Here is a 112,482-nt window from a genome sequence, read left to right on the forward strand (position 1 = left end):
CCTTCGGCTGGTTCGCCTACGCGCCGCTCAACAGCGAGGTGCGCTCACCCGGGGTCGGACCCGACCTGTGGATCATGGGGCTCGCGCTGGCCGGTTTCGGCACCATCCTCGGCGCGGTCAACTTCATCACCACCATCATCGGGATGCGCGCCCCCGGCATGACGATGTTCCGGATGTCGATCTTCACCTGGAACACGCTGTTCACGTCGATCCTGATCCTGATGGCGTTCCCGGTGCTCGCGGCGGCGCTGCTGTGTCTGGAGGCGGACCGGCGGTTCGGGGCGCAGGTCTTCGACGCGGCCAACGGCGGGGCGCTGCTGTGGCAGCACCTGTTCTGGTTCTTCGGCCATCCCGAGGTGTACATCATCGCGCTGCCGTTCTTCGGCATCATCTCGGAGATCATCCCGGTCTTCAGCCGCAAGCCGATCTTCGGCTATCTGACGCTGGTCGGCGCGACGATGGCGATCACCGGGCTGTCGGTGGTGGTGTGGGCGCACCACATGTTCGTCACCGGGGCGGTGCTGCTGCCGTTCTTCGCCTTCATGACGTTCCTCATCGCCGTGCCCACCGGTGTGAAGTTCTTCAACTGGATCGGCACGATGATCAAGGGCTCACTGTCCTTCGAGACGCCGATGCTGTGGGCGACGGGCTTCCTGGTGACGTTCCTGTTCGGCGGTCTGACCGGGGTGATCCTGGCGTCGCCGCCGCTGGACTTCCACGTCTCGGACACCTACTTCGTCGTGGCGCACTTCCACTACGTCGTGTTCGGCACCGTGGTCTTCGCGATCTTCGGAGGGTTCTACTTCTGGTGGCCCAAGTTCACCGGCAAAATGCTCGACGAGCGGCTGGGGAAGATCCACTTCTGGACGCTGTTCGTCGGCTTCCACACCACGTTCCTGGTGCAGCACTGGCTGGGCGCGGAGGGCATGCCGCGCCGGTACGCCGACTACCTCGCGGCGGACGGGTTCACGGCCCTCAACACGATCTCGACGATCGGCGCGTTCCTGCTCGGCACGTCGACGCTGCCGTTCCTCTACAACGTCTGGAAGACCGCCAAGTACGGCGAGAAGGTCGAGGTCGACGACCCCTGGGGCTACGGCCGCTCCCTGGAGTGGGCGACCTCCTGCCCGCCGCCGCGGCACAACTTCACGACGCTGCCCGTGATCCGCTCCGAGTCCCCGGCGTTCGACCTGCACCATCCCGAGTTCGCGGCGAGTCGTGAGGAGCCTCGCGGAGAAGAGCGCGAGACAGCCGGTCCCGAGCGGTCCTGATCGCCTCGGTGAGGTCGGCGGGCTCCAGCACCTCGAACTCGAAGCCCATCAGCATCACGTGAATCACCATCACGTCGAGGCTCGCGGCCCCGGTGTGCAGGATGCAGCTGTCCGGGCTCTCCGCCTCCAGTCGGCCGGCCGAGGGCGAGACGCGCTCCCTGGCCTCCTCCAGTGGTACGAGCAGCCGGACGACGGCGTGCGAGGCGTACGCGCGCGTGGAGACGCCCTTCGAGACATAGGCGGCGAGATCCTCGGCGGGCGGGGTGCGCGGGGCGAAGCGCGGGCCGTGCGGCGGCTTGGGCGTGATGCGGTCGACGCGGAACGTACGCCAGTCGTCGCGGTCCAGGTCCCAGGCGACCAGGTACCAGCGGCGCTCGGTGCACACCAGGCGGTGCGGTTCGACGGTACGGCGGGTGGAGACGTCGTCGTGGCTGCGGTACTCGAAGCGCAGGCGCTCGGAGTCCCGGCAGAGGTTGGCCACCTCGGTGAGGACGGCCGGGTCGACGGCGTCGGGCTGGGGGCCGCGCAGCATCGGCACGGTGAAGGCGTTGAGGGCGCCGACACGACGGCGCAGCCGGCCGGGCAGCACCTGCTCCAGCTTGGCGAGCGCCCGTACGGAGGTCTCGCCGATGCCCTCGATGCCCTGTCCGGCGGCCGTTCGCAGCCCGACGGCGACGGCGACCGCCTCGTCGTCGTCCAGCAGCAGCGGCGGCAGCTCGGCACCCGCGCCCAGCTGATAGCCGCCGCCGGTGCCGGGGCTGGCGTTGACGGGGTAGCCCAGCTCACGCAGCCGGTCGACGTCCCGGCGCACGGTGCGCGGGGTGACGCCGAGACGGCCGGCGAGGTCGGCGCCCGACCACTCGCGATGGGCCTGGAGGAGCGAGAGCAGGCGCAGCAGTCGTGCCGAGGTCTCCAACATGCCGCCGAGTCTGCCAGGGATTGCGGACAGCAACGGTCCTCAAGGGTGCCCGGTGTTGGGCACCGCGGTGACGGACACGGACAGGTCGTTGTCCCGCGTGTAGTACGGCCCGGCCTCCACCGGCCCGTACGACGCGTCCACGCGCACGCGTGGACAGGTGAACACGGGCTTCTTGTCGGCCACGTCGTCGAGCAGCCGGGCGATGCGCACGGCCGGTCCCGTCTCCCCCGCGGGCCGCAGCCACAGGTCCCACACGCCCGGCTCCAGGGCGCCGTACACCACCTTGAAGCGGAACTCGGCCCGGTCGGTGAGGACTTCGCTCCGCCGTGCCGGGACGGATGCGTGGCGGCCGCGGACCTCGGCGTACGCGCGAGGGCCGAGCCCGATGCCGTAGACGCGCCCGGTCACGGTCAACACGCCCTGTCCGATACGGAGTTCGCTCACCTCAGCGTGCGGGGCGCGCAGCCAGCTGCGGACGGAGAGATTGCCCTGCCGGGTCGCGTACGGGATACGGACGGCGACATGGCCGCGGGAGCCACTGGGGGTGCGCGCGGCGAGCGAGCGCAGGTCGGTGGCGCCGGGCACGAGGCGGCGCGGCTCTTCGGCGTCCACGCGCGCGTAGGCGTCCCAACGGCCCTCGGGGAGGGCGACGATGCTGGGCAGCGCGGCACGCAGCCGGCCGTCCGCGGCCGGGGTCAGCGGCAGGCAGACCTCGTCGTGTCCCGAGCGACGGCGCAGGACCAGGAGGGCGGCGCCGCTGTCGCAGGCCGCGGCGACGTCGAACGTCAGCCCGCCCGCCGAGTCGGCGATGCAGTCGGCGCGCAGCGGTGTGGACTGCGGAGCCAACGTCGTCATGCGGCACGGATCCCTTCTCGGTTCCCTTCCCGGTCTGTCCTGCTCTGTCAGACCGGCGAACAGGCCCTTTGGTTGCCCTTTACCCGGACCTGGTCTACGGCCGGTAGGGCAGCTGCGGCACGTCGAAGCAGGTGCTGTTCATGTCTCCCTGGGACACCCAGCCCCTGCCGTCCTGCCAGCGGGCCACCGACAGACAGGTCCTGCGCGTCTTCGGCGGCTCGGCCAGCCGCTCGAACGTGACGGGTACCAGCAGCCCGTCCGCCGTGCGGTTCCCGCCGCGGTTCATGAAGGCGTCCACGCACGCGCGCGTGATGCCCGTCCGGGCGCAGGACTTCGCCGCGTCCGTGAACCACATGGCGGCCGCCCACCCCTCCAACTGCCATTGGGAGTGCGTCTTCAGGCCCTTGGTGGCGTCCCGGAACCGCCGTACGGCCGGGTTGTCCGTGTCCTCGTAGTCGCGGCTGGATCCGGTCGCCCAGAGGGCGTTGCGGCAGCGCGGGGAGTCCTTGTAGTCATCCGCGACGGTGGACGTCCAGTTCTGCACGTTGGTGACCTTGGCGGTCACCTTCGCACCGACCTCGTCCATCGCCTTGCACAGCTGGGCGTTGCCGTGGGTGTCGATGGCGTCGAAGACCAGGTCCGCGCCCTGTTCCTTCAAGTCGGCGGCAGCGGCACGGAAGTTGGGCAGGGCGAAGTCGACCTGCTCGGTGACCACCCTGTACCCCTCGGCCTTCAGGCCCTGCTCGACGAGACGCGCGTAGGCGGCCGAGGAGGCCTGGTTGTACGAGACGACGGCGGCCGTACGGGCGCCCTTCTCGCGCTTGAAGTAGCGGTAGACCTCGGTGCCGCCGTACAGCTTCCCGTCCCAGCCGGGGGTGCCGTTCCTGGGCGCGAGGCTGCCGTAGATGCCGTACAGGTGCGGCCAGGTGTCGTAGGCGGCGCCGATGGGCTGGCCGCCGATGTCGGGCACGCGCGCGTGGGAGACGCGGGAGGCACCCGCGTAGTCCAGGGCGGTGGTGGCGACCAGGGCGACCACCTTGTCCTCGTCGATCAGTTGGTGCACGCAGCTGTTGTTGCCGACGCCGCTTCCGCCGTCGTCGCACTCGCTCACCTCGACCGGGTGTCCGTCGATACCTCCGTGCGCGTTGAGCTGGTCGAAGAAGGCCTTGGCTCCGTCGCGCGGGCCTGTGAAGGTGTTGCCGCCGACCGGGCTGGTGGCGCTGGTGACGATCCCGACGCGCAGGGGCGTGCCGCTGCTGGGCACGGGCGCGTTCGACCGGCCGCCGTGCTCGAAGTCGCTCTCCGGCAGACGGCTGCCGCAGGCCGTGCCCAGCAGGAGCAGCAGCGCCGCTGCGGCGGCGCTCCGGGTCCCGGGGCTAGCAGCCCGCGGCCGGCGAACCCGACGCATCGCCGCTCAACTGGACCAGCGCGCACAGGGTGTTGACGGACACCTTCCAGGTGCCGTCCTGCTCGACCGAGGTCCCGGAGGCGTTCGGCAGGGCGGTGGCGCCGTTGAGGGTCAGCGCGTAGGTGACGGTCGCCGCGGTCGCCCTGGTGAACTCGATCTTCTGGACCTTCGCCTGCACCTGCCCGCCGCGCTTGTCACCGCTGAAGGCCTTCAGGACCGGGGCCATCTGCTCGCCGTTCTCCAGGACCTTCTGCTTGTCCGCCAGGGACGTCTTCGGGTCGAAGAACGTCTGCCAGTTCCTGGAGATCTCCTGCTTGGCCGCCGCCGGGTCGGCGGGCGCCGTGGCCGGCGCACTCGTCGTCGTCCTGTGGACGGAAGGCGTGGGCGGCGGGGTCTCGCTGCCACCACCGCTGTCGTCACTGCACGCCGCGAGGACCGGGGCGAGGACGAGAACGAGGGCGGCCGCGAACACCGTGCCCCGTCCCACCGCCCTTGGGCCGCGCCCCCTGCCTGCGTTCCCCCGCCTGAGGTCGCTCCCGAGAACCATCTGGCTCACCACCGGGTGTCGGTCCGGGCAAGGTGCGCCCGGTGCTTTCAGGGTCAGCTTCCAGAAGGCATAGTGCAAGCCCATTGGCTTACATGGAATACCGACAGGCACATGCACGAACAAGCGACGTGTGGGAGCCGGAGATGCGGACAGGCCGACTGCGGAGTGTGCACCCCGTCCTGTGGGCCGGCTGGGCCGCGCTCGCCGCGGGCGCGGTGCTGTGCGTCATCGGCTGGTACGGCATCTCCGGCGAGCGGTACGCCGAGCGCCAGCTGCCCTACCTCGCCTCCTGCACGGTCCCCGGCGCGGCGCTGATCATCGCCGGGTCGGTGCTGCTCACCCATGGCCGCAACGCCCTCGCCGCCGCGCGTGTGGAGGAGCTGTACGGCCTCCTGGTGGCCGCCGAGGCCGCCGACACCGACGGGCCCGGTCAGGCCGCCACCCTGCCCCTCGCGGTCAGCGGGGACCTGCTGATGGTGCCCGGCGGCACCCTGTGGCACCGCGCGGACTGCCCCCTGGTCGCCGGGAAGGCCGAAGCCGTGCCGGTCGACGCGAAGTTGCTGACGGGCGGCGAGCTGGGCCCCTGCCCGATCTGCGAGCCCGCCGACGAGACCGACTGATGTCCTCGCTGACGTACGACCTCACGCTCGCCGGTCTCTCGGTCGGCAGCGCGGCCGCGCTCACCGGGATCGGCCTGATCGTGACGTACCGCGCGACCGGCGTCCTCAACTTCGCGCACGGCGCGATCGCCATGGTGTGCGCGTACGCGCTGCGGCAGTGCGTGGTCGAGTGGGGCTGGCCGCTGTGGCTGGGCGCGACGGTGACGCTCGTCCTCCTGGCACCGGCGGTCGGCGTGGCGCTGGAGCGGTTCGTGTTCCGGCCGCTCGCGGTCCTGGGCGGCGACCCCGCGCAGACGCTGGTCGCCTCCATCGGGGTGCTCGTGCTGCTGGTGGGCGGGGCTGCCCTGGTGTGGGGGCAGGGGGCGCGGGACGACGCGCCGGAGCTGGTCTCGGAGGACCCCTGGGGGCAGCTGGCCGTGGTGCTCGTGCTGGCCGCGGGGGTCGGGGCCGTGATCCGCTGGACTCGGTTCGGGCGGGAGCTGCGGGCCGTGGTCGACGACCGGCAGCTCGCGGTGCTGGGCGGGATCGACGCGGACCGGGTGGCCGCGGCGGGCTGGGCGTTCGGTTCGTTCACGGCGGGCCTGACGGGCGTGCTGCTGGCGCCGTTCGTGCGTCTGGACCCGTACGGACTGCCGCTGCTCGTCATGGAGGTGGTGGCGGTCGCGGTGGCGGCGCGGATGCGCAGCCTGCCGGTGGCCGTCGTCGTGGCGCTGGGCATCGGGGTGGCGCAGAGCCAGCTGACGCGGCTGCATCCGCAGGGCTGGGGCGAGCCGTTGCTGCAGGCGGTGGGCGCGAACCTGTTCGTCGTCGCCCTGCTGGTCGCGGCCCTGGTGCTGCCCCGCATCGGCACGCGCGACGCGCTGCCGCGCACGGCCACCGCGCGCGTGGCGACACCGCCGGGCGCCTGGATCGTCGCCGTGGTGCTGTTCCTGCTCCCGCTCGGTTTCGCAGGCTCGGACCTGCACACGTCGGTCCAGGTGCCGGCGCTGGGTGTGGTCCTGCTGTCGCTGGTGGTGGTCACCGGCCGCGGCGGCCAGATCTCACTCGGCCAGGCGGCATACGCGGGCCTGGGCGCCCTGTTCACGGCGCTGCTCGCCGCGGGCCGCTTCCCGGGCCTGCCGCGGCTGCCCGAACTGGCCGCGCTGGCCGTGGCCGTCGTCCTGGTGGCCCCGCTGGGCCTGCTGACCGGCTGGCCGGCCATCAGCCGCCGGGGCCTGGCGCTCGCGCTGGCGACGTTCGCGGTGGGCGTCGGGGTGAGCCGCTTCGTCTTCGCCCAGCCGTACGCCACGTCCGGCCTCTCGCTGGACCGCCCGGCGGGCTTCGACGGCGACCGCGCCTACTACGTCCTCGAACTGGCCCTGCTGGCAGCCGCGTTGGTCACCACACGCACCCTGCGCACGGGCCGCACGGGTCGCGCCCTGGCCGCCATGCGCGACCACGAGCCGGGTGCCTCGGCGGCCGGCGTCCAGGTCCCCTCCCTCAAGCTGCTGGCCTTCGTCTCCGGAGCCGCACTCGCCGCGCTCGGCGGCGGCATGCTCGGCATGGGCCTGCGGGCCTTCGACCCCGGCGCCTACGACCCCGTGCGCGGCCTGCTGTGGTTCGCCGCGGTGGTGGTACTGGGCGCCGACAGCACACTGGGCGCGCTGGCCGCGGCGGCGCTGCTGGTCGGGCTCGACGCGGGGGCGCGGGGCGGGGTGGCGGCGGCGCTGATCGGGGTGCTGGCCGTACTCGTCGGGCGGTTCCCCGGGGGGCCGTACGAGGCATTGCGGACGGCGGGTGCCCGCCTGCGGCTGCGGCGGAGGGCGAGGCTGACGGCGGTGGGGGCGGGATTGCGGGTGCGGCTGCGGCCGGTGGGGGAAGCGGGCGCGGCGCGCCGGCCGGCCCTGGCGGGGGCTACCCCGGCCTCCCGTGCCCACGCGACGGGGCGGCCCGGCCAAGGGGTCGCCAAAGCCGCCGGGGGCCCGGAATCCCGGGAGCGACCCGCGCCTCAGGACCGGCTCGGGGCCGCCGACGGCGCTCAACTCCCGCCAGTGCCACCGGCACCCGGCCACGACGGTCGCACGGATGGTGCGCAGGGGAATCCGCACCCGGCCCGGGGCCGCGTGCACCCCCGCCCGCCCGCGCCGAGCCTCACAGCCCGCCACCTCCACGCCCGCTACGGGGGCTTCACCGCGCTCGACGGCGTCGATCTCGACGTCGGCCCCGGCCAGGTCACCGCCGTCGTCGGCCCCAACGGCGCCGGAAAGAGCACCCTGTTCCACTGCCTGGCCGGCACCCTGCGCCCCGCGCGCGGGCACGTCCGTCTCGGGGACCGGGACATCACCCGGCTGACGGCGCACGCACGCACCCGCCTCGGCATCGCGAGGACCTTCCAACAGCTCGCCGTCTTCCCGTCGTTGACCGTCGCCGAGAACGTCCGCGTGGGTGCCGAGCAGGGCCGGGTGAGCGACCCGGGAGCCGTGGAGCGCGCGCTGCGGCTGCTGGCACTCGACGGACCGGTACGTGCACTGCCCGCCGCGGGCCTGCCCACCGGCACGCTGCGCCGCGTCGAACTGGCCCGGGCCCTCGCGGGCAGTCCGCGCGTGCTGCTGCTCGACGAGCCCGCCGCCGGCCTCGACAACGCCGAAGTCGCCGCGCTGGCCCGGGTGCTGAAGGCTTTGGCGGCCGACGGCACCGCCCTCCTCGTCGTCGAGCACGACCTCGACCTGGTCGCCGACCTCGCGGACGTCGTGCACGTCATGACGGGGGGCCGCATCGTCGCCTCCGGCCCACCCGGCCGCGTACTGGACGAGGCCGGCACATGAACGGCATCTCCCTGCGCCACGCGCGCGTACGGTACGGCCCCCTGGAGGCCCTGCACGGCGTCACCCTCGCCGCTCCCGGCCCCGGCCTCACCGTGCTCCTGGGCCGCAACGGATCCGGCCGTACGACCGTCCTGCGCGCGCTGGCCGGAACCGTGCCGCTGTCGGGTGGCGCGGTGGTGTGGGACGGCGTCGACGTGAGCCGGACGCCGGCCCACGAACGGGCGCGCCGGGGGCTGTGCCTGGTTCCCGAGCGACAGGCCGTGTTCGGCTCCCTGACCGTGCACGAGAACCTCGAACTCGCCTCAAGGAACCACGACTTCGCCCTCGACGCCTACCCGCAGCTGCGGCCCTTGCTCACGCGTCGCGCCGGCACCCTCTCCGGTGGCGAGCAGCGCATGCTCGCTCTCTCCCGCGCGCTGCTGGCACGCGCCCGCGTGGTCCTCGTCGACGAGCCCTCACAGGGCATGTCGCCCGCGGTCGCGGCCCGCACGTACGACCTGCTGGGCGCCCTCGACGCGTGTGTGGTCGTCGCCGAGCAGCGGTTGCCGCCCGGGCTCCGGGACCGGAAGGGGGTCTTCGTCCACGAACTGCGCCGCGGCGCCGTCGCCTTCAGCGGAGAGGCGGGCGAGCGGGAACGGAGGTCAGGGGCGGCCCGAACACCGCGGGGGCCCGATGCGGCTCCCCGGCGCGGGCCGAGCCCTCCGGGATGACCAGCAGCGTGCCGGCGTTCACCCGGTCCGGACGCCGGCCGATCATGTCCTTGTTGGCTCGGTAGAGCCCTCGCCAGCCGCCGTGGACGCCGTACAGGCCGGCGATCGACACCAGCGTGTCGCCGCGCTGCACCATGAGCATGCGCCCTTCGAGCTTGTACCGCTGGGAGCAGACGGGCCAGGACTCCCAGCCCTGCGCGGCCAGCACCTTCTCCGCTACGGCGATCTGTTCCTCGCGCGTGGCGAGATCCGCGCGTGCGGCGTACTTCAGGCCGCCGAACGCCTTCCAGGTGGCCGGCGAGAACTGCAGGCCCCCGTAGTAGCCGTTCCCGGTGTTGGTGTCCCACCGCCCGCCGCTCTCGCACTCCGCGAGACAGCCCCAGGGCCAGTGGTCCTTGGCGCAGTCGAGGGACGCGGTCACCGGAAGCGCTCCGGGCTGCGGGGGTGGCGGCGCCGCCTGGGCGGGGGCGGGCGCGAGGACGCCGAACAGGGCGGCGGCCAGGACGAGGACGATCGGTGTGCGGTGCATGCGGTGCGTGCGTGGCCTGCGATGCGTGCGGAACATCGGGCCACGGTAAGCAATGGGTGGCTCGCGGCCGCTTCGGCGCGTCCGGTGCGCCCGAGGGCCCCACCCGGTCGGACGACCGGACGGGGCCCGTGCCCGGGGAGGGGGAGCCTCTCAGAGTGCGAGCTGCTGCCCGGGCACGATCATGTCGGGATCACCGCCGATGACGTCCTTGTTGGCGGCGTACAGCCGCTGCCAGGTGGTCCCGTGCCGGGCGGCGATCCTGCTCAGGGTGTCGCCGGTGCGGACGGTGTAGTCGCCGCGCGAGGCACCACGGTTCGTGTGTCCCGTCGAACGTGCCGGCGTCTTCGACGGCTTCGACGACTTGGACAGCTTCGACGACTTCGACGCTGCGGCCGATGAGGATTTGGCGGTCACGGAGCCGGCGGAGGCCGCGGGTGCGCTCCCGTACGCTCCGGCCCGTGCCGAGCAGGTCGGCCACGCGCCCCACCCCTGGGCGCGCTGGACCTTGGTGGCCACCGCGATCTGCTGCCCCTTGGAGGCCCGGTCGGCCGTCGGCGCATGGGCCGTGCCGCCGTAGGCGCGCCAGGTGCCGGCGGAGAACTGGAGCCCGCCGTAGTAGCCGTTGCCGGTGTTGATGTGCCAGTTGCCGCCGCTCTCGCACCGGGCGATGCGGTCCCACACTCCGCCGTCCGCCGCGGCGGCGTTGCCGGCCGCGGCCAGCAGTCCGAGCGGGGCGGCGAGCAGCGCGGCCCCGGCGAGGACCGCCGTCGTACGAGACTGTGCCTTACGAGCGTTGTCGCTGCCGGCGCCGTCGTGACGATTCTTGCCGTGAGTGGTATCGGCACATTCGGACATGAAGTTCCCTCTCGAACAACCCGGGGTCCCCCGGAGCGGGGCGCGCTTCCCACGCATGGACGCGGTCGTCGCGCTCCGCCCCGTCCGCCGGAGTGGTGGTGCTGGCTGGCCTGGTGCGGCCGGCGGACGTTCCCGAGCGGTGCTCGTTGCACACGGCCGAGGAATGTAGAGATGCTGTCGAGGCGTCAGCAAGCAACTGCTTGTCATTCCAGGCCAGTTCGCCGTTACCCCGGGTATCGACTATTTTCGGTCACCCACTTCATTCGCGGATTTCGTGATTTGTCGACCACTCGCCCATTCAGTCTGTGACTCACTTCACGCAACCAACTTCCTTGGGTTTCCTAGGACTTGACGGTGAGTGCCCGCTTCCGCACCTGTGGTGACACTGTGCGGTGGATGGTTCGATTCCGTTCGCCATGGGGCGTGACTCCGGCCACAGATCACCCGTTGTCTCCTTCATGAGCCCGGGGCCCACCCGGTTCACGGGCCGGGAGCCACCCGGCCCCGCCACACACCCCCGAGGGAGCCACCCGTGCCGCGCATGCTCGACGTCAGCGACGAGGTACGCGCCGAGATCGGCGACGAAGAAGCCGACCGGCTGCTCGCCGGAGACAACGCCCCCGGCAGTTACGACTGCACGTCCTGCCGCACTCCGGGCGACTCCGAACAGGAGCGCACCAGCACCGTCCTGTTCATCGGCGAGGAGACCGCCGTCCTCGCCTTCGCCCACGCCACCTGCCTGCCCTCGCAGGTCGTCCAGGTCACCGAGGAGCAGCTCCGCGGGGCGGTGCGGTCCATCTCCGGCGACACCGTGGACCTGGCCCCCGAGCAGGTCGCCCCCGAGCCGGCCGTGCTCGGCGTGACCAGCGGACTCGTGCTGATCTCCGGGGAGTTGCACCCGGCGCTGGTCGTCGAGCCGACCGGGCCCATCGTGCGCCCTGGCGCGACCGGGCTCGGCGACGACTTCCTGCCGCTGCTCATCGAGCAGGGATTCATGCCGCTGACGCAGCTGACCGAGGTGCCGCCCGTGCTGCACGGCTGGTCGGTACTGCTCGCCATGGGCCGGCTGCACGCCGTCCTGCAGCCCGGGGCGAACGCCGGGCAGCCGGTCGCCTGGTGGCAGGCGCACCAGCCGCTGCAGGTGACCGACGGCTGGCGGGCCGCCGCCAACAAGCACCAGCAGGTGCTCATGTTCGCCGCGCCGGTGGGGTCCATCGGACGTCAGCCCCGCGAGGACCTGCTGCGGGACGCACTGGACAAGGCCGCGACGAACGGGAAGTTGGTCGGCGTCGCCATGCCACTGGCGGGAACGTGAGAGCTCCCAAAGGGGCACGTCCGAACCGCATCCCTTGAACTTCGGGGTCGTTTGGACATACGTGCACACATACGACGTTCCCCGCCGCCAGTCCCATCAGCCGATTCCGTCCGCGCGGTCGGCCCAGGACATGTCGGGCGGCCCCTCGGCCACGCCCATCTACGACGCGCTCTACTCCGAGTACGTCAAGTCCTTCCGCACCCTGCCGGGAGACCGCAGCGGCGAGGAGAACCTGGGGTTCACCGCCTTCGGGAACATCCCGCACAGTACGGCGCCGCACGACATGCACCGGCCGGGGTCGTTCAGCAGCTCGTACAGCGCCTACAGCGCCGGGGCCTTCAGCGCCCGGCAGCAGTCGCAGTGGCAGCGCGTCGGGCAGAGCGGGCAGCCGGGCACGGGAATGCACCATGTGCCGGCCGCGCTGCCACCCGGTCCGCGCAGCATCCTGTGAGACGCGGCATGTGAGACGTGGCGGAGGGGCGGTCCCGGTCGGGACCGCCCCTCCGCCACGTCTGCGCTACTTCTTCTTGCCGCGCTTCTCGCGCACCCGCACCGAGATATGGATCGGCGTCCCCTCGAAGCCGAACTCCTCGCGCAGCCGACGCTCGATGAAGCGTCGGTAGCCCGCCTCGATGAAGCCGGAGGCGAAGAGCACGAACCGCGGGGGCTTGGTGCCTGCCTGGGTGCCGAAGAGGATGCGGGGCTGCTTGCCACCGCGGATCGGGTGCGGGTGGGCGGCGACCAGCTCGCCGAGGAAGGCGTTCAGACGACCCGTGGGGACGCGGGTCTCCCAGCCGGCGAGCGCGGTCTCGATGCCCGGGACCAGCTTCTCCATGTGGCGGCCGGTGCGCGCCGAGACGTTCACCCGGGGCGCCCACGCGACCTGGGCCAGCTCGGTCTCGATCTCGCGCTCCAGGTAGTAGCGGCGCTCCTCGTCGAGGGTGTCCCACTTGTTGAAGGCGAGGACGATCGCGCGGCCCGCCTCGACGGCCATGGTGACGATGCGCTGGTCCTGGACCGAGATGGACTCGCAGGCGTCGATCAGGATGACCGCGACCTCGGCCTTCTCGACGGCGGCCGCGGTGCGCAGCGAGGCGTAGTAGTCGGCGCCCTGCTGGAGGTGGACGCGCTTGCGGATGCCCGCGGTGTCGACGAACTTCCATGTCACACCGCCGAGTTCGATGAGCTCGTCGACCGGGTCGCGGGTGGTGCCCGCGATCTCGTTGACGACGACGCGCTCCTCGCCCGCCACCTTGTTCAGCAGCGAGGACTTGCCGACGTTCGGCCGGCCGATCAGGGCGATACGGCGGGGACCACCGACCGCGGTGCCGAAGGTCTGCTCGGGCGCCTCCGGCAGCGCCTCCAGGACGGCGTCCAGCATGTCGCCGGTGCCGCGGCCGTGCAGCGCGGAGACCGGGTGCGGCTCACCGAGGCCCAGCGCCCACAGGTAGGCCGCGTCCGCCTCGCCGCTCTGGCCGTCCACCTTGTTGGCGGCCAGCACGACGGGCTTGCCGGCCTTGCGCAGCAGTCGTACGACCGCCTCGTCGGTGTCGGTCGCGCCGACCTTGGCGTCGACGACGAACACGACGGCGTCGGCGGCCTCGATCGCGTACTCGGCCTGCGCGGCCACGGAGGCGTCGATGCCGAGGACGTCCTGCTCCCAGCCGCCGGTGTCGACGACCTTGAAGCGGCGGCCCGACCATTCGGCCTCGTAGGTCACGCGGTCGCGGGTGACGCCCGGCTTGTCCTCGACGACGGCCTCGCGGCGGCCGATGATGCGGTTGACGAGTGTCGACTTGCCGACGTTCGGACGGCCGACGACGGCGAGGACGGGCAGCGGGCCGTGACCCGCCGCCTCGATGGCGCCCTCGACGTCCTCGATGTCGAAGCCCTCTTCCGCGGCGAGCTCCATGAAGTCCGCGTACTCGGCGTCGCCAAGCGCTCCGTGGTCGTGCTCCTCGCCCGAGCCGTCGGAGTGGATGTGGTCGTTCATGAAGTCCGTACCTCGTCGTTCATTCGTGGTGGTCGGTGGAACACCCGGTCTACGCCGGTAGATCCACTACTCAGTGTCGCCTAGCGCCCGGTGAGGCGCCTGGCGTTTTCCAGGTGGCTGGTGAGCTGCTTCTGGATGCGTTCGGTCGCCTCGTCGAGCACCTTGCGCGTACGGCGCCCGCTTCCGTCGCCCGCCTCGAAGGGGTCGCCGAAAACGACGTCGATGCGGGTGCGCAGCGGAGGCAGCGCCTTTATCAACCGTCCGGGCCTCTCGGAGCTTCCCAGGACGGCGACCGGGACGATCGGGGCACCGCTGCGGACCGCGAAGTACGCGAGCCCGGCGCGCAGTGCGGCGAAGTCGCCCTCGCCGCGAGTGCCCTCCGGGAAGATGCCGAGGACTCCGCCGGCCGACAGGACGTCCAGGGCCTGCGTGATCGCCCCGCGGTCGGCGCCCGACCGGTCGACCTTCACCTGCCCGATGCCGAGCAGGAAGGGGTCGAGCGGGCCGATGAACGCTTCCTTCTTGATCAGGAAGTGCGTCGGCCGGGGCGCCACGCCCATGACCATCGGGCCGTCGATGTTGTGCGAGTGGTTGACGGCGAAGATCACCGGGCCGCTCGCGGGCACCTTCCAGGAACCCAGCACACGGGGCTTGAACAGCCCGTACATCAGGCCGACGCCGATACGCCGGCCGACCTCGGCGCCCTTCTCGGAGGGGAGGGAGGGTGCGGTCACTTGCCGGCCCGCTTCTCCTCGACGAGGGTGACGACGCACTCGATGACCTGCTGGAGCGTGAGCTCGGTGGTGTCCACCTCGATCGCGTCGTCCGCCTTGGCGAGCGGCGAGGTCTTGCGGGAGGAGTCGGCCGCGTCGCGCTTGATCAGCGCCTCGCGGGTGGCGTGCACGTCGGCGCCCTTCAGCTCGCCGCTGCGGCGGGCGGCGCGGGCCTCCGGGGAGGCGGTGAGGAAGATCTTGAGGTCGGCGTCGGGCAGCACGGTCGTACCGATGTCGCGGCCCTCGACGACGATGCCGTGCTCCGCGGCGGCGGCCACCGATCGCTGCAGCTCGGTGATCCGGGAGCGCACCTCGGGCACCGCGCTGACCGCACTGACCTTGGAGGACACCTCCTGGGTGCGGATCGGGCCGGCCACGTCCGTGCCGTCGACCTCGATGGTCGGGTCGGCCGGGTCCGTGCCGGAGTCGATCTCGGGCTTGCCCGCCACGGCGGCAATCGCGGACTGGTCGTCGATGTCGATCCCGTTGCTCACCATCCACCAGGTGATCGCCCGGTACTGGGCGCCGGTGTCCAGGTAGCTCAGGCCGAGCTGTGCGGCGACGGCCTTCGACGTGCTCGACTTGCCCGTGCCGGCCGGGCCGTCGATGGCGACAATCACGGGCTTGGCGACGCCGTTTTCCACGGGGGGACACCTTCCTGGTGCGGTGCGGTGGGAGTGTGGGGCGGGATCGTGCCCTGCACAAGGTTACTGGGTGCCGACCACTCAACCGGACGAGTGGTCCTGGTCGAGGTTCGTCGCCGCACCCCAGGGGCGGCAGGGGCGGGAACCTACTGCCGGATCGCCCAGCCCCGCTCCCGCAGCGCCGCCGTCAGTACCGGCGCCGCCTGCGGCTCCACCATCAGCTGGACCAGACCCGCCTGCTGCCCGGTCGCGTGCTCGATGCGTACGTCCTCGATGTTGACCCCGGCCCGGCCCGCGTCCGCGAAGATCCGTGCCAGCTGACCCGGCTGGTCGTCGATGAGGACGGCCACGATTTCGTACGCCCGCGGTGCGGACCCGTGCTTGCCGGGGACGCGGACCCGCCCGGCGTTGCCGCGCCGCAGGACGTCCTCGATGCCGGACGTGCCCGCACGCCGCTTGGCCTCGTCGGAGGACTGCAGGGACCGCAGCGCCTGCACCGCCTCCTCCAGGTCGGCGGCGACGTCGGAGAGCAGGTCGGCCACCGGGCCGGGGTTCGCGGACAGGATGTCGATCCACATCCCGGGGTCGGAGCCGGCGATCCGGGTCACGTCGCGGATGCCCTGACCGCACAGTCGTACGGCCGCCTCCTCCGCGTTCTGCAGGCGCGCGGCGACCATGCTGGACATCAGGTGGGGCATGTGCGAGACGAGGGCGACGGCGCGGTCGTGCGCGTCGGCGTCCATGACGACCGGCACGGCACGGCAGTGCGAGACCAGCTCCAGGGCGAGGTTCAGCACCTCGGTGTGGGTGTCCCGGGTGGGCGTCAGCACCCAGGGGCGGCCCTCGAAGAGGTCGCCGGTCGCCGCCAGCGGGCCGGACTTCTCCCGGCCGGACATGGGGTGCGTACCGATGTAGGCCGAAAGATCCAGGCCCAACGTCTCCAGCTCGCGGCGCGGGCCGCCCTTGACGCTGGCCACGTCCAGGTAGCCGCGGGCCACGCCCCGGCGCATGGCGTCCGCCAGCACCCCGGCCACGTGCGCGGGCGGCGCTGCGATGATCGCGAGGTCGACCGGCCCGTCGGGGGCCTCGTCGGTGCCGGCGCCGAGCGCTGCGGCCGTACGGGCCTGCGCGGGGTCGTGGTCGGCGAGGTGGACGACGACGCCCCGCTGGGACAGGGCGATGGCGGCGGACGTACCGATCAGCCCGGTGCCGATGACGAGCGCGGTTCTCACTGGGCGATGTCCTTGCGCAGGGCCGCCGCGGCACCGAGGTAGACATGGGCGATGTCGGCGCGGGGCCGCTCGGACTCGATGTGCGCGAGGACGCGGACGACGCGGGGCAGGGCGCCCTCGATGTCGAGTTCCTGGGCGCAGATCAGCGGTACGTCGACGATCCCGAGCTTGCGGGCTGCGGCCGCCGGGAAGTCGCTGTGCAGGTCGGGCGTCGCCGTGAACCAGATGCTGATCAGGTCGTCGCCGGTCAGGTCGTTCCGCTCGAGGATGGCGGTGAGCAGGGCTCCGACCTGCTCGTCCATGTGGCCGGCCTCGTCCCGTTCCAGTTGGACGGCTCCCCGGACCGCTCGTACCGCCACGGCTTGGCTCCTTGCTGATGTACGGATCGGCTCTACGACCGTCCAGCCTAGTCAGCCCACGACGGGCGGTGTACGCGACGCCCGCCCGCTGAGACGGGAGAGCACCGCGCACACCGCTCGCCGCGCGTACCGGAGACATTGCCAATGTCACCGAATCGCCCCGATTTCGCTACTTGGCGCGAGATGCCCCTCTGCGCCTCTTTACGGCGGGCCGCCGGTCCGCTCTGATGGCAGGACACTCGCCTCGGGGGAGGCCCGCATGAAGCGTCCTGGACCGCTGATCACCCTGCTCGTGGGACTGCTGCTCGGCCTGTTCATGCTGTCGCTCAACGCGACGACTGGTACGAAGACCGTCTCGTCCACGCCCAAGAAGGAGTCGCCGCCCGTCACGGCATCGCCGGCTCCCACGAAGACCAGCGCTTCGCCCAGCCCTTCGCCGTCACCGTCGCGGGTGCCGGTGCCCGACGCCAGTTACGCCGGCCGGACCGACGATGACTCCTCCGCCGTCGCCGTGACGGTGCGCGACCGCAAGGCGATCGCGTACTTCTGCGACGGCCACTCCAAGGAGTCGTGGCTGAAGGGCGACGTCAAGGACGACGGCAGCATGCGGCTGACCGGCAGGAACGGCGACGAGCTGAACGGCACCCTCCAGCAGGGCAAGCGCATCCACGGCTCGGTCGACGTGGGCGGCGGGCACTACGCCTTCACCGCCGACGAGGCCAAGAAGCCGTCCGGGCTGTACCGGGCGACCACGACGGTGCGCGGCGCCAGGCTCGACGGCGGCTGGATCGTCCTGCCGGGCGGAAAGCAGGTCGGCATCGTCACCCGCGACTCACGCGCCTCGGCCGCACCCGCCATCGACCCGGAGACGGGCGCGGTGACGGTCGACGGACAGCAGCTCACGGCACGTCCCGCCACCCCCTGACACCGTCGTCCGCTCCAGGGAGCCGACCATGACCGTCGACCCGAACGCCCCCACCCAGAACTTCCCCTCGCCCGAGCCCGCCCACCGCGCGCCCGGCCCGGCCCGCTACCTGGTGCCGGCCCTCGTCGCCGCCGCGGTGGCCGTCGGCCTCGGCGTGTACGGCAAGACCCACGACCCGGCCGGGACCGCCTACAACATCGCGGGGTTCAGCAGCACGGGCGCGGTGAAGTCGTGGCTGGCCACGACCGCTTTCTTCTTCGCGCTCGTCCAGGTCGTCAGCGCGTTCATGGTGTACGGCAAGCTGCCGGGCCCGCGCTGGGCACCGGCACTGCACCGCTGGTCGGGCCGCATCGCGTTCCTGGTGGCGGTCCCGGTCGCCGTGCACTGCCTGTACGCGCTCGGCTATCAGACGTACGAAACACGCGTTTTGTGGCACTCTGTCCTGGGTTGTTTCTTCTTCGGTGCGTTCAGCGCCAAGATGCTGCTGCTCCGCTCGCAGCGGCTGCCCGGCTGGCTGCTGCCGCTCGTCGGCGGGCTGGTCTTCACGGCCCTGACCCTCATCTGGATGACCTCCGCTCTCTGGTTCTTCCGTACGTTCGGGGTGACGACATGACCCACCACTCGACGCGGCGCACGGTTCTCCTCGCGACGGGCGCGGTGACGCTCGCCGCGGGCTGCAGCAAGTACGGCGACAACAACAGCGACTCCGGGTCCTCCTCCGTGAACGCCTCCGGCGGGCAGGAGCTGGCGGAGACTTCCGAGATCCCGGTCGGCGGCGGCAAGATCTTCAAGGACGAGAAGGTCGTGGTCACCCAGCCGAAGAAGAACGAGTTCAAGGCCTTCTCGGCGGTCTGCACCCACCAGGGCTGCACGGTGAGCAAGGTCGTGGACGGCACCATCGACTGCCCCTGCCACGGCAGCAAGTACCGTGTCACGGACGGCTCGGTGGCCGGCGGTCCCGCGCCCGAGCCCCTGCCCGCGAAGCAGATCAAGGTGGAGGGAAATTCGATCCGCCTGGCGTGAGGCTCCGCGTACGCTCCCGGGCATGCACCCCGAGACCCTGGTTCGCGACCACACGATCTACGCGTGCGTGATGGGTTCGCGCGCCTTCGGTCTGGCGACGGAGGGCAGCGACACCGACCGCCGGGGCGTGTTCGTGGCCCCCACTCCCCTGTTCTGGCGCTTCGAGAAGCCGCCGACGCATGTGGAGGGCCCGGCCGAGGAGCAGTTCGGCTGGGAGCTGGAGCGCTTCTGCGAGCTGGCACTGCGGGCGAACCCGAACGTGCTGGAGTGCCTGCACTCCCCGCTCGTGGAGTACGTCGACGACACCGGCCGTGAACTCCTCGCGCTGCGCGGGGCGTTCCTGTCCCGCCGGGCCCACGCGACGTTCACACGCTATGCACTGGGCCAGCGCAGGAAGCTGGAGGCCGACGTCCGCACGCACGGAGCCCCGCGCTGGAAGCACGCCATGCACCTGCTGCGCCTGTTGATGACCTCCGGCGATCTGCTGCGCACGGGCGCCCTCACCATCGACGTGGGCGACCGGCGCGAGCCGCTGCTGGCGGTCAAGCGTGGCGAGGTCTCCTGGCCGGACGTCGAGTCCTGGATGAACCGCCTGGCGGGCGAGGCGGACGAGGCGGCCCGGCACAGCCCGCTGCCCGAGGAGCCGGACCACCGCCGCGTCGAGGACTTCCTCGTCCGCGTTCGCCGGAGCTCAGCCCTCCGGCCGGTCGAGCCGGATGCGTACGACGAAGTCGTGCAGGGCGTCGTGGACGCCGGGGGCGTCGGGTAGGGCGGAGGTCGCCTGCTCCTCGTCCAGCACGACGTGCAGCCGCTCGATGTCGGCCTGCACGCGCGCGTGGTCGACATCGGCGGCCCCGTGCTCGTGTTCCGCCTTCGCGGCGATCAGCTCCGGCAGATACGCGGGCGCCTCACCGACCTCACCCAGCAGCGTGGGCAGATGAGCCTGCACCTCGCCGCCGCGCATCAGACGGATACCGGTGAGCAGCACGCGGAACGTGTAGAGCAGCGGCTTGAGTTCGCCGGTCTTCTCGAACAGCCGCCACTGCGTGACCGCGAACCCCCGGTAGTGGTGGGCGTGGTGGCTGGTGAGGACGCGGGGAGCGAGCGCCGCCAGTTCCTGATGGGCCTCGGTGGTGTGCACCACCAGGGGCGAGAGCAGCTGCTCCAGGACGTAGCCGTTCCGGCGCAGCATCAGCCGTACGAACTTGCGCAGGTCGTGGGTGACCAGGTCCATCTCGACGCCGTCCCGGTCCCACATCCGGGACCGGGTCTCCTCCGGCTCCCGCAGTCCCACCAGGTCCGCCGCGGGCAGCAGGTGCACGCCCCGCAGATCGACGTCCGAGTCGCGGGACGGGAAGCCGTAGAGGTGGGCGCCGGAGACGGTGGCGAACAGCACCGGGTCGGGCTGCTCGGCCACCACCGGCGTCAGGTCGATGTCCAGGGCGTCGATCATCCCTCAAGAATCCCAGAGGGCTCCGAAGGTCAGCAGGTCGCCCCGGTACTCGATCCGGTCCACCCACTCGCTGGGCCAGGCGTCCGCACCCAGCCACGCCCCCGCGAAGGCCCCCGTCAGACAGGCGATGGAGTCCGAGTCGCCGGAGGTGCAGGCGGCCCGCCGGACGGCCGTCACCGGTTCGTCGACGAACAGCAGGAAGCACAACAGGCCGGTCGCCAGGGCCTCTTCGGCGATCCAGCCGGCACCGGTGGCCAGACACGGGTCGGCCTCCGGGTCGGCCGAGTGCACGGCGTCGCGAAGGCGGCCGAGGATCTCCAGGCACTCGTCCCAGCCGCGGGCGATGAAGTGCTCGGGGCTCGGATCCTGGCTGCGGGTCCACAGGTCGCCGAGCCAGCGGTGGTGGTACTGGCTGCGGTTGTCGTGCGCGTACAGCTGCAGCAGGTCCACGAGTTCGGCCGGCTGCGTTCCCTGGGCGAGCAGCCGTACGGCACGTGCCGTGAGATCGGAGGCGGCCAGGGCGGTGGGATGCCCGTGCGTGAGTGCGGACTGCAACTGGGCGGCGCCCGCGCGCTGTTCATCGCTCAGACCGGGGGCGAGTCCGACGGGAGCGACCCGCATGTTGGCACCGCAGCCCTTGGAACCGATCTGGCTGGCGTCCTGCCAGACCAGGTCCGGGCGCTCCAGCAACTCGCACGCCCTGATGCAGGTGTTGCCCGGTGCGCGGTTGTTCTCCGGTGAGCGGTCCCAGGCGACGAACTCCCGCCGGACGGCCTCGGCCATGTGCTCGGGCCCGAGCACTCCCCGGTCCATCGCCGACCGCAGTCCCCTCCCCAGCGCCAGCGTCATCTGTGTGTCGTCGCTGACGATCGCGGGTGTCGGCAGCCGCATCTCCCGCCACGGCCCGCACTTGGCGAGGATCGACGGCACGTCGTTGAACTCGGTCGGGAAACCGAGCGCGTCCCCGAGGGCGAGTCCGGTCAACGCACCTGTGGCGGCTTGCTTCCTGACGGTTGTCGCGGTCATGCGGGGCGTCCTTCCGGGGGCGGTCGCAGAAGCGGCGGAGAAAGGCTGGTGGCCGGGCCCGCGCGGTAGAGCGCGGCCGGTTTGCCGCGGCCGCCGGTCAGTCGCGCACCACCGGGGACCGGGTCGACGAAGCCCGGCGTGGCGAGCACCTTGCGGCGGAAGTTGGGCCGGTCGAGGGCGGTGCCCCACACCGTCTCGTAGACCTGCTGCAGCTCGCCGAGCGTGAACTCGGGCGGGCAGAAGGTGGTGGCGAGGCAGGTGTACTCGAACTTGGCGCCGACGCGTTCGTGGGCGTCGGCCAGGATCCGGTCGTGGTCGAAGGCGAGCGGGCCCGCAGCGTCGTACGGCAGCCAGCTCGCGCGCGCCGCGTCGCTGCCCGCGTGCGGTTCGGGCGCGTCGGGCAGCAGCGCGGTGAAGGCGACGGACACGACCCGCATCCGGGGGTCGCGCTCGGGCTCGCTGTACGTCCGCAGCTGCTCCAGGTGGAGACCGGTGACGTCCGCGAGGCCGGTCTCCTCGGCGAGTTCGCGCCGGGCGGCCGTCTCCGCCGACTCACGCGGCTCCACGAAGCCGCCGGGCAGCGCCCAGCGTCCGGCGTACGGCTCGTGTCCGCGCTCGACGAGCAGCACATGGAGCGCGCCGGAACGGACGGTGAGGACGGCGAGGTCCACGGTGACGGCGAAGGGTTCGTACGCGTACTTGTCGTAACTCCCCTTGTCGTAGACCATGTTCACCCGCTCCCTTAATAGTCATTACGACTATAAACAGGCCCGGTGCGCTTCCACAACCCCCGCGGGGGTAACCGGGGTCCCATGGACGAGATCCCGGTGGGCACGTGTTCGTGGACGGACCGGACGCCGGTCGGCAGCGGCTGGTATCCGCCGGGCCGCACCTGCCGGCTGTGGGCCGAGCGCACACCGGACGGCTTCGTCTTCGACGTGAAGGCGTTCTCGCTGCTCACCGGCCATGCGACACGGAGTTCGGTGATGCCGGACGGGCTGCCCGCCGATCCGGGAGAACCGAAGGTGCTCGACGAGGTGTGGGCGCGGTTCACCGAGGGCATCGAGCCGCTGCGACCGGCCGGCTCGGCAGCGTGCTGTTCCAGTTACCGCCGTGAGTCCGGCCCAGGCGGCGGGCCGGCGAGTTCCTCCGTGAGTGCGCCGAGCGGACCGCCGGGTGGCCGGTCGCCATGGAGTTCCGGCGTCCCGGCTGGTGGCGGGAGGAGTGGGCCGGGGCGACCCGCGCGCTGCTCGCCCGGTACGGCATGACCGCCGTCGCGGTCGACATGACGCAGACGCTGCCCTCGTCCGTCCCGCCCGTCACGCCGGTCACCTCGCGGCGGCTGTCCGTCGTCCGGTTCCACGGGCGGAGCGCCGCCTGGGGATCGGGCAGCAGGGAGGACCGGTTCCGGTACGACCACGGCGAGGACGAACTCGCCGGGTGGCTACCGCGGTTGCGGACGCCGGCCACGCGCGTCGACCAGCTCCACGTGCTGTTCAACAACTGCTGCGGTACGGCCGCGGTCCGTGCCGCCGAGAGCATGCAACGGCTGCTCGACGGCACGGACCGATGATCAAGCGCGCGTGCGGGAGGGGGCGAAAGCCGCCACCACCGCCCCGGCTCCCGCGGCCCCCGCCGACACCCACAGCGCCGGCGCACAGCCGTCCAGGAAGGCGGCGGGCGAGCCGTAGCCGCCGTACTGCGTGAAGACGAGGGCCGCGACGGCGACGCCGAAGACTCCGCCGAGTTCGCGCAGCGCGTTGTTCACGCCGGCCGCGACGCCCGCCTCACCGAGGGGCACGGACGAGGTCACGGCGTTCGCGACGCTCGGGAACACCATCGAGATGCCGATGCCCGCGATGATCAGCGGGACGACCAACTGGCCGTATCCGACGCCGGGTTCGACCTGCCAGGCCAGCAGGGCCAGGCCGGTGGCCATCAGGACCATGCCGGCGAGCATGAAGGGCCGGGTGCCGAACCGGTCCGCGAGCGCGCCCGCGACCGGGGCGACCAGCAGCGGCATGGCGTTCCAGACGAGGATGCGCGCGCCCGCCTCCAGCGGGGAGTAGCCGAGCCCGATCTGGAAAAGCTGCGTGATCATGAAGAGGGCTCCCAGCAGGGAACCGAAGAGCAGGAAGGCGACCGCATTGGCGGTGGAGAAGCCGCGGTTGCGGAAGTGTCCGAGCGGCAGCATCGGATACCGGGCGCCCCTGCGCTCCCAGACGAGGAAGGCCGCCGTGAACACGACCCCCATGGCCAGCGCGGACAGCACCTCGGCGCTCCCCCACCCGGCCTGCGGCGCCCGCACCGGCGCCCAGGCCAGACCCGTCAGGCCGACGGCTGCCAACACCAGGCCCACCAGGTCGAGTTGGGGACGGGTGCCGTAGCTCTCGCGGAGCTTCGTGGCGGCGAAGGGCAGCATCGCGAGCCCGATGGGCACGTTCAGCCAGAAGATCCACTGCCAGGACAGGCCCTCGGTGACGGCCCCGCCGAGCACGGGTCCGGCGGCCACCCCGAGTCCGGTCACCCCACCCCACACACCGATGGCCACGCCCCGCTTCTCGGCCGGGAACGCGTCGCTGATGAGGGTCAGGGTGAGCGGGAGGAGTACGGCCGCGCCGGCGCCCTGCACCATGCGCGCGGCGATGAGCGGCCCGGGGCCGCCCGCCAGCGCGGAGGCGGCGGAGCCGAGCGTGAAGACGGCGAGCCCGACGAGGTACATCCGCCGCCGTCCGAACCGGTCGCCGAGCGCGGCGCCGGTCAGGGTCAGGCAGGCGAAGACCAGGTTGTAGGCGTTGATCGTCCATTCCAGGTCCGACAGGCTCGCCCCGAAATCGGCCCGCAGGGCGGGCAGCGCGGTGGCGACGACCACGACGTCCAGGGAGCAGAGCAGCGCGCCCAGTCCGGCAAGGACAACGGTCCACACCCGTCGGGCCGGGGCCGTTTCGGTGGGTGGTTCGGTTACGGAGACACGCAGTGTGTCGGTCATGACGGGAGTTCCTTCCGTGAGCTCTTGAGGTCGCTCATGGAAGGCAGACCACCCTCATCCCGGAAAGGAATCGCGCCGCCCCAGAAAGGCCAGCAGCCGGACCTGAGGCGGCGCGCACGCCGCCACGGCGACCGGCTCGGCGAACCGCACGCCCCGGTCCTCGTCGGCGACCACGCACCGCGCGACGGGCAGCAGTTCGGCCGCGAGCGGGGCCGGGATGGGCCGCTGCCGCCCGCAGGCCTGCGCGACGTCCCACCCGTGCACGGCGATCTCCACGGACCCAACGGCGGCCATCACCCGCATGTCCAGCGGCAGTTCACCCACCAGGACCCGCTCCCCGGGCCCGGCCGCCCAGGCACCGAGCACGGCACCCGCGCGCGTGCGGAACGCGCACGCGAGGTCGACGGCCTCCGGCTCCTGGGGAAACACCCCGATCCGCCCGCCCGTCAGCCCCTCGTGCAGGGCGTCCAGCGAGTCGTCGAGATGTGCGAGCAACTCCCGCAGATCCCACTGCCCGCACGGCGTGCCCCGGCCCAGCCCACCGGGCGCCACCCCGGCGACGCTCCCCAGCGCATACGCGAGCGAACGCTCCAGCAGATCCCCGGCGTTCACCGGAGTTCACCGTGCCCTGTCGGCTCGGGCGCGGACACACTGCACGACATCGCCCGGGGGAATCCGAAGCGGACGACCTGGTCCAGGTCGATGAAGGCCGTGATGCGGGCCACGGTGCAGTCTTCCACGGTGAGCACCTGCACGGAGTGCGCGCGCAGGACGCCGTCGGCCCCGCTCACGTACATGACGAGGGCCGGCTGCCCGTTCGCGCGCGTGGGCAGCATCCGGTAGCGGCCCTCCTCGTGCCCCCGCGACCGCAGGAACTGCAGGACGTCCTTCTTGCCGCGGAACCATTCCAGGTGGGGCGGCATCTCCAGCTCGACGCCGTCCTGGAGGAGGTCGAGCAGCGCGTCCATGTCAGCGTGCTCGAAGGCGGCCATGTACCGGTCGAGCACGTCACGGTCCGCCGCGCTCTCGGGCTCCACGACGAGATCCTCGTCCGGGGCGATCTCGTCGAGCCGGGCACGCGCGCGTTGCAGGGTGCTCTTGACGGCCGCGTTCGACGTCCCGAGCAGTGCCGCGACCTCGGGCGAACGCCAGGCCATGACGTCCCGCAGGATGAGCACGGCCCGCTGCCGCGCGGGCAGATGCTGGAGCGCGGCGACCAGAGCGAGCCGCAGGCTGCCGCGGGCGGTCACGACGATCGCCGGGTCGACGAGCGAGTCGGGCAGCGGCTGCAGCCAGGGAACGTCCGTGACAGGGGCCCTGAGCGCCTCCTCAGGCGCCTGGGACGGCGCGCCGAGCCCCGAGGGCAGGGGACGCCTCTCGCGGCCTTCCAGCGCCGTCAGGCACGTGTTGGTGGCGATGCGATGGAGCCAGGTCCGCAGGGAGGCCCGGCCCTCGTAGCCGTCGTAGGACTTCCAGGCCCGCAGATACGTCTCCTGCACCAGGTCCTCGGCCTCGTCCACCGAGCCGAGCATCCGGTAGCAGTGCGCGAGCAGCTCCCGCCGGTAGGGGTCCGTCAGCCGGACGAACTCGTCGCGGTCCGTCGTCGTAGCAGCCATGCCTGCCCACTCCTCTCGCCGGTCACGCAGTACAGACCGGCGAGAGAGCGAAAACGAATCGCTGGAAGACGGATCCCTTGAGACGAATCGCTGGAAACGAATCTCAAGAGGATCTCCAGAGGATCTCTAGAGGTCGACTTCCTGCATCAGCATCCCGACCTCGGTGTTGGACAACCGCCGCAGCCAGCCCGACTTCTGGTCGCCGAGGGTGATCGGCCCGAAGGCGACCCGCACCAGCTTGTCGACAGGGAAGCCGGCCTCGGCGAGCATCCGGCGGACGATGTGCTTGCGGCCCTCGTGCAGGGTGACCTCGACGAGGTAGTTCTTGCCGGTCTGCTCGACGACCCGGAAGTGGTCCGCCTTCGCGTACCCGTCCTCCAGCTGGATGCCGTCCTTGAGCCGCTTGCCCAGGTCGCGCGGGATCGGGCCCACGATGTGCGCGAGGTAGACCTTCTTCACGCCGTACTTGGGGTGGGTCAGCCGGTGCGCCAGCTCACCGTGGTTGGTGAGCAGGATGACACCCTCGGTCTCGGTGTCGAGCCGACCGACGTGGAAGAGCCGCGTCTCGCGGTTCGTCACGTAGTCGCCGAGGCACTGCCGGCCCTCGTTGTCCTCCATCGTCGAGACGACGCCGGCCGGCTTGTTCAGCGAGAAGAACTGGTACGACTGCGTCGCGACCGTCAGCCCGTCGACCTTGACCTCGTCCTTCTCCGGGTCGACGCGCTTGCCCTGCTCCAGGACGATCTCGCCGTTGACCTCGACCCGGGCCTGCTCGATCAGCTCCTCGCAGGCGCGCCGGGAGCCGTAGCCCGCGCGCGCGAGGATCTTCTGCAGCCGCTCGCCCTCCTGCTCGGCGCCCGGGAAGGTCTTCGGCGGCTTCACGTCCTTCTTGCCCGCGTACCGCTCGCGGTTGCGCTCCTCGGCCCGCGCCTCGTACTCGCGGGAGGTCGCCGGGACCGAACGGCCGCGCCCGGTGCCCTGGCCCTGCTTGGGCCCGCCCTTGGCACCTCCCCGTGCGGAGGCGCCGCGCCCGGACTTCGGTCCTTCGTGGGTGGCGCCGGGACCCACGTCGTAGCGGCGCTCCTCGGGACGGGGCTTGCCCGCGCGCTTCGGCCTGTCGTCGCGCCCGCCCCCGCCCTTCGGCTGGGAGCCGCCCCCACCGCTTCCGCGGGGGTTGCCGCGCCCGTTGTTCCTGCCACTGCCGCTGCCACTGCTTCGCATCAAAGTTCCGTCGTCGTCGTGTCGTCTGCATCTGCATCCGGTGCGTCCGGATCGAACGACGGGACCCCTTCCAGCGTCTCGGCCTCGATCGCCTCCGCCTCCGGGAGGAAGGGCGCGAGTTCCGGGAGCTCGTCCAGACCGCGCAGGCCCATCCGCTCCAGGAAGTAGTTCGTCGTCGTGTACAGGATCGCACCTGTTTCGGGTTCCGTGCCCGCCTCCTGGACCAGACCGCGTTGCAGGAGGGTGCGCATGACCCCGTCGCAGTTGACTCCTCGTACGGCCGAGACGCGGCTGCGGCTCACCGGCTGACGGTAGGCGACGACCGCCAGTGTCTCCAGTGCGGCCTGGGTGAGGCGGGCCTGCTGGCCGTCGAGTACGAAGCCCTCCACGGCGGCCGCGTACTCGGGGCGGGAGTAGAAACGCCAGCCGCCGGCGATGAGGCGCAGCTCGAAACCGCGGCCCTGGACGGTGTACTCGTCGGCGAGCTCCCGCAGCGCGTCCCCGATCTGCCGCTTGGGCCGCTGGAGGATCTTCGCGAGGTGCTCCTCGGTCGCCGGCTCGTCCACGACCATGAGGACGGCCTCCAGAGCGGGCTTGAGGTCGAGGTCGGCGACGGTGCGCAGCCCGGCCGGGACGTCGGTGGTCTCCTCGCTCACGCCTTCTCCTCCTCGCCTTCGCCCTTGCCGTCCTGACCGTCTGTGTCGCCCTTGCCGTCCTTGCCGCCCTTGGGCTCCTCGGGCGGTCGGTCGAACTCGTCCGTCACCCTGGGCGTCTCGTCGCCGTCCCCACCGGTCCAGCGCACGAACAGCTCGCCGAGAGCGGTCTCCTGGTCCAGCGCCACGGCCTTCTCGCGGTAGAGCTCCAGCAGCGCCAGGAAACGCGCCACGACGGTGAGCGTGTCCTCGGTGTCCTCGACCAGCACACGGAAGCTGGCCCGGCCGAGTTCCCTCAGCCGCGCCACCACGATCCCGGCCTGTTCCTGCACGCTGACCAGGGGCGCGTGGATGTGGTCGACGTACACCTGCGGCTTGGGCTTGGGCTGCATCGCCTTGACGGCGAGCTTCGCAAAGCCCTCCGCGCCGATGCTGATGACCACCTCGGGCAGCAGTTCGGCGTGGTGCGGTTCGAGGCCGACGGTACGCGGGTAGCGGCGGGCCTCCTCGTCGAGACGGCGGTTGAAGATGTCCGCGATCTGTTTGTACGCGCGGTACTGCAGCAGCCGTGCGAACAGCAGGTCGCGTGCTTCGAGGAGCGCGAGGTCGGCCTCGTCCTCCACCTCCGCGGAGGGCAGCAGCCGGGCGGCCTTGAGGTCGAGCAGTGTGGCCGCGACGACCAGGAACTCGGTCGTCTGGTCCAGATCCCAGTCCGGCCCCATCGCCCGGATGTGCGCCATGAACTCGTCGGTCACCTTGGACAGCGCGACCTCGGTGACGTCCAGCTTGTGCTTCGAGATCAGCTGGAGGAGCAGGTCGAAGGGGCCCTCGAAGTTGGCCAGCCGGACTTTGAAGACACCGTCGCCGGCTTCGTCGGGATCACGGAAAGCCTCTTCGGACGCCCCTCCCGCTGCTGGGGCCCCTACGCCGACACCGGAGTCGACGAAGCCCTCCGGGACCGCGGCCTGGGGCACGTGAAGCGACTCCGGCGCCACGGCCTCCGGCTCGAGAACCGCCTCCGGCACCGGCGCCACAGGTGTCGTCGGCCCGAGGACCGGCTCGGGGACGACTGTCTCTGCCTGCTCTGCTTGCGCCTCCGTCGGGGCCCGAGGTTCCGCGACGGGCGGCTCCATCGCGGGCGGTGCCGTGGGCTCGACCCGCGGAGCGCCCGCGGCGGGGCCCCTCCCCAGCGCACGCCGACGGCCGGCGGAGGCGCCGGGGGCGGGAACGTCGTTGGAGGTCATGGCCCCCGCAGGCTACCGCTACCGCCCGCGCAGTCGACGTACGAGAATGCTCGCGTCCCCGCGGGACTCCAGATCGGCCAGCACCACGGCGACCGCCTCGCGGACGATCCGCCCGCGGTCGATCGCCAGCCCGTGCTCGCCCCGGAGCACCAGGCGCGCGTGCTCCAGGTCCATGAGTTCCTCGGCGGACACATACACCGTGATCTTCTCGTCGTGCCGCTCGCGCCCGCTGGGCCGACGCGAGGGGCTCCGTCCGCGCTTGCGGGACTGGGCGTTGCCGGAGGCCGCGGCAGAACCTTCCTGCGCCCCCTGACGTCGCCCGGAGATCTCCCCGGTCGCAGCCCGGCTGCGGGACTCCCCGCCGTCGGCCGACTCCGACTCCGCGGCCGCATGCTCCGCCCCCTCGCCGTCGCCGCCCTGCACGGGCACCGACTGCGGGGCGTCCTCGGACGACGCGGCCGCGGCCCCGTCGCTCTCCCCCGCGGGAGCGGGCACACGGGCTTCGCCGTTGGCCCCCCGCCGCGGAGTGGACGGCTGGAGCGCCGTTCCCCCTGTCGTACGGAAGAGTTCGTCGGCACCCGGCAGACTCACTCGGCGTGACACCGGGCGAGCACCTCCCTGGCGAGCTGACGGTAGGCGGCGGCGCCGACGGAGTTGGAGGCGTACGTGGTGATCGGCTCACCGGCGACCGTGGTCTCCGGGAAGCGGACCGTGCGCCCGATGACCGTGTGGTAGACGTGGTCGTCGAACGCCTCGACGACACGCGCGAGCACCTCACGGCTGTGCACGGTGCGCGAGTCGTACATCGTGGCGAGGATGCCGTCCAGTTCCAGCTCGGGGTTGAGCCGCTCCTGGACCTTCTCGATGGTCTCCGTCAGCAGGGCGACACCTCGCAGCGCGAAGAACTCGCACTCGAGAGGCACTATCACCTTGTGCGCGGCCGTCAGCGCGTTGACGGTGAGCAGACCGAGCGAGGGCTGACAGTCGATCACGATGTAGTCGTAGTCGGCCAAGAGCGGCTTCAGGGCGCGCTGGAGCGTGGACTCGCGCGCGACCTCGCTCACCAGCTGCACCTCGGCGGCGGACAGGTCGATGTTGCTGGGCAGCAGGTCCATGTTCGGGACCGCCGTCTTCAGGAGCACCTCGTCGGCCGCCATGCCCCGCTCCATGAGCAGGTTGTAGACGGTGAGGTCGAGCTCCATCGGATTGACGCCGAGGCCCACCGACAGCGCGCCCTGCGGGTCGAAGTCCACGAGCAGCACGCGCCGGCCGTACTCCGCGAGCGCGGCACCCAGGTTGATGGTCGACGTCGTCTTGCCCACGCCGCCCTTCTGGTTGCACATCGCGATGATCTTCGCGGGGCCGTGGTCGGTCAGCGGGCCCGGGATCGGGAAGTACGGCAGCGGGCGCCCGGTCGGGCCGACACGCTCACGGCGCTGCCGGGCGGCGTCGGGCGCGAGCGTGGCCGCGTACTCGGGATCCGGCTCGTACTCCGCGTCGGGGTCGTAGAAGTGCCCTTCGGGCAGTTCGTCGTAGACGGCGAGGTGGTTGTGGGGCGCGCCACTTCCGTCGCCGGCCATGGCGTTCACGTGATGGCCATCCATGCTCTTGTGTGCTGTCCGGATCACCTGCGGACCCGGGCTCTGTCGGGCTGCGAAGGTACGCACAGCAACGGAGCCGACAGCCTCGAACCCCGCGGGACCCTGGTCCCGTACAGGCGTTCCTGGTTGACCACCCCCGGGAGAAAATGTCGACTCATTCACAAGTCGTCTTACCTCCTTGGTGACCAGGAAACTTCTAGACAGGTCGGCGTGACACCAAGCCGACGGTTGGCGACTCTATGGCGTGTCGGGCATCCGCAGCAACACAATCCGCCGGACCCGGCAGGATGTGTCGGCAATGAAACATCCCTCTGTCAAGGGCGTACGGCCGTCGCACGACAGGATTCACCGGTGTGCGAATCGACCAAAGGGTTACGTTCGAGGCGAGTTGGCCGAGAGCCGCAAAGTGACCATACACACATCCGGCCGGACCTTGTCGGGCAAGGTCCGGCCTGGTGCGCACGGTTGACGACCTGTGTTGACGTATCGCCTTTTACCGAATGGTGACTTAGCGGCTCGATGACGAACAGCCCGGTCGGGGTTCAGCCCAGGAGGGTCTCGAGCTCCACGTGCTCAAGGCCGTGCGCCTCCGCGACCTCGCGGTAAACGACCTTGCCGTCATGGGTGTTGAGGCCCTTGGCGAGCGCGGGGTCACGGCGCAGCGCCTCCACCCAGCCGCGGTCGGCGAGTTCGACGATGTAGGGCAGCGTGGCGTTGGTCAGTGCGTAGGTGGAGGTGTTGGGCACCGCGCCGGGCATGTTGGCGACGCAGTAGAAGACCGAGTTGTGGATCGTGAAGGTCGGCTCGGCGTGCGTGGTCGGACGGGAGTCCTCGAAGCAGCCGCCCTGGTCGATCGCGATGTCGACAAGGACACTCCCCGGCTTCATGCGGGAGACGAGCTCGTTGGTGACCAGCTTGGGGGCCTTCGCGCCCGGGATGAGGACGGCGCCGATGACGAGGTCGGCGTCCAGGACGGCCTTCTCCAGCTCGAAGGCGTTGGACATGATCGCCCGGACCTTGGTGCCGAAGACCTTGTCCGCCTCGCGGAGCTTGTTGATGTCGCGGTCGAGCAGCGTGACGTGGAAGCCCATGCCGACGGCGATCTGCGTCGCGTTCCAGCCGGAGACTCCGCCGCCGATGACGACGGCCTTCGCGGGCTGGGTGCCGGGGACGCCGCCGGGGAGCACGCCGCGGCCGCCGGCCGAGCGCATCAGGTGGTAGGCGCCGACCTGCGGGGCCAGCCGGCCCGCGACCTCGGACATCGGGGCGAGCAGCGGCAGCGCGCGGCTGGGCAGCTCGACGGTCTCGTAGGCGATCGCCGTGGTGCCGGACTCGATGAGCGCGTCGGTGCACTCCTTGGAGGCGGCCAGGTGCAGGTAGGTGAAGAGCGTCTGGTCCTTGCGGAGGCGGTGGTACTCCTCGGCGATGGGCTCCTTGACCTTCAGCAGCAGGTCGGCGGTGGCCCACACCTCGTCGGCGGTGCCCAGGATCCGGGCGCCGGCGGCGACGTACTCCTCGTCCGGGATCGAGGAGCCGATGCCGGCGCCCCGCTCGACGACGACCTGGTGGCCGTGGCGCACCAGCTCGTGCACACCGGCGGGGGTGATGGCCACCCGGAACTCGTTGTTCTTGACCTCGCGGGGGATGCCGACCTTCACGTGGATCACGGTCCTTGGCTCAGTGGATGTAGGGCAATACAACACATACCCAGGCATGCATGAGCACACCGGGAGACACCGCGGGAGAAGGTGCGGCAGAGCCAGTCTAATGAAGGCGTTCTCTCTGTCTAGCCTTTCATTGCATCAATCTTTGTCGGAAGCACTACGGATTTCGTAGGCGTTAACGTCCTGTTGCTGTGGATCAAGGGGTTCCAGCACCTGTTCTCCCTCGTCGCGCTCCTCCCCCAGCAGCCGCTCGGCCGTGCCCCGGTGCAGCTGAGCCGAGGCGGGATCGCCCAGGCGCTCCAGCGTGTCGGCGAGCCGCAGCTGCAGCGCCGCCTGCAGCCGTACGTCCTCGGCGCGCCGCGCCAGCTCCACCGCCTCATGGCAGGTGCGCAGCGACTCCTCGTGCCGTCCCGCGTACTCCTGGACCCGCGCGAGCTCGCTCAACGCCCGCGCGTGGGCGGCGACATCGCCGCTCTTGCGGTATCCGGCGACCGCCGCGCGCCAGCAGCGCAGCGCCTCCCCGTAGCGGCCCGCGTACGTGTGCGCGACGGCGATCCGGCCGTAGAGGCGGGCGGCGCCCGTGCGCTCGTCCCGAGCCAGGCGCTCGGCGAGGGCACGGCCGAACCAGTCGGCGGCCCGGTCGTAGTCCCCGACCTCCAGATGCGCACCGCCTACGGATTCCATCGCGCGACCGGTCGCATACGGGTCATTCGCCTGCCGTCCGGCGTCCAGCGCGGCCCGATACCGCACCAGTGCCTCCCCGGTACGGCCGGTCCGGGCGTCCAGGTCGCCCAGGTTCAGCAGGGCGGCGGCCTTCTCCCGGGGCAGTTTCCGCCGCTCGGCCACATCCAGGACGAGCCGGTGGATGCCGTACAGGTCGGGCGCGGCGGCCTGGGTGCCGAAGTGCGCGACCATGGCCTTGACCAGCTGGGACATCAGGCGGCGGGCGAGCGTGTCCAGCTCCCCGTCGGCGACGGCGAGCCGGGCCGCGGCCAGCAGGGCGGGCCTGCGCACGCGCAGCCAGTCCTCGGCCGCCCGCGGCGTGGGGAAGCGCAGGGAGCGCGGCATGTCCTGGAGCTTCTCGCGCGCCTCGGGGTCGTCCGTCTCGGTGATCGTCCGGCAAGACTGCAGCAACCGGACCGTCCGCTCCAGCATGCGGGCACGGGCCAGCTGCAGCTCACCGGGGCGGTCCTGGGTCTCGGTGAGCGCCTTCAGCAGGGGTTGCAGACAGCTCGGCACCTCGTACTGCGGCAGCGGCGAGTCCGCTGCCCGCAGCAGGCCGAGGCCGACGAAGTCGTCCAGTGCGGCGTGGGCGTCGTTCACGGAGCAGCCGGCGAGCGCGGACGCCGTGTGCGGGTCGACGAGGCCCGCCGGGGCGAGGGCGAGCAGTCGCAGTGTCCGGGCGGTCGGCGCGGGCAGCGAGCCGTGGACGAGCCCGAAGACCCGGCTGAGGGGCGTGCCCTCGTCACCCTCCGTGTGCAGCTGCTTGGCGAGGTCGGCGACCGCCGCCTTGGGGCGGGCGGCGAGCCAGCCGCCGGCCAGCACCAGCGCGGCGGGCTGGCCCTGGCACACCTCGACCAGACCCTCGGCGGCGCGGGGGTCGACGGTGATGCGGACCGAGCCGATGTACCGGGTGAGCAGCTCCAGGGCGGACTTGGTGTCGAGGCCGCCGAGGGTGCAGGGGCGGACGTCGGAGATGCCGGTGAGAGGACCCTCGGAGACGGCCACGACCAGGCACTCCGGCGTGTCCGGCAACAGGGCGTCGACCTGCTCGGCGTGCGCCGCGTCGTCGAGCAGGACCAGGGCCCGGCGATCGGCGAGGGCGGCGCGCAGCGCATCGGCCAGGTCGTCGTCGTCGGCTCCGGCGGGGGTGGGCAGCCGCAGGGCGGAGAGCAGTTCGCGGGCGGTGCGCTCGACGGGGACGGGCGTGCCGTCGTGTTCACTCAGACGGGCCCGGAGCACCCCGTCGTCGTAACGGTCTGCAACCTGTCGGACCAGTTCCTCGGCGAGTGCGGTGCGGCCGGATCCGGGTCGGCCGGCGATCAGCAGCACGCGCGCGCGGGGGGCCTTGCGGCCGGAGAGCGTGTCCAGGCCCGCGCGCTCGATATCGGCGCGCAGTTCCTTCAACTCCCTTGTACGGCCCAGGAACCGGCTCTCCTCAGCAGCGTGCCTCGACCGCCCTGCGCCGTCTGTGTCCACCGCCTGATCCGTCACGGGCCACGCTCCCGTCCCACCGCACGCGCAAGCCCGCCGGGACTCCGGTTCGGGCGTGCTCAGAGCCTAGTTCACGCTCTGCTACCTACCGGGCGGAGCGCGGCGGACACGTCCCTCGATCGGATCAGCCGATGGTCACACCGGTACGGGCGCGGGTGCGTTCAGGACTCGAAGGGACGCGCGGGCCACGGGGCCTCGGCCTGGCGCAGGGCGTCGAGCCCGTCCCCGTTCTGCGCGGCGATCAGCGAAAGGACGCCGACGACAAGGCAGTTGTTGTGCAGCTCGCCCGCGAGCACGCCTCGTACGAGCACGTCCAGGGGCACGCGCGCGAGCTCCATGTCGGCCTCTTCGTGCTCGACCTCGAAGCGCTCGCCCTCGGCCTCGGACAGGTCGCGGGCCAGGAAGATGCGCACGGCCTCGTCGCAGCCGCCGGGGGTGGTGTAGACGTCGGTCAGCACCCGCCAGTCCTCGGCCTTGACGTGGGCCTCCTCGTACAGCTCCCGCTGGGCGGCGTGCAGCGGGTTCTCGCCGGGCACGTCGAGCAGGCCGGCCGGGATCTCCCACAGCTTGTGGCGCACGGGGTGGCGGTACTGGCGGATGACCAGGACCCGCCCCGTGCCGTCGAGGGCGAGGACGGCGACCGAGCCGGGGTGGACCTGGTAGTCGCGGCGGGCCACATGCCCGTCGGGCATGACCACGTCGTCGGTGCGCACGGAGGTCTTGTTGCCCACGAAGGGGGTCTCCGTCGCCCGGATCTCCCACTCCTCGGGGGAGTCCTTGATCGTCATGCCCAGTCCTTCCGCACGCATTGAGACGACACGCCACACGAAGCCGGGGTGCTCACCTTTTGAATGCGAGCACCCCGGTCACCGTACAACTCTCGTGTCAGTTGGAATTCTTCCGCTCGACCGAGGCCTTCACCAGGCCCGCGAACAACGGGTGCGGCCGGGTCGGACGCGAGCGCAGCTCGGGGTGCGCCTGGGTCGCCACCAGGTAGGGGTGCGTCTCGCGCGGGTACTCCACGTACTCCACGAGCTTGCCGTCGGGCGACGTGCCGGAGAACAGGATTCCGGCCTTCTTCTCCAGTTCCCCGCGGTAGGCGTTGTTCACCTCGTAACGATGACGGTGGCGCTCCTCGACGTACTCCTTGCCGTCGTACACCTCGCGCACGATCGAGCCCTCGGCCAGCTTGGCCGGGTACATGCCCAGGCGCATCGTGCCGCCCATGTCGCCCTCGCCTGCGACGATGTCGAGCTGCTCGGCCATGGTCGAGATGACCGGGTGGCCGGTGGCGGAGTCGAACTCCGTGGAGTTGGCGTCCGGGATGTCGGCCAGGTTGCGCGCGGCCTCGATCACGATGCACTGCAGGCCGAGGCAGAGGCCGAGCAGCGGGATCTTGTTCTCGCGGGCGTACTTGATCGCACCGACCTTGCCGAGCACACCGCGGTCGCCGAAGCCGCCGGGGATGCAGATGCCGTCGACGTCGCCGAGCTGCGCCGCGGCACCGGCCGGGGTCTTGCAGTCGTCGGACGTGACCCACTTGATCTTCACGCGGGCCTTGTTGGCGAAGCCGCCCGCGCGCAGCGCCTCGGTGACCGAGAGGTAGGCGTCGGGCAGGTCGATGTACTTGCCGACCAGGGCGAGGGTGATCTCGTGATCGGGGTTGTGGACGCGGTCGAGCAGGTCGTCCCAGGTCCGCCAGTCCACGTCGCGGAACGGCAGGTCCAGCTTGCGGACGACGTAGGCGTCCAGGCCCTCGCCGTGCACGGTCTTCGGGATGTCGTAGATCGAGCGGGCGTCGGGGCAGGCGACCACGGCCGCCTCGTCGACGTCGCACATCAGCGAGATCTTGCGCTTGATCGCGGTCGGGACCTCGCGGTCGCAGCGCAGCACGATGGCGTCCGGCTGGATACCGATGTTCCGAAGGGCCGCAACCGAGTGCTGGGTCGGCTTCGTCTTCAGCTCTCCCGACGGGCCGATGTACGGCAGGAGCGAGATGTGGACGACGAAGACGTTGTCACGGCCGACCTCGTGACGGACCTGGCGGACCGTCTCCAGGAAGGGGAGCGACTCGATGTCGCCGACCGTGCCGCCGACCTCCGTGATGACGACGTCGACCTCGTCGGTCGCCATGCGGCGGATGCGGTGCTTGATCTCGTTGGTGATGTGCGGGATGACCTGCACGGTGTCGCCGAGGTACTCGCCGCGCCGCTCCTTGGCGATCACCGTCGAGTAGACCTGGCCCGTGGTGACATTGGCGGAGCCGTCCAAGTCGCGGTCGAGGAAGCGCTCGTAGTGTCCGATGTCCAGGTCGGTCTCGGCGCCGTCGTTGGTGACGAAGACCTCACCGTGCTGGAAGGGGTTCATCGTGCCCGGGTCGACGTTCAGGTACGGGTCGAGTTTCTGCATCACGACGCGCAGTCCCCGCGCCTTGAGCAGCATGCCGAGGCTGGAGGCGGTGAGGCCCTTGCCGAGCGAGGAGGCGACACCCCCGGTGACGAAGATGTGCTTGGTCGTCGTGGCTGTGCTGTTTCGGAAAGCAGCGGGCGGCATGGCCAAAGGGGGGCTCCCGTGGTCGCGGTCTGGGGTGCTGTGCGGCTGCCTACCGGAGATTTCCGGTGCTGCCGTCGCTGCGGTTCGGGGGTTTCGTGCCCACCGGTCCACGGGCTACCAGGGTATCAGCGCCCGGACGGCATGGCTTCCGGCCACGCTCCGCACACGAGTCACCACGGACGTGCACAGGCGCACATGTTTCTCACCCGTTGCTCACCCGTTCGGCCTATTCGGGTTGCCCGGAGCGGCACGCAGATCATCTACGTGCGTCGTATCCTGCTCGGACACTCGCTGCCGAGCCCGGCCGGCAACACGGCACCACCCCCGCCCGTACGCACCGGAACAACGAGAGCTCGTCAGTTCGTTGAGTAGAGATTGTCGTTTTGCCACACGGCTTGACGCCTGCTTTGCTTCACCGCTCAACGACGCATTACAACGACCCCTTGACCGCATCAGCGACAGCCCCCTTTGGGGGTGACGTGGCCGTTCGACTGGAGTTGCACGTGGCCGGGCGCATCGAAGACTACGCACTCATCGGAGACATGCAGACCGCTGCCTTGGTCTGCCGGGACGGCACGGTGGACTGGCTGTGCCTGCCCCGCTTCGACTCGCACGCCATCTTCGCCGGCCTGCTGGGCACCGAGGAACACGGCTTCTGGCGGCTCGGCCCCGCCCACGCGTCCGACGCGCAGCCGCCCACCGCGGCCCGGCGCAGCTATCGCGGCGACTCCCTGATCCTGGAATCCGAGTGGGACACCCCGCGCGGCACCGTCAGGGTGACCGATTTCATGCCCCCGCGTGACGGCGCCCCCCAGCTGATCCGCATCGTCGAGGGCGTCTCGGGCCGCGTGCCGATGCGCTCGGCCCTGCGGATGCGTTTCTCGTACGGCCGTGTGGTGCCGTGGGTGCACAAGCACGAGGGCCGTACGGTCGCCGTCGCCGGTCCGGACTCGGTGTGGTTCGACACGGAGGCCGAGACCTACGGAAAGTCGCTCACGACGTACGCGGACTTCACGGTCGCCCCGGGTGACCGGATCGCGTTCACCATCTCGTGGGAGCCCTCGCACAAGGAACCGCCCGCGCTGCCGGAGCCGGAGCAGTCGCTGCAGGCGACGGAGGAGTTCTGGCGCGAGTGGGTGGAGCACTGCACGTACCACGGTCCCTACCGCGAGGCCGTGATCCGCTCGCTGATCACGCTCAAGGCGCTCACCTACGGCCCGACCGGCGGCATCGTCGCCGCCCCCACCACCTCCCTCCCCGAGGACATCGGCGGCGTCCGCAACTGGGACTACCGCTACACCTGGCTGCGCGACGCTGCCATCACCCTCTCCTCACTGCTGCGCACCGGCTATCGCGAGGAGGCCCGCGCCTGGCGCGAGTGGCTCCTGCGGGCGGTGGCCGGCGACCCCGAGAACCTGCAGATCATGTACGGCATCGCAGGCGAGCGGGAGCTCGGTGAGGCGGAGCTGGACTGGCTGCCCGGGTACGAGAACTCGGCCCCGGTGCGCGTCGGCAACGGCGCGGCACACCAGCTCCAGCTGGATGTGTACGGCGAGGTCACCGAAGCCCTGCACCTCGGCCACATGACGGGCCTGGCCCGTAACGACTACGCCTCCCTGCTCCAGCTCAAGCTCATCCGCTACCTGGAGCGGCACTGGGACGAGCCGGACGAGGGCATCTGGGAGGTGCGCGGCCCGCGCCGGCACTTCGTGCACTCCAAGGTCATGGCGTGGGTCGCCGTGGACCGCACGATCAAGCTCATCGAGTCCGGTGACGCCGACGGCCCGCTGGAGCGGTGGCGCGAGCTGCGCGACGACATCCACCGGGACGTGTGCGAGAAGGGGTACGACAAGGAGCGCAACACCTTCACGCAGTCGTACGGCTCGAAGGAGCTGGACGCGTCGCTGCTGCTGATCCCGCAGATGGGCTTCCTGCCCCCGGACGACAAGCGGGTGATCGGCACCATCGAGGCGATCCAGCGCGAGCTGTCGACGCCGGACGGCTTCATCCTGCGCTACCCGACCGAGGGCGAGAGCGAGGGCGTCGACGGGCTCCCAGGCGACGAAGGTGCCTTCCTGGCCTGCTCGTTCTGGATGGCGGACGACCTGGCGATGATCGGCCGCGTGGACGAGGCCCGCAAGCTGTTCGAGAAGCTGCTCGCGCTCCGCAACGACCTGGGCCTGCTCGCCGAGGAGTGGGACCCCAAGCGCCGGCGCCAGGTCGGCAACTTCCCGCAGGCCTTCAGCCACGTCCCGCTGATCGACACGGCGCTGCGCCTGACGGCGTCGGGGGCCTACGGCGGCTGAACCTTACGGATCGGTGACCGACGGCGGCTGAACAGGACCGCCGGACCGGGCCCGCCTACGCTGGAGCCAACAGCCCCTGCACGGAAGGGGGCGGCCCATGGCTTCCCCATCGAAGGCGGGCGCGGCCGTCGCCGTGCTGCGCGAGGATCTGGTCGGCGACGTGTTCGCCCCAGGGGATCCGGGCTACGACGAGGCGCGGACCGTGTTCAACGCGATGATCGACCGGCATCCGGCCGTGATCGCGCAGTGCGTGGACGAGGCCGACGTCGTGCGGTCGGTGCGCTTCGCCCGTGAGCTGGACCTGCCGGTCGCGGTACGCGGGGGCGGGCACAGCGTGGCGGGCATGGCCCTGGGCGACGGCGCCCTCGTGGTCGATCTGCGCCACATGCGCACGGTCACCGTCGATCCGGTCGCCGAGGCGGTACGGATCGCGGGCGGGGCCACCATGAGCGAGCTGGACCGGGCCTGCCAGCCCCACGCGCTCGCCACGACCGGCGGCCGCGCGTCCACGACCGGTGTCGGCGGCTTCGTTCTGGGCGGTGGCTCGGGCTGGCTGGACCGCTGCTGCGGACTCGCCGTCGACAACCTCCTCGGCGTCGAACTGGTCACCGCGGACGGCGAGCTGATCCATGCGAACGCCGACGACAACCCCGATCTGTTCTGGGCCCTGCACGGTGGTGGCGGCAACTTCGGCATCGCCACCGCGCTCACCCTGAAACTGCATGAACTGCCCGAGTTCTCCATCGCGTTCGTGCTGTATCTGCCGGAGTTCGGGCAGGAGGTCACGCGCACCTACCGGGATGTGATCACGGCCGGCCCGGACGAGGCGAGCGGCGCCGTCATCTACGTCACCGGCCCGCCCGAGGAGTTCGTCCCGCCGCACCTGGTCGGCTCGCTGCTGTGCGGGGCGCTGCTGACCTACGCCGGCGCCGAGGCGGACCTGCTGAAGCTGGCCGAGCCGCTGCTGGCACTGCCACACGAGTCGGAGATCGTCGGGGCGATGCCGTACGCCGATGTCCAGTGCATGCTCGACGATCCGCCGGGGATGCGGAACTACTGGTCGGCGGAGTATCTGACCGGCGCTCCGGACGACCTGGTGGACGCGTTCTGCGCCAGTGGTCTGGCCGTGCCCGTGCCGACGGGCACGCTGCACGCGCTGTTCCCGCAGGGCGGCGCGATCGGCACCGGCCCGCACGAGTACCCGGTGCCCTACCGGGACGCGCCGTGGGCCGTGCACCCCTTCGGGCTGTGGGAGGACCCGGCGGACGACGAGCGGTGCATCCAGTGGGTCCGGGACGTACGGGCGGGCGTGCAGCCGTGGAGCACGGGCGCGGTCTACCTCAACTTCATCGGGGACGAGGGCACCGACCGGGTCGTGGCGGGCCTCGGCACCGAGAACGCGCGCAGGCTCGCGGACGTGAAGCGGTCGTACGACCCCGACAACGTGTTCCGCTTCAACCACAACATCAAGCCGTCCTGAGAGCCTCCAGCGCCCCCAGCGTGTGCTCCCCCGCCGGATCGGCCGCCGTGGCCGGCACGAAGGAGTCCCAGGTCGGCCCCTCCCCGGCCCACACCTCCCGGTATCCGAGCCGGTCTGCGACCACCGCCACCCGCAGCGGCTCGTCCACCGCGCAGCCGTCCTCCCGCCCGGAGATGTCCCACAGGCGCGGGCGCGGGTAGCGTCCGGCTCATGGACAGCAGTACGGACAGCGGCGCGGGCAGCAGATTCGACACCCAGGGCGCGGGGATCACCGTTCAGCGGGCGCTGGAGCTGCCCGGCCTGCGCAGCGGGCTGCCGGAGGTCCTCGCGGGCGCCGACCGGCTGCAGCGCACCGTGCGCTGGGTGCACGCGGGTGAGGTGCCGAACATCGCCTCGCTGCTGAAGGGCGGCGAACTGCTGCTGACCACGGGGTACGGCCTCGGGACCCGGCCGGCCGACCAGCGGGCGTTCGTCCGCACCCTGGCCGAGCGGGGCATCGCGGCCCTCGTCGTGGAACTCGGCCCGCGCTTCACGCGCCTGCCCGCCGCGCTCGTCGACACGGCCCGCTCGGCGGGGCTCCCGCTGGTCCAGCTGCACCGCGAGGTGCCCTTCGTGGCGGTCACAGAGGAGGTCCACACCGAGATCGTCAACGGCCACTACGCGCTGCTGCAGCAGGCGGAGGAGGTGCACCGCCGGTGTACCGAGGCCCTGCTCGGCGGCGGCGGGGTGCCCCAGGTGCTGGGCATCCTGGCCGACTTCAGCGGCAACCCGGTCTTCCTGGAGACCACGGACGGGCAGCTGCTGTACGCGGCCGGCGCCGGTCCCGAGGGGGCCGACCCGCTCCAGGTGTGGGAGGGGCTGCGCGGCCAGCACAAGGACGCCCCGCCGCCGTCGGGGTCGGCCCTCGTGGACGTTCCCGGGGGCGGAGCGGGATCGGGGTCGGTACGGGCACGCCTGGTCCTCCTCCCCGTACGGGCCCCGCTGGCCCCGGTGCACCGGATCGCGGCCGAACGGGCCGCCGGCATCCTGGCCGTGGTCCTGATGCAGGCGCGCCAGGAGGAGGAGCTGGCGGCGCGGGGCCGCGGTGACTTCCTCACGGATCTCGCCGAGGGCCGTATCGCCGCGCAGGACGCGCCCGCGCAGGCGCGCGTGCTGGGCTTCAAGCCCGGCAACGGTCCGCTGTTGCCGGTCGTGATGCGGCTGGGCGACACCGTGTCGCCGGGCGGGGGCTGGGCGGTGCTGGCGCGCGCGGTCGCGGAGGAGCTGGCCTCGGTGGGGGTTCCGGTCCTGCTGGGTGTACGACCTGTCGAGGGTCGGGTCCCGGTGCTGCTGGGCCTGCGTTCGGAGTCGGAGCGGTCTGCGGTCGCGGACCGGGTCGCGGCGGCGCTGCGGGCGGGTGTGGAGCGGGCCGGGATGCAGCGGCCCGGGGCGCAGCCGCCGGTGGTGGTCGTCGGGGTGGCGGGCGGCTGGGCGGCGGCGTCGGCGGGAATGCGGCACGCGGCGGAGACGGCGACGGCGGCGCAGGGCCTGTCGGACCGGGCGTGGTACGACGCCCGCCGCCTGGACATCGACCTGCTCCTGTGGCGTCTGCGTGACCATCCGGACCTGGCTGCCTTCGTGGACCGTGCGATCGGCCCGCTGCGCGACCACGACAACCGCTCCCGGCCGCCCCTTCTGCCCACCCTGGAGACGTACTTGGCGCACGCGGGCCGCAAGGCGGAGACGGCCCGCGAGCTCCATCTCAACCGGCAGACCCTCTACAACCGCCTCGCCCGGATCGGCGAGTTGCTCGGCACGGACCTCGACGATCCGCAGACGGTGCTGGCGTTGAGCCTGGCTCTGCGCGCGCGCCGGCACGTCTCCTAGACGAACGGCCGGTGCTGGGTCAACTCGTCGTAGACGCTCAGCACTTGGGCCACGGTCTCGTCCTCGCTCGGCCAGGTCGCGACCTGCCGGGTGCCCTTCTCCCTGAGCAGCTCACGGCGTTCCGGATCCCCGAGGAGACCGGCGACGGCGTCGGCGAGGGCCTCCGCGTCGCCGTACGGGACGAGTTCGGCTGCGTCGCCGACGAGTTCGGGGATGCCGCCGACGCGGGTCGCGACGAGCGGCACGCGCGCGTGGAGGGCTTCCTGCGCGAGCACGGAACGCGATTCCCAACTGCTGGGCAGCAGCGCGAGCTCGGCCGCCGCGAGCAGGTCGGTGATGTCGTCACGCCGCCCGATGAGCCGGACCGGCAGCCCTTCGTCCTCGATACGGCGCTGCAGATCGGCGCGCAACGGGCCCTCCCCCGCGATCACCACGAGGGGGACGGGGTCGAGGCATCGCCACGTACGCGTGGCGTCCAGCAGGGTGTCGTAACCGCGTTGCCGGTCGAGCGAGCCGACGGCCATCAGCAACGGGCGTCCGGTGGAGCCGAGTTCGGCCCGGATCTTGGAACCGATCCGCTCGGGGTCCTCCTGCTCGGCGGACCTGCGCGGTCCCGGCATCGCGACGGCGGCGAGCCGTGCGTCGCGTGCTCCGGTCCGGCGGGCCCGGTCCACGAGGTCGGAGGTGGTGCCGAGGACCACCGTGGCGGCCTTCACCACCCTCCGCTCCAGCAGACGCAGCAGATGCGCCCGCGCGCCCTCGACCTGCGCGCGGTTGTGCCAGGTGACGACGAGCGGGGTCCGCCGCCCGCTGAGAGCGAGCACGGCGCGGAAGGAGGCGTGCAGCCCGTGCGCGTGCACGAGGTCGGCGTCCTTGCAGGCCTCCCGCAGGGCGGCCACGGATCCCGGATCGCTGCTGCGCGGCACGTGCACGTGTTCGGCGCCGGTTCCCGTGAAGTCGTAGGTGCGATCGGCCTCGTCGGGGGCGCACACGGTGACCCGCACGCCCCGCGCGACAAGCCCCGAAGCCAGCGAACGCACATGTGCGCTGCTGCCGGCGTTGCCGCCGCCCAGCACCTGCACGGTGCGCAGCGACGACTGGCCGTGCGGTGAGTGGCTGCTCACGGGGCTCACGTGGCCGGGGCTCCTGGTTCGGCGTCGGGCGGTCACGAAGAAAGTACAGAAGGATCGAGCGGAGGGGGTGAACCGCGCGCTTTCCTCCACGTACTACGCCAAGGATGCCAGCACGCACGGGTGTTCCGACAACGTGGAGGCGGCGCGGGGGCGGCAGGGCGGTGGGGTTGGTCACTCACACGAGTGAGAAGGCGCGGTTTCTGTGCGGGACGGGGCTGCTGAATGCCTTCAAGGCCCGCCGGCCGTGACACCTCTCACGAGAACCGTCACCACGCCTTCGCCGCCTCGCTCACCTGGTCGCCGTACGCCGCCGCGGCCACGAGGGCGGCGGCGTGGGCGAGGAGGCCGGCGCGTCCGTTGCCCGCGACGACGGCGGCGCCGAGCGCCGCGCCGAGCGCGTGTGCGCCCGTGTCACCCAGCATCGCGCGTTCGCCGAGGTCGTCGGGCAGGACGGCCGCGGCGGCGCCCATCGCGGCGGCCGCCAGTTCCGCGCCGGCGCCCGGGCGCAGCAGCCCGGGTGCCCCGAGTGCGACCACCGCTCCGGCGGCCCTGCCCGGTCGCAGGTCCACGAGGTTCACGAAGTGGGCCGCTCCGGCGATCACGACGCCCGCCAGCACCTTGTCGACGGCCCGTTCCTTGAGCAGCGCACCGGCGACGAGCCCCGCCGCGGAGATCCCGAACAGCTTGACCGCCCCGCTGGTGACCTCGCCGTCCCGGAGCGCGAGGAGGTGGTCCCGGAACCCGCGGCGCGGGTCACCGGCCCCGGCGACGTCGTCGTAGGCCCCGCAGACCCCGGCCACGAGCACCGCGAACCCCGCGGCGGGCCGGACCCGCCCGGCCCCGACAGCGGCCGCCGCGGCGACGGCGGGCCCGGCGTACAACTCGACGGTCCGCCCTGCGTAGTTCGTCCGCTCCCAACGCCCGCGGCCCCCTGGAGCCTTGGCCCGCAGTCCGGCGATCCCGGCACGGGCGAGGGAGGCGGCGAGTCCGAACGAACGGGTTCTGCGTGCACGGTTGACCATCCGGCCACCTTACGAGTCGACGCCCCCGCGCATACTGCCCGCGCTAGCCGTCCGCCCGAGCCGTGGCCAGCAGCTCCTCCGCGTGCGCGCGGGCCGTCTCCGAGTCCTCCTGGCCGGCCAGCATCCGCGACAGCTCCCGCACGCGCTCCTCGCCCTCAAGGACCTTCACGCCGGACCGCGTCACGGACCCGTCGTTCGTCTTCTCGACCAGCAGCTGCCGGTCGGCGAACGCGGCCACCTGCGGAAGGTGGGTGACGACCACGACCTGCGCGGACTTGGCGAGCTTGGCAAGCCGGCGCCCGATCTCGACCGCCGCCTTGCCGCCGACGCCGGCGTCGACCTCGTCGAAGAGATACGTCGGCACGGGATCCGTCCCCGCGAACACGACCTCCACGGCGAGCATCACGCGCGACAGCTCACCACCGGACGCGCCCTTGGCGATGGGCCGCGGCGGCGCCCCCGGGTGGGGGGCCAGCAGCAGTTCGACCTCGTCGGCACCTGACGGCCCGTAGGCGACAGTACGACCGCCGACCTCCACGCCCTCCGGATCCTCGGTCTGCCGGATCTCGAACGACACGCGCGCGTGGGGCATGGCCAGCGAGGCGAGTTCCGCGGTCACGGCGGCCGCGAAGCGCTCCGCCGCCTCCGCCCGCGCATCCGTCAACGCCTGTGCCAGTCCGCCCAGTTCGGTCCGCAACGCGTCGCGCTCGGCGGTCAGCTCGTCGATCCGCTCGTCGTCACCGTCCAGCTCCGTCAGCCGCGTGGCACTCTGCTCGGCCCATGCCAGCACCGAGGCGACGTCCTCGCCGTACTTCCGCGTCAGCGCCCCGAGCGCGGCCCGTCGTTCCTCAACCGCCGCCAGCCGCAGGGGATCCGCGTCCAGATCGTCGGCGTACCCCGCCAACTCCCCTGCCACGTCGCCCAGCAGGATCCCGATCTCCCCGATCCGGTCGGCGAGCGCGGCCAGCGACGGGTCGTGCGACCGTACGGCGTCCAGCGCGCGCTGGGCCCCCGCGACGAGCGTGGCGGCGTCGATGCCCTCGGGGTCCTCGGGGTTGCCCGCGAGCGCCGCGTGGGCGGCCGTGGCGGCGGACGACAGTGCCTCCGCGTGCCCGAGCCGCTCCGCCTCCTCCGCCAGTTCGACGTCCTCCCCGGTGCGCGGCTCGACACCCGCGATCTCGTCGAGCCCGTAGCGCAGCATGTCGGCCTCCTGGACCCGCTCACGCGCGCGCGTGACGATCTCCTCCAGCTCGACGGAGACGGCCCGCAGCCGCCGGTAGGCCTCGCCGTACTTCGCGAGCGGCCCGGCGACGGCGTCCCCGGCGTACCGGTCGAGCGCCTGCCGCTGCCGGGACAGCTTGAGCAGCCCCTGCTGATCGGTCTGCCCGTGCACCGCCACGAGGTCGTCGGCGAGGTCGGCGAGCAGCCCGACCGGCACGCTGCGCCCGCCCACATGCGCCCGGGACCGCCCTTCGGCGGAAACGGTACGGCTGATGAGCAGCGCCCCGTCGTCGAGCTCGGCCCCGGCCTCCTCGGCGCGCAGGACGGCCGAGGCGCCCGGGGGAACGGTGATCCGCCCCTCCACGACCGCTTTCCCGGCCCCGATCCGCACGAGCGCCGGGTCCGCCCGCCCACCCAGCAGCAGCCCGAGGCTGGTGACCACCATGGTCTTGCCCGCACCCGTCTCACCGGTGACGGCAGTGAACCCGGGCGACAGCTCGACGACCGCGTCGTCGATGACTCCGAGCGACCGTATCCGCATCTCTTCCAGCACGGCTACGACCTTACGAGGTCGGCACCGGGGAGTGCGACGGCCCCCGGGCTCCTTGTGTGAAGGTGCAGGTGACGAATGTGCATCGACGGCACATTGTCACTCGGGCGAGTGCAAGGCTCCTGGCTTTCAGGGGCGGGGCTGTATCGACGTGCGGCTCCGCCGCGTGGGCGCGACGAGCCACGACGCACCCGCGGCCGCGCAACAAGCCCCGCCACCCCCTACAGAGCGCTAATGCGGCGCCCCTCGCCACCCGGACACCGGCAACGCGAACTTCGCCACAAGCCGGTCGGTGAAGGACGCATGGTGCAACCGAGCCAACCGCACCGGCACAGCGCCCCGCCGCACCTCGACCCTGGCCCCCGGCGGCAGCTCGACCGTGCGCCGTCCGTCGCACCACAGGACACCCGGCGGAATGTGCGGCAGGACCTCCACCGCGAGTACGGAGTCCGGCGACGTCACCAACGGTTTCGCGAACAGCGCGTGCGCCGAGATCGGCACCATCAGCAACGCCTCGACCTCGGGCCACACCACGGGCCCGCCCGCGGAGAACGCGTAGGCCGTGGACCCGGTCGGCGTGGACAGGACGATCCCGTCGCAGCCGAACCCGGTGACCGGCCGTCCGTCGATCTCCAGGACGACTTCGAGGAGCTTCTCGGCGGACACCTTCTGCACGGCGGCCTCGTTCAGCGCCCAGTCCGTGTGCACGATGTCGCCGTTGCGGTGAACGACGACGTCGACGGTCATCCGCTCCTCGACCTCGTACGCCTTCGTCACCACCCGGTCGACGACCTTGTCGAGGTCGTCCCGCTCGGCCTCCGCGAGGAAACCGACGCGCCCGAGGTTGACGCCGAGCATCGGCACCCCGGAGGCCCGGGCGAACTCGGCGCCGCGCAGCAGCGTCCCGTCACCGCCCAGCACGATGAGCAGCTCGCACCCGTCGAGGCACTGCGGGGTGGCCTCCTTGACCAGCTCCACCTCCTCGGGCAGCGGCAGATCGGCGGCCTCGTACTCCAGGACGCGCACGCCGATGCCCTCGCGAAGCAGCCCCTTCACCACCAGCTCGGCACTGCGGATGGCCGCCGGCCGACCCGTGTGGGCGAGCAGGAAAACAGTACGAGCTCGGTTCTGTGTCAACGCGGCCCCTCCGCCACTGCACGGTCAACATCGGACGGGTCCAGTTCGGGTGCCCCGGCCCGCAGCCACAGAAAATACTCGACATTCCCGGATGGTCCGGGCAACGGACTGGCGGTGACACCCTTCACCCCGAGCCCGAGTTCCCACGCCTTGTGGGCCACACCCCGCACGGCCTCCGCCCGCAGCTGCGAACTCCGTACGACTCCCCCGCTCCCCAGTCGTTCCTTCCCCACCTCGAACTGCGGCTTGACCATCATCACCAGGTCGGCGTCCGGCTTCACGCACCGCACCAGAGCGGGCAGAACCAGCCCGAGCGGGATGAAGGACAGATCCCCCACGACAAGATCCACAGGCTCCCCATCGATCTCTTCAAGCGTCAACTCGCGTACGTTCGTACGGTCCTTGACGGTGACGCGTTCATCGCTGCGAAGAGTCCAGGCGAGTTGTCCGTATCCGACGTCGACGGCGACGACGTGCACGACCCCCGAGCGGAGCAGGACATCCGTGAAGCCGCCGGTGGAGGCGCCGGCGTCAAGCGCCCGCCGTCCCTCCACGACGAGCCCCTGCGGTACGAACGCCTGCAGCGCACCCGCAAGCTTGTGCCCGCCCCGGGACACGTAGTCGGGATCGCTGCCGTCGGCCGTGACCACGATCGCCGCCGCGGTCTCCACCTGCGTGGCGGACTTGGTCGCGACGGTCTTGCCGACGGTGACCCGTCCGGCCGCGATCAGCTGGCCGGCATGCTCACGCGAGCGCGCGAGCTTCCGGCGGACCAGCTCCGCGTCCAGCCGACGGCGTGCCACTCCTGCCACGTTCGGTTCAGCTCCTCTTTCCGTACGAGGGTGAAGGCGCCCTCGTGTCATACGTCGGTGAGGGCGCCGGAGGTCCCGGGCGGGCGTCGAGCGCGGTGAGCGCGTCGCGCAGCCCCCGGTGTACATCCTCGTACACCTCGAGATGTCCGTCGGTGGCGAGGTGGTCGGCGTCGGTGAGCCGCTCCAGCTGGGCGTCCACGTCGGCGTTGCCGGTGGGGGTCCGGGGCACGTTCAGCGGGGCGGAGGCGGCAGGGTCGTACGCGGGTTCGACCACCGGCTCCTGGGGTGCCTCGCTCTCCGGCACTGTGTCGCTCATGCCCAGACGCTACCCCGAAGCCCTGGGGTACCGTCGATCGCGATGGCCACGATCGAGGAGTGCCGCGCCGCACTCGAAAAGCTCTCGGACAACATGCAGCAAGCCGAAGGGGACGTCCGCACGGCCGCTGCCCTGGACCGCTCGGTGAGCTGCCGGATCACCGACCTGGACGTCACCTTCATGGGCCGGCTCACCGGCGGCCGGATCGTGGTGCACGACACGATCCAGGGGCCACCGCCCGAAAAGGCCCAGATCAGACTGACCATGGCGGGCGACGACCTGGTGGCGCTGGTCGACGGCGAGCTGAACTTCGCCAAGGCCTGGGGCTCGGGCCGGGTGAAGCTGGAGGCCGGGCTGCGCGACCTGCTCCAGCTCAGAAAGCTTCTGTAGCAGCCATCTTCCTGGGATCGGCCCTCGCCTCCGTCCGCGCCCTGCGCGCCGCCGGCACCACCAGCGGTGTCCCCGTCTCCGGGTCGTCGATGACCTGGCAGCGCAGCCCGAAGACCTCCTCGACCAGTTCGGCCGTGACGATGTCGCTCGGCGCACCCTCGGCGATGATCCGCCCCTCGCGCAGCGCGATCAGGTGGGTGGCGTACCGGGCGGCGTGGTTGAGGTCGTGCAGCACGGCGACCAGCGTGCGCCCCTGTTCCTCGTGCAGCTCGGCGCACAGGTCGAGGACGTCGATCTGGTGCTGGATGTCGAGGTAGGTCGTCGGCTCGTCGAGCAGCAGCAGCGGGGTCTGCTGGGCGAGCGCCATGGCGATCCACACGCGCTGCCGCTGGCCTCCCGACAGTTCGTCGACATATCGATCGGCGAGTTGGGCGACCCCGGTCTGCGCCATCGACTCCTGCACCACCCGCTCGTCCTGCGCCGACCACTGGCGCAGAATGCCCTGGTGCGGGTACCTGCCGCGGCCCACCAGGTCGGCGACGGTGATCCCGTCGGGCGCGATCGACGACTGCGGCAGCAGGCCCAGCGTCCGCGCGATCTTCTTCGCCGGCATCGACTGGATGACCTGCCCGTCGAGCAGCACCCGGCCCCGGCTCGGCTTCAGCATCCGCGACAGGGCACGCAGCAGCGTCGACTTGCCGCACGCGTTGGGTCCGACGATCACGGTGAACGAGTTGTCAGGAATCTCCACCGCGAGCTGCTCGGCGATGACCCGCTGGTCGTAGGCGAGGGTGACGTTCTCGGCGGACAGACGGTTCACGGTGCTCCTTCGCTTGTTCGGCCCCGTTGTTCGGCCCGCCTCGCTGTTCGGCCCGCCGGCGGTGGTGCCGTGGGCGCTCATATCCGGCCCGCCCTGCGCTCGGTGACCAGCAGCCACAGCAGATAGACGCCGCCGAGCACTCCGGTGACGACACCCACGGGCAGCTGGTCGGCGCCGAAGACGCGCTGCGAGGCCCAGTCGGCGGCGACCAGGAGGGCGGCGCCCATGCAGAGGGACGACAACAGGTTGGGGCCGGGCGAGCGGGTCAGGCGGCGGGCGAGCTGCGGTGCGGTGAGCGCGACGAAGCTGACGGGGCCCGCGGCGGCGGTGGCGGTGGCGGTGAGCAGGACGGCGGCCACCATCAGCAGCCCCCGTACACGCTCCACGCGCACCCCGAGGGCGTTCGAGACGTCGTCGCCCATCTCCATCATTCGCAGCCCGCGCGCGTTGGCGAGCACGAGCGGTACGAGCACGGTGCACAGCCCGAGCAGCGGCCAGACCTGGTCCCAGTCGCGGCCGCTGAGGGACCCGGTCATCCAGACGACCGCGCGGGTGGCGTCGACGATGTCGGAGACGGTGAGCAGATAGCCGTTGACGGCCGTGACGATCGCGGAGACGCCGATACCGACCAGGACCAGTCGGTAACCGTGCACGCCCTGCTTCCAGGCGAGCAGATGGATGGCGAGTCCGGTCGCCAGACCGCCCACGAGCGCGCCCACGGTGACCTGGGCCGCGGTTCCGGAGAACAGCACGATCATCACGAGCGCCCCGGCCGTCGCCCCCTGCCCGAGGCCGAGCACGTCCGGGCTGCCCAGCGGATTGCGGGAGACGGCCTGGAACAGCGCACCCCCGAGCCCCAGTGAGGCGCCGACCAGCAGCCCGACCAGCACCCGCGGCAGGCGCAGCTCGTTGACGATGAACTCCTGCCCCGCGTTTCCGTTCCCGGCCAGCGTCTTCAGTACGTCGCCCGCCGGGATCGGGAAGTCGCCGGTGCCGATCAGCAGGACGCTCGCGGCGAGCGCGGCAAGCAGCAGCAGAGCGACGACGGTGACGGCCCGGACGTCCAGGCGCACGGACAGCCCGCCCGGCGCCCTCACCACACGGTTGGCCCTCACAGCTGCGCCGTCCTTCGCCGTCGTACCAGAAAGATGAAGACCGGTCCGCCGATGAGCGCGGTGACGATGCCGACCTGCAGCTCCGAGGGACGGGCGACGACCCGGCCGATCACATCGGCCCCGAGCAGCAGCACGGGCGACAGGATCGTGGCGTACGGCAGGATCCAGCGCAGGTCGGGACCGGTGAAGGACCGTACGACGTGCGGGACCATCAGTCCCACGAAGGCGATCGGCCCGCAGGCGGCGGTCGCCGCCCCGCACAGCACGGTCGCGGCGAGCATGGACAGTGCCCGGGTGCGGTTCAGGTTCGCGCCGAGCGCCTTGGCGGTGTCGTCGCCCATGGCCACCGCGTTGAGCGGCCGGGCGAGCGCGAGGGCGAGGACCGTGCCGGCCGCGAGGAACGGCAGCACCTGCAGGATCGTCGAGTTGGTCGCCGAGGCCAGTGAACCGACCGTCCAGAAGCGCATCTTGGCGAGCGCCGCCTGGTCCGTGATCATCACGGCCTGCAGATAGCCGTAGAGCGCGGCACTGATCGCGGTACCGGCGAGCGCGAGCCGCACCGGCGTCGCGCCCCGGCTGCCACCGAGGAACCAGACAAGCGCTCCTACGGCAGCCGCTCCGGCGAAGGCGAACCAGACATAGCAGCCCAGGCTCGTGACACCGAAGTAGGTCATCGCCGTGACGACCGCGGCCGACGCGCCCGCGTTGATGCCGAGCAGCCCCGGGTCGGCGAGCGGATTGCGGGTGAGCGCCTGGAGCACCGCCCCGGAGAGGCCGAGCGCCGCGCCGGCGAGCAGGCCGAGCACGGTCCGCGACAGCCGCTCGTCGACCACGACGTCGCCGTAGGTCCCCGTGTAGTGGAACAGCCCGTGCCAGACCTGCTCCGGGGAGAGCACTTTCGCGCCGATCGCGATGCTCGTCAGGGCGACGAGGACCAGGACGACGACGGACACGAGAAGCCCAACGGCACGTATCGCCCGGCGGGTTGGGGGCGCGGGGGCGGTCTCCGCGCACTGTTCGGGAGGACTGTCGACCAACACGTGGTTAGGTTAGCCTACCCTCGCCTTGACGTACGATCCCCGGTCGCGGCGGCCATGCGATGCACAGGTTCCCCGCTCCCCGCCGGGCGTGCGCGTCGGCTCACAAATCCAGCCGCGCCAGCGCCTTCCCCGCATCCAGCTTGCACACACCCTCACCGGCCGCCGTCCAGGCCGCCGCGCACAACGCCCGCAGTCCGTCCAGGGCCTCGCCGTCACCGTCCAGTTCCAGCCGGTCCGTGCCCGCCGTCGCCGTCCAGCCGCCGCACCGGAAGCCCCCTCCCGCCTCGCCGACCTCGGGCTGTCCCGTCAGCATCCCGCGCAGATCGGCGTCGACATACGTCGGCCGGTGCTGCGGCGGTGCGGCAAGCAGCTGCGCGCCGTCGGTGACGCCGGTGAGGACGAGCAGCGAGTCCACCTCCCCGTTGAACGCGCCTTCGATGTCCGTGTCCAGCCGGTCCCCGACCACCAGCGGACGCTCGGCACCGGTCCGCAGGATCGTCTCGCGGTGCATGGGCGGCAACGGCTTGCCCGCGACCTGCGGTTCGGCCCCGGTCGCAATCCGTACGACCTCCACCGCCGCGCCGTTGCCCGGCGCGATCCCGCGCGCGCTCGGAATCGTCAGGTCGGTGTTGGACGCGTACCAGGGCACCCCGCGCGCGATGGCGAAGCAGGCCTCGGCGAACCGTGCCCACTGCAACTCGGGCCCGCCGTACCCCTGCACGACCGCCACCGGATCGTCGTCCGCCGACTCGACGGGTTCGAGCCCCAGCTCCCGCAGCGCGACCCGCAGCCCCTCCCCGCCGATCACCAGCACACGCGCCCCCGCCGGCACCTGCTCGCTGATCAGCCGCGCGACCGCCTGCGCGGAGGTGATGACGTCATCCGCGCCGGTCGGTATCCCCAGCTCGGTCAAGTGATCGGCCACCGTGTCCGGCGTCCGCAGCGCGTTGTTGGTGACGTACGCGAGATGCATCCCGCCCGCCCGGGCGGTGGCCAGCGACTCGACCGCGTACGCGATGGCCTTGCCCCCGGCGTACACCACCCCGTCCAGATCGAGCAGCGCCGTGTCATACGCCTCGCTCAGGGCCTGGCCACTGCCCTCGGGCCTCGTCCTGACGCTCTGGCTCATTCCACATCGCTCCTCGCTCGACGGCTTTCCCTCGATCATCCCTCACGCCTCTGACACACGTACGATGCCGGGATGAACACAGCAGGTCACTCGGAACCAACGGCGCGCCGAGGCCTGGAACTCACCCCGTTCCGAGGCCTTCGCTACGACCCCGACCGGGTCGGCAGCCTGGCCGCCGTGACGTCCCCTCCGTACGACGTCGTCGTACGCCCCGACGGCCTGCACCACCTCCAGTCCGCCGACCCGTACAACATCGTCCGCCTGATCCTGCCGCAGGCCACCACGCCCACCGCGCGCAATGAACAGGCCGCCGACACCCTGCGCCGCTGGCTGTCGGAGGGCGTACTGGCCGCAGACTCACAACCGGGCCTGTACGTCTACGAGCAGCAGGACGGCAACGGAATGCTGCAGCGCGGCATCATCGGCGCCCTGCGTGTCTCGGACCCTTCGGAGGGCGTGGTGCTGCCGCACGAGGACGTCATGCCGCATGTCGTCGCCGACCGCGCTGCGCTGATGCGCGCCACCTCCGCGAACCTCGAACCCCTGCTCCTGACCTACCGCGGCAATGGCTCGGCGTCGGCCGCGAGAGACGTCGTGGAACGGGTCGCCGACCTGTCCCCGCTCCTGGCCACCACTACGGAGGACGGCTTCAGCCACCGTCTGTGGTCGGTCACCGACCCGGCCGAGCTCGACCGCATCCAGGCCGACCTGGCCCAGCACCAGGCGCTGATCGCCGACGGCCACCACCGCTGGGCGACGTACCGCCGCCTTCGCGGGGAGCACCCCTCCCCCAGCGCCTGGGACTACGGCCTCGTCCTCCTGGTCGACACGGCCCGCTACCCCCTGCGCGTCCGCGCCATCCACCGCCTCCTGCACGGCCTGCCGGTTGCCGACGCGCTCGCCGCGATGGAGGGCCACTTCCGGATACGGCACCTGCCCGTGCCGCTGCCTGAAGCCCTGGACGCGCTCGCGGACAGCGCCTGCGCGGGCAACGCCTTCCTGCTGGCCGGCGACGGCGCCTTCCACCTGGTCGACCGCCCCGACCCGGACCTCCTGGCCCGTACGATCCCCGCCGACCGCCCCGTCGCCTGGCGCACCCTTGACGCGACGGTCCTGCACTCCACGCTCCTCGACCACGTCTGGCACATCCCCGAGGATTCCCCGGCCCACATCGCGTACATCCACGACACGGCGGCCACGGTCGAGAAGGCGGAACGCGACGGCGGTACGGCCGTCCTGATGCACCCGGTCCGCGAGGAGGTCGTCCGCGACCTGGCCCGCCAGGGAGTGACGATGCCCCGCAAGTCGACGTCGTTCGGCCCGAAGCCGGCCTCGGGACTGGTGCTGCGCGCACTGGACCTCTGACATGCGAAAGGGGCGGGACCACACGGTCCCGCCCCTCACACTCAGATCAGTCCTTGTCGTCCTCGACCTCGACGTCGTCCTCAGCCGCGACCTCCGCCTCGGCCTCGACCTCGGCACTGTCGGCCTCGTCGCTCTCCTCGAAGGCATCGACGAACTCCACACCGTCCAGCTCGGCGAGCCGGTCCGAGGCGTCCGTGCTGCCGTCCTTGTCGGCCTCGACGGCCTTCGCGAACCACTCCCGCGCCTCGTCCTTGCGACCGGCGGCGAGCAGCGCGTCGGCGTACGCGTACCGCAGTCGCGCGGTCCACGGCTGCAGCGAGTTGGAGGCCAACTCGGGGCTCTGTAGCGTCACGATGGCCGCGTCGAGCTGCCCCATGTCGCGCCGGGCGCCGGCCGCGACGAGCCGCATCTCGACCTGCCCGGCCTTGTCCAGCCTCTGCACCTCGGGCGCCCCGGCCATGTCCAGCGCCTTCTCCGGCCGCCCGAGTCCACGCTCGCAGTCGGCCATCACGGGCCACAGCTCCGCGCTGCCGGACATGCGCCGCGCCGCCCGGAACTCGGCAAGCGCCTCGGCGTACTTCTGGTTCGCGTACGCGGCGAACCCACCCGCCTCACGCACCGCGGCGACACGCGACGCCAGACGCAGCGCCACCTTGGAGTAGCCGTAGGCACCCTCGGGGTCCTCGTCGATGAGCCGAGCGACCATCACCAGGTTCTTGGCGACGTCCTCCGCAAGCCCCTTCGGCAGACTCTGCAGCTCCTGCCGTACGTCCTTGTCGATCTCCTCGCCGGTGACGTCCTCGGGGATGGGCAGCCGCTTGATCGGCTCACGGTCGCGGTCACGATCCCGCTCGTCACGGAACCGTCCGCCACCGCCCTGCCGGTCGTCCCGCCCCCGGAAGCCTCCGGAACCTCCGGGCCGACCACCGCGGTCGTCACGACGGGGACCGCCGCGTCCACCACGGTCATCGCCCCGCCGGTCGTCCCTACGGCCGTACCCGCCACCACGGTTGTCGTCCCGCCGAAATCCCCCGCGGTCGCCTTCCCGGCGCTCCCCGCGGTCATCACGACGGAAGGGAGGACGCTCGCCACGATCACCGCGATCATCACGACGGAAGGGAGGACGCTCGCCGCGGTCTCCACGATCATCACGACGGAAGGGAGGACGCTCGCCACGGTCTCCACGATCATCACGACGGAACGAGGGGCGATCCCCGCGGTCTCCACGATCATCACGACGGAAGGGAGGACGCTCGCCACGGTCTCCACGATCATCACGACGGAACGAGGGGCGATCCCCGCGGTCTCCACGATCATCACGACGGAACGACGGACGCTCGCCACGATCGCCACGGTCATCACGACGGAAGGGAGGACGTTCCCCACGATCACCGCGGTCATCACGCCGGAACGAGGAGGGACGCTCACTGCGGTCACCGCGGTCATCCCTGCGATCGTCGCGACGGCCGTAGCCACCACGGTCACGGTCGGAACCACCGCGGTTGTCGTCACGCCGGTCGTCCCTACGGTCATCACGGCGGAAACCGCCACGGTCACCGCGGTCATCACTCCGACGGTCGTCACTACGGCCGTATCCGCCACCGCGGTTGTCGTCGCGTCGGAAGCCACCGCGGTCGTTGTCGCGCCGCTCTCCTCGGTCGTCACGACGGAAGGGAGGACGCTCGCCGCGGTCTCCTCCACGGTCTCCGCGGTCGTCGCGCCGGAAGCCGCGATCACGGTCGTCCTTGCGGTCGTCGCGACGCGGCCCACGGTCACGGTCGTCGCGCTGGAACGCCGGACGCGCGCCACGGTCGCCCTCACGCCGGTCGTCTCGCCGGCCATACCCGCCACCGCGGTTGTCACCACGACGGTCGTCCCTACGGAAGCCGCCACGGTCGGACCCACCGCGGCTGTCACCGCCACGGTCGGACTCACCACGATTGTCGCCACCGCGGTTGTCACCACCGCGGTTGTCACCACCGCGGTTGTCCCGACGGTAACCCCCACGGTCACCGCGGTCCCCACTGTCCCGTCGCCGCTGGTCGCGCTCCGGTCGGTCGTCGGGAGAGTTGGTGGACATGGGTGACTCCTGTCTTCGGTACCGCAAGTCATTCTCGCGCAGCCGGGTATCCGGCGCGCTTCGGGCTGTGTTTGTTTCAGAAAAACGAAAGGACCCCTGGTCCCAGCTTGACGCTGGGACCAGGGGTCCTCCAAAGATTGTTCGGCGGCGTCCTACTCTCCCACAGGGTCCCCCCTGCAGTACCATCGGCGCTGTAAGGCTTAGCTTCCGGGTTCGAAATGTAACCGGGCGTTTCCCTCACGCTATAACCACCGAAACCCTAATGGTTTCGAGCGAACAAGCACACTCTTCACTTGTTTATCAGCTCAAAGCCGGCAACAGTCGTTGCCTCAGAACTAACACAGTGGACGCGAGCAACTGAGGACAAGCCCTCGGCCTATTAGTACCGGTCACCTCCACCCATTACTGGGCTTCCAGATCCGGCCTATCAACCCAGTCGTCTACTGGGAGCCTTACCCCATCAAGTGGGTGGGAATACTCATCTCGAAGCAGGCTTCCCGCTTAGATGCTTTCAGCGGTTATCCCTCCCGAACGTAGCCAACCAGCCATGCCCTTGGCAGAACAACTGGCACACCAGAGGTTCGTCCGTCCCGGTCCTCTCGTACTAGGGACAGCCCTTCTCAATATTCCTGCGCGCGCAGCGGATAGGGACCGAACTGTCTCACGACGTTCTAAACCCAGCTCGCGTACCGCTTTAATGGGCGAACAGCCCAACCCTTGGGACCGACTCCAGCCCCAGGATGCGACGAGCCGACATCGAGGTGCCAAACCATCCCGTCGATATGGACTCTTGGGGAAGATCAGCCTGTTATCCCCGGGGTACCTTTTATCCGTTGAGCGACGGCGCTTCCACAAGCCACCGCCGGATCACTAGTCCCGACTTTCGTCCCTGCTCGACCCGTCGGTCTCACAGTCAAGCTCCCTTGTGCACTTACACTCAACACCTGATTGCCAACCAGGCTGAGGGAACCTTTGGGCGCCTCCGTTACTCTTTAGGAGGCAACCGCCCCAGTTAAACTACCCATCAGACACTGTCCCTGATCCGGATCACGGACCCAGGTTAGACATCCAGCACGACCAGACTGGTATTTCAACGACGACTCCCCCTGAACTGGCGTCCAGAGTTCACAGTCTCCCAGCTATCCTACACAAGCCGAACCGAACACCAATATCAAACTGTAGTAAAGGTCCCGGGGTCTTTCCGTCCTGCTGCGCGAAACGAGCATCTTTACTCGTAGTGCAATTTCACCGGGCCTATGGTTGAGACAGTCGAGAAGTCGTTACGCCATTCGTGCAGGTCGGAACTTACCCGACAAGGAATTTCGCTACCTTAGGATGGTTATAGTTACCACCGCCGTTTACTGGCGCTTAAGTTCTCAGCTTCGCACGCCCGAAAGCGCACTAACCGGTCCCCTTAACGTTCCAGCACCGGGCAGGCGTCAGTCCGTATACATCGCCTTACGGCTTCGCACGGACCTGTGTTTTTAGTAAACAGTCGCTTCTCGCTGGTCTCTGCGGCCACCCCCAGCTCATGGAGAAAATCCAATCACCGGTGATGGCCCCCCTTCTCCCGAAGTTACGGGGGCATTTTGCCGAGTTCCTTAACCATAGTTCACCCGAACGCCTCGGTATTCTCTACCTGACCACCTGAGTCGGTTTAGGGTACGGGCCGCCATGAAACTCGCTAGAGGCTTTTCTCGACAGCATAGGATCATCCACTTCACCACAATCGGCTCGGCATCAGGTCTCACCCACATGCCATCCGGATTTACCTGGATGGCGGGCTACACCCTTACCCCGGGACAACCACCGCCCGGGCTGGACTACCTTCCTGCGTCACCCCATCACTCACCTACTACAAGTCTGGTCCGTCGGCTCCACCACTTTCCATTCCCCGAAGGGTCCGGAACGGCTTCACGGACTTAGCATCGCCTGATTCAATGTTTGACGCTTCACAGCGGGTACCGGAATATCAACCGGTTATCCATCGACTACGCCTGTCGGCCTCGCCTTAGGTCCCGACTTACCCTGGGCAGATCAGCTTGACCCAGGAACCCTTAGTCAATCGGCGCACACGTTTCTCACGTGTGTATCGCTACTCATGCCTGCATTCTCACTCGTGAACCGTCCACCACTGCCTTCCGGCGCGGCTTCACCCGGCACACGACGCTCCCCTACCCATCCATGCGGGCGTTGGCCCTATAGCATGAATGACACGACTTCGGCGGTACGCTTGAGCCCCGCTACATTGTCGGCGCGGAATCACTAGACCAGTGAGCTATTACGCACTCTTTCAAGGGTGGCTGCTTCTAAGCCAACCTCCTGGTTGTCTGTGCGACTCCACATCCTTTCCCACTTAGCGTACGCTTAGGGGCCTTAGTCGATGCTCTGGGCTGTTTCCCTCTCGACCATGGAGCTTATCCCCCACAGTCTCACTGCCGCGCTCTCACTTACCGGCATTCGGAGTTTGGCTAAGGTCAGTAACCCGGTAGGGCCCATCGCCTATCCAGTGCTCTACCTCCGGCAAGAAACACACGACGCTGCACCTAAATGCATTTCGGGGAGAACCAGCTATCACGGAGTTTGATTGGCCTTTCACCCCTAACCACAGGTCATCCCCCAGGTTTTCAACCCTGGTGGGTTCGGTCCTCCACGAAGTCTTACCTCCGCTTCAACCTGCCCATGGCTAGATCACTCCGCTTCGGGTCTTGAGCGCGCTACTATACCGCCCTATTCGGACTCGCTTTCGCTACGGCTTCCCCACTCGGGTTAACCTCGCAACACACCGCAAACTCGCAGGCTCATTCTTCAAAAGGCACGCAGTCACGAGAATGTGCAAGCACATTCCGACGCTCCCACGGCTTGTAGGCACACGGTTTCAGGTACTATTTCACTCCGCTCCCGCGGTACTTTTCACCATTCCCTCACGGTACTATCCGCTATCGGTCACCAGGGAATATTTAGGCTTAGCGGGTGGTCCCGCCAGATTCACACGGGATTTCTCGGGCCCCGTGCTACTTGGGTGTCTCTCAAACGAGCCGCTGATGTTTCGACTACGGGGGTCTTACCCTCTACGCCGGACCTTTCGCATGTCCTTCGCCTACATCAACGGTTTCTGACTCGTCTCACGGCCGGCAGACCGTAAAAGAGAGATCCCACAACCCCGTATACGCAACCCCTGCCGGGTCTCACACGCATACGGTTTGGCCTCATCCGGTTTCGCTCGCCACTACTCCCGGAATCACGGTTGTTTTCTCTTCCTGCGGGTACTGAGATGTTTCACTTCCCCGCGTTCCCTCCACTTGCCCTATGTGTTCAGGCAAGGGTGACAGCCCATGACGACTGCCGGGTTTCCCCATTCGGACACCCCCGGATCAAAGCCTGGTTGACGACTCCCCGGGGCCTATCGTGGCCTCCCACGTCCTTCATCGGTTCCTGGTGCCAAGGCATCCACCGTGCGCCCTTAAAAACTTGGCCACAGATGCTCGCGTCCACTGTGCAGTTCTCAAACAACGACCAGCCACCCATCACCCCGAACCTAAGTCCGAGTGCACTGGGGCCGGCATCAGAAGGACGAGCAACGCTCGCACCCTCAGACACCCAACAGCGTGCCCGACCCGACTCCCGCCCGGAGATCATGCTTTCCACACTCCGAAGAGCAGTACTGGCAGCCTCCGACCCGTGAACCGGACCGAATAATCAACGTTCCACCCATGAGCAACCACCGTCGAACGTGTGCCGACGTAATGGCCCTGGACCACCAGGCACGCCTGGCGGTCTAGATGCTCCTTAGAAAGGAGGTGATCCAGCCGCACCTTCCGGTACGGCTACCTTGTTACGACTTCGTCCCAATCGCCAGTCCCACCTTCGACAGCTCCCTCCCACAAGGGGTTGGGCCACCGGCTTCGGGTGTTACCGACTTTCGTGACGTGACGGGCGGTGTGTACAAGGCCCGGGAACGTATTCACCGCAGCAATGCTGATCTGCGATTACTAGCAACTCCGACTTCATGGGGTCGAGTTGCAGACCCCAATCCGAACTGAGACCGGCTTTTTGAGATTCGCTCCACCTCACGGTATCGCAGCTCATTGTACCGGCCATTGTAGCACGTGTGCAGCCCAAGACATAAGGGGCATGATGACTTGACGTCGTCCCCACCTTCCTCCGAGTTGACCCCGGCGGTCTCCTGTGAGTCCCCATCACCCCGAAGGGCATGCTGGCAACACAGGACAAGGGTTGCGCTCGTTGCGGGACTTAACCCAACATCTCACGACACGAGCTGACGACAGCCATGCACCACCTGTACACCGACCACAAGGGGGGCACCATCTCTGATGCTTTCCGGCGTATGTCAAGCCTTGGTAAGGTTCTTCGCGTTGCGTCGAATTAAGCCACATGCTCCGCTGCTTGTGCGGGCCCCCGTCAATTCCTTTGAGTTTTAGCCTTGCGGCCGTACTCCCCAGGCGGGGAACTTAATGCGTTAGCTGCGGCACCGACGACGTGGAATGTCGCCAACACCTAGTTCCCACCGTTTACGGCGTGGACTACCAGGGTATCTAATCCTGTTCGCTCCCCACGCTTTCGCTCCTCAGCGTCAGTAATGGCCCAGAGATCCGCCTTCGCCACCGGTGTTCCTCCTGATATCTGCGCATTTCACCGCTACACCAGGAATTCCGATCTCCCCTACCACACTCTAGCTAGCCCGTATCGAATGCAGACCCGGGGTTAAGCCCCGGGCTTTCACACCCGACGTGACAAGCCGCCTACGAGCTCTTTACGCCCAATAATTCCGGACAACGCTTGCGCCCTACGTATTACCGCGGCTGCTGGCACGTAGTTAGCCGGCGCTTCTTCTGCAGGTACCGTCACTTTCGCTTCTTCCCTGCTGAAAGAGGTTTACAACCCGAAGGCCGTCATCCCTCACGCGGCGTCGCTGCATCAGGCTTGCGCCCATTGTGCAATATTCCCCACTGCTGCCTCCCGTAGGAGTCTGGGCCGTGTCTCAGTCCCAGTGTGGCCGGTCGCCCTCTCAGGCCGGCTACCCGTCGTCGCCTTGGTGAGCCATTACCTCACCAACAAGCTGATAGGCCGCGGGCTCATCCTTCACCGCCGGAGCTTTCAACCACCACCCATGCGAGTGGCAGTGATATCCGGTATTAGACCCCGTTTCCAGGGCTTGTCCCAGAGTGAAGGGCAGATTGCCCACGTGTTACTCACCCGTTCGCCACTAATCCACCCCGAAGGGCTTCATCGTTCGACTTGCATGTGTTAAGCACGCCGCCAGCGTTCGTCCTGAGCCAGGATCAAACTCTCCGTGAATGTTGTCCCGTAATCGGGATGACACCACGAGAGCGGAACAGCCGGGCGGAATAAGCCCAGCCGTTCACAGCGTCCTCGCTGTGTTTTACTTCAAAGGAACCTCGACCACCGGATGATTCCGGCAGACGGGGTATCAACATATCTGGCGTTGATTTTTGGCACGCTGTTGAGTTCTCAAGGAACGGACGCTTCCTTTGTACTCACCCTCTCGGGCTTTCCTCCGGGCGCTTCCCTTCGGTCTTGCGTTTCCGACTCTATCAGACCGTTTCCCGATCCGATTTCCTCGGTGCTTTCCAGGTTTCCGCTTTCGCGTTTCCCTTTCCGGCGGTTCCGACTCTATCAGATCCTTTCGGGCCTGATTCCCTGTCGGCGGGGCCTTTCGACATTCACTACGCTAGCCGATTCCCTCGGCAACTCATAATCGAGTTCCGCGAGCTTGAATTCAGACATGCGGACATGCCGAATTCGCCCCCGCTGAGGGGTGATCGTAGGTAGTGGTTTGGCCGCTTCCGGCTCCTGGCGATTGCCATACCCGGTTCAGCGGCTCGGGCTACATTACGCACCTTCCAAGGGCGAGTCAACTTCGGCGGCGCCTCGGGACGTGAGCCCGATATGGGCTCACTGTCGGGTCGTTGGCGCTCCAGAAGCGCCACGGGTGCACGCCCCCGTCGCCCGCCACGCCGGTGCGTGGACCGTTGCGTACCTGGTCGGGGGCGATCGGAGTGCCCGTCAGGATGCGGAGCGGGGTGTCCCCGGAGGTGCATGCGTCCGTGCCGTCCAGGTCCCGGCCCACGTCCAGTGCGGTGGCCAGGCGTGCGGGCCCTTTGGCCAGTTCCTTGTCGTTTCGGGCCGAGAGCCGACGTTTACGCGCGAGCGCGGCGCCCTCGACGATCTCCCCGGCCCGGAGCAGGACCGCGCTCGCCCGTCCTTCGGGGCCGCACACCAGGTTCATGCAGAACCACATGCCGTAGGTGAAGTAGACGTACACGTGCCCGGGCGGACCGAACATCACGCCGTTGCGGGGCGTGGGACCGCGATAGGCGTGGGAGCCCGGGTCGTTCGCGCCGTCGTACGCCTCGACCTCCGTGAGGCGCAGGGCGATCGGACCGTCCGGTGTCGTACGCACGAGGAGCCGGCCCAGGAGGTCGGGGGCGACTTCCAGTACGGGGCGGTCGAAGAACTCCCTGGGGAGTGGCATACGGTCCGGTGACGCGATCATGGCGCCCGAGCCTAGTCCAGACGGGTGGGGGCCAAGGGGTGGTCAAGGTTCCGTCTGCTTGCCAGGGTGAGGGCGCGGAACCGGGCACGCCCGGATCGCGTTTGTAGGGATCAAGGGTTCACACATAAGAGGAGAGACATGGCGTTCAAGAAGCTGCTCGCGAGCCTGGGGGCCGGCGGGGCTTCGGTCGAGACGGTGCTGACCGAGGTCAACGTCGTTCCGGGCGGCGTCGTCCAGGGCGAGGTGCGGATCCAGGGCGGGTCCGTGAACCAGGAGATCGAGGGCCTGTCCGTGGGCCTGCAGGCGCAGGTCGAGGTCGAGAGCGGCGACCAGGAGTACAAGCAGAACATCGAGTTCACGAAGGTGCGGCTCGGTGGCGCCTTCGAGCTGCAGGCCGGGGCCGTGCACGCCGTGCCGTTCGGGCTGGAGATCCCCTGGGAGACGCCGGTCACCACGATCGACGGGCAGACCCTGCGCGGGATGCACATCGGTGTGCGGACGGAGCTGGAGATCGCGCGCGCGGTGGACTCCGGTGACCTGGACCCGATCAACGTGCATCCGCTGCCGGCGCAGAAGGCGATCCTGGACGCGTTCATCCAGCTGGGCTTCCGCTTCAAGAACGCGGACATGGAGCGCGGGCACATCCGGAACACGCGCCAGAAGCTGCCGTTCTACCAGGAGATCGAGTTCTTCCCGCCGTCGCAGTACCGGGGGCTCAACCAGGTCGAGTTGAGCTTCGTGGCCGACGAGCACGCCATGGACGTCATCCTGGAGATGGACAAGAAGCCGGGGCTGTTCAGCGAGGGCAGTGACACGTTCCGGTCGTTCCAGGTGGGTCTGCACGACTTCCACGGGACCGACTGGGCGGCATACCTCAACCAGTGGCTGTCCGAGGTCGGCAGCAAGCGCAGCTGGTTCTAGGCTCGGGAACTGCTGATTCCAGTAATCGATCAGGAGGTACCGACGTGACCGAGCTCAAGAGGCGGCCGCTCCCCCATGACTTCCATCCGCCCGTGCCGTCCTTCACGGTCACGAGTGAGGACGTCGAGGAGGGTGCGACGCTCAGGGACGCTCAGGTCTACGCGGCCGGCAACACCTCGCCGCAGTTGCGGTGGGAGGGCTTCCCGCCGGAGACCAAGAGCTTCGCCGTGACCTGCTACGACCCGGACGCCCCGACGGGCAGCGGGTTCTGGCACTGGGTCCTGTTCGACATCCCGGCCTCGGTGACCGAGCTTCCGGTGGGCGCGGGCAGTGGCAAGTTCGAGGGACTGCCCGAGGGTGCCGTGCAGGCGCGCAACGACTACGGGAGCAAGGACTTCGGCGGGGCTGCTCCGCCGCCCGGGGACGGGTCGCACCGGTATGTGTTCACCGTGTACGCCGTGGACCAGGAGAAGCTCGGTCCGGATTCCGACGCCTCTCCCGCCGTCGTCGGTTTCAACCTGCGGTTCCACGCTATCGCGCGTGCCCAGCTCATCGGCGCGTACGAGAGCCCCGCGGAGAGCTGAGTAAGCAGAGCGTTCATTGAACGTTTGCCCGCCTCTGGTCATGGAAGTGATCGGAGGCGGGCATTTTTTATTGCGTTGTCCATCTCGGCGTGCCCGGCCAGAGTTGATCCAAGCCCGCCAGAGGGTGGGCCGGTGCGCATGGGAGGTGGGCTGGATGCGGGACACGCTGGTGCTGAACGCGAGCTTCGAGCCGCTGTCGACGGTGACTCTGAATCGAGCCGTCGTTCTGGTGCTGCAGGACAAGGCCGTTGTCGAGCAGGCCCACCCCGAACTGCGCATGCGCGGAGCCGCGGTCGACATACCCGTGCCCCGGGTGATCCGGCTGTGCAGGTACGTGAGGGTGCCTTTCCGAAGACAAGCTCCGTGGTCGAGGCGGGGTGTGCTGGTCAGGGACCGGCACCGGTGCGCGTACTGCGGTCGCCGGGCGACCACGGTGGACCACGTGGTGCCTCGGGCTCAGGGTGGTCGGGACTCGTGGCTCAACACGGTCGCCTCGTGTGCGGAGGACAACCACCGTAAGGCGGACCGGACTCCGGAGCAGGCGGGGATGCCGCTGCTGCGGCAGCCGTTCGAGCCGACGCCGCAGGATGCGATGCTGCTGACGCTGGGGACCGAGGAGTTTCAGGCGCTGCCGGCTTGGTTGGCGCGGGACGCCGCTTAGGCGTCTGCCGGGCTACAGCCCCGCGCCCCCTCGAAGAGGGGGCGCGGGGTCTGACGTAGTTGTGGAAGGTGCCGTCAGTCGATGGACGGCTTCTCGCGGCGTTCCGAGCCGCCGGAGTTGCCTCCGCCGCCTGAATTTCCGCCTGAATTGCCGCCGAACGGGCTGAAGTTGCCCATGGCCCCGGACAGTCCCTTGAGTGCGTCGCCGATCTCGCTGGGGACGATCCAGAGCTTGTTGGCGTCGCCCTCGGCGATCTTCGGGAGCATCTGGAGGTACTGGTAGGAGAGCAGCTTCTGGTCGGGGTCGCCGGCGTGGATGGACTCGAAGACCGTGCGGATCGCCTGGGCCTCGCCCTCGGCGCGCAGGGCCGCGGCCTTGGCCTCACCCTCGGCGCGCAGGATCTGGGACTGCTTCTCACCCTCGGCGGTGAGGATCGCGGCCTGGCGCGTACCTTCCGCGGTGAGGATCGCGGCGCGCTTGTCACGGTCGGCGCGCATCTGCTTCTCCATCGAGTCCTGGATGGAGGTGGGCGGTTCGATCGCCTTCAGCTCGACGCGGTTGACGCGGATGCCCCACTTGCCGGTGGCCTCGTCGAGGACACCGCGCAAGGCCGCGTTGATCTCCTCGCGGGAGGTCAGGGTCCGCTCCAGGTCCATGCCACCGATGATGTTGCGCAGCGTGGTGACCGTCAGCTGCTCAATTGCCTGGATGTAGCTGGCCACTTCGTAGGTGGCGGCCCGTGCGTCGGTCACCTGGTAGTAGATGACCGTGTCGATATTGACGACAAGGTTGTCCTGGGTGATCACCGGCTGGGGCGGGAACGGCACGACCTGCTCGCGCAGGTCGATGCGGTTGCGGATCGTGTCTATGAACGGGACGACGATGTTGAGGCCCGCGTTGAGTGTCCGCGTGTAGCGGCCGAAGCGCTCGACGATGGCGGCGCTGGCCTGTGGAATGACTTGGATTGTCCTGATCAGGGCGATGAAGACCAACACCACCAGAATGATCAGGACGATGATGACCGGTTCCATCGTCGTTCCCCGTACCCTTCTCCGCCTCGGCTCTTTCGGAAGATCTTATGGTTGTTGAAGATCTTGCTGGTCGAGTCTGACAGACCCTCTCACAACTCGGGGGCTGTTCGGTTCAGTTGAGTCGTACGAGGTCAGATGACGATCGCGGTGGCCCCTTCGATCTCCACGACATCCACTTCCTGCCCCACTTCGTACGCGCTGTCGGTGTCGAGCGAGCGGGCCGACCAGACCTCGCCGGCCAGCTTGATCCGTCCTCCGGAGCCGTCGACGCGCTCCAGTACGACGGCCTGCTTGCCCTTCAACGCCTCGACTCCTGTGGCGAGTTGAGGGCGCTGTGCACTGTGGCGGGCCGCGATGGGCCGTACGACGGCGATGAGGGCGACCGAGACGGCGACGAAGGCGAGTACCTGGGCCACCGCTCCGAAGCCCAGTCCGGCGATGACGGCGGCGGCGACGGCGCCCACCGCGAGCATGCCGAACTCCGGCATCGCCGTCACCACGAGCGGGATTCCGAGCGCAGCCGCGCCTACGAGCCACCACACCCATGCGTCGATGTCGTTCACATGGTCATGGTAGGACCGCGGGTCCCGCCTCCGACAGGGCGCGATGTGGCGGGAAGGGCTTCTTACCCGTGTTTTCGCGGGTACTTCACAGAGTCAGGGCAGAGTCAGGACAGCGGCAGGCCCTGAGCGGTCCAGCGGTCGCCCACCTGTTCGACGACGAGCGGGAGGCCGAAGCAGAGGGAGAGATTGCGGGAGGTGAGCTCAAGCTCCAGCGGGCCTGCGGCGAGGACCTTGCCCTGACGGATCATCAGGACGTGGGTGAAGCCGGGGGCGATCTCCTCGACGTGGTGGGTCACCATGATCATCGAGGGGGCGATCGGGTCGCGGGCGAGCCGGCCGAGGCGGCGTACGAGGTCCTCTCGGCCGCCGAGGTCGAGGCCCGCGGCGGGCTCGTCGAGGAGGAGGAGCTCGGGGTCGGTCATCAGGGCGCGGGCGATGAGGGTGCGCTTGCGCTCGCCCTCGGAGAGGGTGCCGAACTTGCGGTCCACGTACTCGGTCATGCCGAGGCGGTCGAGGAAGGCGCGGGCGCGCTGCTCGTCGATGTCCTCGTAGTCCTCGTGCCAGCCGGCGGTCATGCCGTACGCGGCGGTCAGCACGGTCTGCAGGACGGTCTGGCGCTTGGGGAGCTTGTCGGCCATGGCGATGCCGGCCATGCCGATGCGGGGGCGCAGTTCGAAGACGTCGGTGCCGGGCTTGCCGAGGGTCTCGCCGAGGATGGCAGCCGTGCCCGTGCTGGGGTAGAGGTAGCTGGACGCGACGTTCAGGAGGGTGGTCTTGCCGGCGCCGTTCGGGCCGAGGATGACCCAGCGCTCGCCCTCCTTGACCGACCAGGAGACCTGGTCCACCAGAGCCCGGCCCTCACGGACCACGGATACGTCCTGAAGCTCCAGAACATCGCTCATGAGCGCGTTGTCTCCCCTTGCAGTGTGACCGGTCTCGGCGTCTCGGCGGTCGCGGGCGCCTGTGGCGCCGCCCTCGAAGAAATCTACGCCACCGGTCGGCCGCTCCATTCCATCGGTCCGGTCCTTAGGGTGGAGGCATGCTTTCGGAACCACGTTCAGGACGCCTTGCCGCTTGGGGAAACGCCCTTTTGGCCGGACTTGTCTCACCTGATGACGCCGTGCTCGCGATCGTCGGGGACGATGCCGTGCACCGGATGGAGGGGCTGCCCGGGGAGTCGGGGCCGGTCGGGCTCACGCTCGCGCTGGGGCGGCTGCGGGCGCTCGGCGTGACGGGACTGCGGCTCGCGCTGCCCGCGCCGGGGCATCCGCTGGGACTGAGCGGGCCGGCGGAGTTCAACGCTCGGGCGATGGAGGCCGAGGAGGCGGTCGTCTGTTACGGCGCCGCGCTCGGGCTGGTGCCCGAGGTGTACGAGGCCGGGCCCGACGGCGATGTGCATGTCGAGGTCGTCTGGCACTGTCTGGCGGTGCGGGAGGCTCCGCCGGCCGACGTGCCCTCGCTGGGCGAGGCGGAGCGGGAGCTGGCCGAGGCGTTGCGGGAGGCCACCGAGGTTCTGGCCCGGTTGGACGTGGCGGCGTCCGGGCCGGTGGCGGAGGCGGCGATCGATGCGTATCGGGCGCGGGCGGAGCGGGGGCGGGAGGTGCTGGCTCCCGGGTATCCGCCGCGGGCGGTGCGGGTGCTGGAGCTGGCGCAGCGGATCGGGTTGTTGATCTCCCTTGCCCAGGAGAACGGGCATGGGGGTGCGGTCAGCTCCGCCGAGATGGCGGCGCGGTCCGGGGTGTTGCGGCCGGTGGAGCGGGTGGCTCGGCGGGCTCAGGTCGCTGCGTACAACTCCGTTGTGGAGGAGCGGGAGCGGGGGGTTCGGTGAGCCTCTTTGTGCTGGGTGGCCGGGGTTTGGGTGGTCGTTTCTGGGGGCTCTGCCCCCAGACCCCCGTATCGGCCTGAACGGCCTCGTCCTCACACGCCGGACAGGCTGATAGTGCCCGACCGGCGTTGGAAAGGTGTGCGTGCGGCCTGCGGAAAAACTGACCGGCCTCCCGGGAGTGGCCGGGAGGCCGGAGGTCTATGCGCGGCGTGTGGCGGTCGTCAGCGGTTGACGCCCAGGTTGCCGAAGGCGGGGTTCAGGACGCCGATGACGTTCACGCTGTTGCCGACCGCGTTCACCGGGATGTGAACCGGGGCCTGGACCAGGTTGCCCGAGACGATGCCCGGGGAGCCCACGGCCGTGCCATCGGCGTGCGCGTCGGTGGCGGAGGCCATGCCGGCACCAGCGGCGAGCAGGCCGCCGGCCACCATCGTCACTGCCGCGGCCTTCTTCAGGTTCTTCACTTTCTTAAGCCCTCCCTAGCGGTAGCCGCGGCAATCGCCGCAGCACGCACTGGAGAACGGCGGAGATCCGCGAAGGATGCGCCATCCGGGGGACATTCCCACGACGGTATGAATCTCAGCCCGGAAGGGAACCCTCCGTATTGCCGCGACATACCGGCGCGAACGGCGCGTATCAGCCGGTCACGCCGTGGCGTACGGCCCACAGCGCCGCCTGGGTGCGGTCCGCCAGGTCGAGCTTCATCAGGATGTTCGAGACGTGGGTCTTCACGGTCTTCTCGGACAGGACGAGGGCCCGCGCGATCTCCCGGTTCGAGCGGCCGTCCGCTATCAGGCCGAGCACCTCGCGCTCCCGCTCGGTGAGCGAACCGCCTCTCCCCTGGCCCGAGTTGGCCTCCTCCTGGGACAACAGGGCGCCCGCCACCTCGGGTTGGAGCAGGATGTGCCCGGCGTGGACCGAGCGGATGGCTCCGGCGAGCGCGTCCGGGTCGACGTCCTTGTAGACGTAACCGGCGGCGCCCGCGCGCAGGGCCGGGACCACCGTGCGCTGTTCGGTGAAGCTGGTCACGATCAGTACGCGTGCGGGGTTCGCCAGCTCGCGGAGCTTGCGGAGCGCGTCGACGCCGTCCATGCCGGGCATCTTGACGTCCATCAGGACGACGTCGGGCTTCAACTCCTCGGCACGCGCCACTCCTTCGGCGCCGTCGGCCGCCTCGCCCACGACCTCGATGTCGTCCTGCACTTCGAGGAACGTGCGCAGGCCGCGGCGGACCACCTGGTGGTCGTCGACGAGCAGCACCTTGATTGCGTCAGCCACCGGGGACCTCCATCTCGATCGTGGTGCCCTTGCCGGGCTCCGATTGCACCGTCAGACTGCCGCCGACCCCGCTCGTGCGGTCGCGCATGGACACCAGGCCCAGATGGCGTCCGGCCCGTCGTATCGACTGGGGGTCGAAGCCGCTGCCGTCGTCCGTCACGCGCAGGATGGCTCCGGTGCCGCGCCGGGCCAGGGCCACGTCCACGTGCTCCGCCCCGGAGTGCCGCAGGGCGTTGTGCAGGGCCTCCTGGGCGACGCGCAGGAGGGCTTCCTCCTGGGCGGCGGGCAGTGCGCGCACGCCGCAGCTGTCGAAGGTCACGCGCGCGGTGTGGGCACGGTCGAGGACGTGGATCTGGGTGCGCAGGGTGGCGACGAGGCCGTCCTCGTCGAGGGCAGCGGGGCGCAACTCGACGACGGCGGCGCGCAGTTCGTCGACCGCCTCGGCGGCGAGCACGGCCACCTGTTGCAGCTCGCCCTTGGCGCGGGACGGGTCACGGTCGACGAGGGCCGCGGCGGCCTGGGCGGTCAGGCGCAGGGAGAAGAGCTTCTGGCTGACCGCGTCGTGCAGTTCGTGCGCGAGGCGGGAGCGCTCCTCGGCGATCGTCAGCTCGCGGCTGCGCTCGTACAGGCGGGCGTTGGTGAGGGCGATCGCGGCGTGCTGGGCGAGGATGGCGAGCAGGTCCTCGTCCTCCTCGGTGAAGCCGCAGCCGCCTTCCGGCTTCGGGCAGGACTTGTTGGCGAGGAAGAGCGCGCCGATGACCTCGTCGCCGTCCTTGATGGGGAGGCCCAGGAAGTCGGACATGTCGGGGTGGGCGGAGGGCCAGCCCTCGAAGCGGGGGTCCTTGCGCACGTCGGCGAGGCGCTCGATCTTCGCCTCCTGCAGCATGGCGGCGAGGATGCCGTGCTGGCGCGGGAGCGGGCCGATGGCCTTCCACTGGGCGTCGCTCATGCCGTCGACCACGAACTGGGCGAAGCCGCCGTGGTCGTCGGGGACGCCGAGCGCCGCGTACTGCGCGTCGAGCAGCTCGCGGGCCGAGGCGACGATCGTCTTGAGGACGTCACGCACCTCGAGATGCCTGCTCATGGCCAGCAGCGCGGAACTCACCGCCGCGAGGCCGGACCGGGGGCCTTGACTCATGTCCTCAAGGTACCGGCGGGGTGTGACACCGCGGATCCGACCTGTGACGGCGCGGCCTGCGCCCGTGGACCTAGGGCCGCCGGCCTAGGTCCCGGGTCCGGGGCCCGCGGCTTAGGCCGAAGGGCCCCGGCAGCTTGCGGCCCGCGTCCGAGGCGGGGCGGGCGGCCCCGTTCCTACGGTGATGTCACCGCCGATCGACAGGCGGCTGGACGAGGGGACGTGTCATGCCGGTAGCGATCATCACGGGGGCCTCGAAGGGGCTGGGGCGGGCGCTCGCCGAGGCGCTGGCCGCGCGCGGCTGGGATCTGGTGCTCGACGCCAGGAGCGAGGGCGCCCTCACCGAGGCGGCGGGGGCCGTGTCGGCGTACGGCACGCGTGTGACCGCCGTGCCCGGGGACGTCACGGACGCCGGTCACCGGGCCGAGCTGGTGGCGGCCGCGTGGAAGCTGGGGGGCGTGGATCTGCTGGTGAGCAACGCCAGTGCGCTGGGCGCCGAGCCGCTCGTACGGCTGGAGGCTCTGGCCCTCGAAGGGGTGCGGCGGGCGCTGGAGGTGAACGTGGTGGCCGCGCTGGGTCTGGTCCAGGAGGCGCTGCCGCTGCTGCGTACGTCCGGGGCCGGCACGGTGATCGCCGTCAGCTCGGACGCGGCGGCCGAGGCCTACGAGACGTGGGGCGGGTACGGGGCGTCCAAGGCCGCCCTGGACCAGCTCGCGGCGGTGCTGGGTGAGGAGGAGCCAGGGCTGCGGGTGTGGGCGGTCGATCCGGGGGACATGGCCACGGACCTGTACGCCGCGGCCGTACCGGACGACGACGATCCGCGGCCGGCGCCCGCCAGTGTGGTCCCGGCCTTCCTCCGGCTGCTGGAGGAGCGTCCGGCGAGCGGCCGCTATGCGGCTCCGGAGCTGCTGGAGGGGCAGCGATGACGGTGGCGGTAAAGGTGCCGGAGGAGCTGTCGGCCCGCCTCCCGGTCGAGCAGCGTGGGTCCGGGCTCGACCGGGACGCCGTACGGCTGCTCGTGTCGCGTGGGACCGAGGTGTCGCACCGCGCGTTCACGGAGCTGCCAAGGCTGCTGCGGGCCGGGGACCTGCTCGTCGTGAACACCTCGCCCACGCTGGCGGCCGCCGTGGACGGGTGGGTCGGGCACGCGCGCGTGGTGGTGCACTTGTCCACGCGTGGGGACGACGGGCGGTGGGCGGTGGAGCTGCGGGATCCCGACGGGAAGGGCACCACACACGCGCGTGCGGGCGGGCCCGCGGGGAAGGAGGTGTGTCTCCCCGGCGGCGTGCGGCTCGTCCTGGAGGGGCCGCTGAGCGCGGGTGGCGGGCGTTTGTGGTGGGCGCGGGCTTCGGGGGCGGAGGTCCTCGGGATGCTGCGGGAGCACGGGCGGCCCATCCGCTACTCCTATACGGAGCGGGACCAGCCGCTGTCGGTGTACCAGACGGTGTTCGCGCTGCCGTCCGCCGACGGCGCGGGCAGTGCGGAGATGCCGAGTGCTGCCCGGCCCTTCACGGCGCGGCTGGTCACGGAGCTGGTGAGCCGGGGTGTGCAGTTCGCGCCCGTCACCCTGCACACCGGGGTCGCCTCGGCGGAGGCGCACGAGCCGCCGTATCCGGAGCGGTTCTCGGTGCCGGAGGCGTCGGCTCGGCTGATCAACGCCGCGAGGGCGGGAGACGGCAGGGTCGTCGCCGTGGGGACGACCGCCGTGCGGGCCGTGGAGTCGGCGGCCGGGACCGACGGGGTCGTACGCGCGCGTGCAGGGTGGACGGACCTCGTCGTCACCCCGGAGCGCGGGGTGCGGGTGGTGGACGGACTGCTGACCGGGCTGCACGAGCCGGAGGCCTCGCATCTGCTGATGCTGGAGGCGATCGCCGGCCGGGCCGCGGTCGACCGCAGCTACGAGGCGGCACTGCACGGGCTCTACCTGTGGCACGAGTTCGGGGACATCCACCTCATCCTCCCGGGGGAGTCTCCTCACACAGAGCATTGCTCCAGCAACTGCCGGTGAGACCACTGGGGGCCTGATGTGAGCCCGCGCATAGGGCGCAGATCACGTACGAAGCACGTTAGGAGATAAACCATCCCCTTTTGAGCGGGACAGACGGTCTGGTCTGTCCCGTTTTGCCCTTCCCTGATCCACTATCGGGGATCGTACGTCACACCTTTGCCACGGCATTTTGCGGTCGCTAAGAATGGCTGCCGTCGCTCAGCGCCGCGGGTTCCCACCGCGGCGTTTGTGCGGGAAGGACCCGTGTCCCCCGCCGGACGGAGAGCGACTCCGCGCTATTCGAAGAGGTCCGCTGCTATGCCCAAGAACACCGATTTTCGCCGTCTCAGTCGCTCGCTGAACCGCCACCACAAGATCGCCATAGCCGGTGTCGCCACCCTCGGTGCCGCCGCCATCGCGTTCTCCGCGGTCCCCAGCAACGCCGAGACGACCACGAACGAGGCCACCGTTTCCACGGCCAAGGTGGTGTACGGCTCCGGCCAGGTGAAGGACGTCAAGGCCAGCGTCACCGACCAGCTCGCCGGTGCCAGCCTGAAGGCCCAGGCCATCGAGGCCAAGGCCGCCGCGAAGAAGAAGACCGCCGCCGAAGCCGCCGCGAAGAAGAAGGCGGCCGCCGAGGCCGCGGCCAAGAAGAAGGCCGCCGCCAAGAAGGCCGCCGCCAAGAGGAAGGCCGCCGCCGCGCACAGGGCGAAGGAGGCCGCGAGCCGGTCCGCCAAGCGCGCCGCGCTGAAGAAGGCGCCGAGGTACTACGCCAACAACCTCGACGGCTGGATCAAGCACAGCCTCGACATCATGAAGAGCAAGGGCATCCCGGGTTCCTACAACGGCCTCTACCGCAACATCATGCGGGAGTCCTCGGGCAACCCGAAGGCCATCAACGACTGGGACATCAACGCCATCAACGGCATCCCGTCGAAGGGGCTGCTGCAGGTCATCCCGCCGACCTTCAACGCCTACCACGTCGCCGGCACGTCCTGGAACATCTACGACCCGGTCGCCAACATCACCGCCGCCGCCAACTACGCGGCCGACAAGTACGGCTCGATGGACAACGTCAACAGCGCGTACTGAGGTCAGCGCGGACCTCTGCACGTGAACGCCGAAGGGCGGCACCCCCTGACGGGTGCCGCCCTTCGCGGTCGTATCAGAACTTCTTGCGCACGACCTGTTGTCGGAGTCAGAACTACTTGCGCATGACCTCCGGCTCGTGGCGGCGCAGGAAGCGGGCCACGAAGAAGCCGCAGATGATGCCGAGGATGATCAGGGCGGCCATGTCCATGCCCCAGGCGCCGACGGTGTGCTGCCAGAGAGGGTCGTTGCTCTTGTCCTTGCCGGGCGGGCTGATCTTGTTGAAGTCGAGCGTGGCGCCGGCCGCGGCGACCGCCCAGCGGGACGGCATCAGGTACGAGATCTGGTTGGCGCCGATCGAGCCGTTCAGGGTGAACAGGCAGCCGGTGAACACGACCTGGATGATCGCGAACATGACCAGCAGCGGCATGGTCTTCTCGGCCGTCTTCACCAGCGACGAGATGATCAGGCCGAACATCATCGAGCTGAAGCCCAGCGCCATGATCGGCACGGAGAGCTCGATCAGTGTGGCGCTGCCGAAGACCAGACCCTCCTTGGGGATCTCGCGGCTGGCGAAGCCGATGACGCCGACCATCAGGCCCTGCAGCACGGTGACCACGCCGAGCACGAAGACCTTGGACATCAGGTAGGCCGAGCGGGACAGGCCGGTGGCGCGCTCCCGCTCGTAGATGACCCGTTCCTTGATCAGCTCACGGACGGAGTTCGCGGCGCCGGCGAAGCAGGCACCGACCGCGAGGATGAGCAGGACCGTGGTGGCCGTGCCGTTCGGGACGGGCTGTCCGGTGGCCTGGTTGATCATCGGGTTGGGCAGCAGGCCCTTCCCCGAGTCGATGAGCAGGCTCACCGAGCCGAGGACGAGCGGCAGGATCACCGTCAGGGCCAGGAAGCCCTTGTCGGAGGCGATGACCGACGTATAGCGGCGCACCAGCGTGACGAACTGGGACATCCAGCCCTGCGGCTTGGGCGGCTTCATCGCCTGCATCGGCGGCATCTGTACGGACTGCGGCGCAACGGCGTCGATGTCCGCGGCGTACATCTGGTAGTGCTGCGAGCCCTTCCAGCGGCCCGCCCAGTCGTAGTCGCGGTAGTTCTCGAAGGCGGAGAAGACGTCGGCCCAGGTGTCGTAGCCGAAGAAGTTCAGTGCCTCCTCCGGCGGGCCGAAGTAGGCGACCGAGCCCCCCGGCGCCATCACCAGGAGCTTGTCGCAGATCGCCAGCTCGGCCACCGAGTGCGTGACGACGAGGACGGTGCGGCCGTCGTCGGCGAGGCCGCGCAGCAGCTGCATGACGTCGCGGTCCATGCCCGGGTCGAGACCGGAGGTCGGCTCGTCCAGGAAGATCAGCGACGGCTTGGTGAGCAGTTCCAGGGCCACCGAGACGCGCTTGCGCTGGCCACCGGAGAGGGAGGTGACCTTCTTCTCCTTGTGGATGTCCAGCTTCAGCTCGCGCAGCACCTCGCCGATGCGGGCCTCGCGCTCGGCGGTCGTGGTGTCGGCCGGGAAGCGGAGCTTGGCCGCGTACTTGAGGGCCTTCTTGACGGTCAGTTCCTTGTGCAGGATGTCGTCCTGCGGGACCAGACCGATGCGCTGGCGCAGCTCGGCGAACTGCTTGTACAGGTTCCGGTTGTCGTAGAGGACGTCGCCCTGGTTGGCGGGCCGGTAACCGGTGAGCGCCTTGAGCAGGGTCGACTTGCCGGAGCCGGACGGGCCGATGACCGCGATCAGCGACTTCTCCGGGACGCCGAAGGAGACGTCCTTGAGGATCTGCTTGCCGCCGTCGACCGTGACGGTCAGGTGGCGGGCCGAGAAGGAGACCTCACCGGTGTCGACGAACTCCTCAAGGCGGTCGCCGACCAGCCGGAACGTGGAGTGGCCGACGCCGACGATGTCGTTCGGGCCGAGCAGCTGGGAGCCGCCCTTGGTGATCGGCTGGCCGTTGACGTACGTGCCGTTGTGCGAGCCAAGGTCGCGGATCTCGAAGCGGCCGTCGGGGGTGGCGTGGAACTCGGCGTGGTGGCGGGAGACCTGCAGGTCGGAGACGACCAGCTCGTTCTCCAGCGCACGGCCGATGCGCATCACACGGCCCAGCGAGAACTGGTGGAACGTGGTCGGGCTGCGGTCGCCGTAGACCGGCGGCGCCCCCGCGCCACCACCGGGGCCCTGCTGCTGGGGGATCGGCGCTGCGGCCTGTTGCGGTTGCTGCCAGCCGGCCTGCGGTGCCTGCTGCTGCGGTGGTGCCTGCTGCGCCCAGCCGGGGCTCGCGCCCTGGGCTGCGTACGGCTGCTGCTGAGGCTGAGCCTGCGGTGAGGCCACGCCGGCCGCCGCGCCGCCGACGCTCACGAGCGGGCCGTCGGTCGCGTTGCCGAGGTGCACCGCCGAGCCGGGCCCGATTTCCATCTGATGGATCCGCTGCCCCTGCACGAACGTGCCGTTGGTGGAGCCGTGGTCCTCGATGACCCAACTACGGCCGCCCCAGCTGATCGTGGCGTGACGCCAGGACACCCTGGCGTCGTCGAGCACGATGTCGCCCTGCGGATCGCGTCCGAGGGTGTACGGCCTGGACGGATCGAGCGTCCAGGTGCGTCCATTCAATTCCAGTACGAGTTCCGGCACTCCAGCCCCACTGAGTAGTCCCCCGAGTTACCCCCATCACAGGGAGTCTAGGGATGTCGAACATCGTCGGGAACTATTTCAGGCTCGCCCCCCTGACCGAAAGTCGGGCCTCGTGAAGACCACGCACGTACGCATCGGCCGGTTCCGTTGACGGGGTTGAAACCGACCCGGAGAGTGGTAATCCACGCGAGGGGGACATGCGCGGCCGCCGTGCCGTGCCGCGGATCGGGGGGTCTGCCATGAGCGCGTCGTCGAGGTTCGGGACCGCGAAGAGCGGCACGCGCGGCACACAAGTGCCGTGGGGAGATGTTGTGCTGTCCGCGATCGCCTCCGTGAGCTGGGCGTTGATCGGGATGGCGGGCACGGCGGCGCTCGGTCTGCATCTGCTGGAGGCGGACGCGTCGGGTTCGCTCGGCCCGATGACCGCGGCGGTGGTGGCACTTGGGGCGGGCGGTTCGGTCACCCCGTCAGGCGATGTGTCCGCGTTCGGGCTGAAAGGTGCGGAAGCCCACACGGCCGTCACGATCACGCCATTGGGTGTCAGTCTCGTCGGCGCGCTGTTGCTGTCCTGGTTCTTCCTACGGTCCCTGCGCGCGGCCGGAGTTGTGATCGCGCCGGCCGAACTCCTGGCGCGCGCAGGCGCGGTGGTGACGTTGTTCGTGGCGACACTGGGCGGACTTGCCTGGGCGGGTCACGACGTCATCACGATCGACGGGGGCTCGCTGGGCCTGGACAAGCTGCCCGGTGGCGGAGGTGGAGGCGGTGGCGGGGGCGGCGTCAACATCCCGGGTCTGGGCGACATCGGTGACATCGGTGGGCTGCTGCCGGACAACATCGGCAACCTCATCAACGCGAAGGCCGCGGTCGGCTTCACCGTCGACACGGCGCCCACGCTGCTCGGCGGGCTCGGCTGGTCGGCCGGCATCCTGCTGATCGCCCTGCTGGCCTCGCGCCGCACCCCTCTGCCGCGCGGCTGGGAGGCCGTGCACAGGGTCGTGAGGCCGGCGGTGTCGGCGATCGTCGCGGTGATGCTGGTGGCGGTGGCGGCGGGCTGCGCGGCGGCGGTGTACGCGGCGATCGGTGACGACCATCCCAAGCGGATCTTCGGCGCCGCGCTGCTGGGCGCACCCAACGGCACCTGGCTCGGCATCCCGATCGGCCTGTTCGTTCCGTACGACGGCAACGCGACGGGCGCGCTGACCAAGGTCCTGCCCCACCCGCTCGACGACCTGCTCACCGCGAAGACCGACCAGTCGGTGACGCTGGGGCGGCTCGCGGACCTGGACGGACGCGTGTGGCTGCTGGCGGTAGCGGCGGCCGTACTGATGCTCCTGGCGGGGGTGCTGACCGCGGTACGGACGCCTGTCGCCGTCGGGGGTGCCCCGGCGGGGGCGGGACCCGCGGGCGTACCGGGTCCGGGCGCCCTCGGCTACGCGGGGCGGTGTGCGGTGCGGCTGGGCGTCGTCACCGCGTTGACTCTGCCGTTGCTCGCGTGGCTGACGGAGGTGTCGGTGGACGCCTCGCTGTCGGTGCTGGGCTTCGATGCGTTCGGCGCCGGGATCGAGCTGCAGGGGCACCTCGGCATGGCACTCCTCCTGGGCGCTCTGTGGGGTGCGGGGGCCGGGGCCGTCGGGGCGCTGCTGGCCTGGGCGTCCGGCGCTGCGGGGAGGCGGGCGGCGCCGCTTGCGCTGAGCGGTGCGACAGGGGCGGCGCCGGCCGGGGGCGCCGATCATCCGCAGTACGCGCACGACGCCGGGGCCGGGGCCGGGATGCCTGCCGGCGAGGCGAGCACGCCGGGAGACGCGTCGGGGCCGTACACACCCACTGCGTCGTACCGGGCTCCGAACCCCGCCACCAATCCGTATCTGCAGCTGCCGGACGAGCTGCGGGAACCGGAACCGGAGGACGTACGGCCGCGGTCCGGCGAGAGGCAGGGGCCGGGCGAGCCGCCGGGCGACGCCGGCAACAGCGGCGTGTACGGCGCGCCCACGGTGGCGCGGCCGTTCGGGGGTCCGCTTCCTCGATCGCCGCGCCGTCCGCCCCGGCCTCGGCCCGGCAACCGGTCGCCTTCCTCACCGGACGAGGGGCCGCCCCCGCCTCCGCCGCCGCCTCCCCCGCCGGGAAGGCCCAAGGGCCGCCCGTGAGCCGAACGCGTCGGTGGTGCCGGAGTGGCTCTCGGGGCGCCAGTCGTCGAGCGCGGCAGTCGGTGCGGACGTGGCCGGCTCTTCAGGCCGTGGTCATCCGGCCGACACCCACTGTTCCGTGTCCGCTAGGCGGACCGCGGCGGCGGTAGGCACTGCGTGCCGGATACGGTGGGTGCACCATGAGCGCATCGCAGACCTCGACCTCTGACGTTCCCACTCTCCTCGTCAAGATCTTCGGCAAGGACAGGCCGGGAATCACGGCCGGTCTCTTCGACACCCTCGCCGCCTACTCCGTCGACGTGGTCGACATCGAGCAGGTCGTCACTCGTGGCCGGATCGTGCTGTGCGCCCTCGTGACGCCTCCGGCCGACGGAGTCGAGGGGGATCTGCGGGCGACCGTCCACAGCTGGGCCGAGTCGATGAAGATGCAGGCCGAGATCATCTCCGGGCATGGTGACAACCGGCCACGAGGTCTCGGACGCTCACTGGTCACCGTGCTCGGGCATCCGCTCACGTCGGAGGCGACCGCCCGGATCGCCGCCAAGATCACCAAGGCCGGCGGCAACATCGACCGCATCTTCCGCCTCGCGAAGTACCCCGTGACGGCGGTCGAGTTCGCGGTCTCCGGTGTCGAGACCGAACCCCTGCGCACCGCGCTGGTGACGGACGCGGCGGCACTCGGTGTCGATGTGGCTGTCGTCGCGGCGGGGCTGCACCGGCGGGCGCAGCGGCTGGTCGTCATGGACGTCGACTCCACGCTCATCCAGGACGAGGTGATCGAGCTCTTCGCCGCCCACGCGGGCTGCGAGGACAAGGTCGCCGATGTGACGGCCGCCGCGATGCGCGGCGAGCTGGACTTCGAGCAGTCACTGCACGCGCGCGTGGCGCTCCTGGAAGGGCTCGACGCGTCCGTGGTGGACAAGGTGCGCAGTGAGGTACGGCTGACACCCGGTGCCCGCACACTGATCCGCACGCTGAAGCGGCTCGGGTACCAAGTGGGTGTGGTGTCCGGTGGGTTCACCCAGGTCACCGACGACCTCAAGGAGCGGCTCGGGCTCGACTTCGCCCAGGCCAACACCCTGGAGATCGTCGACGGGAAGCTGACCGGCAAGGTCACCGGCGAGATCGTCGACCGCGCGGGCAAGGCACGGCTGCTGCGCCGGTTCGCCGCCGAGGCGGGCGTACCGCTCGCCCAGACCGTGGCGATCGGCGACGGCGCCAACGACCTGGACATGCTGAACGCGGCCGGTCTCGGTGTCGCCTTCAACGCCAAGCCGGTCGTGCGGGAGGCGGCGCACACCGCGGTGAACGTGCCCTTCCTCGACACGGTCCTGTACCTGCTGGGCGTCACCCGCGAAGAGGTCGAGGCGGCGGACACCCACGACGAGGAGTAGCGGACATCGACGACGAGGACTGAGCGTCCGATACGTCGAGGGCCCGGCACCGTGGTGGTGCCGGGCCCCTCGGTCGTCGTGTCGGCTACTCGGTCGGCGCCCAGTAGTCGAGCAGCGTGGCCACGGCCGGCTCCAGGCTCTTCCAGGAGCTCTCGAAGGACAGGACGGCAAAGGCGGCGGCCGGGAAGCCCAGGCGGTTCATCCGCTCGCGGGTGTCGCCTTCGGCCGAACCGGCCAGCACCTCGGCGAGGCCCTGAACGCCCGGGTTGTGGCCGATGAGTACGACGTTCTGCGCGTCGTCGGGGACTTCGTTGAGCAGCGCGATCAGCTCGCCGGGCGAGGCCTCGTAGATCCGCTCCTCGTAGACGGTTTTCGGCCGATGCGCGAACTCGTGGACGGCGAGCTTCCAGGTCTCGCGGGTCCGGACCGAGGTGGAGCAAAGGGCCAGGTCGAAGGGGATGCCGGTGTCGACCAGCTTGCGTCCGGAGACTGCCGCGTCCGAGCGGCCCCGCTCAGCGAGGGGGCGCTCGTGGTCCGCGACCTGTGGCCAGTCGGCTTTCGCATGCCGGAAAAGGACGATCCTGCGGGGTTCTGCGACGCTCATGGGATCCAGCTTCGCATGAAACAGGCCATGGGGCGCGGGTAGTTGACCAGCGGTCCAGCCGATGCTCAACGCGCCATGAGCTGCTGCGCCCGCTCAAACAGGTGGGTGATCGCCGGGTCGCTCGCCGCCGCCTGCGCGTCCGTCGGGTTCAGCATCAGCGCCAGGAGCACGATGAAGGCGAGCGTCGGCAGAACGAGGGCCCACCAGGGCAGCCGGATGTCCACGCCACCCGTGGACGCCGGGTGGGGCCGCGTGTGCGTATGGGCCGACATGGATGCCTCCGCGGATCTTCGAGTGGTCGGTGGCCCGCCTCTCGCGGCCACACTTCGAAGTTACGGACTCCGCGGTCCTCAACCCATCCGGAGATCCACCCAGTTGACCCTGACACTCACCCCCTAGGGGATGGTGGGGCCAGCACCACCATGGGGTCCCACCATCGGGTCCGACCGTCGGGTCCCACTACCGGGTCCCACCACCGGGCCCCGCTATCGGGTCCTTTCCCAGAGCGTCACGGCGAGGCAATCGTCACGGCGAGGCGATCGTCGCGATGACGGCGATGATCACGAAGATGGCGAGGAACGAGCCGAAGACGAGCAGCATCTTCTTCTGGCCGTTCTGGGGATTCGGGTCGAGCACTGGCATACGGCAAGTCTCGCACCACGCGCGCGTGACGGTTCGCGCGGGGGTCAGCGGCGGCTGCGGGGCCCGCGGGCCGCCTCGTCCTCCACCGTGCGATCGCGCCCCGCCAGGACGCCGACCAGCATCTGCGGGACCATCAGCGCGGCCATGAGCGCGATCGGCAGACCCCAGCCGCCGCTGTGCTGGTAGAGCACGCCCACCAGGAGGGGGCCGGGGATGGAGATCAGATAGCCGGTGCTCTGCGCGAAGGCCGACAGCTGGGCGACGCCCGCGCCGGTCCTGGCCCGCATGCCGACCATCGTGAGGGCGAGCGGGAAGGCGCAGTTGGCGATGCCGAGCAGCAGCGCCCAGGCCCAGGCCCCGGCGGCCGGTGCGAGATACAGGCCGGCATAACCGGCGAGTCCGCAGGCGCCCAGCGCGATCACGATCGGACCCTGGTGCGGCAGCCTGGCGGCGACTCGCGGGATGACGAAGGCCAGCGGCACGCCCATCACCATGGTGACGGCGAGCAGCAGCCCCGCCGTGCCCGCGGGCACGCCCGCGTCCCGGAAGATCTGCGCCATCCAGCCCATCGTGATGTAGGCAGCGGTGGCCTGGAGCCCGAAGAAGACGGCGAGCGCCCAGGCGGTGCGGCTCCGGGTGATCCGCAGCGCGGGTGCCTCCACGCGCGCGTGCTCCCGCGGTCCGGCCGGCTGCTCGGCGGGCTCCGCGCCCCGCTGCCGTACGAACGGGATCCACGGCACCACCGCCGTCGCGGCGAGAGCCGCCCACACCGTGAGCCCCGACTTCCAGCTTCCGCCCAGCGCGTCGGTCAGGGGCACGGTCACCGCCGCCGCGGCCGCCGTCCCCAGGGCGAGGGCCATGGAGTAGAGGCCGGTCATGGAGCCGACCCGGTCCGGGAACCAGCGCTTGACGATGACCGGCATGAGGACGTTGCTGACCGCGATGCCCATGAGGGCGAGGGCGCTCGCGGCCAGGAAGCCGGCCGTGCTGCCCGTGTACGGCCGTATGAGCAGGCCCGCGGTGATGGCGACCATGCCCGCGCACACCACCGCGCCCGGTCCGAAACGGCGGGCGAGGCGTGCGGCCATGACGCCGAAGACGGCGAAGCAGAGCGGGGGCACGGAGGTGAGCAGTCCGGCCATGCTGCCGCTCATGCCGAGCCCGTCGCGGACCTCTTCGAGGAGCGCGCCGAGGCTGGTGATGGCGGGGCGGAGGTTGAGCGCCGACAGGACGATGCCGATCACGAGCAGTCGCATCGTCCATGCGCGCGTGGCGGGTCGCCGGTGCTCGTCCGCGGCCGAACTGCGCACGGCCGCGGATGTCGTCGTCCTGGTTTCCTGGCTTGCCATGACGCCTATCATAGAATCATAGGATGATTGGTTGTCCACTCCCGGGCCGGCCGCTCCCGGTCATCTCGTGCGAAGGTGTGCCATGCCCCTGAGTCACCCCCGCCGTTCCGCGCTGTCCGAGCAGGTCATCGCGGCACTGCGGCACCAGATCACCTCGGGCGAGTGGCCGGTCGGCTCACGCATCCCGACGGAACCGGAGCTGGTCGAGCAGCTCGGCGTCGCACGGAACACGGTCCGTGAGGCCGTCCGCGCACTCGCGCACAACGGCCTGCTGGACATCCGCCAGGGCTCCGGCACCTATGTCGTGGCGACCAGTGAGCTGGCGGGTGTGATGCACCGCCGCTTCGCCGACGCGGACCCGCGGCACATCGCCGAGCTGCGCGCCACGCTGGAGTCGGCGGCAGCGAGGCTCGCCGCCGGGCGGCGCACGGAGAAGGACCTCAAGCAGCTCGACGCGCTGCTCGTGCGGCGCGAGGAGGCCTGGGAGTCCGGCGAGACGGAGGCGTTCGTGACGGCGGACGCGACCTTCCACCTGGCGGTGGTGGCGGCGTCCCACAACGACGTGATGAGCGCGATGTACGCGGACCTCGGCGAGGTGCTGCGGGACTGGCTGCGCGAGGACATCGGCACGGAGCTGACACCGGAGACGTACATGGACCACACCCGGCTGGTCGACGCGATCCGCGCGGGGGACGCCGAGGCGGCGGGCGTCGAGGCGGCGAGCTATCCGTTCCTGTGCCGCCCCGGACGGTTCACCGCTTCTGGTGACTGATCCACACCGAGCGGACTTCCTCCCAGCACCGTCCGGTGAGCCGTACGGTCATCGCCGGCCCGGTGTCGACCCGGGCGCCGTCGGTGTCGAGATCCCACCACCGGGCGCACTCGACGTGCAGGCTGACGCCGTCGGTCTGCGGATAGGGGTTGTGGCAGTACGCGGTCACATGGGAGCCGGTGATCCTGGTGCGGCACGCCGCGCCGAAGGGCTGCGGGGAGGGGGGTTTCCCGGGCTGCACGCGCGCGTGGGGAAGCGCCTCGCACGGCAGGGACATCACGAGAGCGACGGCGACGGTCACTGAGGCCAGACTGCGGAACAGGCGCACAAGGGAACCTCCTCGGCCGTGCTGGGGAGGAAATCACGTGCTGAACACGTAATCCAGAGTGCGCAGTTGAGCCCGGGACCGCCCGGCCGGATAGGCCGAACGGGTGACATGCCGAGGGCGCGCGCCCCTCCGGGCGCGCGCCCCTCGATCGCCGTTCAGACCATGGCGGCAGCGATCACGCGCCGATGGCGTGCAGACCGCCGTCCACGTGGATGATCTCGCCCGTGGTCTTCGGGAACCAGTCGCTCAGCAGGGCGACGATGCCCTTGCCGGCCGGCTCCGGGTCCTTGAGGTCCCACTCCAGCGGGGAGCGGCTGTCCCAGACGGAGGCCAGGTCACTGAAGCCGGGGATGGACTTGGCGGCCATCGAGCCGAGCGGGCCCGCCGAGACGAGGTTGCAGCGGATGTTCTGCTTGCCCAGGTCACGGGCCATGTAGCGGCTGGTGGCCTCCAGCGCGGCCTTGGCCGGGCCCATCCAGTCGTACTGCGGCCAGGCGTACTGCGCGTCGAAGGTGAGGCCGACGACCGAGCCGCCGTTCTGCATCAGCGGCAGGCAGGCCATGGTCAGCGACTTCAGGGAGAACGCCGAGACGTGCATGGCCGTGGCGACCGACTCGAACGGCGTGTTCAGGAAGTTGCCGCCGAGCGCGTCCTGCGGGGCGAAGCCGATGGAGTGCACGACGCCGTCGAGGCCGCCGAGCTCCTCGCCGACGATGTCGGCCAGGCGGCCGAGGTGCTCGTCGTTGGTGACGTCGAGCTCGATGACCTTGGTGGGCTTCGGGAGCTTCTTGGCGATGCGCTCGGTCAGCGTGGGCCGCGGGAACGCGGTGAGGATGATCTCGGCACCCTGCTCCTGTGCCAGCCTGGCGGCGTGGAAGGCGATGGAGGCCTCCGTCAGCACACCAGTGATCAGGATGCGCTTGCCCTCAAGAATTCCGCTCATGGTGATCAGTGACCCATTCCCAGTCCGCCGTCAACGGGAATGACGGCTCCAGTGATGTACGAGGCGTCGTCGGAGGCGAGGAACCGCACCGTAGCGGCCACCTCCTCCGGCTGCGCGTAGCGGCCGAGCGGCACCTGCTTCACGATGCCCTCACGCTGCTCGTCGGTGAGCACCTTGGTCATGTCGGTGTCGACGAAGCCGGGCGCGACGACGTTGAAGGTGATGTTGCGTGAGCCCAGCTCACGGGCGAGGGAGCGCGCGAAGCCGACGAGGGCGGCCTTGGAGGCGGCGTAGTTGGCCTGACCGGGGCCGCCGAACAGCCCGACGACCGAGGAGATGAGGACGACGCGGCCCTTCTTGGCGCGCAGCATTCCGCGGTTGGCGCGCTTGACCACACGGAAGGTGCCGGTGAGGTTGGTGTCGATGACCGAGGTGAAGTCCTCCTCGGACATGCGCATCAGGAGCTGGTCCTTGGTGATGCCGGCATTGGCCACGAGGACCTCGACCGGGCCGTGCTCGGCCTCGATCTCCTTGTAGGCCTGCTCCACCTGCTCGGTGTCGGTGATGTCGCACTTGACGGCCAGGAAGCCTGCCGGCGGCTCACCCGAGCGGTACGTGATCGCGACCTTGTCGCCGGCGTCGGCGAATGCGCGGGCGATGGCGAGGCCGATGCCCCGGTTGCCTCCGGTGACGAGAACCGAGCGGCTCAACGGATCACCCTTTCGATTGCGGTCTGAATACCCCCGCCCGAACACCTGGATGACAGGCGGCTTCCTCGGAAACCTATCGGGCCCGGGCCGCCCGCGGACAATCGGGCACCGACAGTGGCGTAGAGGACTCGCTGTCGGATCCCTACAGAAAGGTGCCGACCGCACCGGCAAACGTGTGGTCCGCCGGCCGGTCGCCACGACATGATCGGGGCAACCGCCGGTCACTGTCATGCCAACAGGAAGAGACGCAGGTGCCTCATACCATCGACGAAGCCTTCAGGGCACTTCCCCTACGCGCCCTCGCCGACGCAGCGCTCGCACGCGCGCGTGCGCTGGGCGCCGAGCACGCGGACTTCCGGTTCGAGCGGGTGCGCAGCGCGTCCTGGCGGCTGAGGGACGCCAAGCCCGCCGGGTCGTCGGACACCACCGATCTGGGGTACGCGGTGCGCGTCGTGCACGGCGGTACGTGGGGCTTCGCCTCGGGGGTGGATCTGAGCCTCGACGCGGCCGCCAAGGTCGCCTCGCAGGCGGTGGCGATGGCGAAACTGTCCGCCCAGGTGATCAAGGCGGCCGGCTCGGACGAGCGCGTGGAGCTGGCCGACGAGCCGGTGCACACCGACCGGACCTGGATCTCGTCGTACGAGATCGATCCCTTCTCCGTGCCCGACGAGGAGAAGGCTGCGCTGCTGGCGGACTGGAGTTCACGGCTGCTCGCCGCGGGCGGCGTCAACCACGTCGACGCCTCGCTGCTCACCGTGCACGAGAACAAGTTCTACGCCGACACGGCGGGGACCGTGACGACGCAGCAGCGCGTGCGGCTGCATCCGCAGCTGACGGCTGTGGCGGTCGACGAGTCGAGCGGTGAGTTCGACTCGATGCGGACCATCGCGCCGCCGGTCGGACGCGGCTGGGAGTACCTCACCGGCACCGGCTGGGACTGGGAGAGCGAGCTGGAGCAGATCCCGGAGCTGCTCGCCGAGAAGATGCGCGCGCCGAGCGTCGAGGCGGGCCTGTACGACCTCGTCGTCGACCCGTCCAACCTGTGGCTGACCATCCACGAGTCCATCGGCCACGCCACCGAACTGGACCGCGCGCTCGGCTACGAGGCCGCCTACGCCGGCACCTCCTTCGCCACCTTCGACCAGCTCGGCAAGCTGCGCTACGGCTCCGACCTGATGAACGTCACCGGCGACCGCACCGCCGAGCACGGCCTCGCGACCATCGGCTACGACGACGAGGGCGTGGAGGGCCAGTCCTGGGACCTGGTGAAGGACGGCACGCTGGTCGGCTACCAGCTGGACCGGCGGATCGCGAAGCTGACCGGCTTCGAGCGCTCCAACGGCTGCGCGTACGCCGACTCCCCCGGTCATGTGCCCGTGCAGCGCATGGCCAACGTGTCCCTGCGGCCGGATCCGGCCGGGATGTCGACCGAGGACCTGATCGGCGGGGTCGACCGCGGGATCTACGTCGTCGGGGACCGGTCCTGGTCCATCGACATGCAGCGCTACAACTTCCAATTTACGGGGCAGCGGTTCTTCAGGGTCGAGAACGGGCGGATCACCGGGCAGCTGCGGGACGTCGCGTACCAGGCGACGACCACCGACTTCTGGGGCTCGATGGCCGCGGTGGGCGGCCCGCAGACCTACGTCCTCGGCGGCGCCTTCAACTGCGGCAAGGCCCAGCCGGGCCAGGTCGCCGCCGTGTCGCACGGCTGCCCCTCCGCGCTCTTCAAGGGCGTCAACATCCTCAACACCACGCAGGAGGCCGGTCGATGAGCGCCCGCACCAACAAGCCGCACGACATCGTCGAGCGGGCCCTGGAGCTGTCCGCCGCCGATGGCTGCGTCGTGATCGCCGACGAGCACTCGACCGCCAACCTGCGCTGGGCGGGCAACACGCTCACGACGAACGGTGTCACGCGCGGGCGCACGCTCACGGTCATCGCGACCGTCGACGGCAAGGAGGGCACCGCCTCGGGTGTCGTTTCGCGCTCGGCCGTGACCGTGGACGAGCTGGAGCCGCTGGTCCGGGCAGCCGAGGCCGCCGCGCGCGCCGCCGGGCCCGCGGAGGACGCGCAGCCGCTGGTCACGGGCGTGACGCAGGCGCCGGACTTCACAGACGCGCCCGCGGAGACGACCTCCGCCGTGTTCGCCGACTTCGCTCCGGCGCTCGGCGAGGCCTTCGCACGCGCGCGTGCGGGCGGTCGGGAGCTGTACGGCTTCGCCAACCACGAGCTCGTGTCGAGCTACATGGGTACGTCGACGGGTCTGCGCCTGCGACACGACCAGCCCAACGGGACGCTGGAGCTGAACGCCAAGTCGCCTGACCGTACGCGCTCGGCGTGGGCGGGCCGCTCCACCCGGGACTTCAAGGACGTCGACCCGGCGGCGCTGGACGCGGAGCTAGCCGTGCGCCTCGGCTGGGCCGAGCGACGCATCGAGCTGCCGGCCGGGCGCTACGAGACGCTGCTGCCGCCGACCGCCGTCGCGGACCTGCTGATCTATCAGCTGTGGTCGGCCTCGGGCCGGGACGCGGTCGAGGGCCGCACGGTGTTCTCCAGGCCGGGTGGCGGCACGCGCGTGGGCGACAGGCTCAGCGAGCTGCCGCTGACCCTGCGCAGCGACCCGAACGAGCCGGGCCTGGAGTCGGCTCCCTTCGTGATCGCGCACTCCTCCGGCGGCGACCAGTCGGTCTTCGACAACGGCCTGCCGCTCGCGGCCACCGACTGGGTCCGTGAGGGCGAGCTCCGGCACCTCACGACGAGCCGGCACAGCGCGGGCCTGACCGGGCTGCCCGTCGCCCCCGCCATCGACAACCTCGTCCTGACCGGCGGCGACGACCGCTCGCTGGACGAGATGGTCGCCGGCACCGAGCGCGGTCTGCTGCTGACGTGCCTGTGGTACATCCGCGAGGTGGATCCCGCGACGCTGCTGCTGACCGGCCTGACCAGGGACGGCGTGTACCTCGTCGAGAACGGCGAGGTGACGGGCGAGGTGAACAACTTCCGGTTCAACGAGTCGCCGATCGACCTGCTGGGGCGGGCCACCGAGGCGGGACGCACGGAAAAGACGCTGCCGCGGGAGTGGAGCGACTGGTTCACTAGGGCTGCGATGCCCGCGCTGCGGGTGCCGGACTTCAATATGAGCTCTGTCAGTCAGGGCGTATAACCTCGTAGCCGGTAGTCGCCCGGCTGCCCGATCATCACCAAGGAGATACGAGAACCGTGACGGACATCGTCGACGAACTGAAGTGGCGCGGGCTGATCGCCCTCTCCACTGACGAGGACGCATTGCGCAAGGCGTTCGCGGACGGTCCTGTCACGTTCTATTGCGGCTTCGACCCGACCGCGCCCAGTCTGCACCTCGGCAACCTCGTGCAGATCCTGACGATGCGCCGGATCCAGCAGGCGGGCAACCGTCCGCTGGGCCTGGTCGGGGGCGCCACCGGCCTGATCGGTGACCCGAAGCCGAACTCCGAGCGCACGCTCAACGCCCCCGAGGTCGTAGCCCAGTGGGTCGAGCGGCTGCGCGGCCAAATCGCCCCGCTGCTCGACTTCGAGGGCCCGAACGCGGCGGTCATGGTCAACAACCTGGACTGGACCCAGGGCATGTCGGCCATCGAGTTCCTGCGGGACGTCGGCAAGCACTTCCGCGTGAACAAGATGATCGCGAAGGAGGCCGTCGCCCGGCGCCTGGAGTCCCAGGAAGGGATCAGCTACACGGAGTTCAGCTACCAGATCCTGCAGGGCATGGACTACCTGGAGCTGTACCGGCGGTACGGCTGCACGCTGCAGACCGGCGGCAGCGACCAGTGGGGCAACCTCACCTCGGGCACCGACCTGATCCACAAGGTCGAGCCGGACGCGGTGGTGCACGCGCTGGGGACGCCGCTGATCACCAAGGCCGACGGCACCAAGTTCGGCAAGACGGAGTCCGGCACGGTCTGGCTCGACCCCGAGATGACCACGCCGTACGCCTTCTACCAGTTCTGGCTGAACGCGGACGACCGGGACGTCTCCAAGTTCCTGCGCATCTTCAGCTTCCGTTCCCGTGAGGAGATCGAGGAGCTGGAGAAGCAGACCGAGGAGCGTCCGCAGGCCCGGGCCGCTCAGCGTGCGCTGGCCGAGGAGCTGACGACGCTGGTGCACGGCGCGGACCAGACGGCCGCCGTGACCGCCGCGTCCAGGGCCCTGTTCGGGCAGGGCGAGCTGGCGGACCTCGATGAGAAGACGCTCACCGCGTCCCTCTCCGAGGTGCCGCACATCCAGGTCGCCGAGCTGGGGCTCGTCGTGGACCTCCTGGCCGAGGTCGGCCTGGTGGCCAGCAAGTCCGCCGCGCGCCGGACCGTGAAGGAGGGCGGCGCCTACGTGAACAACGTGAAGGTCGCCGCGGAGGACGCCGTGCCCGCCAAGGAGGATCTGCTGCACGGGCGGTGGCTGGTACTGCGCCGGGGCAAGAAGAACCTGGCCGCGGTCGAGGTCACAGGAGCCTAGACCCGCACGAAGGGGGCGGACTTCCTCGCACGGGACGTCCGCCCCCTTCGGCTTGCCCGCCCTCAGGCCGTCGTGCCTGCCCTCAGGCCGTCTGCTTTCTCTTGCCGATCGTCGCCATGTACGCCATGTCGACGAGGAAGACGATGATGATCGCGGCCACGAGCTGGAACGCGTGCCGGCTCCAGTCGATGCCCCGGGTCGATTCAACGCCGAACCCGCGTGCGATGGCGTTGCCGGCGATGGCGCCGAGCATGCCGCAGATGGTGGTCAGCCAGAGGGGGCTGTGCTGCTTGCCCGGGATGATCGCCTTGGCGATCAGGCCCAGCACGAATCCCACGATGATCGCCCACAACCAGCCCATGGCTGCCTCCTCGTACGGCTCGACGTGAGCATTACGCCCAGTGTCGGACCGTGCGCCGTACGGCGCATGTCGGCCACGGCCGTACGTGCTCCGGCTGAGTCCGTCCCGCCCAGGCGTGAGGTGCCCCGGTCTCGTAGGCGGCGCAGGCGCGGCGTAACGTGGACGTGTCCGGGTGTCGTCCCCCGTCGGGGATGCACCGGGCACGAGGACGGGGAGTGTCCGATGCGGGCGGATGGTGGAATGTGATGCGGAAGCTGCATGGCGGTGCCAACGGCCAGGTGTTCCGGATCACCGGCGCACGGACGAGCCTGGACGAGGACGTGCGCGGGCGGCAGCGCCGCTACATCATCTCGATGTCGATCCGAACGGTGGCGGTAATCCTCGCGGCCACGCTGTGGAACGTCGAACGGCACGTCGCGATCGTGGCGTTGGTGCTCGGGGCGGCTCTTCCCTACATCGCCGTGGTGATCGCGAACGCGGGACGGGAGAACGCGCCATCGCTTCCGTCGACGTTCGTGAACGCCCCGATGCGTCCGATGATTGCGCCGAAGGGGACGAACGACGGTTTCGCGGAACCGAACCCGGAAGATGTCGCGGCCGAGCCCGCACCGGGTGCACGAAGCAAACCGCACGACCGCGCGTGAGCGCTGCGGCAGCGTCCAGGACGGCAGTCGACTCCGCGCCAAGCTCAAGAAAAGCTCAGATCAATCATGCTGTTCCAGTGCCGGGCGACAGGTTCCCCGTGACATACTTCGTACGCGCTCCGCATCCCCCGTCGGAGCGACAGACCGACGCCGGGCAGCTCCCCCCGTGGCTGCTCGGCGTCGCCTTGTTCAGCGCCTTTTCCGGCCCGCCTGTGAGACGAATCCGTGAGTGACGAGACCCCGATCTGCTCCGCAAAGGGCTGCCGTACCGACGCCGTGTGGGTGCTCGCGTGGAACAACCCGAAGATCCACACTCCGGAGCGGCGCAAGACGTGGCTGGCGTGTGAGGAGCACCGGGAACACCTGTCGCAGTTCCTCGGAGTGCGGGGCCTCCTGAAGGACGTCGTGAAGCTCGACGACTGGGAAGCGCCCGAGGGTTCCGAGGGTTCCTAGTGCTCCAGCACTAACCGCCGATCGCCGACATCGGGCGGTCCGGCTGGACGAAGGACGGGTCGTCCAGGCCCGCGCCCGCCTTCTTGCCCCACATGGCCAGTCGCCAGATGCGGGCGATCTCCTCGTCCGGGGCGTCGGAGCGCAGGGCGGCGCGCAGGTCCGTCTCCTCCTGCGCGAACAGGCAGGTGCGTATCTGGCCGTCGGCCGTGAGGCGGGTGCGGTCGCAGGCCGCGCAGAACGGGCGGGTGACGGAGGCGATGACGCCGACGCGGTGCGGGCCGCCGTCGACGATCCAGCGCTCGGCGGGGGCCGAGCCGCGCTCCTGGGAGCCTTCTGCGGTCAGCTCGAAGCGGGTGCGCAGCGAGGTGAGGATGTCGCCCGCGGTCACCATGCCCTCGCGCTTCCAGCCGTGCTGGGCGTCCAGGGGCATCTGCTCGATGAAGCGCAGTTCGTAGTCGTGCTCGACCGCCCAGGCGAGCAGGTCCGGGGCCTCGTCCTCGTTCAGGCCGGGCATCAGAACGGTGTTGACCTTGACCGGGGTCAGGCCCGCGGCGCGGGCAGCCTCCAGGCCGTCGATGACGTCCTTGTGCCGGTCCCGGCGGGTGAGGGTCTTGAAGACGGCCGGGCGCAGGGTGTCGAGGGAGACGTTCACCCGGTCCAGGCCCGCCTCCTTCAGGGCGGTCGCGGTGCGCCTGAGGCCGATGCCGTTCGTCGTCAGGGACATCTGGGGGCGGGGGCGCAGGGCGGCGACCCGCTCGACGATGCCGACCAGACCCGGGCGCAGCAGGGGTTCACCGCCGGTGAAGCGGACCTCCTCGATGCCCAGTGAGGTGACGGCGATGTCGATCAGGCGGACGATCTCGTCGTCGGTGAGCAGATCAGGCTTGGCCAGCCACTGCAGGCCCTCTTCGGGCATGCAGTACGTACATCGCAGATTGCACCGGTCGGTCAGCGAGACCCGCAGGTCGGTGGCCACTCGGCCGTAGGTGTCGATGAGCACGTGGGCCCCCTCCCTCGTAGCGGATCAGTACGGATCAGTGTGGATCAGTTGTCTCCCGTCACCTGCGAGCCTACGTGACACCGCTGACAACGACATCGGCCCGATCCCACGAGGTACGACGCGGCCGCGTCGTAGGGATCTACGACGCGGCCGCTCGGGGGGACGGACTGCGCGGGCTGTCAGTGGGCGCCCGTGCCGGTCAGGGACCGGACCTCCAGTTCGGCGTACTTGTCGGTGTTCGGCTCCTCCTTGGACAGGTAGGTGCCGATGACGCCCAGCAGGAAGCCGACCGGGATCGAGATGAGGCCCGGGTTCTCCAGCGGGAACCAGTGGAAGTCGACGTCGGGGAACATCGACGTCTCCTTGCCGGAGACCACCGGCGAGAACAACACGAGGCCGACCGCTGTGATCAGGCCGCCGTAGATCGACCACAGGGCTCCGGAGGTGGTGAACCGCTTCCAGAAGAGGCTGTAGAGGATGGTCGGCAGGTTGGCGGAGGCGGCGACCGCGAAGGCGAGGGCGACGAGTCCCGCCACGTTCAGGTCGCGGGCCAGGGCCCCGAGGCAGATCGAGACGGCGCCGATCGCGACCGTCGCCCAGCGGGCCGAGCGCAGTTCCTGCTTCTCGGTGGCCTGGCCCTTCTTGATGACGTTCGCGTAGATGTCGTGGGCGAACGACGAGGACGAGGCCAGGGTCAGGCCGGCGACGACCGCGAGGATCGTGGCGAAGGCGACCGCGGAGATGGAGGCGAGCAGGATGGCGCCCCAGTTGGAGTCGACGCCGCCCAGATGGAGCGCCAGCAGGGGCGCGGCCGTGTTGCCCGCCTTGTTGGAGGCGATGATCTCGTCCGGCTTGATGAGGGCCGCGGCGCCGAAGCCCAGCGCGAGCGTCATCAGGTAGAAGGCGCCGATCAGGCCGATCGCCCAGTTCACGGACTTACGGGCGGCCTTGGCCGTGGGCACCGTGTAGAAGCGGATCAGGATGTGCGGCAGGCCCGCGGTGCCGAGGACCAGGGCGATGCCCAGGGAGATGAAGTCGAGCTTGGTCGTGGAGGTCGCGCCGTACTTGAGGCCCGGCTCCAGGAAGGGTGTGCCCTTGCCGCTGTTGGACGCGGCCGAACCGAGCAGGTCGGAGATGTTGAAGTGGAACTTCAGCAGCACCAGGAAGGTGAGCAGCAGGGCGCCCGCGATCAGCAGGACGGCCTTGACCATCTGCACCCAGGTGGTGCCCTTCATGCCGCCGATCGTGACGTACACGATCATCAGGACGCCGACCAGGGCCACGATGCCGATCTTGCCCGCGTCGCTGGTGATGCCGAGCAGCAACGAGACGAGAACGCCGGCGCCCGCCATCTGGGCCAGCAGGTAGAAGATCGACACGACGATCGTGGAGGTGCCGGCCGCCGTACGGACCGGGCGCTGGCGCATCCGGTACGCGAGGACGTCGCCCATCGTGTAGCGCCCGGAGTTGCGCAGCGGTTCGGCGACCAGGAGCAGGGCGACCAGCCAGGCGACCAGGAAGCCGATGGAGTACAGGAAGCCGTCGTACCCGAAGAGGGCGATGGCGCCCGCGATGCCCAGGAAGGACGCGGCGGACATGTAGTCGCCGGAGACCGCGAGGCCGTTCTGGAAGGCGGTGAACTGCCGTCCGCCGGCGTAGAAGTCGGCGGCGTCCTTGGTCTGGCGGCCCGCCCACACGGTGATGACGAGGGTCGCGAGGACGAAGACCGAGAACAGGCCGATGATCAGCGGCCGGTGCTCGCTCGCCTCACCGGCGGCGAGCACGGTCTGTTGCGCGATGCTCATGCGTCGCCCTCCATACGGGACTTGATGGCCTCGGCCTTGGGGTCGAGCTTCGCGGCGGAGTACCGCGAGTACCACCAGGCGATGAGGAACGTGGTGAGGAACTGGGCGAGGCCGAGCACGAGGGCGACGTTGATGTTGCCGAACAGCTGGGTGCCCATGAAATCGTCCGCGTAGTTCGACAGCAGGACGTAGAGCAGGTACCAGGCGATGAAGGCGACGGTCAGCGGGAAGGCGAAGGAGCGGTGGGCGCGGCGCAGTTCACCGAACTCCGCACTCTCCTGCTCCGCGACGAACTCCTCGGTCGACGGGAGCCGGGCTTGGGTTTTCGAGGGGGGAGGTGTCTCGGTGGCCACGGAGTCTCCTCGAGTTGCGGATGCGGTGTGTTACGGGGATCGGGGGCGAGTGTCCTAGTGCTCCCTGTCCAAGGTCACGGCGCCACGCGAGGGCGGGTTCAACTCGCTTGACCAGTTTCCGAACTCGCCTTGGGGAACTCATTGCTGACCAGCGGCTTCGGGGGATAACTTCTGCCTGCACCACCCGTCATGCACCTGCCCGAGCGCCACCGTGTCTCGGGCGGTTTCGTTTCCGGATGATGTGGAGATCCCATGGCTCATCTGCGTTCCAGACGCCGGCTCGCCCTCGCGGTGCCGGTCGCACTGTCGCTGACCGCCTCGCTCGGCTTCCTGCCGGCGGCCGCGCAGGCCGCCCCGCGCGCGCAGTCCACGGCCCCGTCGGCCGACGCGGAGAATTTCGCGTATCTCGTCAACACCAGGACGGACCGTCACACGGTCGAGTCGGTCAAGAAGGCGATCACCGCCGCCGGTGGCAGCGTCGTCGCCGCGTACGACAGGATCGGCGTGCTCGTCGCCCATTCCACGAACCCCGACTTCGCCCGCCGGATACGCACGGTGCGCGGCGTCCAGTCGGCGGGTGCCTCGCGTACGGCGCCGGTGACCGCCGCGGGGACGACGGACGAGGGAGCGGTCCAGTACCTCTCCAAGGCCGAGGCCGCGAAGGTCGCCAGGAGTTCGGCGACCGGCCAGGAGCCACTGGAGGCCGACCAGTGGGACCTCAGGGCGATCGGCGCCGACAAGGCTGCCGGGATCGACCCGGGCAGCAAGAAGGTGACCGTCGCCGTCATCGACACCGGCGTGGACGACACCCACCCGGACATCGCGCCCAACTTCTCCGCCTCGCAGTCCGCGAACTGCGCGAGCGGCAAGGCGGACACCACCTACGGCTCCTGGCGGCCGGTGAACGACGGCAACCACTACCACGGCACGCACGTGGCCGGCGAGATCGCCGCGGCCCGCAACGGCATAGGCGTCGCGGGTGTCGCACCCGGCGTGAAGGTCGCGAGCATCACCGTGGCACAGCCGGACGCGAACTCGCTGTTCTTCCCGGAGAGCGTCGTGTGCGCCTTCGTGTTCGCCGCCGATCACGGCGTCGAAGTCACCAACAACAGCTATTACGTTGACCCATGGCTGTACAACTGCATGGACGACCCCGATCAACGTGCCATCGTTGATTCGGTCAACAGGGCCCAGCTGTACGCACAACGCAAGGGCACGCTCAATGTCGCCTCGGCGGGCAACTCCAATGACGACCTCGATTCGAACGCCCTCACCGACGCGTCCAGCCCCGACGACTCGACCCCGGCGACCCGCACGGTCGACCCGCACGAGTGCTTCGACGTACCGACGCAGCTGCCGGGTGTCGTCACGGTGAGCGCGACGGGCGTCACCGGCGCCAAGTCGTACTACTCCAGCTACGGTGACGGCGTCATCGACGTCGCGGCGCCGGGCGGGGACAAGTACAAGGCGGCGGACACGCCGTCGAAGGACGGCCGCATCCTGTCGACTCTGCCGAACAACCAGTACGGCTATCTCCAGGGCACGTCGATGGCCTCGCCGCACGTCGCGGGTGTCGCCGCGCTGCTCAAGTCGGCGCACCCGCACGCGTCCCCGGCCCGTCTGCAGGCGCTCCTCAAGGCGCAGGCCGACAACCCGGGCTGCCCGACCGGCCCGTACGACGGCAACGGCGACGGTGTCGTCGACGCCACCTGCGTGGGCGGCAAGCGGGTCAACGGCTTCTACGGCTTCGGCATCGTCAACGCACTGCGCGCGGTGAAGTAGGACCTGCGCGAGCGAGGTGAAGGGCCGGACGGGCACCCCCGTCCGGCCCTTCCTCATGACACAGGCCAGGGTCGGTCCACGTCGGGACGGTATCGGCCGGTGTCGACTTCCGCTCACATATTGATTGAATCAATACTGCATAGTGTTGTCATGACTGACATCAACAGCATCAAGTCGGCGTGGTCGGCGCTGGGCGGAGATCCCGTCCTCGCCTCACGAGTCACCGTCGTCGTGCGCCGGGGAGCGCTCGAAGCGCGGCTTCCGGTGCGGGAGTTGGCGCGGGGGTGCGTCGGAGCGTGTGCGTTGGCCGCTGCGGAGTTGGGGGCTCGGCGGGGCGGGCCGACGGAGGTGCCGGGGGTGGTGGTGGACGACGGGGCCGTCGCCGCGGCCTTCCACAGTGAGCGGGTTCTGCTGGTCGACGGGCGGGCGCCGGTCGGCTTCGCGCCCTTGTCGCGGTTCTGGCGGACGGCGGACGGGTGGGTGCGGACACACGCGAACTATCCGCACCACCGGGCCCGGCTGCTGGACGTGGTGGGGGCGTCCGAGGACGTGGGCGCCGTCGGGGCGGCCCTCGCCGAGCGGTCCGCGGTCGACGTCGAGGAGGCCGTGTACGCGGCCGGAGGGCTGGCCGTGGCCCTGCGGACGCCCAAGGAGTGGGCCGCGCACGAGCAGGCGGCCGCCGTGTCCGCGCGGCCCCTGGTGGAGCGCGAGCGGCTCGACTCCGCGCCCGGGCGTGTGCTCACGCCGGTCGACGGGTCTCCCCTGCTGCCCGCCGCCGGGCTGCGCGTCCTGGACCTGACCCGGGTCCTCGCGGGCCCGGTCGCCACCCGCACACTCGCTCTGCTGGGCGCGGACGTACTGCGCGTCGATCCGCCGCAGTTGCCCGAACTGCCCGACCAGCACGCCGACACCGGGTTCGGGAAGCGGTCGGCGACCCTCGACCTGGCGGCGGACCGGGGGATCTTCGAGGATCTGCTCGCCAAGGCCGACGTCGTCGTCACCGGGTATCGGCCGGGTGCCCTCGACCGGTTCGGGCTGTCGGCGCAGGCACTGGCCGAGCGGCGCCCGGGGATCGTCGTCGCGCAGGTGTCCGCCTGGGGCGCGTACGGGCCCTGGGGGGACCGGCGTGGCTTCGACAGCCTGGTGCAGGTGGCCTCGGGGATCGCCGACACCGAAGGCTCCCAGGAGCGGCCGGGTGCGCTGCCCGCGCAGGCTCTCGACCACGGCACGGGCTATCTGCTCGCAGCCGCGGTGCTGCGAGCGCTGACCGAGCAGTCGTACGAGGGCGGGAGCCGGTTCGTCCGGCTGGCGCTGGCGCGGACGGCTCAGTGGCTCGTGCACGGCATCGAGGCCGGCGCCGCCGGGGACGAGGCGTACGACGGGCCCGGGCCCTGGCTCGCCGGGACGGACAGCCCGCTGGGCCGGCTGCGGTACGCGCTGCCGCCGGTGTCCTTCGCGGGCGGGCCCGTCGACTGGGCGCGGCCGCCAATGCCCTGGGGTACGGATCCCGCGCGGCGACTCTGAGTTCCGGGGCGACCGAAAACGTACCCATGGGTGGAATGCCGTACGGCCAGTTGTTCGCCTTCACTTGCCCGGTTATGCGACGGCTGGTGAAGATCTTGAGGTGACCTTGATGAGACGACCGGCCGAGGCGGCCGACGCGAGCGGGCCGGTACGGCGTCCCGGTGCCGGCCGGGCCGTCGCCGTCCTCGTCCTGGTGGCGCTGGCGGCGCTGATACCGCTGCTCGGCCCGTCCGCCACGCTGCACGGCACCGGGGAGGCCGCCGCACCCGGTGTCGGCGGCATCGCGCTGCTGCGGGCGGTGCTGTTCGCCGCGCTGTGCGTCCCGGTGGGCGAACTCTTCGTGAACCGTCTGGCCCGTTCGCTGCCCGGCGCCCCCGCGGACGCGCCCCGCAGCTGGGCCCCGTACGCGGCCGCCGCCGGTTTCGTCGCGGCCCTGGGGCTGGCGTCGGTGGTGGCCACGGGCAACCTGGTGCCGCACAGCCTCGCCGAGATCGACGTGGGCGGCCTGTCCGACTCACGGGACGGCAGGCTCGCGCTCGTCGAGGTCAACGGCTTCCTGGCGGCCGGCCTGTGTGCCCTGTCGGGCCGTCCGGCGACCCGGGCGTGGCCGCTGGCCGCCGTGGTCGTGGCGGAAGCGCTGCGGGCGCATCCCGCGACCGAGCACGACCCGCTGCTCGGGGCGGGGCTGACGCTGGTTCACCTGACGTGCGCGACGCTGTGGGCGGGCGGTCTGCTGCACGCACTGCGCACGCTGCGCCGGTGGGGGCCGTCGGAGGCGGGCCCTGCCCTGCTGGGGCTCTACGCGCGCGTGGCGGCCGTTCTGCTCGCCGTCATCACCGCGACCGGGGTGTGGAGTTCGCTGCGCCGCATGCCGTCCCACACGATCCTCGACCAGCTGACGACGACGGCGTACGGGCGCACCCTGCTCGCCAAGGTGATCCTCGTGGCCGCCGTCATCGTGCTCGCGCTGTGGGCGCGGGTCCGGCTGCGCCGCGCCCCCGATCCGCTGACCGCCTGCGGTCCCGCGCGGGCAGAGGTCGTCACTCTGGGGGTGGTGGTCGTGGTGTCGGGGCTGCTGACGGCGCTGCCGCTGCCCATCAGATGGTGAATGCCGGCGGACGCCCGGACGGTGAACGTCAGTTCGTCACCAGCACCTTGAGTGCTGTGCGCTCGTCCATCGCCTTGTAGCCGTCGGGGACGCCCTCCAGACCGACCGTCATGTCGAAGACCGGCGAGGCGTCGACGGTGCCGTCCAGGACGTCGGGCAGCAGCTCCGGGATGTAGGCGCGGACCGGTGCGACGCCGCCGCGCAGCGCGATGTTCCGGTCGAACATGACGCCGAGGTCAAGACCGGTGCCGCTGCCGTGCGGCACGCCGACGAAGCCGATCGCGCCGCCGTCGCGGGTGATGTTGACCGCCGTACGCATGGACTGTTCCGTACCGACGGCCTCGACGACCGCGTGCGCGCCCTGTCCGCGCGTGAGTTCGCGTACGGCCTCGACGGCTTCGTCCCCGCGTGCGGCGACGACGTCGGTGGCGCCGAAGCGGCGCGCGATGTCCGTGCGGACCTGGTGGCGGCCCAGCGCGATGATCCGCTCCGCGCCGAGGCGCCGGGCGGCGAGCACCGCGCACAGGCCGACGGCTCCGTCGCCGACCACGGCGACCGTGGCTCCCGGGCGGGCGCCCGCGCCGAGCACCGCGTGATGACCGGTGCCGAGCACGTCGGAGAGTGTGAGCAGGGAGGACAGCAGGTGGTCGTCGGAGGCGGCGTCCTTGGGGAGCTGTACGAGGGTGCCGTCGGCGAACGGCACGCGGACGGCCTCGCCCTGGCCGCCGTCGTGTCCGACGGCGCCCCAGAAGCCGCCGTGCTCGCAGGAGGTGGTGAGGCCCTCGCGGCAGTGGTCGCAGACACCGTCGGACCACATGAAGGGCGCGACCACGAGGTCACCACGGCGCACGCTGTCCACCTCGGAGCCGGTCTCCTCGACGATGCCGAGGAACTCGTGTCCGATCCGCTGCCCCGGCTGCCGGGCCGCCTCGCCGCGGTAGGCCCACAGGTCGCTGCCGCAGATGCAGGCGCGCAGCACCCGCACCACGGCGTCGGTGGGCAGCTGCACCACGGGCTCGGGCACGTCCTCCACACGCATGTCGTACGGGGCGTGGATGGTGGTGGCGCGCATGGCGAGGATCCTTCTCGTGCGGTGGTGTGGCTGCGCTCAGGGGTGGCGAGCGCACTTCACCGTACGTCGCGGGGCGGGGCAGCCGCGCATCGAGGTCCGTGGACGGGGCGGTCAGACCCCGGCCACCCCCAGCAGCCTCCCCGCCGCGTAGGTGACCCCCATCGCCAGGGCTCCGCCCACCGCGTTCCGCAGGACCGCACGCCCAGGTGCCGCGGAGCCGAGCCGTGCGCTGGACCAGCCGGTGAGGGCGAGAGCGGCCAGTACCGACACCACCGTGACCCACAGCCGCCAGTCCGACGGCGGCAGCACGATCGCCAGCAGCGGCAGCAGTGCCCCCACGGTGAACGCCAGGAAGCTCGCCCACGCCGCGTGCCACGGATTGGTCAGCTCGTCGGGATCGATGCCGAGCTCCACGCGCGCGTGCGCACGGAGCGGGTCGCGTTCCGTCAGCTGCTCGGCGGCCTCCCTGGCCACCTCGCGCGACATCCCCCGCTCCTGGAGCAGCTGGGTCAGTTCCTCCAGCTCGGCCTCAGGCTGCTCGCGCAGCTCCCGCCGCTCCAGGGCGAGGGCCGCCATCTCCGAGTCCCGCTGGGTGGAGACGGACACGTACTCGCCCGCGGCCATCGACATCGACCCGGCGAGCAGGCCCGCGAGCCCCGCGGTGAGCAGCGCCGAGCGGTTGTCGGTCGCACCGGCCACGCCGACGACGAGACCCGCGGTGGACACGATGCCGTCGTTCGCGCCCAGGACGGCAGCCCGCAGCCAGTTCAGCCGCGTGCCCAGCGAGCCCCCGTGCGCCTCGTCGTGCGTTGGTTCCATCACCCGGGGAGGATCCCACCCCGGGTCTCACCCCACCCGCAGCGACGCCCCTTTCGCGAACGCCGGGCTCGTCGCGTCGGCCGGCGGCGTTGCCAGCGGCCCGGCCAGTTCCGCCACGGCCGGCCCCACCTTCGCCGCGATCGGGTCCAGCAGGTCCAGGTCGAAGCCGTACACGCGGGCCGCGTTGCCGCCCGCACCGCGGCCCTGGCAGACTTCCTGCACACCCACAACCACCATCGCTGCCACACCGCACTCGGCGGCCGGCCACCCATCAGCCGCGTCAACAACGCTACGGGTCAATACACCTAGGCGCTCACCCGTTCCACGGCCTTGCCGCGTTGGCCGCTCGTTTCTCGCCGATCGTGATGCCGAGCAGACGGCGGACCGGCAGGTCGGCCACCGGGTCATCCATGGACTCGCGCAGCACGACGTCCCCGGTGACGCGCTCCAGCCGGCGCACCTTCTCCTCGCGCAGGCAGTGCACGAGCACCGGGCCCGCGTCGAAGCCCGAACCGTCCACCGCGGGAAGGAACTTGAAGTAGAAGTCGGTCTTCCGGCTCGGCTCCGGCAGCGGCAGGTCCTCGCTCACCGCGCCGCGCACCTCGACGAAGGCGATGGAGTGCCGGGCGAGCGAGGCGTGGACGACGAGGCCGTCACGCTCGAGAGTCACCTCGCCGAGCTTCTTGGCTCCCCGAAGACCTCGCGGCCGCCGGTGAGGGCCCGCTCCTGGGTCATCGGCATGACGAGCGGATACCAGCCGTCGACGCCGGCGTGCGAGGCGGCGACCGCGAACGAGCCCGCACCGAGCGGGTATCCGGGCAGCTCGACCTTGCTGATGCTCACCCGGGCCAGCCGCCGGCCCGTGGGTTTCAGGGGCGGCGGCAGGACCGCCGCGAGGGCGTCCGGGTCGGTCTCCCAGAGGGCCACCACACCGGTGGACCAGATGTCGGGAAGCCGTGCGCTCGCTGTGCGCGCGGCGGCGATCTCCGCCTCGGTCCGTGCGCCGTACCGTACGCGTGCCATACGCCGCACCGCCCCTCCGTCGACCGTCACACGCCGGGCGGGCAGCACGCTTGCACCGGGTGCCGAAAGGGTCCATAGCCGTGGGCACAGACATTCGCGCCATTCGCGGCACCCGAACAGACGGGCGCGCAAGGGCACCTGACGGACAGGACTGTCAGTGGCGGCCCGTATCCTCAGGGACCATGCTCGAAGACCTGACGACCGCCGCGTCCTCCCCGACGACGTGGCCGACCGCGTATCCGCAGGGATACGCGGTCGTTGACGTGGAGACCACCGGACTGGCGCGGGACGACCGGATAATCTCCGCGGCCGTCTACCGGCTGGACGCGCGCGGCGAGGTCGAGGACCACTGGTACACCACTGTCAACCCGGAGCGGGACCCGGGGCCGGTGTGGATCCACGGTCTGACGAGCGAGGCACTGGAGGGCGCGCCCCTCTTCCAGGACATCGCCGAGGAGTTCGCGACCCGGCTGGACGGCAGGGTCCTCGTCGCGCACAACGCCGTCTTCGACTGGCAGATGATCGCGCGGGAGTACGCGCGCGCGAAGAGCGAGGCACCGGTGCGTCAGCGGCTGTGCACCATCGCGCTCTCCAAGGAGCTGGGCCTGCCGCTGCCCAACCACAAGCTGGAGTCGCTGGCCGCCCACTTCGGCGTCGTACAGCAGCGCGCGCACCACGCGCTGGACGACGCGCGCGTGCTGGCGGAGGCGTTCCGGCCGAGCCTGAGGGCCGCGGCGGCGCGGGGCGTACGGCTGCCGCTGCTGGAGTGCCGGCCGCTGACGGAGTGGAGCGACCGGCCGGTGCCGCGTCAGTCCGGCGGTGGCTACGGCAGCTATCGGCCGACCAGTTGGCGTCCGTCCCGCAAAAGGCCCGCATGCCCTCATCCCAACCCGGGGCGTTACGAAGACGGCAAACCGCTCAAGCAGGGCATGCGGGTGGCCTTCTCCGGGGACACCTCGGTCGAGCGCGACCTGTTGGAGGACCGCGCCGTCGAGGCCGGTCTGCATGTCGCGACGAGCCTGTCCCGGCTGACCAGCCTGCTCGTCACGAACGACCCGGACTCGGCCACGTCGAAGGTGGTCAAGGCCCGGCAGTTCGGCACCCCGGTGGTGGACGAGGCGGCGTTCGGGCAGTTGCTCAGGGATGTTGAGCCCGCGGACGGGTGACCCGTACGGACGGGTGATTGCCACGCGACTCGCCCGCCGTCCGCTCGCCCGCGCGCCGGCGAAGGCTCACCCTGTGGCGCATGGCGACCTGTGAAGTATGTGGCAATGACTACGGAATGTCCTTCGAGGTGCATGCGCAAGGAGCGGTGCACGTCTTCGACTGCTTCTCCTGCGCGATCCACCGCATGGCACCCGTGTGCGAGCACTGTCGTGTGCAGATCATCGGCCAGGGCGTCGAGGTCGAGGGCCAGTGGTACTGCGGCGCGCACTGCGCCCGTGCGGAGGGCAAGGTGGGGATCATCGACAAGGTGTAACCCGCGACCCGCCCGATCGCGCCCCACGACCGAGTTGTACGGTCGTGGGGTGTACCGCTTCCTGTTGTCCCGGCAGTGGGTGATCCTCACCCTGATCGCCCTTGTCCTGATCCCCACGATGATCAGGCTGGGCATCTGGCAGAAGCACCGCTACGAGATGCGGACCGCCCGCAACGACCTCGTCTCCTCGGCACTGCACGCCAAGCCGGTCCCCGTGGAGCGGCTGACCTCCCCCGGGCACGCGGTCACGAGCACCGAGAAGTACCGCACGGTCACCGTGACGGGCACCTTCGACACCGCCCGCGAGGTCGTCGTCCGGCGCCGCACCAACGACGACGACGAGGTCGGCTTCCACGTCCTGACCCCACTCGTCCTGACGGACGGCAAGGTGGTGCTCGTCAACCGTGGCTGGATCCCGGCGAACGGCGCGCAGACCGCCTTCCCGAAGATCCCCACGCCCCCGGCCGGCAAGGTCACCATCGAGGGCCGCCTGAAGGCCGACGAGACCACCGCGACGAGCGGCATCAAGGAGATCAAGGGTCTGCCGGCCCGGCAGATCATGCTGATCAACAGCGAGGAGCAGGCGCGGCGGCTCGGCGCCGAGGTCCTCGGCGGTTATGTCGAGCAGACTGCGCCCGAGGCGAAGGGCGGCAGTCCCGAGCAGATCTCGGATCCCGGCAGCGAGGACGCACCGCTGAACTACGCGTACATGATCCAGTGGTGGCTGTTCGCCGCGGGCGTCCCGTACGGCTGGTGGGTTCTCGTACGGCGGGAGCGGCGCGACCGGGCGGAGGCGGCGGCCAAGGAGAGCGCGGAGGAAGCGGAACCGGCCGCGGTGTGAGCCTCCCGCCTCCGGCCCTGTGACCCGCCTTGTGCTCCTGGGCCGTTGCGGCCCTCACCGGCCGAGACGGTCGCGCCAGTACAGGAACGTGCGCTCCGGCTCGGGCAGCAGCTCCCAGGGATGGGATGTCATGTGGCGGCCGATGCGCCGGAAGACGGCGGCGGCCTCGGCCGGGCGGTGGATGCGGATCAGGGCGAACGCGAGGACGTTGAGGTCGGCGACGGCCTCGGCGTGCGGCGCGGCGGCGGCGGCGGAGAACCAGTCGGTCAGGGCCGCGGCCACCTCGTCGGCCGCCCGGGGTTCGTGCCAGTGGCTGTCGGCCACGAGGGGCATCTGCCGGTGCCGGTGGGCGACGAGTTCCACGCGGGCCGCGACGGGGAGCAGGGCGAGCGGTGACCCGTGCGGCGCGCGGGCCGCGCCCTGATGCGCGAAGTCCAGCATGTCGACGACCGTGCCGTGGCCGCGCGGCGACAGGTAGCGCAGCAGCTGGTGGTAGGCGGTGCGGAGCAAGGGGGCGCGGGTGACTGCCTCGGTCCACACCGGGACCGCGTCACGGACCGGTACCGCGAAGGAGTGCATCAACTCCAGCAGCGCCAGCCAGGGGACCGGGTCCTCGGGGCAGCAGTCGGCCGCCCGCAGGCACGCCCGCTCGGCCTCCCGCGCGGCGCCCCGACCCTCGGCCGCGGCCCGCACCGACCGCTCCCAGGCCCTCAGTACCAGGGCGTCCCCGTCGCCGGGCCGGTCGGCGGACCATCGTTCGGAGACCGAGGGTGGCAGGTTCCGCGCCAGCACGGCGACCCGGTGCACCCGGCGGTCCCAGTCCCGCCCCGTGTCCTCCAGCAGGTCGGCGACCGGCTCCCAGAGCGGACGGGTGCGCCCGGCGCCGAGCCCGTGGAGCTGCCGGCCGGGGCGGAGTTCGTCCAAGGTCGAGTGCAGCGCGTGGTCGTCGAGCTCCGGGCGGATCAGCAGGGCTGTGCGGCGTCTGAACATCGGTCCTGTTTCCCTGACTCCTGAGTCGCGTGCCTGAGGGGCGGGCGCGCCGATCGGGCGCCCGCCCCTGGGACCTGTCCGGCGGATCAGGCCCCGGGTCAGCAGCAGCGACCCTGCGGATGGGCCTCCCGGTGCAGCGTGCGCAGCACCTGGTACTCGCGGCGGGTCGGGACCGGTGCGAGCGGGTGGTGGCGCCGGTGACGCTCGCAGTAACGGTCGTACTCGGCCTCCCCGGTCAGCTCCCGCAGGTACCAGCCGACCGACCGAACCCACTGCCGGGCGTTCACGACCGGGCCCCCACCAGCGGTTCACCGGCCTGCTCGGGCAGGTCGATACGGGACTCGACGTACGGCGCCTCGGTGGTCGGCAGTGCGCCCGGGGACCGTACGGCTCGTACGCACACCACCGCGGCGTTCACGATCACGACCGCGACCAGCAGCAGGAAGAGCGCGATCAGTACACCGTCGACCGTGGAGTTGGTGACCACGGTGTGCATGTCGTCGAGGGTCTTGGCGGGCGGAAGAACCTGCTTCGCGTCGATGCCGTCGGTGTACTTGGCGCGCTGGGCGAAGAAGCCGATCTTGGGGTCGTCGGAGAAGATCTTCTGCCAGCCCGCGGTGAAGGTGACCGCGGTGACCCAGGCGAGCGGGATTCCGGTGACCCAGGCCCAGCGCAGCCGCCCGGACTTGATCAGGACCGTCGTGCAGACCGTCAGGGCGACGGCGGCCAGGAGCTGGTTCGCGATGCCGAAGAGCGGGAAGAGCTGGTTGATTCCACCCAGCGGGTCGGTGGCGCCGGTGTAGAGGAAGTAGCCCCAGGCGGCGACGACCAGACCGCTGCACAGCCAGATGCCGGGCTTCCAGTTGACCCGGCCCATCGGCTTCCACACGTTGCCCAGCATGTCCTGGAGCATGAAGCGCCCGACCCGGGTGCCCGCGTCGACCGTGGTCAGGATGAACAGCGCCTCGAACATGATCGCGAAGTGGTACCAGAAGGCCTTCATCGCGGTGCCGCCGAAGATGCCGGAGAAGATCTCCGACATGCCGACCGCGAGGGTCGGGGCGCCGCCGGAGCGGGCGATGAGGGTCTGCTCCTCCACCGCACCGGCCGCGTGGGTGAGCTGGTCGGGGGTGATGGTGAAGCCGAGGCCGGCGACGGCGTGGGACGCCGACTCCGCCGTCGTACCGAGGAGTCCGGCGGGTGCGTTCATCGCGTAGTACAGGCCCGGCTCCAGGGCGGCCGCGGCGATCAGCGCCATGATCGCGACGAACGACTCCATGAGCATGGCGCCGTAGCCGATCATCCGGACCTGGGACTCCTTCTGGATCAGCTTCGGAGTCGTACCGGAGGAGACCAGGGCGTGGAAGCCGGACAGGGCGCCGCAGGCGATGGTGATGAACAGGAAGGGGAAGAGGGAGCCGGCGAAGACCGGGCCCGCTCCCGAGGTCGCGAACTTGCTGACCGCGTCCGCGTGCAGGACCGGGGCGGCCACGACCACGCCGATCGCGAGCAGCGCGATGGTGCCGATCTTCATGAAGGTGGAGAGGTAGTCGCGCGGGGCCAGCAGCATCCACACGGGCAGGACCGAGGCGACGAAGCCGTAGCCGATGAGACAGAAGACGAGGGTCGTCGGGCTGAGGGTGAAGGCGGAGGCCAGTGAGGAGCCCTGGATCCAGCTGCCGCCGATGATCGCCAGCAGGAGCAGCGCCACGCCGATGAGGCTGGTCTCCACGACCCGGCCCGGGCGGATGCGGTGCATCCAGAAGCCCATGAACAGGGCGATGGGAACGGTCATGGCGACGGAGAAGGTGCCCCAGGGGGAATGTGCGAGGGCATTGACGACGACCAGGGCCAGCACACCCAGCAGGATGATCATGATGGCGAACACGGCGATCAGGGCCGCGGCTCCGCCCGCCCGACCGATCTCGTCCCGTGCCATCTGCCCGAGCGACTTGCCGTCCCGTCGCATCGACAGGAACAGGACCACCATGTCCTGCACCGCCCCCGCGAAGATCACCCCGGCCACGATCCAGAGCGTGCCCGGCAGGTATCCCATCTGGGCCGCGAGGACGGGGCCCACCAGCGGTCCGGCGCCCGCGATCGCGGCGAAGTGATGGCCGAGCAGCACCCGGCGGTCGGTGGGGTGGAAGTCGACGCCGTCCTCGAGGCGTTCGGCGGGGGTGGCCCGGCGGTCGTCCGGCTTCAGTACGCGGCGGACGATGAAGCGGGAGTAGAAGCGGTAGGCGATGGCGTACGAGCCGAGGGCGGCGATCACCAGCCAGACCGCGGAGATCTTCTCGCCCCGGGCCAGGGCGAGAACACCCCAGGCGACCGCGCCGAGCAGGGCGACGGCGGTCCACAACATGGCCGACTTAGGGGATATTCGTCGTTTTTCGGGCGCCTGAAGGGCGGACGCGGGCATGGCGGCTCCTCACCTGGACGGTGTGAAAAGAAGTGCGCTGGGATCAGCGGCGGTGATGTCGGTCCGTCAGCGCGTACGCGGCGAGCAGGCAGAGGCCACACCCCGGCACCCAGGCGAGCTGGTACCAGTAGAAGAACGGCGTCCCCGCCAGCCGCGGCTCCGCGCCGGCGTACCAGGGGACCCACAGCAGGCCTGCCGCGGGCGCGAGGAGCAGTACGGCGATCGCGACGCGCCGTAGCCGGTGATGACGGGTCCGTGCCATGACCTGCGCTCCTCTCCCGTTCGCTGTCGGTCTGTGCAAGAGTTGCCCACCCCCCGGAACCGGTTGACAGCGAATTTCCGGGAAATTTCCCGCCGGTTCCCTGTCATCCGTTCCGGTCACCCGCGCAACTCTCCCGCGAGGGCACACACCAAGGACGGTGACCCATGGCCGATGGCGCCATGACCGCGACGTTTCTCGCCGTGATCGGCGGAGCGTCGCTGCTCGCCGTCACGGCACGCCGTCTGCACCCGAGCGACCGGCTGCCCTCGCTGGAGGGCTGGGCGCTGGCCGACCGCAGTCTGGGCCCGGTGTGGACCTGGTTCCTGCTCGGCGGCACGATCTTCACCGCGTACACCTTCACCGCCGTACCGGGACTCGCTTACGGCAACGGCGCCCCCGCCTTCTTCGCCGTGCCGTACACGGTGATCGTCTGCCCGATCGCCTTCGTGCTGCTGAGCCGCCTGTGGGAGGTGGCCCGCAAGCACGGATACGTCACCGCCGCCGACTTCGTGCGCGGACGGTACGGATCCCCGTCGCTGGCCCTGGTGGTCGCGCTGACCGGGATCCTGGCGACGATGCCGTATCTGGCGCTTCAACTGCTGGGGATAAGGGCGGTGTTGACCGCCGGGGGCGTCTACCCGCGGGGGGCGACCGGGGATCTGGTGATGGTGGCGCTGTTCGCCGGACTCGCCGTCGCCACGTACCGGCACGGGCTGCGCGCGCCGACGGTCATCTCGGCGCTCAAGGCGGTCGCCGTCTTCGTCTCGCTCACGGCGGTCACCTGGCTGGTCCTGGAGCGGCTCGGCGGTCCGCGGCCCGTCTTCGACGGCGCTGCGCAACGGCTCGGCAGCCCCGCGCTGCTCCTCTCCCCCGCCCAGCAGCCCGCCTACGCCACCCTCGCCCTCGGCTCCGCGCTCGCCCTCCTCATGTACCCGCACGTGCTGACCGCAGGGTTCGCCGCCGACGGCCCGCGCACCCTGCGCAAGGTCTCCGTGGCCCTGCCCGCCTGGACCGGACTGCTCGCCCTGTTCGGCTTCCTGGGCATCGCGGCGCTCGCGGCGGGCGTGCGCGCGCCGAAGGGCGGCGCCGAGGCCGCCGTACCGATGCTGGTGGACCGGCTGATGCCTGGGCCGCTCGCCGGGCTGGTGTTCGGCGCGATCACCGTGGGGGCGCTGGTACCGGCGGCGGTCATGTCGATCGCGGCGGCCACCAGCTTCGTACGCAATGTGTACGTCGAGTACGTGCACCCGACCGCGACTCCCAAGCGGCAGGTGCGCATCGCCAAGGCCGTCTCGCTCACCGCGAAGGTTGGGGCGGTGGCCTTCGTGTTCGGGCTGCGCGACCAGGACGCGATCAACCTCCAACTGCTCGGCGGGGTCTGGATCCTGCAGATCTTCCCGGCCGTGGCGATCGGCCTGTTCACCGGGCGGCTGCATCCACGGGCGCTGTTCGCCGGATGGGGTGCGGGCATGGCGGCCGGGACCTACCTGGTCGTGCGCGAGGGCTTCTCGTCCATCGTGCCGCTCGGTTCCGGACCGCTGGAGATCTACGCCGGCCTCGCCGCCCTGCTGCTCAACCTGATCGTCGCGGTGGCCGCCACGGCCGTCCTCGAACGTCTCGGCGTCCCGCGCGGCGCCGACCTGACCGACCTGCCGTCCCGCCTGACAGTCAGGCGGCGCCCGGAGACGGGAGCGAACCGAACGTGAGACGCAGACAACCGACGCCTGCACCGGAGCCCCATGTGGGGCTGCCGGGTGAGCCGCTCGCGCCCGCGCTGCCCGACCCGGCCGACCTGGAGCGCGAGGCCACGCTCGCGCGGCTCTTCGAGCTGCACTACTCCTCGATGCTGCGCCTGGCCGTGCTGCTCGGCGCGGACGACCCGGAGAACGTCGTGGCCGAGGCCTACTACCAGATCTACCGCAAGTGGCGGCGCCTCAGGGACGTAGATGCGGCCGAGGCCTATCTGCGCTCCACGGTGTGCAATCTGACCCGGATGCGGATACGGCATCTGCAGGTCGCCCGCAAGCACGTGGAGAACCCGCCGGTGCTGCCGGACGAGGCCGTCGCCTCCGCCGAGAGCACGGCGCTGCTGCGTGACGACCAGCGCGTGCTCATCGACGCCCTGCAGCAACTCCCGGCACGGCAGCGCGAGGCACTCGTGCTGCGACACTGGCTCGGGCTGAAGGAGAGCGAGATCGCCGCCGCGATGGGCATCTCCCCCGGTTCGGTGAAGACCCACACGGCACGCGGCATCGCCGCTCTGACCCAGGCGATGGAGGCCCGGCGATGACGCATCGAGATGCGACTCCGTCGCGTGGCACCGGTCCCGGCCGCACCGAGCGGGAACTGAGCGAGGCCCTCGCCGCGCTCGCCGACGGAGTGCAGGCCGCCCCCGACGCCTACCGCACGGCACGCGGCGAGTGGCTGCGCCGCGAACGCCGACGCCGACTCGTCCTCGCCGTCCTGATCGCCGTGGTCTTCGCCCTGGCCACGCTGATCGGGCTGTGGGTACTCAACCAGACTCCGTCGCACCCGGGCGTGATCTTCTCGACGACCGCCGTCAGCAACGCGTCACTCCCCCGGCCCCACCCCTGATTGCCCCACCGCCCGGCCGGGAACCCGCAACTCCGTGCACCCCCGTATCGAGGATTACGCCCTCATCGGCGACGAACAGACCGCGGCCCTGGTCGGCCGGGACGGCTCCGTCGACTGGCTCTGCCTGCCGCGCTTCGACTCGGCGGCCTGCTTCGCGCGGCTGCTCGGCGACGAGGACAACGGCCACTGGCGCATCGCCCCCAAGGGCGCCGACGGTCCCTGCACCCGCCGGGCCTACCGCCCCGACACCCTCGTCCTGGACACCGAGTGGGAGACGGACGAGGGCGCGGTGCGCGTGACCGACCTGATGCCGCAGCGCGAACGCGCCCCCGATCTCGTACGAGTCGTCGAGGGCCTGCGCGGCAGGGTGACCGTCCGCAGCACGCTGCGCCTGCGCTTCGACTACGGGTCGATCGTGCCGTGGGTGCGCAGATCCGGCGAGCACCGGGTGGCCGTCGCCGGCCCGGACTCGGTCTGGCTGCGCAGCGACCCCTCGGTGCACACCTGGGGCGAAGGCCTCGCCACGCACTCGGAGTTCACCGTCGAGGCGGGCGAGAAGGTCGCGTTCGTCCTCACCTGGCACCCCTCCTACCGTCAGCGTCCGCCGCAGATCGACCCGTACGAGGTGCTGCGCGCCAGCGTCGCGGACTGGCAGGCATGGGCGTCCCAGTGCCGCTACCACGGTCCTCACCGGGACGCCGTGGTGCGTTCCCTGATCACTCTCAAGGCGCTCACCTACCGGCCGACCGGCGGCATCGTCGCCGCCACCACCACGTCCCTGCCGGAGGCGCTGGGCGGGGTGCGCAACTGGGACTACCGCTACTGCTGGCTGCGCGACTCCACGTTCACCCTGGACGCACTCCTGACCTGCGGCTACCACGAGGAGGCCGAGGCCTGGCGGGACTGGCTGCTGCGCGCGGTCGCGGGTGATCCGGCCGACCTGCAGATCATGTACGGCCTGGCGGGCGAGCGACGGCTGCCCGAGTTCGAGCTGCCGTGGCTGTCCGGCTTCGCGGGGTCGACACCCGTACGCATCGGCAACGGGGCCGTGAACCAGCTGCAGTTGGACGTGTACGGCGAGGTCATGGACTCGCTGTCGCTGTCCCGGAGTTCGGGCCTGTCCACCAAACCGCACATGTGGTCGATCCAGGCCGCGCTGATGCAGTGGCTGCAGTCCGAGTGGCGACAACCCGACGAGGGACTGTGGGAGGTACGCGGCGGCCGGCGTCACTTCGTCCACTCCAAGGTCATGGTGTGGGTGGCCGCGGACCGTGCCGTACGCGCGCTGGAGGAGAACCCGGGCCTGGAGGGCGATCTCGACGGCTGGCGCGCGCTGCGCGACGAGGTCCACCGCGAGGTGTGCGAGAAGGGCTTCGACCGCGAGCGGAACACCTTCACGCAGTACTACGGCTCGCGCGAACTGGACGCCGCGCTCCTCCTCATCGGGCGCGTCGGCTTCCTGCCGCCCGACGACCCGCGCTTGCGCGGCACCATCGACGCCATCCGCGAAGACCTCAGCCACGGCGGCT

General features: G+C 70.4%; 102 protein-coding genes, 3 rRNA genes and 6 pseudogenes (2 of these 111 cut by a window edge). 42 read left to right on the forward strand and 69 right to left on the reverse strand.

The window, feature by feature from the left end:
- Window positions 1-1,148: pseudogene (gene ctaD, locus OG870_RS10305) on the forward strand (aa3-type cytochrome oxidase subunit I) (its annotated part extends 421 nt beyond the left edge of the window); the annotation flags it as partial.
- Here the strand turns inward: ctaD and OG870_RS10310 are convergent.
- The 4 genes from OG870_RS10310 to OG870_RS10325 form a co-directional block, all read right to left on the reverse strand.
- Window positions 1,147-2,190: a helix-turn-helix transcriptional regulator gene (locus tag OG870_RS10310; RefSeq protein WP_266923576.1), complete on the reverse strand. Its 1,044-nt coding sequence runs from the start codon at window positions 2,188-2,190 to the stop codon at window positions 1,147-1,149. The pseudogene ctaD and the gene OG870_RS10310 sit on opposite strands and share 2 nt — an antisense overlap.
- A 39-nt stretch (window positions 2,191-2,229) precedes the next feature.
- Window positions 2,230-3,045 (reverse strand): hypothetical protein, encoded by an 816-nt coding sequence (locus tag OG870_RS10315; protein ID WP_266511624.1) that lies wholly within the window; start codon window positions 3,043-3,045, stop codon window positions 2,230-2,232.
- 94 nt (window positions 3,046-3,139) lie between these two features.
- The gene (locus tag OG870_RS10320; RefSeq protein WP_266923579.1) at window positions 3,140-4,453 is read right to left on the reverse strand and encodes an ABC transporter substrate-binding protein; all 1,314 of its coding nucleotides are present in this window, start codon (window positions 4,451-4,453) and stop codon (window positions 3,140-3,142) included.
- Entirely contained in the window at window positions 4,422-5,000 is a 579-nt protein-coding gene (locus OG870_RS10325) for a hypothetical protein (RefSeq protein WP_327690820.1), read from the reverse strand. Before OG870_RS10325 ends, OG870_RS10320 begins: the two co-directional genes overlap by 32 nt.
- Before the next feature lie 143 nt (window positions 5,001-5,143).
- Here OG870_RS10325 and OG870_RS10330 point away from each other — a divergent pair, with 143 nt between their 5' ends.
- The 3 genes from OG870_RS10330 to OG870_RS10340 are packed head-to-tail and all read left to right on the forward strand — an operon-like array spanning window position 5,144 to window position 9,134.
- Window positions 5,144-5,620, forward strand: coding sequence for a hypothetical protein (locus tag OG870_RS10330; RefSeq protein WP_327690821.1), 477 nt, complete (start codon window positions 5,144-5,146; stop codon window positions 5,618-5,620).
- On the forward strand, window positions 5,620-8,424 hold the full coding sequence (locus OG870_RS10335) for an ABC transporter permease subunit (RefSeq protein ID WP_327690822.1): 2,805 nt from the start codon (window positions 5,620-5,622) through the stop codon (window positions 8,422-8,424). The genes OG870_RS10330 and OG870_RS10335 overlap by 1 nt, the downstream gene beginning before the upstream one ends.
- Window positions 8,421-9,134 (forward strand): ATP-binding cassette domain-containing protein, encoded by a 714-nt coding sequence (locus tag OG870_RS10340; RefSeq protein WP_266841271.1) that lies wholly within the window; start codon window positions 8,421-8,423, stop codon window positions 9,132-9,134. The genes OG870_RS10335 and OG870_RS10340 overlap by 4 nt, the downstream gene beginning before the upstream one ends.
- Here the strand turns inward: OG870_RS10340 and OG870_RS10345 are convergent.
- Together OG870_RS10345 and OG870_RS10350 are read right to left on the reverse strand one after the other, a co-directional pair.
- On the reverse strand, window positions 9,034-9,699 hold the full coding sequence (locus tag OG870_RS10345; RefSeq protein ID WP_323179387.1) for a transglycosylase family protein: 666 nt from the start codon (window positions 9,697-9,699) through the stop codon (window positions 9,034-9,036). The genes OG870_RS10340 and OG870_RS10345 overlap by 101 nt on opposite strands.
- Window positions 9,700-9,813: 114 nt before the next feature.
- Window positions 9,814-10,518, reverse strand: a complete 705-nt coding sequence (locus OG870_RS10350; protein WP_266511639.1) for a LysM peptidoglycan-binding domain-containing protein — start codon at window positions 10,516-10,518, stop codon at window positions 9,814-9,816.
- 532 nt (window positions 10,519-11,050) lie between these two features.
- On the opposite strand from OG870_RS10350, the gene OG870_RS10355 reads away from it, so the two are divergent.
- Window positions 11,051-11,833, forward strand: coding sequence for a hypothetical protein (locus tag OG870_RS10355; protein WP_266511641.1), 783 nt, complete (start codon window positions 11,051-11,053; stop codon window positions 11,831-11,833).
- 61 nt (window positions 11,834-11,894) lie between these two features.
- Window positions 11,895-12,284, forward strand: coding sequence for a hypothetical protein (locus tag OG870_RS10360; RefSeq protein ID WP_266511644.1), 390 nt, complete (start codon window positions 11,895-11,897; stop codon window positions 12,282-12,284).
- Between the two features lie 66 nt (window positions 12,285-12,350).
- On the opposite strand, the gene der is transcribed toward OG870_RS10360, so the two are convergent.
- The 5 genes from der to aroH form a co-directional block, all read right to left on the reverse strand.
- Entirely contained in the window at window positions 12,351-13,826 is a 1,476-nt protein-coding gene (der, locus tag OG870_RS10365; RefSeq protein ID WP_266511647.1) for a ribosome biogenesis GTPase Der, read from the reverse strand.
- Window positions 13,827-13,906: 80 nt separating this feature from the next.
- A complete protein-coding gene (locus OG870_RS10370) occupies window positions 13,907-14,560 on the reverse strand; it encodes a lysophospholipid acyltransferase family protein (protein WP_266511650.1) in 654 nt (217 codons plus the stop codon).
- Window positions 14,557-15,243, reverse strand: a complete 687-nt coding sequence (gene cmk / locus OG870_RS10375; RefSeq protein WP_266841267.1) for a (d)CMP kinase — start codon at window positions 15,241-15,243, stop codon at window positions 14,557-14,559. Before cmk ends, OG870_RS10370 begins: the two co-directional genes overlap by 4 nt.
- 146 nt (window positions 15,244-15,389) lie before the next feature.
- On the reverse strand, window positions 15,390-16,475 hold the full coding sequence (locus OG870_RS10380) for a prephenate dehydrogenase (protein WP_266585669.1): 1,086 nt from the start codon (window positions 16,473-16,475) through the stop codon (window positions 15,390-15,392).
- Complete coding sequence (gene aroH / locus OG870_RS10385; RefSeq protein ID WP_266511659.1) at window positions 16,472-16,834, reverse strand: chorismate mutase; 363 nt, start codon at window positions 16,832-16,834, stop codon at window positions 16,472-16,474. Before aroH ends, OG870_RS10380 begins: the two co-directional genes overlap by 4 nt.
- A gap of 259 nt (window positions 16,835-17,093) precedes the next feature.
- Here aroH and OG870_RS10390 point away from each other — a divergent pair, with 259 nt between their 5' ends.
- Genes OG870_RS10390 through OG870_RS10405 form a run of 4 tightly spaced genes read left to right on the forward strand, consistent with a single transcriptional unit; the run spans window position 17,094 to window position 19,551 of the window.
- Window positions 17,094-17,759: a hypothetical protein gene (locus tag OG870_RS10390; protein ID WP_266841265.1), complete on the forward strand. Its 666-nt coding sequence runs from the start codon at window positions 17,094-17,096 to the stop codon at window positions 17,757-17,759.
- 28 nt (window positions 17,760-17,787) lie between these two features.
- A complete protein-coding gene (locus OG870_RS10395; RefSeq protein ID WP_266511665.1) occupies window positions 17,788-18,372 on the forward strand; it encodes a DUF6529 family protein in 585 nt (194 codons plus the stop codon).
- Window positions 18,369-18,782: a Rieske (2Fe-2S) protein gene (locus OG870_RS10400; protein ID WP_266511668.1), complete on the forward strand. Its 414-nt coding sequence runs from the start codon at window positions 18,369-18,371 to the stop codon at window positions 18,780-18,782. Before OG870_RS10395 ends, OG870_RS10400 begins: the two co-directional genes overlap by 4 nt.
- 22 nt (window positions 18,783-18,804) lie before the next feature.
- Window positions 18,805-19,551 (forward strand): nucleotidyltransferase domain-containing protein, encoded by a 747-nt coding sequence (locus tag OG870_RS10405; RefSeq protein WP_327690823.1) that lies wholly within the window; start codon window positions 18,805-18,807, stop codon window positions 19,549-19,551.
- Here OG870_RS10405 and OG870_RS10410 read toward each other — a convergent pair.
- The 3 genes from OG870_RS10410 to OG870_RS10420 are packed head-to-tail and all read right to left on the reverse strand — an operon-like array spanning window position 19,474 to window position 21,989.
- Window positions 19,474-20,235, reverse strand: coding sequence for a nucleotidyltransferase domain-containing protein (locus OG870_RS10410; protein WP_266585663.1), 762 nt, complete (start codon window positions 20,233-20,235; stop codon window positions 19,474-19,476). The genes OG870_RS10405 and OG870_RS10410 overlap by 78 nt on opposite strands.
- A gap of 3 nt (window positions 20,236-20,238) precedes the next feature.
- Window positions 20,239-21,261, reverse strand: a complete 1,023-nt coding sequence (locus OG870_RS10415; RefSeq protein ID WP_266511677.1) for an ADP-ribosylglycohydrolase family protein — start codon at window positions 21,259-21,261, stop codon at window positions 20,239-20,241.
- Window positions 21,258-21,989, reverse strand: coding sequence for an NUDIX hydrolase (locus OG870_RS10420; protein WP_266585661.1), 732 nt, complete (start codon window positions 21,987-21,989; stop codon window positions 21,258-21,260). The genes OG870_RS10415 and OG870_RS10420 overlap by 4 nt, the downstream gene beginning before the upstream one ends.
- 84 nt (window positions 21,990-22,073) lie before the next feature.
- Here OG870_RS10420 and OG870_RS10425 point away from each other — a divergent pair.
- Window positions 22,074-22,834, forward strand: a pseudogene (locus OG870_RS10425) (DUF72 domain-containing protein).
- Here OG870_RS10425 and OG870_RS10430 read toward each other — a convergent pair.
- The 12 genes from OG870_RS10430 to OG870_RS10485 all read right to left on the reverse strand — a co-directional run bounded on the left by OG870_RS10430 (window position 22,835) and on the right by OG870_RS10485 (window position 37,016).
- Window positions 22,835-24,250 carry an MFS transporter gene (locus OG870_RS10430; protein WP_327690824.1) on the reverse strand — a complete coding sequence of 472 codons (1,416 nt, stop codon included), beginning with the start codon at window positions 24,248-24,250 and terminating at the stop codon, window positions 22,835-22,837. It abuts the pseudogene before it with no gap.
- A gap of 54 nt (window positions 24,251-24,304) precedes the next feature.
- The gene (locus tag OG870_RS10435; RefSeq protein ID WP_266585657.1) at window positions 24,305-24,862 is read right to left on the reverse strand and encodes a TIGR03086 family metal-binding protein; all 558 of its coding nucleotides are present in this window, start codon (window positions 24,860-24,862) and stop codon (window positions 24,305-24,307) included.
- The gene (locus OG870_RS10440; RefSeq protein ID WP_327690825.1) at window positions 24,859-25,866 is read right to left on the reverse strand and encodes a sigma-70 family RNA polymerase sigma factor; all 1,008 of its coding nucleotides are present in this window, start codon (window positions 25,864-25,866) and stop codon (window positions 24,859-24,861) included. Before OG870_RS10440 ends, OG870_RS10435 begins: the two co-directional genes overlap by 4 nt.
- Before the next feature lie 126 nt (window positions 25,867-25,992).
- Window positions 25,993-27,087, reverse strand: a complete 1,095-nt coding sequence (locus tag OG870_RS10445) for a pseudouridine synthase (protein ID WP_266511697.1) — start codon at window positions 27,085-27,087, stop codon at window positions 25,993-25,995.
- Window positions 27,087-27,743, reverse strand: coding sequence for an SMC-Scp complex subunit ScpB (gene scpB / locus OG870_RS10450; protein ID WP_266511700.1), 657 nt, complete (start codon window positions 27,741-27,743; stop codon window positions 27,087-27,089). The genes OG870_RS10445 and scpB overlap by 1 nt, the downstream gene beginning before the upstream one ends.
- Window positions 27,740-28,984: a segregation and condensation protein A gene (locus OG870_RS10455; RefSeq protein WP_327690826.1), complete on the reverse strand. Its 1,245-nt coding sequence runs from the start codon at window positions 28,982-28,984 to the stop codon at window positions 27,740-27,742. Before OG870_RS10455 ends, scpB begins: the two co-directional genes overlap by 4 nt.
- 18 nt (window positions 28,985-29,002) lie before the next feature.
- Window positions 29,003-29,587, reverse strand: coding sequence for a hypothetical protein (locus tag OG870_RS10460; RefSeq protein WP_266585653.1), 585 nt, complete (start codon window positions 29,585-29,587; stop codon window positions 29,003-29,005).
- The gene (locus OG870_RS10465) at window positions 29,572-30,747 is read right to left on the reverse strand and encodes a ParA family protein (protein WP_266511709.1); all 1,176 of its coding nucleotides are present in this window, start codon (window positions 30,745-30,747) and stop codon (window positions 29,572-29,574) included. Before OG870_RS10465 ends, OG870_RS10460 begins: the two co-directional genes overlap by 16 nt.
- 380 nt (window positions 30,748-31,127) lie before the next feature.
- The gene (ald, locus tag OG870_RS10470) at window positions 31,128-32,243 is read right to left on the reverse strand and encodes an alanine dehydrogenase (RefSeq protein WP_266585652.1); all 1,116 of its coding nucleotides are present in this window, start codon (window positions 32,241-32,243) and stop codon (window positions 31,128-31,130) included.
- A 144-nt stretch (window positions 32,244-32,387) separates the two neighbouring features.
- On the reverse strand, window positions 32,388-34,463 hold the full coding sequence (locus tag OG870_RS10475) for a tetratricopeptide repeat protein (protein WP_327690827.1): 2,076 nt from the start codon (window positions 34,461-34,463) through the stop codon (window positions 32,388-32,390).
- A 161-nt stretch (window positions 34,464-34,624) separates the two neighbouring features.
- Window positions 34,625-35,251 (reverse strand): NUDIX domain-containing protein, encoded by a 627-nt coding sequence (locus tag OG870_RS10480; protein ID WP_266585650.1) that lies wholly within the window; start codon window positions 35,249-35,251, stop codon window positions 34,625-34,627.
- Between the two features lie 97 nt (window positions 35,252-35,348).
- The gene (locus OG870_RS10485) at window positions 35,349-37,016 is read right to left on the reverse strand and encodes a CTP synthase (protein ID WP_266585649.1); all 1,668 of its coding nucleotides are present in this window, start codon (window positions 37,014-37,016) and stop codon (window positions 35,349-35,351) included.
- A gap of 503 nt (window positions 37,017-37,519) precedes the next feature.
- Between OG870_RS10485 and OG870_RS10490 the strand changes: the two genes are divergently transcribed.
- Together OG870_RS10490 and OG870_RS10495 are read left to right on the forward strand one after the other, a co-directional pair.
- A complete protein-coding gene (locus OG870_RS10490) occupies window positions 37,520-39,322 on the forward strand; it encodes a glycoside hydrolase family 15 protein (RefSeq protein ID WP_266841256.1) in 1,803 nt (600 codons plus the stop codon).
- Between the two features lie 97 nt (window positions 39,323-39,419).
- Window positions 39,420-40,802 (forward strand): FAD-binding oxidoreductase, encoded by a 1,383-nt coding sequence (locus OG870_RS10495; protein ID WP_266511723.1) that lies wholly within the window; start codon window positions 39,420-39,422, stop codon window positions 40,800-40,802.
- Here the strand turns inward: OG870_RS10495 and OG870_RS10500 are convergent.
- Window positions 40,789-40,950: a hypothetical protein gene (locus tag OG870_RS10500; protein ID WP_266511726.1), complete on the reverse strand. Its 162-nt coding sequence runs from the start codon at window positions 40,948-40,950 to the stop codon at window positions 40,789-40,791. The two genes, OG870_RS10495 and OG870_RS10500, sit on opposite strands and share 14 nt — an antisense overlap.
- Window positions 40,951-41,012: 62 nt before the next feature.
- Here OG870_RS10500 and OG870_RS10505 point away from each other — a divergent pair, with 62 nt between their 5' ends.
- Entirely contained in the window at window positions 41,013-42,668 is a 1,656-nt protein-coding gene (locus OG870_RS10505) for a PucR family transcriptional regulator (RefSeq protein WP_266511729.1), read from the forward strand.
- Here the strand turns inward: OG870_RS10505 and OG870_RS10510 are convergent.
- The 6 genes from OG870_RS10510 to OG870_RS10535 form a co-directional block, all read right to left on the reverse strand.
- On the reverse strand, window positions 42,665-43,801 hold the full coding sequence (locus tag OG870_RS10510; protein ID WP_266511732.1) for a glycosyltransferase family 4 protein: 1,137 nt from the start codon (window positions 43,799-43,801) through the stop codon (window positions 42,665-42,667). The two genes, OG870_RS10505 and OG870_RS10510, sit on opposite strands and share 4 nt — an antisense overlap.
- A 266-nt stretch (window positions 43,802-44,067) precedes the next feature.
- Entirely contained in the window at window positions 44,068-44,823 is a 756-nt protein-coding gene (locus OG870_RS10515; RefSeq protein WP_266841253.1) for a hypothetical protein, read from the reverse strand.
- A gap of 43 nt (window positions 44,824-44,866) precedes the next feature.
- Window positions 44,867-46,585 (reverse strand): DNA repair protein RecN, encoded by a 1,719-nt coding sequence (gene recN, locus OG870_RS10520; protein WP_266588487.1) that lies wholly within the window; start codon window positions 46,583-46,585, stop codon window positions 44,867-44,869.
- Window positions 46,586-46,825: 240 nt separating this feature from the next.
- Window positions 46,826-47,731, reverse strand: a complete 906-nt coding sequence (locus tag OG870_RS10525; RefSeq protein WP_266511738.1) for an NAD kinase — start codon at window positions 47,729-47,731, stop codon at window positions 46,826-46,828.
- Window positions 47,728-48,543 (reverse strand): TlyA family RNA methyltransferase, encoded by an 816-nt coding sequence (locus OG870_RS10530; protein ID WP_266511741.1) that lies wholly within the window; start codon window positions 48,541-48,543, stop codon window positions 47,728-47,730. The genes OG870_RS10525 and OG870_RS10530 overlap by 4 nt, the downstream gene beginning before the upstream one ends.
- A 7-nt stretch (window positions 48,544-48,550) precedes the next feature.
- A complete protein-coding gene (locus OG870_RS10535) occupies window positions 48,551-48,859 on the reverse strand; it encodes a hypothetical protein (protein ID WP_266585646.1) in 309 nt (102 codons plus the stop codon).
- A 42-nt stretch (window positions 48,860-48,901) separates the two neighbouring features.
- Here OG870_RS10535 and OG870_RS10540 point away from each other — a divergent pair, with 42 nt between their 5' ends.
- Window positions 48,902-49,249, forward strand: a complete 348-nt coding sequence (locus OG870_RS10540) for an SCP2 sterol-binding domain-containing protein (protein ID WP_266511745.1) — start codon at window positions 48,902-48,904, stop codon at window positions 49,247-49,249.
- On the opposite strand, the gene OG870_RS10545 is transcribed toward OG870_RS10540, so the two are convergent.
- The 4 genes from OG870_RS10545 to OG870_RS10560 all read right to left on the reverse strand — a co-directional run bounded on the left by OG870_RS10545 (window position 49,233) and on the right by OG870_RS10560 (window position 53,353).
- Window positions 49,233-50,150 carry an ABC transporter ATP-binding protein gene (locus OG870_RS10545; RefSeq protein WP_266841250.1) on the reverse strand — a complete coding sequence of 306 codons (918 nt, stop codon included), beginning with the start codon at window positions 50,148-50,150 and terminating at the stop codon, window positions 49,233-49,235. The two genes, OG870_RS10540 and OG870_RS10545, sit on opposite strands and share 17 nt — an antisense overlap.
- Window positions 50,147-51,184: a FecCD family ABC transporter permease gene (locus OG870_RS10550; protein ID WP_266841248.1), complete on the reverse strand. Its 1,038-nt coding sequence runs from the start codon at window positions 51,182-51,184 to the stop codon at window positions 50,147-50,149. Before OG870_RS10550 ends, OG870_RS10545 begins: the two co-directional genes overlap by 4 nt.
- Window positions 51,181-52,224, reverse strand: coding sequence for a FecCD family ABC transporter permease (locus tag OG870_RS10555; RefSeq protein WP_266841246.1), 1,044 nt, complete (start codon window positions 52,222-52,224; stop codon window positions 51,181-51,183). Before OG870_RS10555 ends, OG870_RS10550 begins: the two co-directional genes overlap by 4 nt.
- Window positions 52,225-52,324: 100 nt before the next feature.
- Window positions 52,325-53,353: an HAD hydrolase-like protein gene (locus OG870_RS10560; RefSeq protein WP_266511756.1), complete on the reverse strand. Its 1,029-nt coding sequence runs from the start codon at window positions 53,351-53,353 to the stop codon at window positions 52,325-52,327.
- Between the two features lie 72 nt (window positions 53,354-53,425).
- Here OG870_RS10560 and OG870_RS10565 point away from each other — a divergent pair, with 72 nt between their 5' ends.
- Window positions 53,426-54,718: a DUF1015 domain-containing protein gene (locus OG870_RS10565; RefSeq protein ID WP_266511758.1), complete on the forward strand. Its 1,293-nt coding sequence runs from the start codon at window positions 53,426-53,428 to the stop codon at window positions 54,716-54,718.
- 46 nt (window positions 54,719-54,764) lie between these two features.
- On the opposite strand, the gene OG870_RS10570 is transcribed toward OG870_RS10565, so the two are convergent.
- The 6 genes and pseudogenes from OG870_RS10570 to OG870_RS10595 form a co-directional block, all read right to left on the reverse strand.
- A complete protein-coding gene (locus OG870_RS10570) occupies window positions 54,765-55,532 on the reverse strand; it encodes a tetratricopeptide repeat protein (RefSeq protein ID WP_266520143.1) in 768 nt (255 codons plus the stop codon).
- Between the two features lie 342 nt (window positions 55,533-55,874).
- Window positions 55,875-56,474: pseudogene (locus OG870_RS10575) on the reverse strand (hypothetical protein); the annotation flags it as partial.
- 463 nt (window positions 56,475-56,937) lie between these two features.
- A 5S ribosomal RNA gene (gene rrf / locus OG870_RS10580) occupies window positions 56,938-57,054 on the reverse strand.
- A gap of 103 nt (window positions 57,055-57,157) precedes the next feature.
- Window positions 57,158-60,275 (reverse strand): 23S ribosomal RNA (locus OG870_RS10585).
- Window positions 60,276-60,591: 316 nt separating this feature from the next.
- Window positions 60,592-62,117, reverse strand: a 16S ribosomal RNA gene (locus tag OG870_RS10590).
- Together the 16S, 23S and 5S rRNA genes form the textbook arrangement of a ribosomal RNA operon.
- A gap of 577 nt (window positions 62,118-62,694) precedes the next feature.
- Complete coding sequence (locus OG870_RS10595) at window positions 62,695-63,336, reverse strand: DNA-3-methyladenine glycosylase (RefSeq protein WP_266511761.1); 642 nt, start codon at window positions 63,334-63,336, stop codon at window positions 62,695-62,697.
- Between the two features lie 138 nt (window positions 63,337-63,474).
- Here OG870_RS10595 and OG870_RS10600 point away from each other — a divergent pair, with 138 nt between their 5' ends.
- The 3 genes from OG870_RS10600 to OG870_RS10610 all read left to right on the forward strand — a co-directional run bounded on the left by OG870_RS10600 (window position 63,475) and on the right by OG870_RS10610 (window position 65,502).
- Complete coding sequence (locus OG870_RS10600; RefSeq protein ID WP_266511763.1) at window positions 63,475-64,257, forward strand: sporulation protein; 783 nt, start codon at window positions 63,475-63,477, stop codon at window positions 64,255-64,257.
- 44 nt (window positions 64,258-64,301) lie between these two features.
- Window positions 64,302-64,841 carry a YbhB/YbcL family Raf kinase inhibitor-like protein gene (locus tag OG870_RS10605; RefSeq protein ID WP_266511766.1) on the forward strand — a complete coding sequence of 180 codons (540 nt, stop codon included), beginning with the start codon at window positions 64,302-64,304 and terminating at the stop codon, window positions 64,839-64,841.
- A 154-nt stretch (window positions 64,842-64,995) separates the two neighbouring features.
- A complete protein-coding gene (locus OG870_RS10610) occupies window positions 64,996-65,502 on the forward strand; it encodes an HNH endonuclease (RefSeq protein ID WP_266511769.1) in 507 nt (168 codons plus the stop codon).
- 74 nt (window positions 65,503-65,576) lie between these two features.
- Here the strand turns inward: OG870_RS10610 and OG870_RS10615 are convergent, their stop codons facing one another.
- From OG870_RS10615 to OG870_RS10625, 3 genes are all read right to left on the reverse strand, one after another.
- Window positions 65,577-66,533 carry an SPFH domain-containing protein gene (locus OG870_RS10615; protein WP_266511772.1) on the reverse strand — a complete coding sequence of 319 codons (957 nt, stop codon included), beginning with the start codon at window positions 66,531-66,533 and terminating at the stop codon, window positions 65,577-65,579.
- Window positions 66,534-66,664: 131 nt separating this feature from the next.
- Complete coding sequence (locus OG870_RS10620; protein ID WP_266585641.1) at window positions 66,665-67,096, reverse strand: NfeD family protein; 432 nt, start codon at window positions 67,094-67,096, stop codon at window positions 66,665-66,667.
- Window positions 67,097-67,200: 104 nt separating this feature from the next.
- Window positions 67,201-67,998 (reverse strand): ABC transporter ATP-binding protein, encoded by a 798-nt coding sequence (locus tag OG870_RS10625; RefSeq protein WP_266511776.1) that lies wholly within the window; start codon window positions 67,996-67,998, stop codon window positions 67,201-67,203.
- 137 nt (window positions 67,999-68,135) lie between these two features.
- On the opposite strand from OG870_RS10625, the gene OG870_RS10630 reads away from it, so the two are divergent.
- Window positions 68,136-68,924, forward strand: a complete 789-nt coding sequence (locus tag OG870_RS10630; RefSeq protein ID WP_266841242.1) for a hypothetical protein — start codon at window positions 68,136-68,138, stop codon at window positions 68,922-68,924.
- Between the two features lie 218 nt (window positions 68,925-69,142).
- Here OG870_RS10630 and chpE read toward each other — a convergent pair whose 3' ends face one another.
- From chpE to OG870_RS10645, 3 genes are all read right to left on the reverse strand, one after another.
- Complete coding sequence (gene chpE, locus OG870_RS10635; protein WP_266511782.1) at window positions 69,143-69,385, reverse strand: chaplin ChpE; 243 nt, start codon at window positions 69,383-69,385, stop codon at window positions 69,143-69,145.
- Window positions 69,386-69,557: 172 nt separating this feature from the next.
- Complete coding sequence (locus OG870_RS10640; RefSeq protein WP_266511785.1) at window positions 69,558-70,199, reverse strand: response regulator; 642 nt, start codon at window positions 70,197-70,199, stop codon at window positions 69,558-69,560.
- The gene (locus OG870_RS10645; protein ID WP_266511788.1) at window positions 70,192-71,337 is read right to left on the reverse strand and encodes a GAF domain-containing sensor histidine kinase; all 1,146 of its coding nucleotides are present in this window, start codon (window positions 71,335-71,337) and stop codon (window positions 70,192-70,194) included. The genes OG870_RS10640 and OG870_RS10645 overlap by 8 nt, the downstream gene beginning before the upstream one ends.
- Before the next feature lie 224 nt (window positions 71,338-71,561).
- Here OG870_RS10645 and OG870_RS10650 point away from each other — a divergent pair, with 224 nt between their 5' ends.
- The 3 genes from OG870_RS10650 to OG870_RS10660 all read left to right on the forward strand — a co-directional run bounded on the left by OG870_RS10650 (window position 71,562) and on the right by OG870_RS10660 (window position 74,413).
- Window positions 71,562-72,260 (forward strand): SDR family NAD(P)-dependent oxidoreductase, encoded by a 699-nt coding sequence (locus OG870_RS10650; protein WP_266511790.1) that lies wholly within the window; start codon window positions 71,562-71,564, stop codon window positions 72,258-72,260.
- Window positions 72,257-73,342, forward strand: a complete 1,086-nt coding sequence (locus OG870_RS10655; RefSeq protein WP_266841239.1) for an S-adenosylmethionine:tRNA ribosyltransferase-isomerase — start codon at window positions 72,257-72,259, stop codon at window positions 73,340-73,342. The genes OG870_RS10650 and OG870_RS10655 overlap by 4 nt, the downstream gene beginning before the upstream one ends.
- Before the next feature lie 297 nt (window positions 73,343-73,639).
- Complete coding sequence (locus tag OG870_RS10660; RefSeq protein ID WP_266511796.1) at window positions 73,640-74,413, forward strand: transglycosylase SLT domain-containing protein; 774 nt, start codon at window positions 73,640-73,642, stop codon at window positions 74,411-74,413.
- A gap of 112 nt (window positions 74,414-74,525) precedes the next feature.
- Here the strand turns inward: OG870_RS10660 and OG870_RS10665 are convergent, their stop codons facing one another.
- Entirely contained in the window at window positions 74,526-77,042 is a 2,517-nt protein-coding gene (locus OG870_RS10665; protein ID WP_266585639.1) for an ABC transporter ATP-binding protein/permease, read from the reverse strand.
- A gap of 239 nt (window positions 77,043-77,281) precedes the next feature.
- Here OG870_RS10665 and OG870_RS10670 point away from each other — a divergent pair, with 239 nt between their 5' ends.
- Together OG870_RS10670 and serB are read left to right on the forward strand one after the other, a co-directional pair.
- Window positions 77,282-79,186 (forward strand): streptophobe family protein, encoded by a 1,905-nt coding sequence (locus tag OG870_RS10670; protein ID WP_266585638.1) that lies wholly within the window; start codon window positions 77,282-77,284, stop codon window positions 79,184-79,186.
- Between the two features lie 179 nt (window positions 79,187-79,365).
- A complete protein-coding gene (gene serB / locus OG870_RS10675) occupies window positions 79,366-80,580 on the forward strand; it encodes a phosphoserine phosphatase SerB (RefSeq protein ID WP_266841236.1) in 1,215 nt (404 codons plus the stop codon).
- A gap of 85 nt (window positions 80,581-80,665) precedes the next feature.
- On the opposite strand, the gene OG870_RS10680 is transcribed toward serB, so the two are convergent.
- The 4 genes from OG870_RS10680 to OG870_RS10695 all read right to left on the reverse strand — a co-directional run bounded on the left by OG870_RS10680 (window position 80,666) and on the right by OG870_RS10695 (window position 83,187).
- Window positions 80,666-81,184 carry a SixA phosphatase family protein gene (locus OG870_RS10680; protein ID WP_266585636.1) on the reverse strand — a complete coding sequence of 173 codons (519 nt, stop codon included), beginning with the start codon at window positions 81,182-81,184 and terminating at the stop codon, window positions 80,666-80,668.
- A 65-nt stretch (window positions 81,185-81,249) separates the two neighbouring features.
- Entirely contained in the window at window positions 81,250-81,456 is a 207-nt protein-coding gene (locus OG870_RS10685) for a hypothetical protein (protein ID WP_266511810.1), read from the reverse strand.
- Window positions 81,457-81,709: 253 nt separating this feature from the next.
- Window positions 81,710-81,826 carry an SGM_5486 family transporter-associated protein gene (locus tag OG870_RS10690; RefSeq protein WP_097262240.1) on the reverse strand — a complete coding sequence of 39 codons (117 nt, stop codon included), beginning with the start codon at window positions 81,824-81,826 and terminating at the stop codon, window positions 81,710-81,712.
- A 44-nt stretch (window positions 81,827-81,870) separates the two neighbouring features.
- Window positions 81,871-83,187 carry a CynX/NimT family MFS transporter gene (locus OG870_RS10695; protein WP_266511813.1) on the reverse strand — a complete coding sequence of 439 codons (1,317 nt, stop codon included), beginning with the start codon at window positions 83,185-83,187 and terminating at the stop codon, window positions 81,871-81,873.
- Window positions 83,188-83,257: 70 nt separating this feature from the next.
- On the opposite strand from OG870_RS10695, the gene OG870_RS10700 reads away from it, so the two are divergent.
- Window positions 83,258-83,947, forward strand: a complete 690-nt coding sequence (locus tag OG870_RS10700; protein WP_266511816.1) for a FadR/GntR family transcriptional regulator — start codon at window positions 83,258-83,260, stop codon at window positions 83,945-83,947.
- Here the strand turns inward: OG870_RS10700 and OG870_RS10705 are convergent.
- The 3 genes from OG870_RS10705 to fabG form a co-directional block, all read right to left on the reverse strand.
- Window positions 83,928-84,275 carry a hypothetical protein gene (locus OG870_RS10705; protein WP_266511819.1) on the reverse strand — a complete coding sequence of 116 codons (348 nt, stop codon included), beginning with the start codon at window positions 84,273-84,275 and terminating at the stop codon, window positions 83,928-83,930. The genes OG870_RS10700 and OG870_RS10705 overlap by 20 nt on opposite strands.
- 175 nt (window positions 84,276-84,450) lie before the next feature.
- On the reverse strand, window positions 84,451-85,218 hold the full coding sequence (gene fabI / locus OG870_RS10710; protein ID WP_266511822.1) for an enoyl-ACP reductase FabI: 768 nt from the start codon (window positions 85,216-85,218) through the stop codon (window positions 84,451-84,453).
- A gap of 5 nt (window positions 85,219-85,223) precedes the next feature.
- Entirely contained in the window at window positions 85,224-85,928 is a 705-nt protein-coding gene (fabG, locus tag OG870_RS10715) for a 3-oxoacyl-[acyl-carrier-protein] reductase (protein ID WP_266511824.1), read from the reverse strand.
- A gap of 251 nt (window positions 85,929-86,179) precedes the next feature.
- On the opposite strand from fabG, the gene OG870_RS10720 reads away from it, so the two are divergent.
- From OG870_RS10720 to tyrS, 3 genes are read left to right on the forward strand one after another with little or no spacing between them, the layout of a single operon-like run.
- Window positions 86,180-87,703, forward strand: a complete 1,524-nt coding sequence (locus OG870_RS10720; RefSeq protein ID WP_266511827.1) for a TldD/PmbA family protein — start codon at window positions 86,180-86,182, stop codon at window positions 87,701-87,703.
- Window positions 87,700-89,094, forward strand: a complete 1,395-nt coding sequence (locus OG870_RS10725; RefSeq protein ID WP_266511830.1) for a metallopeptidase TldD-related protein — start codon at window positions 87,700-87,702, stop codon at window positions 89,092-89,094. The genes OG870_RS10720 and OG870_RS10725 overlap by 4 nt, the downstream gene beginning before the upstream one ends.
- Before the next feature lie 56 nt (window positions 89,095-89,150).
- Window positions 89,151-90,419 carry a tyrosine--tRNA ligase gene (tyrS, locus tag OG870_RS10730; RefSeq protein WP_266511832.1) on the forward strand — a complete coding sequence of 423 codons (1,269 nt, stop codon included), beginning with the start codon at window positions 89,151-89,153 and terminating at the stop codon, window positions 90,417-90,419.
- A gap of 82 nt (window positions 90,420-90,501) precedes the next feature.
- On the opposite strand, the gene OG870_RS10735 is transcribed toward tyrS, so the two are convergent.
- Complete coding sequence (locus tag OG870_RS10735) at window positions 90,502-90,780, reverse strand: GlsB/YeaQ/YmgE family stress response membrane protein (protein ID WP_266511835.1); 279 nt, start codon at window positions 90,778-90,780, stop codon at window positions 90,502-90,504.
- A gap of 245 nt (window positions 90,781-91,025) precedes the next feature.
- Here OG870_RS10735 and OG870_RS10740 point away from each other — a divergent pair, with 245 nt between their 5' ends.
- On the forward strand, window positions 91,026-91,424 hold the full coding sequence (locus OG870_RS10740; RefSeq protein ID WP_266588485.1) for a DUF3099 domain-containing protein: 399 nt from the start codon (window positions 91,026-91,028) through the stop codon (window positions 91,422-91,424).
- A 225-nt stretch (window positions 91,425-91,649) separates the two neighbouring features.
- Window positions 91,650-91,877 (forward strand): hypothetical protein, encoded by a 228-nt coding sequence (locus OG870_RS10745; RefSeq protein WP_266585633.1) that lies wholly within the window; start codon window positions 91,650-91,652, stop codon window positions 91,875-91,877.
- A 10-nt stretch (window positions 91,878-91,887) separates the two neighbouring features.
- Here OG870_RS10745 and moaA read toward each other — a convergent pair whose 3' ends face one another.
- The 3 genes from moaA to OG870_RS10760 form a co-directional block, all read right to left on the reverse strand.
- Window positions 91,888-92,877, reverse strand: coding sequence for a GTP 3',8-cyclase MoaA (moaA, locus tag OG870_RS10750; protein ID WP_266511844.1), 990 nt, complete (start codon window positions 92,875-92,877; stop codon window positions 91,888-91,890).
- Window positions 92,878-93,056: 179 nt separating this feature from the next.
- Window positions 93,057-94,682 carry a solute symporter family protein gene (locus OG870_RS10755; protein ID WP_266511846.1) on the reverse strand — a complete coding sequence of 542 codons (1,626 nt, stop codon included), beginning with the start codon at window positions 94,680-94,682 and terminating at the stop codon, window positions 93,057-93,059.
- Window positions 94,679-95,035: a DUF485 domain-containing protein gene (locus OG870_RS10760; RefSeq protein WP_266511848.1), complete on the reverse strand. Its 357-nt coding sequence runs from the start codon at window positions 95,033-95,035 to the stop codon at window positions 94,679-94,681. The genes OG870_RS10755 and OG870_RS10760 overlap by 4 nt, the downstream gene beginning before the upstream one ends.
- A 252-nt stretch (window positions 95,036-95,287) precedes the next feature.
- Between OG870_RS10760 and OG870_RS10765 the strand changes: the two genes are divergently transcribed.
- The 3 genes from OG870_RS10765 to OG870_RS10775 all read left to right on the forward strand — a co-directional run bounded on the left by OG870_RS10765 (window position 95,288) and on the right by OG870_RS10775 (window position 99,449).
- Window positions 95,288-96,817 carry a S8 family serine peptidase gene (locus tag OG870_RS10765; protein WP_266585632.1) on the forward strand — a complete coding sequence of 510 codons (1,530 nt, stop codon included), beginning with the start codon at window positions 95,288-95,290 and terminating at the stop codon, window positions 96,815-96,817.
- Window positions 96,818-96,967: 150 nt separating this feature from the next.
- The gene (locus OG870_RS10770; RefSeq protein WP_266585631.1) at window positions 96,968-98,341 is read left to right on the forward strand and encodes a CoA transferase; all 1,374 of its coding nucleotides are present in this window, start codon (window positions 96,968-96,970) and stop codon (window positions 98,339-98,341) included.
- 109 nt (window positions 98,342-98,450) lie between these two features.
- Complete coding sequence (locus tag OG870_RS10775; RefSeq protein ID WP_266585630.1) at window positions 98,451-99,449, forward strand: copper resistance D family protein; 999 nt, start codon at window positions 98,451-98,453, stop codon at window positions 99,447-99,449.
- Between the two features lie 28 nt (window positions 99,450-99,477).
- On the opposite strand, the gene OG870_RS10780 is transcribed toward OG870_RS10775, so the two are convergent.
- From OG870_RS10780 to OG870_RS10790, 3 genes and pseudogenes are all read right to left on the reverse strand, one after another.
- Window positions 99,478-100,521 (reverse strand): zinc-dependent alcohol dehydrogenase family protein, encoded by a 1,044-nt coding sequence (locus OG870_RS10780; protein WP_266511858.1) that lies wholly within the window; start codon window positions 100,519-100,521, stop codon window positions 99,478-99,480.
- Between the two features lie 111 nt (window positions 100,522-100,632).
- Window positions 100,633-101,343 (reverse strand): VIT1/CCC1 transporter family protein, encoded by a 711-nt coding sequence (locus tag OG870_RS10785; protein ID WP_266511860.1) that lies wholly within the window; start codon window positions 101,341-101,343, stop codon window positions 100,633-100,635.
- Window positions 101,344-101,367: 24 nt separating this feature from the next.
- A pseudogene (locus OG870_RS10790) lies at window positions 101,368-101,532 on the reverse strand (amidohydrolase family protein); the annotation flags it as partial.
- On the opposite strand from OG870_RS10790, the pseudogene OG870_RS48135 reads away from it, so the two are divergent.
- Window positions 101,533-101,649, forward strand: a pseudogene (locus tag OG870_RS48135) (IS481 family transposase); the annotation flags it as partial.
- Here the strand turns inward: OG870_RS48135 and OG870_RS10795 are convergent.
- Window positions 101,649-102,363, reverse strand: a pseudogene (locus OG870_RS10795) (acetoacetate decarboxylase family protein); the annotation flags it as partial. The pseudogenes OG870_RS48135 and OG870_RS10795 overlap by 1 nt on opposite strands.
- A 182-nt stretch (window positions 102,364-102,545) precedes the next feature.
- On the opposite strand from OG870_RS10795, the gene OG870_RS10800 reads away from it, so the two are divergent.
- From OG870_RS10800 to OG870_RS10810, 3 genes are all read left to right on the forward strand, one after another.
- Window positions 102,546-103,529: a DEDDh family exonuclease gene (locus OG870_RS10800; RefSeq protein WP_266511866.1), complete on the forward strand. Its 984-nt coding sequence runs from the start codon at window positions 102,546-102,548 to the stop codon at window positions 103,527-103,529.
- An 80-nt stretch (window positions 103,530-103,609) separates the two neighbouring features.
- Window positions 103,610-103,843, forward strand: coding sequence for a hypothetical protein (locus OG870_RS10805; RefSeq protein WP_266511868.1), 234 nt, complete (start codon window positions 103,610-103,612; stop codon window positions 103,841-103,843).
- A 49-nt stretch (window positions 103,844-103,892) separates the two neighbouring features.
- Window positions 103,893-104,684 carry an SURF1 family cytochrome oxidase biogenesis protein gene (locus OG870_RS10810; RefSeq protein ID WP_266511870.1) on the forward strand — a complete coding sequence of 264 codons (792 nt, stop codon included), beginning with the start codon at window positions 103,893-103,895 and terminating at the stop codon, window positions 104,682-104,684.
- Between the two features lie 54 nt (window positions 104,685-104,738).
- Here the strand turns inward: OG870_RS10810 and OG870_RS10815 are convergent, their stop codons facing one another.
- The 4 genes from OG870_RS10815 to OG870_RS10830 all read right to left on the reverse strand — a co-directional run bounded on the left by OG870_RS10815 (window position 104,739) and on the right by OG870_RS10830 (window position 108,358).
- Window positions 104,739-105,674 (reverse strand): hypothetical protein, encoded by a 936-nt coding sequence (locus tag OG870_RS10815; RefSeq protein WP_266585629.1) that lies wholly within the window; start codon window positions 105,672-105,674, stop codon window positions 104,739-104,741.
- 98 nt (window positions 105,675-105,772) lie between these two features.
- On the reverse strand, window positions 105,773-105,961 hold the full coding sequence (locus tag OG870_RS10820) for a YbdD/YjiX family protein (RefSeq protein ID WP_266511874.1): 189 nt from the start codon (window positions 105,959-105,961) through the stop codon (window positions 105,773-105,775).
- A complete protein-coding gene (locus OG870_RS10825; protein WP_266585628.1) occupies window positions 105,958-108,096 on the reverse strand; it encodes a carbon starvation CstA family protein in 2,139 nt (712 codons plus the stop codon). Before OG870_RS10825 ends, OG870_RS10820 begins: the two co-directional genes overlap by 4 nt.
- A 43-nt stretch (window positions 108,097-108,139) precedes the next feature.
- Window positions 108,140-108,358 carry a DUF3311 domain-containing protein gene (locus OG870_RS10830; RefSeq protein ID WP_266511878.1) on the reverse strand — a complete coding sequence of 73 codons (219 nt, stop codon included), beginning with the start codon at window positions 108,356-108,358 and terminating at the stop codon, window positions 108,140-108,142.
- 164 nt (window positions 108,359-108,522) lie between these two features.
- On the opposite strand from OG870_RS10830, the gene OG870_RS10835 reads away from it, so the two are divergent.
- The 4 genes in view from OG870_RS10835 to OG870_RS10850 are tightly spaced (at most 34 nt apart) and all read left to right on the forward strand, a layout consistent with a single transcriptional unit that may run on beyond the window.
- Complete coding sequence (locus tag OG870_RS10835) at window positions 108,523-110,064, forward strand: sodium:solute symporter family protein (protein WP_266511880.1); 1,542 nt, start codon at window positions 108,523-108,525, stop codon at window positions 110,062-110,064.
- The gene (locus OG870_RS10840) at window positions 110,061-110,648 is read left to right on the forward strand and encodes an RNA polymerase sigma factor (protein ID WP_405661921.1); all 588 of its coding nucleotides are present in this window, start codon (window positions 110,061-110,063) and stop codon (window positions 110,646-110,648) included. Before OG870_RS10835 ends, OG870_RS10840 begins: the two co-directional genes overlap by 4 nt.
- On the forward strand, window positions 110,645-110,953 hold the full coding sequence (locus OG870_RS10845; RefSeq protein ID WP_266511882.1) for a hypothetical protein: 309 nt from the start codon (window positions 110,645-110,647) through the stop codon (window positions 110,951-110,953). Before OG870_RS10840 ends, OG870_RS10845 begins: the two co-directional genes overlap by 4 nt.
- 34 nt (window positions 110,954-110,987) lie before the next feature.
- Window positions 110,988-112,482 carry the 5' portion of a glycoside hydrolase family 15 protein gene (locus OG870_RS10850; protein ID WP_266585627.1) on the forward strand. It continues 293 nt past the right edge of the window, so the window shows 1,495 of its 1,788 coding nt (coding positions 1-1,495); its start codon is at window positions 110,988-110,990; the stop codon falls past the right edge of the window.

This window comes from Streptomyces sp. NBC_00461 (genome assembly GCF_036013935.1).
In the GTDB taxonomy this organism is placed as follows: domain Bacteria; phylum Actinomycetota; class Actinomycetes; order Streptomycetales; family Streptomycetaceae; genus Streptomyces.

Coding starts and splice junctions, on each gene's coding strand:
- OG870_RS10595 (WP_266511761.1), bottom strand. CDS start 63,336: ATGATCGCGTCACCGGACCGTATGCCACTCCCCAGGGAGTTCTTCGAC.
- OG870_RS10645 (WP_266511788.1), bottom strand. CDS start 71,337: ATGAGTCAAGGCCCCCGGTCCGGCCTCGCGGCGGTGAGTTCCGCGCTG.
- OG870_RS10740 (WP_266588485.1), top strand. CDS start 91,026: ATGCGGAAGCTGCATGGCGGTGCCAACGGCCAGGTGTTCCGGATCACC.
- der (WP_266511647.1), bottom strand. CDS start 13,826: ATGAACGACCACATCCACTCCGACGGCTCGGGCGAGGAGCACGACCAC.
- OG870_RS10800 (WP_266511866.1), top strand. CDS start 102,546: ATGCTCGAAGACCTGACGACCGCCGCGTCCTCCCCGACGACGTGGCCG.
- OG870_RS10630 (WP_266841242.1), top strand. CDS start 68,136: ATGCTTTCGGAACCACGTTCAGGACGCCTTGCCGCTTGGGGAAACGCC.
- OG870_RS10825 (WP_266585628.1), bottom strand. CDS start 108,096: ATGCCCGCGTCCGCCCTTCAGGCGCCCGAAAAACGACGAATATCCCCT.
- OG870_RS10815 (WP_266585629.1), bottom strand. CDS start 105,674: ATGTTCAGACGCCGCACAGCCCTGCTGATCCGCCCGGAGCTCGACGAC.
- OG870_RS10625 (WP_266511776.1), bottom strand. CDS start 67,998: ATGAGCGATGTTCTGGAGCTTCAGGACGTATCCGTGGTCCGTGAGGGC.
- OG870_RS10770 (WP_266585631.1), top strand. CDS start 96,968: ATGACTGACATCAACAGCATCAAGTCGGCGTGGTCGGCGCTGGGCGGA.
- OG870_RS10405 (WP_327690823.1), top strand. CDS start 18,805: ATGCACCCCGAGACCCTGGTTCGCGACCACACGATCTACGCGTGCGTG.
- OG870_RS10700 (WP_266511816.1), top strand. CDS start 83,258: ATGCCCCTGAGTCACCCCCGCCGTTCCGCGCTGTCCGAGCAGGTCATC.
- OG870_RS10690 (WP_097262240.1), bottom strand. CDS start 81,826: ATGCCAGTGCTCGACCCGAATCCCCAGAACGGCCAGAAGAAGATGCTG.
- OG870_RS10780 (WP_266511858.1), bottom strand. CDS start 100,521: ATGCGCGCCACCACCATCCACGCCCCGTACGACATGCGTGTGGAGGAC.
- OG870_RS10410 (WP_266585663.1), bottom strand. CDS start 20,235: ATGATCGACGCCCTGGACATCGACCTGACGCCGGTGGTGGCCGAGCAG.
- OG870_RS10395 (WP_266511665.1), top strand. CDS start 17,788: ATGACCGTCGACCCGAACGCCCCCACCCAGAACTTCCCCTCGCCCGAG.
- OG870_RS10685 (WP_266511810.1), bottom strand. CDS start 81,456: ATGTCGGCCCATACGCACACGCGGCCCCACCCGGCGTCCACGGGTGGC.
- OG870_RS10415 (WP_266511677.1), bottom strand. CDS start 21,261: ATGACCGCGACAACCGTCAGGAAGCAAGCCGCCACAGGTGCGTTGACC.
- OG870_RS10610 (WP_266511769.1), top strand. CDS start 64,996: ATGCGGGACACGCTGGTGCTGAACGCGAGCTTCGAGCCGCTGTCGACG.
- fabI (WP_266511822.1), bottom strand. CDS start 85,218: ATGAGCGGAATTCTTGAGGGCAAGCGCATCCTGATCACTGGTGTGCTG.
- serB (WP_266841236.1), top strand. CDS start 79,366: ATGAGCGCATCGCAGACCTCGACCTCTGACGTTCCCACTCTCCTCGTC.
- OG870_RS10505 (WP_266511729.1), top strand. CDS start 41,013: ATGGACAGCAGTACGGACAGCGGCGCGGGCAGCAGATTCGACACCCAG.
- OG870_RS10695 (WP_266511813.1), bottom strand. CDS start 83,187: ATGATAGGCGTCATGGCAAGCCAGGAAACCAGGACGACGACATCCGCG.
- OG870_RS10765 (WP_266585632.1), top strand. CDS start 95,288: ATGGCTCATCTGCGTTCCAGACGCCGGCTCGCCCTCGCGGTGCCGGTC.
- OG870_RS10680 (WP_266585636.1), bottom strand. CDS start 81,184: ATGAGCGTCGCAGAACCCCGCAGGATCGTCCTTTTCCGGCATGCGAAA.
- OG870_RS10725 (WP_266511830.1), top strand. CDS start 87,700: ATGAGCGCCCGCACCAACAAGCCGCACGACATCGTCGAGCGGGCCCTG.
- OG870_RS10670 (WP_266585638.1), top strand. CDS start 77,282: ATGAGCGCGTCGTCGAGGTTCGGGACCGCGAAGAGCGGCACGCGCGGC.
- OG870_RS10540 (WP_266511745.1), top strand. CDS start 48,902: ATGGCCACGATCGAGGAGTGCCGCGCCGCACTCGAAAAGCTCTCGGAC.
- OG870_RS10325 (WP_327690820.1), bottom strand. CDS start 5,000: ATGGTTCTCGGGAGCGACCTCAGGCGGGGGAACGCAGGCAGGGGGCGC.
- OG870_RS10485 (WP_266585649.1), bottom strand. CDS start 37,016: ATGCCGCCCGCTGCTTTCCGAAACAGCACAGCCACGACGACCAAGCAC.
- OG870_RS10655 (WP_266841239.1), top strand. CDS start 72,257: ATGACGGTGGCGGTAAAGGTGCCGGAGGAGCTGTCGGCCCGCCTCCCG.
- OG870_RS10660 (WP_266511796.1), top strand. CDS start 73,640: ATGCCCAAGAACACCGATTTTCGCCGTCTCAGTCGCTCGCTGAACCGC.
- OG870_RS10565 (WP_266511758.1), top strand. CDS start 53,426: ATGAACACAGCAGGTCACTCGGAACCAACGGCGCGCCGAGGCCTGGAA.
- OG870_RS10315 (WP_266511624.1), bottom strand. CDS start 3,045: ATGACGACGTTGGCTCCGCAGTCCACACCGCTGCGCGCCGACTGCATC.
- OG870_RS10495 (WP_266511723.1), top strand. CDS start 39,420: ATGGCTTCCCCATCGAAGGCGGGCGCGGCCGTCGCCGTGCTGCGCGAG.
- OG870_RS10600 (WP_266511763.1), top strand. CDS start 63,475: ATGGCGTTCAAGAAGCTGCTCGCGAGCCTGGGGGCCGGCGGGGCTTCG.
- OG870_RS10445 (WP_266511697.1), bottom strand. CDS start 27,087: ATGCGAAGCAGTGGCAGCGGCAGTGGCAGGAACAACGGGCGCGGCAAC.
- OG870_RS10335 (WP_327690822.1), top strand. CDS start 5,620: ATGTCCTCGCTGACGTACGACCTCACGCTCGCCGGTCTCTCGGTCGGC.
- OG870_RS10515 (WP_266841253.1), bottom strand. CDS start 44,823: ATGGTCAACCGTGCACGCAGAACCCGTTCGTTCGGACTCGCCGCCTCC.
- OG870_RS10735 (WP_266511835.1), bottom strand. CDS start 90,780: ATGGGCTGGTTGTGGGCGATCATCGTGGGATTCGTGCTGGGCCTGATC.
- OG870_RS10345 (WP_323179387.1), bottom strand. CDS start 9,699: ATGTTCCGCACGCATCGCAGGCCACGCACGCACCGCATGCACCGCACA.
- OG870_RS10340 (WP_266841271.1), top strand. CDS start 8,421: ATGAACGGCATCTCCCTGCGCCACGCGCGCGTACGGTACGGCCCCCTG.
- OG870_RS10830 (WP_266511878.1), bottom strand. CDS start 108,358: ATGGCACGGACCCGTCATCACCGGCTACGGCGCGTCGCGATCGCCGTA.
- OG870_RS10835 (WP_266511880.1), top strand. CDS start 108,523: ATGGCCGATGGCGCCATGACCGCGACGTTTCTCGCCGTGATCGGCGGA.
- OG870_RS10535 (WP_266585646.1), bottom strand. CDS start 48,859: ATGAGCGACACAGTGCCGGAGAGCGAGGCACCCCAGGAGCCGGTGGTC.
- OG870_RS10320 (WP_266923579.1), bottom strand. CDS start 4,453: ATGCGTCGGGTTCGCCGGCCGCGGGCTGCTAGCCCCGGGACCCGGAGC.
- OG870_RS10390 (WP_266841265.1), top strand. CDS start 17,094: ATGAAGCGTCCTGGACCGCTGATCACCCTGCTCGTGGGACTGCTGCTC.
- OG870_RS10845 (WP_266511882.1), top strand. CDS start 110,645: ATGACGCATCGAGATGCGACTCCGTCGCGTGGCACCGGTCCCGGCCGC.
- OG870_RS10775 (WP_266585630.1), top strand. CDS start 98,451: ATGAGACGACCGGCCGAGGCGGCCGACGCGAGCGGGCCGGTACGGCGT.
- OG870_RS10805 (WP_266511868.1), top strand. CDS start 103,610: ATGGCGACCTGTGAAGTATGTGGCAATGACTACGGAATGTCCTTCGAG.
- OG870_RS10350 (WP_266511639.1), bottom strand. CDS start 10,518: ATGTCCGAATGTGCCGATACCACTCACGGCAAGAATCGTCACGACGGC.
- OG870_RS10440 (WP_327690825.1), bottom strand. CDS start 25,866: ATGGCTGCTACGACGACGGACCGCGACGAGTTCGTCCGGCTGACGGAC.
- OG870_RS10455 (WP_327690826.1), bottom strand. CDS start 28,984: ATGACCTCCAACGACGTTCCCGCCCCCGGCGCCTCCGCCGGCCGTCGG.
- OG870_RS10615 (WP_266511772.1), bottom strand. CDS start 66,533: ATGGAACCGGTCATCATCGTCCTGATCATTCTGGTGGTGTTGGTCTTC.
- OG870_RS10545 (WP_266841250.1), bottom strand. CDS start 50,150: ATGAGCGCCCACGGCACCACCGCCGGCGGGCCGAACAGCGAGGCGGGC.
- OG870_RS10480 (WP_266585650.1), bottom strand. CDS start 35,251: ATGACGATCAAGGACTCCCCCGAGGAGTGGGAGATCCGGGCGACGGAG.
- OG870_RS10430 (WP_327690824.1), bottom strand. CDS start 24,250: ATGACCGACACACTGCGTGTCTCCGTAACCGAACCACCCACCGAAACG.
- recN (WP_266588487.1), bottom strand. CDS start 46,585: ATGCGGATACGGTCGCTCGGAGTCATCGACGACGCGGTCGTCGAGCTG.
- OG870_RS10310 (WP_266923576.1), bottom strand. CDS start 2,190: ATGTTGGAGACCTCGGCACGACTGCTGCGCCTGCTCTCGCTCCTCCAG.
- OG870_RS10330 (WP_327690821.1), top strand. CDS start 5,144: ATGCGGACAGGCCGACTGCGGAGTGTGCACCCCGTCCTGTGGGCCGGC.
- OG870_RS10420 (WP_266585661.1), bottom strand. CDS start 21,989: ATGGTCTACGACAAGGGGAGTTACGACAAGTACGCGTACGAACCCTTC.
- OG870_RS10560 (WP_266511756.1), bottom strand. CDS start 53,353: ATGAGCCAGAGCGTCAGGACGAGGCCCGAGGGCAGTGGCCAGGCCCTG.
- OG870_RS10650 (WP_266511790.1), top strand. CDS start 71,562: ATGCCGGTAGCGATCATCACGGGGGCCTCGAAGGGGCTGGGGCGGGCG.
- OG870_RS10755 (WP_266511846.1), bottom strand. CDS start 94,682: ATGAGCATCGCGCAACAGACCGTGCTCGCCGCCGGTGAGGCGAGCGAG.
- OG870_RS10400 (WP_266511668.1), top strand. CDS start 18,369: ATGACCCACCACTCGACGCGGCGCACGGTTCTCCTCGCGACGGGCGCG.